At 61.6% G+C, this 115,343-nt stretch carries 77 protein-coding genes, 5 pseudogenes and 2 CRISPR repeat arrays (1 of these 84 running past the window's edge); of the genes and pseudogenes, 34 read left to right on the top strand and 48 right to left on the bottom strand.

Going from position 1 to position 115,343, the window contains the following annotated elements; all coding sequences use genetic code 11:
• From ACQUS8_RS11660 to ACQUS8_RS11650, 3 genes are all read right to left on the bottom strand, one after another.
• On the bottom strand, positions 1 to 173 hold the beginning of the coding sequence (locus tag ACQUS8_RS11660) for a KAP family P-loop NTPase fold protein (RefSeq protein ID WP_435101216.1). The gene continues 1,921 nt to the left of window position 1, outside the view; only the first 173 of its 2,094 coding nucleotides appear in the window; its start codon is at positions 171 to 173; the stop codon falls past the left edge of the window.
• A 352-nt stretch (positions 174 to 525) separates the two neighbouring features.
• A CRISPR array of direct repeats spans positions 526 to 1,964; the repeat unit is 30 nt; unit sequence GTTACAGACGAACCCTAGTCGGGTTGAAGC.
• A 147-nt stretch (positions 1,965 to 2,111) separates the two neighbouring features.
• Complete coding sequence (locus tag ACQUS8_RS11655; protein WP_435101214.1) at positions 2,112 to 4,964, bottom strand: UvrD-helicase domain-containing protein; 2,853 nt, start codon at positions 4,962 to 4,964, stop codon at positions 2,112 to 2,114.
• Positions 4,961 to 7,549, bottom strand: coding sequence for a PD-(D/E)XK nuclease family protein (locus tag ACQUS8_RS11650; RefSeq protein WP_435101212.1), 2,589 nt, complete (start codon positions 7,547 to 7,549; stop codon positions 4,961 to 4,963). Before ACQUS8_RS11650 ends, ACQUS8_RS11655 begins: the two co-directional genes overlap by 4 nt.
• Before the next feature lie 141 nt (positions 7,550 to 7,690).
• Between ACQUS8_RS11650 and ACQUS8_RS11645 the strand changes: the two genes are divergently transcribed.
• Positions 7,691 to 8,710 carry a hypothetical protein gene (locus ACQUS8_RS11645; protein ID WP_435101210.1) on the top strand — a complete coding sequence of 340 codons (1,020 nt, stop codon included), beginning with the start codon at positions 7,691 to 7,693 and terminating at the stop codon, positions 8,708 to 8,710.
• A 247-nt stretch (positions 8,711 to 8,957) separates the two neighbouring features.
• Positions 8,958 to 9,317: a hypothetical protein gene (locus tag ACQUS8_RS11640; protein WP_435101208.1), complete on the top strand. Its 360-nt coding sequence runs from the start codon at positions 8,958 to 8,960 to the stop codon at positions 9,315 to 9,317.
• 341 nt (positions 9,318 to 9,658) lie between these two features.
• Here the strand turns inward: ACQUS8_RS11640 and ACQUS8_RS11635 are convergent, their stop codons facing one another.
• Positions 9,659 to 11,008 carry a hypothetical protein gene (locus tag ACQUS8_RS11635; protein WP_435101206.1) on the bottom strand — a complete coding sequence of 450 codons (1,350 nt, stop codon included), beginning with the start codon at positions 11,006 to 11,008 and terminating at the stop codon, positions 9,659 to 9,661.
• Positions 11,009 to 11,205: 197 nt separating this feature from the next.
• Between ACQUS8_RS11635 and ACQUS8_RS11630 the strand changes: the two genes are divergently transcribed.
• On the top strand, positions 11,206 to 14,073 hold the full coding sequence (locus ACQUS8_RS11630) for a sacsin N-terminal ATP-binding-like domain-containing protein (RefSeq protein ID WP_435101204.1): 2,868 nt from the start codon (positions 11,206 to 11,208) through the stop codon (positions 14,071 to 14,073).
• 223 nt (positions 14,074 to 14,296) lie between these two features.
• On the opposite strand, the gene ACQUS8_RS11625 is transcribed toward ACQUS8_RS11630, so the two are convergent.
• The 7 genes from ACQUS8_RS11625 to ACQUS8_RS11595 form a co-directional block, all read right to left on the bottom strand.
• A complete protein-coding gene (locus ACQUS8_RS11625) occupies positions 14,297 to 14,572 on the bottom strand; it encodes a DUF6735 family protein (protein WP_435101798.1) in 276 nt (91 codons plus the stop codon).
• Positions 14,508 to 14,789 (bottom strand): DUF6735 family protein, encoded by a 282-nt coding sequence (locus tag ACQUS8_RS11620; protein ID WP_435101202.1) that lies wholly within the window; start codon positions 14,787 to 14,789, stop codon positions 14,508 to 14,510. Before ACQUS8_RS11620 ends, ACQUS8_RS11625 begins: the two co-directional genes overlap by 65 nt.
• Positions 14,790 to 14,844: 55 nt before the next feature.
• Positions 14,845 to 14,958 carry a DUF6735 family protein gene (locus tag ACQUS8_RS11615; protein ID WP_435101796.1) on the bottom strand — a complete coding sequence of 38 codons (114 nt, stop codon included), beginning with the start codon at positions 14,956 to 14,958 and terminating at the stop codon, positions 14,845 to 14,847.
• 107 nt (positions 14,959 to 15,065) lie between these two features.
• Positions 15,066 to 16,235, bottom strand: coding sequence for a hypothetical protein (locus ACQUS8_RS11610; protein WP_435101200.1), 1,170 nt, complete (start codon positions 16,233 to 16,235; stop codon positions 15,066 to 15,068).
• Complete coding sequence (locus ACQUS8_RS11605) at positions 16,228 to 17,985, bottom strand: DEAD/DEAH box helicase (protein ID WP_435101198.1); 1,758 nt, start codon at positions 17,983 to 17,985, stop codon at positions 16,228 to 16,230. Before ACQUS8_RS11605 ends, ACQUS8_RS11610 begins: the two co-directional genes overlap by 8 nt.
• 56 nt (positions 17,986 to 18,041) lie before the next feature.
• Positions 18,042 to 20,687: a DUF1156 domain-containing protein gene (locus ACQUS8_RS11600; protein ID WP_435101196.1), complete on the bottom strand. Its 2,646-nt coding sequence runs from the start codon at positions 20,685 to 20,687 to the stop codon at positions 18,042 to 18,044.
• Positions 20,688 to 20,763: 76 nt separating this feature from the next.
• Positions 20,764 to 22,602, bottom strand: a complete 1,839-nt coding sequence (locus ACQUS8_RS11595; RefSeq protein WP_435101194.1) for a hypothetical protein — start codon at positions 22,600 to 22,602, stop codon at positions 20,764 to 20,766.
• A 121-nt stretch (positions 22,603 to 22,723) separates the two neighbouring features.
• Here ACQUS8_RS11595 and ACQUS8_RS11590 point away from each other — a divergent pair, with 121 nt between their 5' ends.
• Complete coding sequence (locus ACQUS8_RS11590; protein WP_435101794.1) at positions 22,724 to 23,950, top strand: AAA family ATPase; 1,227 nt, start codon at positions 22,724 to 22,726, stop codon at positions 23,948 to 23,950.
• Positions 23,947 to 25,743 carry a hypothetical protein gene (locus tag ACQUS8_RS11585; protein ID WP_435101192.1) on the top strand — a complete coding sequence of 599 codons (1,797 nt, stop codon included), beginning with the start codon at positions 23,947 to 23,949 and terminating at the stop codon, positions 25,741 to 25,743. The genes ACQUS8_RS11590 and ACQUS8_RS11585 overlap by 4 nt, the downstream gene beginning before the upstream one ends.
• Before the next feature lie 3 nt (positions 25,744 to 25,746).
• Here ACQUS8_RS11585 and ACQUS8_RS11580 read toward each other — a convergent pair whose 3' ends face one another.
• From ACQUS8_RS11580 to ACQUS8_RS11565, 4 genes are all read right to left on the bottom strand, one after another.
• On the bottom strand, positions 25,747 to 26,139 hold the full coding sequence (locus ACQUS8_RS11580; protein ID WP_435101190.1) for a hypothetical protein: 393 nt from the start codon (positions 26,137 to 26,139) through the stop codon (positions 25,747 to 25,749).
• Between the two features lie 57 nt (positions 26,140 to 26,196).
• Positions 26,197 to 28,815, bottom strand: a complete 2,619-nt coding sequence (locus ACQUS8_RS11575) for a DUF1156 domain-containing protein (RefSeq protein WP_435101188.1) — start codon at positions 28,813 to 28,815, stop codon at positions 26,197 to 26,199.
• A 39-nt stretch (positions 28,816 to 28,854) separates the two neighbouring features.
• Positions 28,855 to 32,073 (bottom strand): DUF499 domain-containing protein, encoded by a 3,219-nt coding sequence (locus tag ACQUS8_RS11570; RefSeq protein WP_435101186.1) that lies wholly within the window; start codon positions 32,071 to 32,073, stop codon positions 28,855 to 28,857.
• Between the two features lie 197 nt (positions 32,074 to 32,270).
• Positions 32,271 to 34,925, bottom strand: coding sequence for a DUF1156 domain-containing protein (locus tag ACQUS8_RS11565; protein WP_435101155.1), 2,655 nt, complete (start codon positions 34,923 to 34,925; stop codon positions 32,271 to 32,273).
• Between the two features lie 112 nt (positions 34,926 to 35,037).
• On the opposite strand from ACQUS8_RS11565, the gene ACQUS8_RS11560 reads away from it, so the two are divergent.
• A complete protein-coding gene (locus ACQUS8_RS11560) occupies positions 35,038 to 35,913 on the top strand; it encodes a hypothetical protein (protein WP_435101143.1) in 876 nt (291 codons plus the stop codon).
• 527 nt (positions 35,914 to 36,440) lie between these two features.
• Here the strand turns inward: ACQUS8_RS11560 and ACQUS8_RS11555 are convergent.
• Positions 36,441 to 37,226 carry a hypothetical protein gene (locus tag ACQUS8_RS11555; protein WP_435101142.1) on the bottom strand — a complete coding sequence of 262 codons (786 nt, stop codon included), beginning with the start codon at positions 37,224 to 37,226 and terminating at the stop codon, positions 36,441 to 36,443.
• Between the two features lie 158 nt (positions 37,227 to 37,384).
• A complete protein-coding gene (locus tag ACQUS8_RS11550) occupies positions 37,385 to 37,597 on the bottom strand; it encodes a hypothetical protein (RefSeq protein WP_435101141.1) in 213 nt (70 codons plus the stop codon).
• A 187-nt stretch (positions 37,598 to 37,784) separates the two neighbouring features.
• On the opposite strand from ACQUS8_RS11550, the gene ACQUS8_RS11545 reads away from it, so the two are divergent.
• Positions 37,785 to 38,033 (top strand): winged helix-turn-helix domain-containing protein, encoded by a 249-nt coding sequence (locus tag ACQUS8_RS11545; protein ID WP_435101140.1) that lies wholly within the window; start codon positions 37,785 to 37,787, stop codon positions 38,031 to 38,033.
• On the opposite strand, the gene ACQUS8_RS11540 is transcribed toward ACQUS8_RS11545, so the two are convergent.
• Positions 38,024 to 38,257 carry a MarR family transcriptional regulator gene (locus tag ACQUS8_RS11540; RefSeq protein ID WP_435101791.1) on the bottom strand — a complete coding sequence of 78 codons (234 nt, stop codon included), beginning with the start codon at positions 38,255 to 38,257 and terminating at the stop codon, positions 38,024 to 38,026. The two genes, ACQUS8_RS11545 and ACQUS8_RS11540, sit on opposite strands and share 10 nt — an antisense overlap.
• Positions 38,258 to 38,411: 154 nt before the next feature.
• Here ACQUS8_RS11540 and ACQUS8_RS11535 point away from each other — a divergent pair, with 154 nt between their 5' ends.
• Positions 38,412 to 38,960 (top strand): hypothetical protein, encoded by a 549-nt coding sequence (locus ACQUS8_RS11535; protein WP_435101138.1) that lies wholly within the window; start codon positions 38,412 to 38,414, stop codon positions 38,958 to 38,960.
• Between the two features lie 33 nt (positions 38,961 to 38,993).
• On the opposite strand, the gene ACQUS8_RS11530 is transcribed toward ACQUS8_RS11535, so the two are convergent.
• Positions 38,994 to 43,718 carry a sacsin N-terminal ATP-binding-like domain-containing protein gene (locus ACQUS8_RS11530; RefSeq protein WP_435101136.1) on the bottom strand — a complete coding sequence of 1,575 codons (4,725 nt, stop codon included), beginning with the start codon at positions 43,716 to 43,718 and terminating at the stop codon, positions 38,994 to 38,996.
• A gap of 805 nt (positions 43,719 to 44,523) precedes the next feature.
• Between ACQUS8_RS11530 and ACQUS8_RS11525 the strand changes: the two genes are divergently transcribed.
• Positions 44,524 to 46,005: a DNA methyltransferase gene (locus tag ACQUS8_RS11525; RefSeq protein ID WP_435101789.1), complete on the top strand. Its 1,482-nt coding sequence runs from the start codon at positions 44,524 to 44,526 to the stop codon at positions 46,003 to 46,005.
• 24 nt (positions 46,006 to 46,029) lie between these two features.
• On the opposite strand, the gene ACQUS8_RS11520 is transcribed toward ACQUS8_RS11525, so the two are convergent.
• From ACQUS8_RS11520 to ACQUS8_RS11500, 5 genes are all read right to left on the bottom strand, one after another.
• Entirely contained in the window at positions 46,030 to 46,773 is a 744-nt protein-coding gene (locus tag ACQUS8_RS11520; RefSeq protein WP_435101134.1) for a hypothetical protein, read from the bottom strand.
• Positions 46,770 to 47,825 carry a hypothetical protein gene (locus tag ACQUS8_RS11515; protein ID WP_435101133.1) on the bottom strand — a complete coding sequence of 352 codons (1,056 nt, stop codon included), beginning with the start codon at positions 47,823 to 47,825 and terminating at the stop codon, positions 46,770 to 46,772. The genes ACQUS8_RS11520 and ACQUS8_RS11515 overlap by 4 nt, the downstream gene beginning before the upstream one ends.
• 90 nt (positions 47,826 to 47,915) lie before the next feature.
• A complete protein-coding gene (locus tag ACQUS8_RS11510) occupies positions 47,916 to 49,295 on the bottom strand; it encodes a BRcat domain-containing protein (RefSeq protein WP_435101131.1) in 1,380 nt (459 codons plus the stop codon).
• Positions 49,295 to 51,502, bottom strand: a complete 2,208-nt coding sequence (locus ACQUS8_RS11505) for a helicase HerA domain-containing protein (protein WP_435101129.1) — start codon at positions 51,500 to 51,502, stop codon at positions 49,295 to 49,297. The genes ACQUS8_RS11510 and ACQUS8_RS11505 overlap by 1 nt, the downstream gene beginning before the upstream one ends.
• 553 nt (positions 51,503 to 52,055) lie before the next feature.
• A complete protein-coding gene (locus ACQUS8_RS11500) occupies positions 52,056 to 53,087 on the bottom strand; it encodes a helix-hairpin-helix domain-containing protein (RefSeq protein WP_435101127.1) in 1,032 nt (343 codons plus the stop codon).
• Positions 53,088 to 53,663: 576 nt separating this feature from the next.
• Between ACQUS8_RS11500 and ACQUS8_RS11495 the strand changes: the two genes are divergently transcribed.
• Genes ACQUS8_RS11495 through ACQUS8_RS11475 form a run of 5 tightly spaced genes read left to right on the top strand, consistent with a single transcriptional unit; the run spans position 53,664 to position 60,977 of the window.
• A complete protein-coding gene (locus tag ACQUS8_RS11495; protein ID WP_435101125.1) occupies positions 53,664 to 54,257 on the top strand; it encodes a CRISPR-associated endoribonuclease Cas6 in 594 nt (197 codons plus the stop codon).
• Complete coding sequence (locus ACQUS8_RS11490; protein ID WP_435101123.1) at positions 54,250 to 56,430, top strand: TM1802 family CRISPR-associated protein; 2,181 nt, start codon at positions 54,250 to 54,252, stop codon at positions 56,428 to 56,430. The genes ACQUS8_RS11495 and ACQUS8_RS11490 overlap by 8 nt, the downstream gene beginning before the upstream one ends.
• Positions 56,431 to 56,461: 31 nt before the next feature.
• Entirely contained in the window at positions 56,462 to 57,496 is a 1,035-nt protein-coding gene (gene cas7b / locus ACQUS8_RS11485) for a type I-B CRISPR-associated protein Cas7/Csh2 (protein ID WP_435101121.1), read from the top strand.
• A gap of 27 nt (positions 57,497 to 57,523) precedes the next feature.
• Positions 57,524 to 58,375, top strand: coding sequence for a type I-B CRISPR-associated protein Cas5b (gene cas5b / locus ACQUS8_RS11480; protein WP_435101119.1), 852 nt, complete (start codon positions 57,524 to 57,526; stop codon positions 58,373 to 58,375).
• Positions 58,376 to 58,385: 10 nt separating this feature from the next.
• Positions 58,386 to 60,977 carry a CRISPR-associated endonuclease Cas3'' gene (locus ACQUS8_RS11475; protein WP_435101117.1) on the top strand — a complete coding sequence of 864 codons (2,592 nt, stop codon included), beginning with the start codon at positions 58,386 to 58,388 and terminating at the stop codon, positions 60,975 to 60,977.
• 268 nt (positions 60,978 to 61,245) lie between these two features.
• Here ACQUS8_RS11475 and ACQUS8_RS11470 read toward each other — a convergent pair whose 3' ends face one another.
• Positions 61,246 to 62,235, bottom strand: a complete 990-nt coding sequence (locus tag ACQUS8_RS11470) for a hypothetical protein (RefSeq protein ID WP_435101115.1) — start codon at positions 62,233 to 62,235, stop codon at positions 61,246 to 61,248.
• 327 nt (positions 62,236 to 62,562) lie between these two features.
• Between ACQUS8_RS11470 and ACQUS8_RS11465 the strand changes: the two are divergent.
• The 3 genes and pseudogenes from ACQUS8_RS11465 to cas2 all read left to right on the top strand — a co-directional run.
• Positions 62,563 to 62,736: pseudogene (locus ACQUS8_RS11465) on the top strand (type I restriction-modification system subunit M N-terminal domain-containing protein); the annotation flags it as partial.
• A gap of 394 nt (positions 62,737 to 63,130) precedes the next feature.
• A pseudogene (locus tag ACQUS8_RS11460) lies at positions 63,131 to 63,325 on the top strand (type I-B CRISPR-associated endonuclease Cas1b); the annotation flags it as partial.
• A 3-nt stretch (positions 63,326 to 63,328) separates the two neighbouring features.
• The gene (gene cas2, locus ACQUS8_RS11455; RefSeq protein WP_435101113.1) at positions 63,329 to 63,592 is read left to right on the top strand and encodes a CRISPR-associated endonuclease Cas2; all 264 of its coding nucleotides are present in this window, start codon (positions 63,329 to 63,331) and stop codon (positions 63,590 to 63,592) included.
• Positions 63,593 to 63,695: 103 nt separating this feature from the next.
• Positions 63,696 to 64,122: a CRISPR direct-repeat array (repeat unit 30 nt; unit sequence GTTACAGACGAACCCTAGTCGGGTTGAAGC).
• 384 nt (positions 64,123 to 64,506) lie between these two features.
• Here cas2 and ACQUS8_RS11450 read toward each other — a convergent pair.
• The 4 genes and pseudogenes from ACQUS8_RS11450 to ACQUS8_RS11435 all read right to left on the bottom strand — a co-directional run bounded on the left by ACQUS8_RS11450 (position 64,507) and on the right by ACQUS8_RS11435 (position 67,444).
• On the bottom strand, positions 64,507 to 65,904 hold the full coding sequence (locus ACQUS8_RS11450; RefSeq protein ID WP_435101111.1) for a GIY-YIG nuclease family protein: 1,398 nt from the start codon (positions 65,902 to 65,904) through the stop codon (positions 64,507 to 64,509).
• A 527-nt stretch (positions 65,905 to 66,431) separates the two neighbouring features.
• Positions 66,432 to 66,602: a hypothetical protein gene (locus ACQUS8_RS11445; RefSeq protein WP_435101109.1), complete on the bottom strand. Its 171-nt coding sequence runs from the start codon at positions 66,600 to 66,602 to the stop codon at positions 66,432 to 66,434.
• A gap of 29 nt (positions 66,603 to 66,631) precedes the next feature.
• Positions 66,632 to 67,029: pseudogene (locus tag ACQUS8_RS11440) on the bottom strand (type II toxin-antitoxin system death-on-curing family toxin).
• Positions 67,030 to 67,252: 223 nt separating this feature from the next.
• Positions 67,253 to 67,444 carry a hypothetical protein gene (locus ACQUS8_RS11435; protein WP_435101107.1) on the bottom strand — a complete coding sequence of 64 codons (192 nt, stop codon included), beginning with the start codon at positions 67,442 to 67,444 and terminating at the stop codon, positions 67,253 to 67,255.
• A 355-nt stretch (positions 67,445 to 67,799) separates the two neighbouring features.
• Here ACQUS8_RS11435 and ACQUS8_RS11430 point away from each other — a divergent pair, with 355 nt between their 5' ends.
• The 7 genes from ACQUS8_RS11430 to ACQUS8_RS11400 all read left to right on the top strand — a co-directional run bounded on the left by ACQUS8_RS11430 (position 67,800) and on the right by ACQUS8_RS11400 (position 75,434).
• Positions 67,800 to 68,774 (top strand): transcription initiation factor IIB, encoded by a 975-nt coding sequence (locus tag ACQUS8_RS11430; protein WP_435101105.1) that lies wholly within the window; start codon positions 67,800 to 67,802, stop codon positions 68,772 to 68,774.
• A 774-nt stretch (positions 68,775 to 69,548) separates the two neighbouring features.
• Positions 69,549 to 70,709, top strand: a complete 1,161-nt coding sequence (gene bioB, locus ACQUS8_RS11425) for a biotin synthase BioB (RefSeq protein ID WP_435101103.1) — start codon at positions 69,549 to 69,551, stop codon at positions 70,707 to 70,709.
• A gap of 59 nt (positions 70,710 to 70,768) precedes the next feature.
• A complete protein-coding gene (locus ACQUS8_RS11420; RefSeq protein ID WP_435101101.1) occupies positions 70,769 to 71,854 on the top strand; it encodes a transcriptional regulator in 1,086 nt (361 codons plus the stop codon).
• Between the two features lie 7 nt (positions 71,855 to 71,861).
• Positions 71,862 to 73,127 carry an aminotransferase class I/II-fold pyridoxal phosphate-dependent enzyme gene (locus ACQUS8_RS11415; RefSeq protein ID WP_435101099.1) on the top strand — a complete coding sequence of 422 codons (1,266 nt, stop codon included), beginning with the start codon at positions 71,862 to 71,864 and terminating at the stop codon, positions 73,125 to 73,127.
• A 98-nt stretch (positions 73,128 to 73,225) separates the two neighbouring features.
• Complete coding sequence (gene bioD / locus ACQUS8_RS11410; RefSeq protein WP_435101787.1) at positions 73,226 to 73,933, top strand: dethiobiotin synthase; 708 nt, start codon at positions 73,226 to 73,228, stop codon at positions 73,931 to 73,933.
• Positions 73,930 to 74,838, top strand: coding sequence for a 6-carboxyhexanoate--CoA ligase (locus ACQUS8_RS11405; protein ID WP_435101097.1), 909 nt, complete (start codon positions 73,930 to 73,932; stop codon positions 74,836 to 74,838). The genes bioD and ACQUS8_RS11405 overlap by 4 nt, the downstream gene beginning before the upstream one ends.
• A 398-nt stretch (positions 74,839 to 75,236) precedes the next feature.
• Positions 75,237 to 75,434 (top strand): hypothetical protein, encoded by a 198-nt coding sequence (locus ACQUS8_RS11400; RefSeq protein ID WP_435101095.1) that lies wholly within the window; start codon positions 75,237 to 75,239, stop codon positions 75,432 to 75,434.
• Positions 75,435 to 75,474: 40 nt separating this feature from the next.
• Here ACQUS8_RS11400 and ACQUS8_RS11395 read toward each other — a convergent pair whose 3' ends face one another.
• The 8 genes from ACQUS8_RS11395 to ACQUS8_RS11360 all read right to left on the bottom strand — a co-directional run bounded on the left by ACQUS8_RS11395 (position 75,475) and on the right by ACQUS8_RS11360 (position 86,639).
• The gene (locus tag ACQUS8_RS11395; RefSeq protein WP_435101093.1) at positions 75,475 to 76,857 is read right to left on the bottom strand and encodes an ATP-binding protein; all 1,383 of its coding nucleotides are present in this window, start codon (positions 76,855 to 76,857) and stop codon (positions 75,475 to 75,477) included.
• A gap of 258 nt (positions 76,858 to 77,115) precedes the next feature.
• Positions 77,116 to 78,528, bottom strand: coding sequence for an SLC13 family permease (locus ACQUS8_RS11390; protein ID WP_435101091.1), 1,413 nt, complete (start codon positions 78,526 to 78,528; stop codon positions 77,116 to 77,118).
• Between the two features lie 3 nt (positions 78,529 to 78,531).
• Positions 78,532 to 79,875 carry a hemolysin family protein gene (locus ACQUS8_RS11385; protein ID WP_435101089.1) on the bottom strand — a complete coding sequence of 448 codons (1,344 nt, stop codon included), beginning with the start codon at positions 79,873 to 79,875 and terminating at the stop codon, positions 78,532 to 78,534.
• A 24-nt stretch (positions 79,876 to 79,899) separates the two neighbouring features.
• Positions 79,900 to 81,975, bottom strand: coding sequence for a dipeptide ABC transporter ATP-binding protein (locus ACQUS8_RS11380; RefSeq protein WP_435101087.1), 2,076 nt, complete (start codon positions 81,973 to 81,975; stop codon positions 79,900 to 79,902).
• The gene (locus ACQUS8_RS11375; RefSeq protein WP_435101085.1) at positions 81,972 to 82,886 is read right to left on the bottom strand and encodes an ABC transporter permease; all 915 of its coding nucleotides are present in this window, start codon (positions 82,884 to 82,886) and stop codon (positions 81,972 to 81,974) included. Before ACQUS8_RS11375 ends, ACQUS8_RS11380 begins: the two co-directional genes overlap by 4 nt.
• On the bottom strand, positions 82,886 to 83,875 hold the full coding sequence (locus tag ACQUS8_RS11370) for an ABC transporter permease (RefSeq protein WP_435101083.1): 990 nt from the start codon (positions 83,873 to 83,875) through the stop codon (positions 82,886 to 82,888). The genes ACQUS8_RS11375 and ACQUS8_RS11370 overlap by 1 nt, the downstream gene beginning before the upstream one ends.
• A 67-nt stretch (positions 83,876 to 83,942) precedes the next feature.
• Entirely contained in the window at positions 83,943 to 85,871 is a 1,929-nt protein-coding gene (locus tag ACQUS8_RS11365; RefSeq protein ID WP_435101081.1) for an ABC transporter substrate-binding protein, read from the bottom strand.
• Positions 85,872 to 86,003: 132 nt separating this feature from the next.
• The gene (locus ACQUS8_RS11360; protein ID WP_435101785.1) at positions 86,004 to 86,639 is read right to left on the bottom strand and encodes a helix-turn-helix domain-containing protein; all 636 of its coding nucleotides are present in this window, start codon (positions 86,637 to 86,639) and stop codon (positions 86,004 to 86,006) included.
• A gap of 422 nt (positions 86,640 to 87,061) precedes the next feature.
• Between ACQUS8_RS11360 and ACQUS8_RS11355 the strand changes: the two genes are divergently transcribed.
• Positions 87,062 to 88,054 (top strand): glycerophosphodiester phosphodiesterase, encoded by a 993-nt coding sequence (locus ACQUS8_RS11355; RefSeq protein ID WP_435101079.1) that lies wholly within the window; start codon positions 87,062 to 87,064, stop codon positions 88,052 to 88,054.
• Between the two features lie 255 nt (positions 88,055 to 88,309).
• Here the strand turns inward: ACQUS8_RS11355 and ACQUS8_RS11350 are convergent, their stop codons facing one another.
• The 5 genes and pseudogenes from ACQUS8_RS11350 to ACQUS8_RS11330 form a co-directional block, all read right to left on the bottom strand.
• Entirely contained in the window at positions 88,310 to 90,376 is a 2,067-nt protein-coding gene (locus ACQUS8_RS11350; RefSeq protein ID WP_435101077.1) for a bacterio-opsin activator domain-containing protein, read from the bottom strand.
• Positions 90,373 to 90,831: a response regulator gene (locus ACQUS8_RS11345; protein ID WP_435101075.1), complete on the bottom strand. Its 459-nt coding sequence runs from the start codon at positions 90,829 to 90,831 to the stop codon at positions 90,373 to 90,375. Before ACQUS8_RS11345 ends, ACQUS8_RS11350 begins: the two co-directional genes overlap by 4 nt.
• Positions 90,828 to 92,414, bottom strand: a pseudogene (locus ACQUS8_RS11340) (sensor histidine kinase); the annotation flags it as partial. The pseudogene ACQUS8_RS11340 and the gene ACQUS8_RS11345, both read right to left, overlap by 4 nt.
• 24 nt (positions 92,415 to 92,438) lie before the next feature.
• Positions 92,439 to 95,213, bottom strand: a pseudogene (locus tag ACQUS8_RS11335) (PAS domain S-box protein); the annotation flags it as partial.
• 382 nt (positions 95,214 to 95,595) lie between these two features.
• On the bottom strand, positions 95,596 to 95,739 hold the full coding sequence (locus tag ACQUS8_RS11330; RefSeq protein ID WP_435101073.1) for a rubrerythrin-like domain-containing protein: 144 nt from the start codon (positions 95,737 to 95,739) through the stop codon (positions 95,596 to 95,598).
• Positions 95,740 to 95,861: 122 nt separating this feature from the next.
• Here ACQUS8_RS11330 and ACQUS8_RS11325 point away from each other — a divergent pair, with 122 nt between their 5' ends.
• Positions 95,862 to 97,007: a PQQ-binding-like beta-propeller repeat protein gene (locus ACQUS8_RS11325; RefSeq protein WP_435101071.1), complete on the top strand. Its 1,146-nt coding sequence runs from the start codon at positions 95,862 to 95,864 to the stop codon at positions 97,005 to 97,007.
• Positions 97,008 to 97,094: 87 nt separating this feature from the next.
• On the opposite strand, the gene ACQUS8_RS11320 is transcribed toward ACQUS8_RS11325, so the two are convergent.
• Both ACQUS8_RS11320 and ACQUS8_RS11315 read right to left on the bottom strand, forming a co-directional pair.
• On the bottom strand, positions 97,095 to 99,590 hold the full coding sequence (locus ACQUS8_RS11320; RefSeq protein WP_435101069.1) for a PAS domain S-box protein: 2,496 nt from the start codon (positions 99,588 to 99,590) through the stop codon (positions 97,095 to 97,097).
• A 260-nt stretch (positions 99,591 to 99,850) separates the two neighbouring features.
• Positions 99,851 to 100,168, bottom strand: coding sequence for an RPA12/RPB9/RPC11 RNA polymerase family protein (locus ACQUS8_RS11315; RefSeq protein WP_435101067.1), 318 nt, complete (start codon positions 100,166 to 100,168; stop codon positions 99,851 to 99,853).
• A 166-nt stretch (positions 100,169 to 100,334) separates the two neighbouring features.
• Here ACQUS8_RS11315 and ACQUS8_RS11310 point away from each other — a divergent pair, with 166 nt between their 5' ends.
• The 4 genes from ACQUS8_RS11310 to ACQUS8_RS11295 all read left to right on the top strand — a co-directional run bounded on the left by ACQUS8_RS11310 (position 100,335) and on the right by ACQUS8_RS11295 (position 102,687).
• Positions 100,335 to 100,694, top strand: a complete 360-nt coding sequence (locus ACQUS8_RS11310) for a hypothetical protein (protein WP_435101065.1) — start codon at positions 100,335 to 100,337, stop codon at positions 100,692 to 100,694.
• Positions 100,695 to 100,812: 118 nt separating this feature from the next.
• On the top strand, positions 100,813 to 101,205 hold the full coding sequence (locus tag ACQUS8_RS11305) for an ArsR/SmtB family transcription factor (RefSeq protein ID WP_435101063.1): 393 nt from the start codon (positions 100,813 to 100,815) through the stop codon (positions 101,203 to 101,205).
• A complete protein-coding gene (gene arsB, locus ACQUS8_RS11300) occupies positions 101,202 to 102,266 on the top strand; it encodes an ACR3 family arsenite efflux transporter (RefSeq protein ID WP_435101061.1) in 1,065 nt (354 codons plus the stop codon). The genes ACQUS8_RS11305 and arsB overlap by 4 nt, the downstream gene beginning before the upstream one ends.
• Entirely contained in the window at positions 102,259 to 102,687 is a 429-nt protein-coding gene (locus ACQUS8_RS11295) for a low molecular weight phosphatase family protein (protein ID WP_435101059.1), read from the top strand. The genes arsB and ACQUS8_RS11295 overlap by 8 nt, the downstream gene beginning before the upstream one ends.
• Before the next feature lie 100 nt (positions 102,688 to 102,787).
• Here the strand turns inward: ACQUS8_RS11295 and ACQUS8_RS11290 are convergent, their stop codons facing one another.
• The 3 genes from ACQUS8_RS11290 to ACQUS8_RS11280 are packed head-to-tail and all read right to left on the bottom strand — an operon-like array spanning position 102,788 to position 106,087.
• Positions 102,788 to 103,870, bottom strand: coding sequence for a sugar ABC transporter permease (locus tag ACQUS8_RS11290; RefSeq protein ID WP_435101057.1), 1,083 nt, complete (start codon positions 103,868 to 103,870; stop codon positions 102,788 to 102,790).
• Positions 103,867 to 104,820 carry a carbohydrate ABC transporter permease gene (locus tag ACQUS8_RS11285; RefSeq protein ID WP_435101055.1) on the bottom strand — a complete coding sequence of 318 codons (954 nt, stop codon included), beginning with the start codon at positions 104,818 to 104,820 and terminating at the stop codon, positions 103,867 to 103,869. The genes ACQUS8_RS11290 and ACQUS8_RS11285 overlap by 4 nt, the downstream gene beginning before the upstream one ends.
• Before the next feature lie 4 nt (positions 104,821 to 104,824).
• Positions 104,825 to 106,087: an extracellular solute-binding protein gene (locus tag ACQUS8_RS11280; protein WP_435101053.1), complete on the bottom strand. Its 1,263-nt coding sequence runs from the start codon at positions 106,085 to 106,087 to the stop codon at positions 104,825 to 104,827.
• A 281-nt stretch (positions 106,088 to 106,368) separates the two neighbouring features.
• Here ACQUS8_RS11280 and ACQUS8_RS11275 point away from each other — a divergent pair, with 281 nt between their 5' ends.
• Complete coding sequence (locus ACQUS8_RS11275) at positions 106,369 to 107,499, top strand: ABC transporter ATP-binding protein (protein ID WP_435101051.1); 1,131 nt, start codon at positions 106,369 to 106,371, stop codon at positions 107,497 to 107,499.
• Here ACQUS8_RS11275 and ACQUS8_RS11270 read toward each other — a convergent pair.
• Positions 107,445 to 109,478, bottom strand: coding sequence for a glycoside hydrolase family 15 protein (locus ACQUS8_RS11270; RefSeq protein WP_435101049.1), 2,034 nt, complete (start codon positions 109,476 to 109,478; stop codon positions 107,445 to 107,447). The two genes, ACQUS8_RS11275 and ACQUS8_RS11270, sit on opposite strands and share 55 nt — an antisense overlap.
• A 105-nt stretch (positions 109,479 to 109,583) precedes the next feature.
• On the opposite strand from ACQUS8_RS11270, the gene ACQUS8_RS11265 reads away from it, so the two are divergent.
• The 3 genes from ACQUS8_RS11265 to ACQUS8_RS11255 all read left to right on the top strand — a co-directional run bounded on the left by ACQUS8_RS11265 (position 109,584) and on the right by ACQUS8_RS11255 (position 114,957).
• Positions 109,584 to 111,608 carry an alpha-amylase family glycosyl hydrolase gene (locus ACQUS8_RS11265; protein WP_435101047.1) on the top strand — a complete coding sequence of 675 codons (2,025 nt, stop codon included), beginning with the start codon at positions 109,584 to 109,586 and terminating at the stop codon, positions 111,606 to 111,608.
• Between the two features lie 31 nt (positions 111,609 to 111,639).
• The gene (locus tag ACQUS8_RS11260) at positions 111,640 to 112,686 is read left to right on the top strand and encodes a TrmB family transcriptional regulator (protein ID WP_435101783.1); all 1,047 of its coding nucleotides are present in this window, start codon (positions 111,640 to 111,642) and stop codon (positions 112,684 to 112,686) included.
• Positions 112,687 to 112,806: 120 nt separating this feature from the next.
• On the top strand, positions 112,807 to 114,957 hold the full coding sequence (locus tag ACQUS8_RS11255) for an alpha-amylase family glycosyl hydrolase (RefSeq protein WP_435101045.1): 2,151 nt from the start codon (positions 112,807 to 112,809) through the stop codon (positions 114,955 to 114,957).
• Positions 114,958 to 115,343 lie beyond the last annotated feature (386 nt).

Below are 115,343 nucleotides of genomic sequence, written 5' to 3'. Positions count from 1 at the left end.
TTGCCCGTCCCCCACGTCCCGAACAATCCAATATGCCATGGTGGATTCGCCTCGTGGAGCACCCGCTCTAACGTATCAACGTAGGCAGTATGCCCGAATTCATCCGACTCGACATCTTCGAGTTCCTGCTCACGAAGGAGTACCGAGGAGTCCTCAGTCTCGCTCCCGCTCACACTCCAGACACTGCTACCACCCTGGTAAAAAATTACGCCATCCAATCGCCCCAGCCCCGACGTCAGAAACCCACCTCCAATACGCAGACTTCTCTGCCGGAAGCGGGACTGATCATCGTCGATGGAGTATCGAATAGCGCAGACGTGCTTTCTCCTACAGCTGTGAGTATCCGCACTGGATCTGTATGATCTGGCATAGAGCCAGGAACAGCTGAGTAGATACGCGACTCGGTATCGACTCCACTCTTGCTCTGTCGTCGACCCCCCGGGGGCTCACCGGGAATTGCGGGTCGACGAAAATACTGATGTAGATTCGGGAAATAGCATCGCTGTGGCTGCCAGATCGGCCATGGTTACAGACGAACCCTAGTCGGGTTGAAGCAGCGGCGGTAGCAGGACCATTGACAGTTTTGAGGATGGGTTACAGACGAACCCTAGTCGGGTTGAAGCTCGATGAGCGTCGACGTCCACGAGTGCGCCGCCCACGGTTACAGACGAACCCTAGTCGGGTTGAAGCCTCTGCGACGATAGCGACTCTCTCGACATCCCGGTCGTTACAGACGAACCCTAGTCGGGTTGAAGCGGTGAATTCTGGACCGACGACCTCGGCTACAGCGAAGTTACAGACGAACCCTAGTCGGGTTGAAGCTACTCGTCGTTCGTGACCGTCGTCTGCTCCACCTCAGTTACAGACGAACCCTAGTCGGGTTGAAGCGCGGTCGACATCCGCGACACAGCCGAGCACGACCTCGTTACAGACGAACCCTAGTCGGGTTGAAGCCGGCCGGACGCGACGAGCGAGCAAGAGCTCACGTCGTTACAGACGAACCCTAGTCGGGTTGAAGCGCGCGTGGATGCGCGAGCACGGCATCGAGACGCGGAGTTACAGACGAACCCTAGTCGGGTTGAAGCGACGCCCGGCAGAAGAAGGAATCGAAGGCCGCGGCGGCCGTTACAGACGAACCCTAGTCGGGTTGAAGCGGGAGACGTATGCCGAGCTCGGGACCGCGGAGGCCGTGTTACAGACGAACCCTAGTCGGGTTGAAGCTTGCTGTACCCGACGGGAGACGATGCGAAGGGGAACGTTACAGACGAACCCTAGTCGGGTTGAAGCAGTCGGGACGTGTGTCCCGTCAGCGGCCCGGATCTCGTTACAGACGAACCCTAGTCGGGTTGAAGCAGTCGGGACGTGTGTCCCGTCAGCGGCCCGGATCTCGTTACAGACGAACCCTAGTCGGGTTGAAGCAGTCGGGACGTGTGTCCCGTCAGCGGCCCGGATCTCGTTACAGACGAACCCTAGTCGGGTTGAAGCAGCGTGAGGCATCGGGGATCACCCTCGAGCCGCCTGTTACAGACGAACCCTAGTCGGGTTGAAGCTCCTCACGCTCGTCGTACCACTCCGCCAGCTCGCCGTGTTACAGACGAACCCTAGTCGGGTTGAAGCGACCGGCGGACACTCACCGAGAAACTCCGCAACTGGGGTTACAGACGAACCCTAGTCGGGTTGAAGCTCGTCAAGAAGCCGGTGCGGTCCTACGTCAGTGCGAACACCAAGGGGACCGTTACAGACGAACCCTAGTCGGGTTGAAGCCTGAGGTTGGCGACACTGTGTTAGTCGACTTCCTTGTTACAGACGAACCCTAGTCGGGTTGAAGCCGTCGACGCTCTCGAGGAGCGCGACCATCTCGGGGATGGGTTACAGACGAACCCTAGTCGGGTTGAAGCTCGAAGCCTCTCGCTCGCCTCGGTATCCCGATACGCGTTACAGACGAACCCTAGTCGGGTTGAAACTTCCCCGTGAGTATGGCCGTCCGGTCGCCCTCAGCGCATCCGTGACGGGCGCCGGGATCTTCTCAACACTGTCCACAACCCAAGTGCATTTGTGTGGTATCTCCGGGCCGTAGAAGTGGTATAGAGCTGCTAGCGCTGCTCTGGTTTCTAGACTGCTGAATCGGCACCTGCGACGAGCTGTCGAAGCGCCTCTAGAGAGAGTGGGTCGACGTCCTGCTGCTCGCCGGTTGCGGTGTAGAAGATGCTCGCTGAGACGTCGTGGTCCGGGTAGGCGTCGGCGACGACGTGGTAGTAGACGCTCAGCTGTTTGCGGTATTCGGGTTCGCCGTGACGTCCGAGGTCGGTCTTGTAGTCGACGATTTCGACGCGGTTGTCGGTGATGTGGATGAGGTCGATGACGCCTGAAATAGTCACCTGCTCGTCGTTGATGGAGAGCGGGAGGTAGGCGTCCTCCTCGATGAGGACGTCGCCGTCGAGTCCGTCGAGGAACTGTTTGACGTGGGTTTCGTCGTCGGTCCGTGGCGTGACGTCGTCGCCGCGGGCGTATGCTTCGGCGAATTCGTGGACGCGCGTGCCGAACGCGGTTCCACGGCCATCCTCGACGTCCTCGAAGACGGTGTCTCGCATGAGCGTGTGCGGTGTGTGGCTCCGCGGGCCGTCTTGGACGGCCATCTCGACGTGGAGGGGAGTCTGTTCGCTCTCTCCGCCGTCGGTTTCTGACAGGTCGGGTGTGAATTCGGTGAGGTCGACGGGGAGTTCCTCGATGAAGGTGTTCGGGTCGTCGCCGGCTGAGAAGACGACGTGGCTTTCGGCGCGCGTGATGGCGACATAGAGGAGGCGGCGCTCCTCGTCGTAGTTCCGCGGGAGGCATTTACGGAGGATGTCGGTGTGCCAGTTGTCGTAGACGTGCGCCATGCCGTGTGCCTTCTCGGAGAAGACCTTCCGCTGGCGGAGGCCGATTGGGTCGTCGTAGGTGATGGTGGCACTGGTTCCACCATGTGGTGGGAAGCGGCCGCTGTTCATGTTTGCGAGGATGACGATGGGGTACTCGAGGCCTTTCGTGGCGTGAATCGTCTGGACGGTGACGGCGTTCGTGCCCGCGCCGGCGTGGACGTCGTGGGTGCTCCCGGCCTCGATACCGCGTTCGATGAAGCGGATGAGGTCGCCGCGCGTCTGGAGTGTCTCGTCGTGGACGCCCTGAATCGTGTCGAGGACGACGTCCGCGGTCGGGTCGTCGTAGCCGTAGCGGGTGAACACGCGGCGTGCGATGCCGCCGAGCGTCGCCATTGACTTGAGGGTCGCGCGGAACGCCGCCATCTCCTCAGGATATGCGTCAGTCTCGAGGATGGTGTCGATTTCGTCGAGTGTGTAGCCGGCGCGTTCGAGGACGACCGCCCACCCGCGCTCGGCGTCGGTTTCGAGGATGCGGAGCCACGCGAGCAGGAGTTTCGCGTGGTCGGTGCGGAAAAGTTCGATACCGCCCTCGTAGGCCATCGGGAAGCCATACTCATCGGCGGTGTCGAGTAGCTCGCGGCCGAAATCGCGCGTCCGCGTGACCACGGCGATGTCGCCGTAGTCGGGGGCGCGGAGGTCACCGTCGTCGCCCTCGACGGCGTACTCCTCGTTACCGACGATCTCGTGCACTTTTGCGAGGACGGCTTCGTCCTCGGCGTCGCTCCGGATGGCCTCGATGGTCGTGTTCTCGTGGGTGGCGTTCGCGTTGAGCGAGACGAGTCGCTCCTCGAGGGCCTCATGGTCGACGGTGTCACGGTTTGTCGCCGGCACACGAAGACTGTGCTCGGAGAAGTCGAGGAGCTCCTGTGTCGAGCGGTAGTTCTCCACGAGTTCGATGGTGGTGACTGGCTGTGTGGGGAAGCCGACGCGCTCGTGGTCGTCGTTCAGCTCGGCGGCGAAGCGCTCGAGGCGGTCGTCGAACGCGACGATATTCGCGACGTCCGCGTACTGGAAGCTGTAGATGCTCTGCTTCCAGTCGCCGACGACGCAGAGGTTGTCCGTCCCCGCAAGCAGGAGCGCGAGCTTGAACTGGATCTCGCTGGAGTCCTGGAACTCGTCGACCATCACGTACTCGAAGGCGACGGTGTCGCGGAGTGCGTGGTTCTCACAGAGCAGGACGAACGCGAACAGCTGGAGCATCCCGAAGGTGAGGTAGTTCCGCTGGAGGGCGAACTCGAGGTAGGCGTAGTAGACGTCGTGGACGAACTCCTTCAGTTCGCTCCGGTCTTCCTCGAATGCGTGGCGTGCGAGGACGTCAGGCACCTGCTTGCCGCTGCCGCGCACCTCGGACTTCGTGGGGGCGTCCGGGAGGTAGGTCTTGTTCCGGCCGTAGCGGCCGAGTTTCGAGCGGAGGCGTGACTGTTTGCGTCCGTCGTTCCGTGGTTCGTTCAGCTCGTCGAACTGGCGTTTGAACGCTGCGAAGTCACCATCGAGGTGGTGGTCGCCGTCGCGGTACCAGCCCTCGGCGTCCGGGAAGACGCCCTTCGCGGCAAGTTGATTGAGGAGGCTGCGTAGTTCGGTGGGGGTGTCGAGTGCGCGAAAGATGTCGTCGTACTCGGGGTGGTCGTCGCTGAAGCGGTCGATGAACGCCCCGAAGAGCGCTTCCTCAACGAGGTCGTCCTCAATGATGCGTGTCGAGTCCGTGATGCGGTCATCGATGCCGAGATATGTCGGTGCGTCGTGGCCGTGTTCTTCGAGCAGATTGTTGCAGAGCGCGTGGAACGTCTGGATGGGGGCGTCCGCGAGGTCGCGCATCCCGTACTGGCTCTGTCTGACGATGCGCTCTTTCATCTCGGCGGCCGCGTTGTTCGTGAACGTCACGAGCAGGACGTCGTCCGGCGTGGTGGCCGGCTGGGAGACGATGTTCGCGTACCGGCGCGTCACCGTGAACGTCTTCCCGGTGCCGGCGCCGGCGTCCACGAGGTAGAGGCCGTCCGTATTGTCGATGAGTTCCTGCTGGGCGTCGTTTGGCTCGTAGTCAGTCATTGATCATCCTCTAAGAGAAGGTCGCGGTGGTCGACGCGTCGATAGTTCGGGTCGCCGCCGAGGCCATTGATGGGGAAGCGTTCGTCGCCGGCGCGGCGTCGATTCACCTCCGCGAGGCGCTCTTCAAGGAATGCCTCGAATGCATCAAGGTCGTCTTCGAAGAACGCCTGGCCGCGGACGCGTGCTAGCTGTCGGAGCGCCTGCTTGCAGCCCGTCTCAACGTACTTGTAGTCGCCAACCTGATACTTCATCCGTCTGGTGAGCGCTTCGCCGAACGCCGAGTCGATGAGGTCGTCACTGTCAGCCGTATCCGGAAACGGGGCCGTGTCGAAGACCGCCGCGTACTCTCCGTAGTCGACCTGAGAGAGCGTCTTCTGACACTTGTTCGCCCCATCCTCGACGAGATCCTCGAAAAACTCTCGGGAGCGCGCGTATGCCTCGAACGACGTCGGGTGGTAGGTGACAGTCGTCAGCGTGTCCGTGAGGTCGGCGTCACCGGTGACGACGTCGTCGAGCGTCTCGAGGAAGTGGACGAACGTGAACTCCAGTTCCTCGGTCGGGTGCTGTGAGCGCCAGTAGGTGAGATAGAGGAGCGCCTGGAAGTCTGGGGTGTCGCTCGGCGGGTCGATGGCGGCGTTCGAGACGACCTGTGACGCGCTCTTCTGCCGTCCGCTCTTGTAGTCGACGAGACGCGATGGTGCGTGCACGAGGTCGATCTTCCCCTTTACACCGAGATCGTCGTCCTCGAACCAGCGCTCCGTGACGGGTGAGTCCACAGGCTTCCCGAAGTACTCCGCGAACTCGTTCTCGCCCCAGTCGCTCGTCGACGTGAGGAACACGCCGTCGGTCGGTGGCTGTGTGTCGAGGAACTCGACGATTGTCTCGATGCCGGCGCGATACCGCGTCCGGCGTGTCGCCTCATCCACCGAGCGCACGAACGGCCGCGTCTCCCCGAGGAGGTATTCGACGACGTCGTCGATGACCATCTCGTCGACGAAGTCGGGATGGGTGGCGTAGAACTCCGCGAAGTCGTGGAACAGATTCCCCTCCGTGAAGTGTTCTTTGTCCGGGCCATCGACGAGGCGGCTGAAGAAGTAGTCTCGTGGCGAGTTCACGTACGTCCCGAGACTCGACTGACTGAGCGTCGAAATCTCGTCCGGTGTAACGTCGACGGCCGTCCGTTTGAAGCCGTCACCCGTCCGCGCACTCTGGGCTGCGTGTGTCTGCGAGGGGAGGTCGGTGAAGCGCTCGAACTCCTCTTCAAGCAGGTCCTCGAAGTAGAGACACGGCGTCACCGGTGATCCACCGCGCGCGTCCTGCACGAGGTAGTACTGCGTCACCCCGCTCTGCAGGAGCAGCTGGAACTGGCCGATGTTGCGCGTGTACTGGGCGTCCTGATCGACCCACGGCCGTCGTGGCGCCGACTGCGTCCACCCCTCATCCAGGCCGAGGTAGAAGACGACCGGGCGGTCAACGTACGCCGCCGACTTCGCGTCCGCAAGCAACACACCCTCGTTCTCGCGCTCAACTGGCACCTCATAGGTCTGCAGGTAGAACGCCAGCCGATCAACTGCCTGTTCGCTCGCCCGCGTGTCCGCGATGCCGAGCGTCGCCAGCTCGTCGCGGAACGCCTCCAACTGCCGTCCAGTCTGCGCCTCGAAGGCATCGAGTGCCTCGCCGAACGTCCGTTCCGCGAGGTGTGTGCAGAAGTCGACGACCCACTCGAGCTCCGGTGCGTCGAGTTCGTACAGGCGCTTCTCGTCGTGCTCGACGTCGAGCGCGATATCGAGGCGGCCGAGGAGCGGCCGGAGCTCCCCGACCCGCGTGTCCGTCCCGCCGTGGGCCAGTCGGAGCAACTGGAGGAACGTCCGGTGGTCCGGGTCGTCGGCGAAGCCCGGCCCGCCGAAGAACGGGACGGCATCCGCCTCGAGTGCGGACTCGACGAGTGCCGAGAACTCGCTCCCCTGATCCAGGACGATTGCGATGTCGTCGGCCGTCTCCTCGTTCACCGCCTCAACCACTGTCTCGACGATTGCCGTCGCGGAGTCGAAGACGTGGAACGGCGGCCGCTCGAACGGCTCCGTTTCGTCGAAGACGCTAACCGTCTCGTACGACGCTGGGAGGATCGAACGCTCCAACTGGGTGAGTTGGTCGTAGCCGACGACAGCGACGTCCTGCGTCTCCGCAATCTGGTAGTCGGTGATGCGTCGCGACGTCGTGTCGAGGTCGGCAATGTGCTCGACTGCCGTATGTGTCGCGTCGTCGACGTAGGCGTCGTAGTCGAGAATCGCCGCCAGTTCGCCCTGGTGCTCCCAGCACTGCAGAATGTCCCCCACCGCATGCGCGGCACGCTTCCAGTCAAGGTCCGTCTGCTCGACGAGCTCAAGGAACGCAAGGCGGTCTTCCGCCTCCTCACGACGGCCCGCCGCGAGACGGCGCGGCGTAATCGCGAACGACCCGAGATGCGGCTGGTCGAGACGGCGATTCAGCGCGCTCGCCAGCGGTGCGTCCGGCACCACCACGAGGTCGTAGTCCGCGACGTCCTCGTAGAGGTCGTCGATCCGCTTCGCCCGAGAAAATGACACGTGGAGAAGGAGGGCTGTCCGGTATTAAAGGTTCATAGAGTGTGACTGATTGAGTACGGACTCGGACGTCGAGAACGCTCAAACCCAGATACGGCGACACGTCCACAAGTCTTATCGCTAACAAATCGAACCTGAGAGGTAGTGTATCGATATACGCCAGACGACATCGACCGGGCGCGTGCGCACCATCAGGCCGTCAAGCAGGGCGCGGATGACGTCGACGGGAAGCGGATCGGGAACCTTGGTGAGCTTGCGTTCGAGCAGTTCTGCCGCGAGTTCCTCCCCGTCGAGATGTGGGAGTGGCTTAACGAGGAAGCCCTGCGGCGCTGTAACCCTGAGAGTTTTGCCGGCCACGATTTCGAGGTCTTCAGCTATGCCGTCGACGTGAAGACGTCGCGCGACGTCTCCGCGTTCCTCCCCGAGGCGCTCATTGAGCGCGACCCCGACGACGACATCGTCGTGATGGTCTGGCACCGCGACAACGAGGACAGCCTGATGCTCCTCGGCTGGGAGCGTCTCGCCACGCTCACATCGAAGGTTGAGTCCGAGCGTGCATACGCTGGCGACTCGCCGGCCAAACTCGACCATCTCGCCGCGCGGCCGATGAACGAACTCATCGACCTTGGCCCGAATACCGCCCACATGAATCAGCAGCCGACCAATCCCTTCCGGCCGGGCGATCGCGTCGTCCGCGCCGACGACGACGACCTATCCGTGGGCGTCGTCGTCGAAGTCCTGCCGCCCGAGAAGGACGCGAACCCCTTTGGCGGCGAGATGGAGGGTGAGGCCGTCCGTGTCGCCTTCCCCAGCTCGCTCGACGACGGTCCCGGTGAGTGGCGGACGATCGATCCCGCACTCTATGCCTCCTACTGTGACGACCAGCAGATCTCCCTCTACACCTACAAGCACACGAACCTCAAGCACGCCGAGAACCCCTTCACACCCGGCGACTACGTCCTGAAGGTTGATCATGACGACCCGGATACCGCACTCGTCGTCGAGTCAGAGCCAACAGAATCCACTGTTCGCGTCGTCTACGAGGGTCAACTCGACGACGGAGACGTCGCGCCTGTCGATCTCGCCACGCACTGTGAGGACGCCGACATCAAGACGTACACCTACGAACGCGACGACCTCAACTACGCATCGCCTGAGGCGTAGAGGGCTAATTGCGTACCTGATAGTACGGGAATCCAGTAGTGACAACGCACCCCCAACGACGCATCGCCGGGGTTCAGCTGAAAGCTCAGTATTCCCCGTGTTTGAAGGTATTGGGGGATACTCCTGAAAAGCAACGATGAAAGGGGATGGTGAGATCTTGGAGGATGCTCGGTTCGTACTACGGAATCAATTAGATACCCTCGAAGAGTTAAACACACGATCATATCAGATTATCCGACTTAATGCAGTGATACTGACGATTCTCTCAGCTGGACTCTATAACACGAACCCGCCTATGCTGATTGTAATCTCTACTGCTCTCGGTGCTCTCGGTTTAATCGGAGTCTCTATCTGGTGTTTCTCCCTCATGCGAGGTGCTGCGGTTGGAGCAGGTATGAACGCGGATAGCTTTGAGGAAGTCATCCAGAAGGATGTCTCTGCAGATGACTACTTCGATCATGCTATCGGGACAATCTATCCGAAGGCAATACGTGACTCTAAGGACTCGGTAGCTCGACAGGCGGACCGTCTCAACTATATCTATGTGATTGAAGGCGGAGCAATAGTCTGGATACTCCTTAGCACGACTATACTAGCTACACTGTAACACAATCTATACAGTGACCCACCCATACCCACCTACTATGTCTGACGGAGACGATGGAGATAGTGAATCTTCTCCATTCAGCAATGATGAGCCTAGTGAAACGTACAAAGGGTTCGCGGAGAAATCAGAGGGCGATGGAGACGGGGAGTAGGACCCTCGCGAAGCGACTCAATAGTTGGTAGACCAGCAACGGCGATTCCACGACTCTGGATGTCAGTCCACGTTGCTCTGAGTTGAGAGAGTAACTACGATATGGTGCCAACGAAGCGACCTTGGCATCTTTAGATTGCCTTATCCAGCTACCATTGGTCTGTGCGGCCTCAGATGTTCAGCGTCTTGGTCTAGAGGAATTCTGTGAGGACGTCCCCTAATTGGTCCTCGACCTCGGAGGCTTGGAGGATCGCGATCTCCTGGTTGGTTTGTTCGTCGAGCGACGCCGTTTCCTCGATGAGGTCTTGGATGACGAGGAGACCGTTCCAACCGTCACCGAAGTAGGCCTCAGTCTGTGATTCGCCGAAGACGTATTCGTTGTCTTGTTCGAGGAAGGCGAGGTACTCGAGGGTTTCTTTGATGCCTTGCCGAATGGTCTTTGGGCGGGTGCTGTTCTTGACTTCGGTGACGAGGTAGTCGCGGTCGCCATCGTTGTGGCGGAGTTCGAGGACGATGATGTCGGGGCGGCCAGTGTGTGTCTGGAAATTTCGGTCGTGGAAGTAGGCGTCGGCGACGTTTTGGCCGGTGGTGTGGACTTTTTCGATACGGGAGAGGTGTGGCTTGTCGGTGTCGGGGATGGGGCGGAAGGAGAGGCCGCGATCGCGGGCGGAGTTGTCGTGGTAGACGACGAGCTCTGCCTCATCGGGGCCGCCGAGGCGTGCGATTTCTTGTTGGTCGGTGGCGATGGTTTCGAATGTGGCGTCTGTTTCGTGGAGGTCTTCGAGGGTGTTGATGAAGCGGAAGAGGACGAAGAGCTCGAGGAGGGTTTCGTCATCGTCTGGTGTGATGGTGGTCTCTTCGAGGAGGGTGTGGAGGGCGTCGTGGTCGCCGGCGTGGAGCCGACGCCGTGTCTCTAGAAGGTCTGCGGCGTCGCGATAGATTGTGTGGCGTGATTCGCTGGCGGTGTTGAGCATGCGGTCGGTCGGCTCGTACGCCTTTGGGTCGCGGATGCGGCGGACATGGACGTTCTGCTCAACGACACGCCAGAGCTTGTTGATGAGGGATTGGTTCCAGCGGTCGTGCACCCACTCGTAGTCCTGATTGAGGTAGTCGTCAGCTTCACGGAGTGTCTCGTAGATGATCGCGATAAGGCGTTTGAAGACGAGGTTTTCTGGGGTGTCGTAGTCCTCGGTGCGATTCTCACAGACGAAGACGGAACGATCACCGGGGTTCTGCGTGTAGCGTTGTTTGATGGTCGCGCTCCAGTTGATCTTCCCATCGATCGTCCCACGGCGGGTTCGTGCGACGGATTCGGTCTCGGTTTGGAGGCTGCGGACGCGTCGTGGGAGTTCCTCAATGAACTCGATGACCGCTGGTTTGAGGATGAAGTGGAGATCGAGGAGGAGTTCATACTCCGTGAAACGCTCGTCGAGCGCATCTGGTTTGAGCGTCGCTGCCAGTTCGGACTCCGGGAACGCCCCGTGCATGACGTAGGCGAAGATGTCCTCGGAGAGCTGCTCAAGGAGACTGTCTCTATCCATCGGTTTGGAACGCACTCACTTGGAGCATGTCGTGTGCCGCGGCATCGAGTTGCTCACGGTCGATGGCGTCGACGTCTGCGAGCCGTCGCACGACCTCCCGGCGTTTCGGGACGCCCTCAAGCGTGGGGAGATAGTTGAACGACCTTCACCCTTGCTCGAGATATCGATCTAACATATCACGAAAAGAATAATCATCGATGGTCTCGACAGTCTCGGCAATGGCGCCGTCCGATAAGACATCGTCCGCCGAGGATCTTAAGCGACTCTCCGAGCGCAATCAGATTATAGAGCTTAAAGACGCCTATGAGAACCAGACGAGTTGGCTTGCGAAGGGAACGATTCGAGGGAGTGGAGAATTTGTCCGTAGTGGATTCTCGAAATCTCACTTCCCTCTTGAATTGATACAGAACGCAGACGACGAGCAGGCGACGACGATTCTGTTCGAATATGACGAGAAAGTGGGCGAACTCCGAGTGTTTGACGACGGCCGAGGGTTCAATCGAGAGGGTGTTATCGCTGTCTGCCAACAAGGGCGGTCCCGAAAACAGAGTGATAAGCAAATCGGGTTCATGGGAATTGGATTCAAGTCTCTATTTGAGGTATGTGACCGTGTTGACGTCCACTCGAAGGGCTATCACTTCGGATTTGACACTACCGAAGAAGATGAGAATTCAGACCAAAGTGGTGTGCCTGGATTCCTCCGTCCACAGTGGGTTGGCGAAGACGCTGCACCGGATGGGCCAATATTCGCGCCCGAGTGTTTTGAAAACGGGCCGACAACGACGATTGTCGGGGACGTCTCAGAGACAGCTGGCATCAAGAAGGCCTTAAAAACTGACAATCTCTCGCCGTCCGTATTCTTGTTCTTAGATAGTCTAGAGCAGGTGCTCGTCCGGAGTACCTCGGGCGACGTTGAACGGACGCTCGGTGGCGAGCGATCGACTGACCTTAACGGGAATGTTCGGCGAGCACGCGAGTTGTACGAATCTGAGATTGGGGCAGTTGAAACGGCGGACGACGAAGGACCTCTTCTCCCTGACCAACCTGTCGAGACTAGGATGCTCCGCCACGATGGGGAGTCTGAGCGATATGTTCTTTTCCGAAATGTCTGGGCCCCAGACGACGTTAACCGCCCACAGTTTCGTGAGGATATCGACAAGAGCGATCTCTTTGTCGCATTTAGGATTGACGAGGAAGGGCATCTGTGTGGGTCGGACGGATCCATCAGGGTGAGTCCACTCTTCAGTTACCTCCCGGTTAACCAATACAGAGAAACGAACCTGGACTTCGTCGTCCACGCCGACTTCGATTTGACACTCAACCGTGAGGATATTCGGCGGGAGAGTCAGTGGAACAAACGCGTTGTCGATGAGCTTAGGCGCCAAGTATTGCATCCTGTCGCGAAGGCGATTGCGAACCACGAGACATGGAACAGTCAACTTGAGTATGCCGTGCCTGAAGAACGGGGTAGTGAGGGGCTGATTCACAACGGGTTGCTGGCCGAATTCGTTGAGGAACTCCAGTCAATGCCCTTACTCAGAGTGGCTGGCGACCCCGGCGAAGACGTCAATCCCGGCCTCGTAGCTCCGGAGAACGCCGCAATCGTCGCTGACGATGTCGTGGACCTCCTCGCGCCGGCGACGATTCACCATGAAATCGGAGCTTGGCCGATTACCCCCGAACAACATGCTGTCATCAACCGCATTGAAGGCGATGCCGATGAGGTTGAATTGACGGACATTCTTGAGGATCTCTCAGCTGATACCTTGGCCGACCGCGAAATAGCTTGGTTCAGACGAGCGTTCATAAGGTGTGCTGGGTTTGACTTCACGGACAGCGTGCCAGCTGTGGAGGCGGCAGAGAAGGTGACTGCCGGTAACAAAATCCGATCCGCTTTCACCAACGAAATCGTACCGATAGAAGGTAGCAACCTTGCTGCAGGTGCGGAAACAAAGCGCCGGTGGGGTGAAGTCAAACTCCAACCCGAGAGCGGGTATGAGGGAATAGAGGACGAGATTCAAGAACTAACGGATGAACCGGTAGTTGACGCTACGCTTTTATCGGGCGAGTGGGGTCATGTGATTAGACGGCTGTTCGAAGAGATGGGTGCCGAGGTGTTGACGACATCAGAACTGCTCGCTCAAGCAGCATCGAACGGGTCTCTCAGCGATATTTCACCTACGCGAATCGCGGAATCATACGCAAATGAATCGACTGTAGACGAGACGAGTTCGCAATTACTGGAGGAGTTAGAACTCGGTGGTGCAGCGGACGAACTGCTGACTGAGATAGAAGAGAATCCATCTCCGGACAGGATTGGCGAGACACTCGAACGATGGTCGGTTGAGAATTGGTCTGCCCTGACAGAGAGCGATAGGTTGGCCGTCCTTCGATATCTAAAGTCACGACTGAAAGAGACTAACGAGGAAGAACTAGACATAGACGGGTTAGAAATTGTTACACTACCGCAAAGGGACGATGATGAGTGGGTCGCGACTGAACGACTCCTTTTCCCTGAGGAATTCAATCCCAAATATCCCTACGAAATACTTACCGAGGAGTATCGGAGGATATTCTCTGATAGGCGCGGACAAAAGTACTGCTTTGTCGATCCGACGATTATTGACGGCAATCCCGAAGACTGGCGCACGCTACTCAAGAAGTCGCTCGGTGTCAGAGACGAAGACGCAAACAAGGAACTCTCGGGAAAAATCGGCGAAGAGTTCGCTCGTGAACACCTGATTGAAGAGCGGGAAACCACAATTGAGGCCGATAACTCGGACCAACAGCAGGAGGGATGGGATCTGAAAGACGCGAGTGGTGATTTCTACGAAGTGAAATCACGCGTCGGCCGAGTTCAGAATATCGATATAGATGGCAAGCAATTCAAGAAGCTTGTTGGCGCCGAGGAAGGAGACTACGAATACTACGTAATCTCGGTTCAGAACTCACTACGACCCGAAAGTACCGAGATTCAAGATATCTCTGATGTAGCTGACGTGCTGGAGGCGCAGGACGAGCTGAGCTTTGACCCTGCAAATACTGACAGCGAGGTACCGCTTTGATTTTGCTACAGATGCGCATGCCTTCGGAACAATCCATATGCACTCAATAGCGGCGAACCAATCGTCACCAACGATTAGCTGCTTGAGTCTGCAAGTGGCGAAAGCTCCGGAAATAGTAGAGGGTGTGGACTTGTGCGCTTCGACACTCTACGTGTGTGAGTGTTTACATTATACGGATGCAGCATGGGTATGTCGGCGATTTCTTGTGTGATCGGGGTCTCCCCTATCGCGATTCCCGTAGTGTGACGTGGATCTCGGCATCCGCGCTCCACTCGCGAAGCACTCGTTCGAGATAGGCGAGTGCCTCGTCGTCGCTCGCGACAACGCCGCGGTCTCGGAGGTCGCCAATGATGGCTTTGAGCACGTCGAACTCTCCACGCATATACTCGTCATTGACTGGGTCGCTGTCGCGCCACGCGACCGTGCGTAGCGCACTATGGCCGACGGTCGGCGTCCGGCGCGCCGTCGTCGCGACGTCCTCGAAGCCAACCCAGAACACGCGAATATGCCGTCCCCCGTAGCTGCCAGTCGTCACAGTCCACGACGTAGAACGCCTCATGCGCGAGGTCGTCGAGATACTCTCGACGAATCTCCTCGAGTGTCACACTAACAGCACAGGGATCAATGTGGACGCGCGTCGGCGTCCGCGATTCCCCCCCTCGGTGTCGGAATCGACGCCTGTGTGGTCGTCTGCAGGGATTTGTATTTGTAGGCATGGCTCGTTCGCGCTCGTGTCCTCTTCGAACGGCGTTTCGAGCGTGAGAATTTGTTTCAACTGGGGGTTTTCGTCCCACGATGTGAGTCGTGGTGATTGTACTGTCCGTCTAGGCGTTCGTACGCGACAAGAGCACGATGGCCAGACTGGTTCCGCGCGACGTCTCTCAGGACGTCTCGAACTTTAGGGAAACAAGAACACAGACGATGGGAGGACTGGTGCCTACTATGGGTCCTTGTGTACGTGGTGTCCTTCCTACGTGGTCACTGGATACCGTTCAAGTGGTGTGGGGGTGACAGTGGGTACAACAGATTTCGTCGTTGTGGAGGCGGAGGGGGTTTTCAGAGGAGAGAGTGGTTTCGCAGCGGCTACAGTCGAGTGATTCGGTTATGCCGACTCCGTTCCCGTAACCGATTCGGATGGATGCCTTGTCGCCCGCATTACTGACGTTCAACTCGAGTTCGCCTTGCTCGTACTGGTACTCGGTTACGGTCAATGGTTCGACCGTTACGTGGAGGCTGTGTCTGTCGTTGATTTCTTGGCGCTTCTCGGGGAACCCTCGTGAACGGGCTTCCCGAAGCTCCTGTAGGTCGGCCTGTAGTTCGTCACGTTCTGTCTTCAGCTCTTTTCGCTCTTGGAGCTTCGCCAGCCGTTCGGTTTGTTCGTCAGCCGCTTCGGCGGCTTCGCTGCACTCTTCGATCTTTTCGGTTACTCTCGAGAGTTCCGTTTCGAGCTCGTCGATACGCTGATCTTGCAGTTGCCGGTACTCCTCCTGCTCGGCGTGGGCAGCACGAGTAGCGCCCTCTCTGATCTCGGTGATCGATGGTTCGACTTGTTCTACGACGTGTTCCTGTAGGCTCTCGAGAGACGTTCTGACGACGTCCTCGTCAATGGTTGGTGGATTGGCCTCGAACGGGGTCGAATCGGGCGTGGTCTGTCCGAGCAGCCGGTCCGCGAGCGCGGGGAGGGCTGTGTGGGAGGTCGTGTCGATGGCGGCGACGCGAAGTAGCTGCGTCTGGTATTCGCTTACTGTCTCGACGCCGACTTGGAACAGTCCGGCCACGGCAGTCCGGTCGTAGTAGGGTTGGAACTGTGTGCTGGCGACGGAGACGTCGCTCTCGACCAGCCAGTCCGGGAGCCTGATCTCGGTGTCTGTCTCTGTTAGATCGACGCGACCGACTGGTGCGTGGGTGGTTGCTTCCCGTAGTAACTCTTGGAATGTCTCGCTTTCGGGGTTGAGCGCTCGGTCGTTGCCGGTTCGCTCGGGATCGGCTGAGCAGACGAGCGTCGTCGTTCCTGGCTCCAGCAGAGCCGTCGACGCGGTCTCCGGAACGTCGACGACGAGTTTGTCTTCGTGTGTTCGGACTGAACATCCGCATGTCTCTAGGTAGAGCTCGGTGAATCGCTCGGCGGCGGTCTGGGTGACCGCGATTGCCGTGTCAGTCATCGCTGGCCCCCAGGTCGAAGCCGCGGAATACGCCGCTGTTGAATTCTTCGACTTTCTGGGCTAGTTCGCGCTGTTCCTGTAGGTCGACCGCCATTGCGTCGAAGTCGTTCTCTAGGTCGACTTCCGAGTCCGCGTTCACGAGGCGCTCGAAAATCTCGTCCTCGAAACTCTGGCCGGAGTCCTCGAGCCGAGTGAGGATTGAACTCAGCTCGCCGACCGACTGCTGGAAGAGGTCGATTTTGTGGTAGAGTCGGTCGAGGACGTACTCCTCGATGGTGTCTTCGAGCGCCATGTTGAAGACGTAGACCGCGCGTTTCTGGCCGATCCGGTGGATGCGGCCGATCCGTTGTTCGACCTTCATTGGATTCCACGGGAGGTCGTAGTTGACCATGATGTTGCAAAACTGGAGGTTTCGGCCCTCGTTCATCGCGTCCGTGGAGACGAGCACACCCCCTTCTTCTTCAAACGCCGTGACAATCTCTTCTTTCTCCTGGCTGGAATGGCCGCCGTGGAACGCATGGGTGTTGTACCCGTCCTGCTCGAGGCGGTCTAGAAGCTCCGCCTGGGTCGCCCGGAACTGAGTGAAGACAATAACCCGCCCCATCTCGACATGTTCGCGCGCTTCTTCAACAATCTCCAGCAGCCGCTCCTGTTTTGTTACTGTATCGATGGCGTCGATCTTCTCGAGGATCGTCTCCAGCTCCGCCGCATGAGTGAGTTCGCCCTCCTCGTAGAGGCGCTTCTCGATCGTTCCACGGAGAGCCGCGGGGCTGGAGACGACCTCCTTCTGGAGCAGCATCAACACTAGCTTCTGGCCCTGATCCTCACTGTAGGCCCCTCTGACGTACTCGGAGACAGCGTCGTAGAGCTCCTGCTCGAGCTGGCTCGGCTCGAACGTCCGGGTGTCGACGTGTCTATCCGTGAAATCGATGTCCGTCTCCGCTCGGCGGTTGCGGATCATCACGTCCGTGAGTCGGTCCTGCAGCTCGTTCCGGTTGACCAGCGTCTCTTGGTCGTCGTTGATGAAGTAGCGGTGGAACACCTCTCGAGAGCCGAACAGCCCCGGACGGAGCAGAGTGACGATGTTGTAGAGATCCGTGAGATCGTTCTGAATCGGTGTGGCGGTGAGGAAGAAGGCGTAATCATAGGAGAGCCGCTCGATTAGCTCGTAGCGATCAGTCTCTTCGTTTTTCACATAGTGGGCCTCGTCGAGCACAAGGACATCCCAGCCACGTGCCAGCACAGTCGCTCGGTGGCGATCGCTCTTGGCCGTGTCAATACTGGCGATGACGTGGTCGTGGGCGTCGAATCCCTCGAACTCCTCGTCATAGTTGCAGACAAACTCGAGCCCGAACTTCTCGAGCAGCTCGGCCTGCCACTGCTTGGCCAGCTGCGCTGGCGTCAAGATAAGCACCGAGTCGTCGGTGTCTCGGTAGTGCATCTCCTTGAGGATCATCCCGACCTCGATGGTCTTCCCGAGACCGACCTCGTCGGCCAGCAACGCCTTCCCGTTCATCTCGAAGAGCGCCCGGTAGGCGGCGTCGACCTGGTGCTCTAGCAGCTTCACCTCCTCGTCGTCGACGGTTGCCAGCGAGCGGAGTTCCTTCTCGGCTGTGCCGTGCTGGAGTCGCGTCGCGGTCAGGCTGGCCCAATGGGCCGCCGGATCGGAGTGGTTCTCACCCAGCCGCGTCAGCAATTCCTCAGGCGATTCGTGGGTGACCTCGACCGACACGAGGTCCTCGTCGTCCATACGCCATAGAGTCGGACGACCGGCAAATACGTTTCGCAGCCGAAAGGTTCGACGGCCTATCGGTTGAGATACTCGTCCAGCGAGCTATCGACGCCCACCAGCTTCAGATAGGTCTCGTCGCCCGTCGCCTCGGCGAGCCCTTCACAGATGTCCGTGAGGTCGTCGTCACTCCACTGCTCGAGATACGGCGAGGTCTCCTTGCCCTGCTCAAACCGGTAGCGCAGGAAGTGGGCCTTATCCAGCGTGGTCGCGTCGCCCGCGTCGACACGGTCCTGCACGTAGGCCTGCCGTCCTTCGTCGCGCCAATCGAGCAGCGAGAGCCCGCCGCTGTCGGTTCGGACGAGATTCATCTCCTCAAGCTGATCCTGAGAGGCGTCCGCGTGACGGAGGTGTTTGTTCAGGTCGTCGTAGCTGGGGTCGTGCTCCTCCAGCAGGTCGAGGTAGACCGCCTGCTCGCCGCGGGTGTTGTCCTGAATGATGCCGTAGATCTCTTGGACAACCTCCTTGGCAGTCATGGTGTCTTGCCCGCGTCGGACCTCCCCGTGGTGTTTCGAGTACTCCTGGAAGCACTTCCCCATCTCGATGACGCCGATGTCACCGCCCTTCAGGTCGCGGTTTTCCTCAAGCACTTCGCGGGTCTCCATAGCGGTGCGGACGATCCGCCGCCGGAGCGCGTTCCACGAGATCGGCTGGCGCTCATCGGTGGGGCGGGCGACGATGACGATGTCAAATGAAACCGCCTCACGAGCCTCGATGAACTTGCTCAGGTCAGAGCTGATGGGATACGTTGCTGTCACCTCAAAGCCGCTATCACAGAGAGAGCCGAGGAGTTCACCCCATGACTCCTCGTCGCTGTGGTGGTAAGTGAACGCCAACGAACCGTCGTCTTTCAACGCCGTATTGATGGTCTCAAGCGCCACCCGCATCTCCTCCTCGAAATCGGCTTCCGTCTTTCCAAGGTGCGGATTGGTGACGATAGAGTCAGCTCGAGGTGTCTTCTCTTGTTCGAACCCGTCGTAATCGTTCTCAAGGAGAAGCTTCTGCCAGACATAGAAGTAGTCCGACAGCTCCGAGTACATGATGTTGTCGTAGTACGGCGGATCCGTGAGGACCATGTCGTACTCGTCCTCGGCATCCATGTCTCGCATATCTCCCCTATGAACGTCCGCGTTGTTCCCGATAGGTTGACTGAACGGTTCGGTTTCGTCTATGTCCCCGGACTCGATATACCGGTCGGTGGGTGCATTGGCGTACGTCACCCCGTTTAGCAGTTTTTCCCACGTGTTCCGGAAGTTTCCGCGACCGAACTCAGCCCCCCAGACGTTGTTTTCCACGAAATCCGTCTGTGGAACGAACGAATTCAGTCGGAAGACGCCTTCCATGTTGTTCCGCTGCTGATTGTAAATTGTGAACGTCGACTGGAACATCAGGGAGTCACTAAACGCCAGCAGCAGGTATTCCCGTGCGTCGGTGTCCTCAACCTCGCTGATTCGTTTCAGCAGCGTCGCGAGACAGAGAAGCTGACGCGGCAGGAACATATCTGTCCACCTCGTGTAACCGTGGTCGAACAGCGGGCGTCGCTCCACGGTTTCGTATCCGGAAGGAATCTTCTCGTCGGGGACCCACTCTCGGAGTTCGGTCGACTGTTCCCACCGCTTTTCGGCCTCCAGAACCCGCTCCGAGTCCACAGAATCGACTTCCTTGTACCCTTTGTGTACCTTTTTTGGCCGACCGTTCTCGTCGCAGACGCCACAGTAGTACTCAATCGCGTACAGCTTCGCCTCGGGGATTCCCTGTGACTGGGTCGCCTCCGAGATAGCTTCCTTCTGGCCGCACGACTGGCAGGTGTAATATCCTCTCGAAACAGGGCCGTCTTTCGGTACCCAAGAAGTACCACAGTCACACTCAGTCTCGCTTTTCCAGTCGTCGACGAGCGAGACAGAACCACAGCCCGGACAAAAGACGTAATACTGGTTTCCGTCGACGTACCGAGCTTTCGCCACCCGGTAGTTCTTGAACAGCGGGACAGTTTCGCCGCACGACACACAGTTGAGCTCCCGTACCCAGAAATTATTGACTGCTTCTGCCTCGTGGTCACCGTTAGGGCAAGGAGTGCGATAGAACGAACGTAGCTCCTCAGCCACGTCTTCTTTCACCTGCTCGAAGGCCTCCTGGAGTTTCTCGGGGTCTGTCTGGCCGGCTTCGAGCTCCTTCTTCGTGACGAACCACGCGACCGGGTTCAGGTCGTAGCCGACGGTCTCCGCGCCGAAGCGCGAGGCCTCCACGAGGGAGGTGCCCCCGCCCATGAACGGGTCGAGCACCTTCTTGTCCTTGACGCGGACGTCCTTGGGGTAGAACTCCCAGAGCGACTCGGGATCCTCCATGTCGACTTCCGAGACCGCTCGCAGGAGATCCGCCTCGTCGATTCCGTTAGTGCCGAGGGTCTGGTTCTCGCCGGGCTCGTACACGGAGACCTCCGACTCGTCAGTCTCGTCGTCGAGCAGCGAGTAGAGCGAGATCGCACGGAACAGACAGCCGGGCCGTCGCGCCCACCACTTGTGCATGGTGTAGACCGGGCGATAGTACTGTTTGGCGCGGCTCTCCTTCTCAGCGATTTCGTTCACGCGCTCGATGGGGAACCCGCGTTCGATGGGGAGTTCGGTTCGGTCGGCTGACTTGCCGTCCCGTGGGTTACGGGTCATTTACTACCGTCATGGTGTTCGCTCGCTGGTAAAAGACCACCGACTCGAGGAACGGGATTTGGGCGATGGCGGTCGGCTACCCGAGCCGGAGGTAGGTCCAGAGCGGGAGCTGGAGGATCGGGCGCGGCCCACTGTCGTCGACGACTATGCCGTCCTCCATCGCCTCACGGGCGTTCGTAACGATGATGCCGAACGGGGCCTCGCTGTCGACCACATTGCCCTCTTGACGGGTGCCGAGGTAGCGCTCGTCCTCGACGACTGCCTTGCGCTGCTCGGCGACTACGTCGGGGACCGTTGCGTAGTCTCGCGTCCGTAGTGAGTCTTGGTCCGCCATCGACGCCGTCTGCCGGAGGAACGAGCGCAGTGCCTCGTATGCTTCCGACCCAGTGCCACGCTCAAGATCCGTCAGCGTGTGGTCTGGAGTGAACACTATTGGGATGGGGCGCCCGTCGATTTTCGTGACGAAGTCGACGACGCCATTGTCGGACGCCCAATGTTTCACCACGCCACGCTTGGGATCGCGTCGCTCGTTTACCCTCTCGGAAAGCCGGACTGTGTGGTCGTAGAGCATCGCGTGCCATAGCGACGGCGTGAGCCCGGGCTCCCGCCGTAGTGCGTCTGGGAGGTCGAACCCGCCGAACGCTGCAAGCACGCTCGGGTCACGGTGGGTGAGGCCGAGCGAGCGCGGGCGCTTGTTCGCGTACGCCGGCGTACTTCCGACCAGCTCGAGCTCTCCGAGGACGCGGAGGTACTGCTCGCGGAGGGTTCGCCGGTCGACGTCAAGGACGTCGCAGACGGCCTCGAACTCCACCGGTCCGGTCGGCCGCTCGTTCGCGACGAGGGCGGCCAGTCGGATTGGCCCGGGCGAGTCCCGGAGTCCGTACAGCCGGTCAGCGACTGCGGTCACTTCGTTCCGAAGGTCGTCGACGAGCTCCGACTGATGGGATTGGAGCGTTTGCTCTCCCCGGTTCCGGAGGATGGTCTCGAATTGGGTGCCGTCGAGGTCGACACCTGCTCGCGCTAGCCGTGTGGCCATGCGCCCGCCCCCGACGGCGAACATCGTACACTCTCGTCGGAGCGTAGCCGGCTCCAGCACGCGGTCACCCTTCCGAATCTGCTCAGCGAACGGTGCCACCTCGCTCGTGCGCACTGCGTGTCGGAGGGTCTCCCGTGTGGATGAGGGTTCGAATCGCTCCGCCGATGGCGTGACCGCCAGCCGTCGATGTCTGAGTCGGAGGTATGACTCGAAGCTGAGGTGGGAGAGTGACTGGAGTCCCCACTCTGTGTTGTCTGTGATATCCATCGAATGGCTGGCGAGGCGGTCGGCCAGGAACGTCGACGACGGTACAGAGATGACGATGGTCAGGTCTTCTCCTTGTTCGGTGATACGACCGAGCGCCGCGAGCCACTCTGCTCCGCGGTTGTCGCCCCGTCGGGTCGGCCGTCGGAGCGTGTCGAACCCCTCGAGGAAGAGGTACTGCCGGTGCTCGGGCGACGCGATGTGGGTCTGGAAGTGGTCGACGGCTGCCTCGAGCCCGGCGGTTGGCTGGAGCTGGTAGAGCGGTGAGGCCCCGAGTGGGAGCCGGAGGACGTTCTCCGATGGGACCAGTAGATCGCTGGCGGCGTCTCGAAGCTCCGCGTCTTGGATGTGCTGTTCTTGGAACTCCGGTCGGAGCACCGTCTCGATGAGCTGTTCGAGCAGCCCCACTGTCTCGGTCGTGGTTGTCCCTCCGACGACGAGTCGTCGCGTTTCGCCGGCGGTCAGGGATGCCACGGCCTCCGTGTAGGCTGGGCGGCGGGCGTCGACGCCTCCAGCGGGATCGAATTCACTGTCGAACTCCCACCACGGGTTGTGGGCTTCCAGGTGTTCGACGAGATGCTGCCCGCTGGTATAGGCTCCTGTGTCGATAGGCATTCCGGATATCTCTAATCAGAGGAATAACGACATATAGATGTAGTGTTAGTCGGCGCCGAGATCGACCTCAATGAAAGCAACCATACACGTGCTTATTTACTCCGGCACGTATTTCAGTCGGATAATGAGCCACAGCGGGTCCTTCACCGACTACACTAAGCAGGAAGCGAAGGAGTTCCAGAACTGGATTTTGAACAACGAGAACCAGTGTCGGGAGTTCATCCGGCAGAGCGAGGATCCAGACGCGATTCGCTATCTTGTCGAGGAGGAGCAGATCGACCGACAGTTCCCGGGGTCGGCACAGTCGATCCGTGAGGAGATTCTCACGCACGAGGCAGTGCCGCTGGACGTCAAACAGACGGTCGCCCAACGCAACAAGCAGCTGGCCGATATCCTCGTTCCCGACGACGTGCTGAAGAATGCCCGCACTGCCATCGCGCTGGGGAAGCCGGTCGTCCTTTATGGCCCGACAGGGACGGGCAAGACCTACTTCGCGAAGCAGCTGGCGCTTGAGACCTGCATCGACTACTCGATTCACACCGCGACGCCAACGTGGACGCCCGGCGACATTACGGGCAGCATCCAACCGGAGGTTCAGGATGGGGAGATCAGCTACCACCGCCGATCCGGCTGTGTGTCCGAAGGCATCGAGAAGGCCCGGCAATACGACGATAACTGGGCGGTTATCATCGACGAGATCACGCGCGCGGATATCTCTCAGGTGTTCGGCCCGCTCTACACGGCTATCGAGGACGACGAACAGGTTATCTTCCGGAATAAGGACGGTGAGGAGCTCACCCTCACCGACGACGTCAAGCTCATCTGCACGATGAACATGTCTGACCGAACCGTCAATGAGCTTGACAACGCGATCACGCGGCGCTTCGCGATGATCGAGCTCAGCCGGTACGAAGATGACGCCCGGCAGGAGCTCTTCAACCGCTGGGTCGGCGGGATCGGGACCGGCGTCGATATCGACACCGACGAGCTCGTCCGGTTGTTCGAGGAACACCATGCGGGTATCAACGACGGAACGACGACCAGCGCGGAGGGTGGGATCATGGAGATGGGGCCGATGCACTACCAGGACGTGGCACGGTTCCTGCAGGAAGCCTGTGGAGAGGGTGGTGAGTACGTCGGCGACGAAGTGAACGCGGTGGGGCAGGCCTTTGCGACGTATATCACGCCACGACTGCTGAACACGGCGTCGCTCCCGCAGATCCGCCGAATCGAGGCCCACTATGAGACGCTCGACGACGAGTTCGAGTCGTTCGACCTCGGGCCCGCCATCGACCTCGCCCACCGCCAAGCCGAGGCCGAACAGCGGGAGATGGGCATTGAGGTATGAGTGAGGCGGTCCACGTCGAGTACGGTGCCAGCCAGGCGACGATACAGGAACAGCAGAAGCTGGTCGTCCACGACTGCCCCGACGACGTGGGCCAGGAGCTCCGCGCAGCGGGGTTAGTCCGCAAGGAGGACGGCCGGTTCGTCAAGCGCCGCCCCCGAGTCCGCATCGACACGAATCAGGACGACGACTCACTAGACGTCCTCTCGGCTCGCGTCTCGGACTCGACGGTCCGCGTGACCGCCGAGGACGTCGTCGGTATGGTCCAACTACTGCCGGGGCTCAGCGTCCACGTCGAGCCGAAGGTGGGCTGGGAGGCCGCGTTCGAGATGTTGCTGACGGTGTACGACGTCGACCGCACGCAGTCGTTCTACGGGATTCCTCTCGACGAACTGACGACGGGAGACACCGCCTCAAGCCGAATTCTCGGGATTCTCGCCATCAACTACGTCGCGGGGATGCGGACGGTCCGCCGAAACGGGGTGATCCGCGAGCTACACATCGAGCGCCGACAGGGGTTCGAGGGCTACGGTTCGGTCGACGTCGAACGGACGCTAGTCGACCAGGCCGGGCCGACACAGGCTCCAACATGGATCGAGACGGAGGTCGACCACAGCAACACGGTCAACGAAGCGTTGCTGCTCGCGGGGCGGTTTCTCCTCCGGATGCTGAGCCGTGAGGGGGGTCACCCTCGGATGGAAAGCTTGCTCGCGATGGTCAATCGTGAGGTCCAGCAGCTCGAGTCGCTTGGCGTTGAGGCCTCGCCCCGTGACATTGGCCGCTATCGCTCGCTGCGAGTGGAGGCGTTGCCGCGCCAGCGCCACTACTATCAGCGGGCGTTGCACGCGTCCCGCTCGATTCTCTCGTCGGTGCTACTGGGAGCGGCCGGCGGCGACGCCAAGGAGCTGCTGGTAGACTACGCTCTGAGCATGAATGGGCTGTTCGAGGACTACTCGCAGCGACTGCTCGAAGAACTGCTCGAGGAGATCAAGTCGGACGTCGATCGGCTCGGGAATCTCGAAGGAGTCCGCTGCCGTCGTGAACCTGCCCTTCGGCCCTTCGCAGGGAACCCACAGGCACACCACAAGCCCGACCATCTACTCGAGGGACCGCAGGGGCCGATTACAGTCTTGGATTCGAAATACTACGAGGAGGGATCGAACCCCGCTAGTGAGTCGGGAGCCCGCTCCCGCATGTTCGCCTACGCCTATCTGACTGGGAGTGACCGGATGGCGTTCCTCTGCCCGCAGCTGGAGCCCGTCGAGATGCCGGTCCAGCAGACCGACGGGATTGTCGAGGTGGTTTCTCTTTCTTCTGAGGAGTCGTTCACCTGCGAGCGATATCGGGAGAAGTTGCGGGAGTACGTCTTCGGTGTTCTCGCAGAGCGCTGGCCGGAGCTGCAGGTCTTCGATGCCCTGAACGCGGACCGGATCCTGGCGCTTGAGGGAGCTGACGAGGGTGATCTCCGGCGTGTCACTCACCTTGACGGGCCGTTCGGGATTAACAACGAACGGACGTTCGCGGATCAGGTCGTCGACGGTGTGACCTTCTCCCCTGGGGGCCCGAACCGGGGTGAGCTCCCGAACAAGGGGCGGTGGACGCGAAAGCTGATTCGGGAGGAGCTGACCGCCGAGGACGAGACTGGGAACCGTCGATACCCAAAAAACCGGACGACGTGCGTTCCCGTCTACGATCCGAACGGCGAGGGCGAGTTTGGATCCGTGCGACTCTACTTTCTCGTCGACGATGGAACGACGCTCTCTGTGGAGACCTCCGATCCGATCAGCCTTCGCTGACGGTCACACGCGATACGGTGAGACGAGCCATCCCTGACCGCGCCGTTTGAGTCGGGAGCCGAACACCGGCGTTAGTGGGTAGAACTCGCCGTCGCGTTCCAGCTCGAACGACTCCCCCACGCTCTGGAAGCGTCCCTCGACGGCGAACTGGATCTTTCGGTGAGGGGAGCAGCTGTTCAGGTAGTCGCACTCGGTGCGCATCGTGTCGACCAGCTCCCGGCGAGTTTCCGTGTCATCCGCGAGAACGGGTTCCAACCCAACGACACAGAGTTCTTCCGGTATCTCGTGGGCATCGAGCATCTCGATGAACGTCGATATCGGAACCTGGTGGGCCGCTGTCTCGTGGTCGTCGACGACGACGTTGTACATCCCGGCGATTGCGTCAAGCTCCCTCATTCGATTGAGCATCTACGGGCGACGGTAAAAATCGCTTGGTGGCCGCATCCCGTGAGGTCAGTTCAGGAGTTCCCGGTAGGTCTCGTCACCCGTCTCCATTGCGAGCCGGTCGGCGAGGTCGAGAAGCTCGCCCGTGACCTCGAGCGACGACTGTGCCTCGTTCAGCCGGACCGGCGTCTCCTCGGCGGCGAGCGCGCGGAGTCGTTGGAGGGTGTCGACGTCGGCTCGCTCCGCAGGCGAGAGCGCCTCGATGTACGCTTGGCGCGCGTCGCTCGTCCAGTCGGCGACCTCGAACTCGCCGTCTTCGACGATCATCTCTTGCTCCCGGAGCTCGTCCGGGTCGACGCTCGTTCCGCGACAGAGCCGGGAGAGGTCGACGGCTGTCGGATCGTCCATCGCGAGTAGCGTGAGGTAGACGTCGGTAACGTCGACACTTCCGCTCACCAGCTCCAGGATTTCGCCAACAACGGCCTCGGTCTCCATCAGCTCCCCGTGGTTATGCACTCGGTCGAAGTGGGTTGAATAGACCTCGAAGCAGGCACCCAGCTGGACGACGCTCTTGTCTCCGGCTGAGAGGGTCTCCGCGGCGTCAAGTTGTTCTTGAACACGCGTTGTCTCCTGGAAGAGGCGACGGCGGAGCGCGTTCCAACTGATCGCCTCGCGACTCTTGGCGTGCCGGGCGACGACGACGACGCCGAAGTTGAGCGCCTCACCGGCCGTGAACTCGGAGAGTCCCGCCGAGATCGGGTAGGTCGCTTCCACGTCGAACCCGGCGCTACAGAGTCCGTCAAGCAGCCCGGCCCAAGAGGCGGCCCCCTGATGGCGGTACGTGAAGACCAACGTCCCGTCGTCATCGAGGTGGTCGGCGAGCCGCTCGAACGCCTCACCAAGCTGCGTCTCGAACGCCCCTGCGTCCGTCTCTGTCGCCGGGTTCGCGACGATGCTCCGCTGGCGGGGTGTCTTCGGCGGCTCGAAGGACTCGTACTCGTCGGACAGCAGTTGACGCTGCCAGACATAGAAGAAGTCGCTGAGCTCGGAGTAGACGACGTTATCGTAGAACGGGAGGTCGGTGATGATCGCGTCGAACTCCCCTTCGAGGTCGACCTCCCGGATGTCTCCTTGTAGGAGTCTGGTGTCCCCATCGACGGGGGTGTCGAATGGTTCGGTCCGCTGCAACTCGCCGTCGTCGAGATAGCGCTCGACGGGGGCGTGAGCCCAGTCGACGGCGTCGAGGACGTGCTCGATGGTGTTGGTGAATGTCCCACGGCCGGCCCGGGTCCCCCAGGGGTTGTTCTCGACGTATTCGACCGGTGGGAAGAAGGAGTTCTGCCCGAAGATGCTCTCCACTTTCCCGCCGGTCGCGTTGAATCGGACGAAGTTGTTCTGGAACTGGAGGGCGTTACTGAACGCGAGCAGGAGGAATTCCCGCGCGTCGTCGTCTTCGACGTTGTCGATAGCCTGGAGTAGTGTCGCGAGACAGTACTGCTGGCGGGGGTTAAACATGTCCGCCCACGCCTCGAAGCCGTGTTTGAATACGTCGTTCCCGCTGATCGAGGATGCCTGCGTGACAGCACCTTCCGGGATCTCCTCGTCGGGGATATACGCATCGAGGCCCGGCGCGTCCGCGAGACGCTGGGCGGCATCGGCGTACCGCTGACGGTCGGTGTCGGTCGCCTGCTTGTAGCCTTTGTACGTCGAGCGGTCGCGGCCGGCGTCCTCGCAGTCGGTGCAGTAGTACTCGAGCGCGTAGAGCCGTTCGTCGTAGGACTGCCCCTCCGCGATTGCGTCGACAAGGGCGTATTTCTGGCCGCACTCAGGACAGCCATAGTTGCCGCCTCGCGAGACTGGGCCGTTCGCGGGGACGAACTCGAAGCTACAGTCGGGGCAGACAGCGTTCTCGCGGTAGTCGCTCGTCGGGAAGACCGACTCGCAGTCCGGACAGCAGACGACGTCCCCGTCGCTGTTCTCGTAGCGTCCTGCCGCGACCCGGTAGTCTCGGAACAGTGAGACCGTATAACCACAGGAGACGCAGTCCAGTTCCCGCACCCAGAACGCGTACGTGATGTCTGCTTCGTGGTCCTCATTCGGACAAGCAGTCCGGTACTGTGCTCCGAGCTCGTCGGCGACCGCCTCATCAACCTGCTCGAACGCAGCTTCGAGCGCCTCTCGGCTTGTCGTGCTGGCTTCGAGCGCTTTCTTCGTAATAAACCACGCGACCGGGTTCAGGTCAACGCCGGTCGCGGCGGCCCCGAACCTGACCGCTTCCAACAGGGTCGTCCCCGCACCCATGAAGGGGTCGAGCACCCGCTTGTCTTCGACGGCGACGTCCTGGGGGTAGAGCTCCCACAGCGTGTCCGGGTTCGCGAGCGAAACGTTCTCGATCATCGCCGCGAGCTCCGCGCTGGTCGGGCCGTCTCCCTCGTCGGTAAAGTCCGCAAGCGTCGCTTCACCGTCGGGAGAATTCACCGAGACCGCCCCGGGATCGTCAACCAATGTGTAGAGGCAGACGGTCCGGAAGACACTACCCAGGCGGCGGGCCCACCACTTATGGAGCACCGAGAGCGGCCGATAGTAGAGCTTTGCACGGCTCTCGCGCTCGGCGATATCGTTCACGCGGGTGATGGGGAAGCCGCGGGCTATCGGGGGCGTCGAACCGTCTTGTGGGGTCTCGGGCATCGTATGTGGGAGTGGAACCGTTCTGGTACTTGAAGCGGATTACTCGAACTCGATGGTCACGTCGATGTCGGTAGCCGCATCCGGGAACGCCTCGAACATCGCGGTGACGCTGTCGTGTGGCTGGCCGACCTCGAGCTTGATGTCGACGTGGACCTTACTCAGCCCGATCTCGTCGAACGCAGCTGGACCGCCCGAGCCGTCGGTCGTTGTGTAGTGGATCGAGCCATAGCTGACCGAACCTGTGATGTCCGCCTCAAGCCACTCGTCGCGGAGCTCGGCGACGCTGTCGCCGCCGTACTCGAACGTTTCGCCGCCTGTCGAGTACGTCTTGAAGCCGGCTCCGGGGAACCACTCGCCGGGGTCGGTCGCGCCCGTCGCGCCGACGACATAGGCAGGGTCGTCCTCACCGAGGTTCGCCAGCAGGAACTGTCGGATCGCGTGTTCGGACTCATCCGGGACGACGTTTGATTGGATCTCGTCGACGTCGAAGTCGCGGTCCTCCTCCATACTGCGGATGTCCTCGAGGATGCGCTGCTCGCTCTCCTCGCTGACCCACGGCACCACCACGACCTCCGTCGGGTCGCGGTCGCCCAGCGAACTGCGGAACGACCAGCCATCCTTGAGTCGGTAGCCATCATTGAGGATTCCGGTGACTGCGGCGCGGAAGGCAGTCTCGGTCTCGTCCTTGGGAAGGTAGACGTCGGCGTCGCCACGGATCGCGGTCAGCACCTGGCTGGTGTCGGCCTCGCCGGAGCGCTCAAGGACGTCCTCGATGCGGGCGCGCACCTCCTCCGCCCCGATCTCGGTGACCGCCGAGACGTCACGGAGCGTCGCGTCCGAGCGCGCCTTGTCGATGATCTCGGTCCCCGAGACGAGGACGTACTTCTCCTCGGCCGCGAGCCGCCCCACGGCACGCATTACCGCGTCGTGTGACTCGGCTTCGGCAATCCAAGTCTCGGTGTCCTGCAGCAGATCGAGCTCGAAGTCGCCGACGTCGACCTCGGTGGTGTCACCGCTGAACCGCCGCCTGAGCTCCTCCTCGACGTCGTCGACGCCCCAGCGTTCAACGTCCTCCTCAAGAACAAGCGTCGTGTCCCGGTCGAGGTTCCGGAACTGCGGCTTGAAGCCGCTGCCATCATGGGCGAGCACGGCGGCGTCCTCCAGCTCGGCCTCGACTGCATTGACCACGACGTCGACGCTGCCCGGAATCGGCATCGTCGGCTCTTGAAGGAACTGTTCGTAGACGTCCTCGATCGTCGCCGAGGAGCGGTTCTCCAGGCGGTCCTGGACGACCGCCCAGACGGTCCGCTCGATGTCGAAGGGGTCGGCCTGCATCGCCCGCGCGATATTCCGGTGGCTGAGGACGGGCTCTTCGGGAACGATACTTTCGAGGGGCGTGGCAGCCGCGTAGTCGAATTCGTTTAGGAGGTCGTTCCCGTCGACGACATCGCCGTAGGCGCTGGTCAGCCGCGAGCGGAGCTCCTCGCGGTACTCGTCGTAGAGCGCGTCGATCTCTTCGCGAATCTCCTCGCTGAGGTTGGGGTCATCCTTTCGGATTTCGGCACCGAGGACTTCCTTGGCCTTGCTGAGGAACTTGTCCTGCTGGTCGCTGGGCGAGATCTTCTTGTCGTTGCTCGGCTGGACGAACACCAGCGAGTTGCGCCACTGCCGGCCCGCCGGGCGGTTCTTGATCACGGCCGCAACGCTGTCGGCATCCCAGGGCTCGTTCCGGACGACCAGCTTGATATTCTGACTGTCCGGGACCGAACCCAGCCCTTTCGCGAAGCCGACTGCGTGGGTGCTCCCCCCGAAGATGGACTCGACGGTCTCGCCCAGCAACTCCATGGCCTCGTCGTCGTCGACGTCGCGGGCGGCGTTGCGGACGAGCGACCGCGGGTTCTCGTCCTCACGGATGACGTAGCGGTCGTCCTTCTCCCAGAGGTGATAGACTTCTCCCTGGAGGCGTTCGAGGTCGACGACGATGTCGTTCACCCGGTCGCCCCGGTGGTAGGTGCCCTGGATGATGTCGCCGGTCGTCGCTCCCTCGTCCAGCCCGGGCGTGAGCGAGTAGATCAGCACCGTGCTGAGGATCTCTCGACCGTAGTCGATGTTGGCGTCTGCCAGCCGGTCGGTGATGTCGTCGTAACAGCGGTCGGGACGGGCGTGCTCGACGTTGATTCGGGTGAGCTCGTCGTTGTACTCGACCGCGTCAACGGTGCCGTGGGTCAGGAGGTCGGTCTCCTCGTGTTTGTCCTTCAGCAGCTTGGCGAAGAGGAAGAGCATCCCCCGAGTCGCGCCGGACTCGGTCTCCGCGAAGTAGCGCGTCTTCAGCGCGTCGATGAGCTCGGGGTGGAATGGGTAAGTCTGGAGCATGTCCTCGCGGAGCCCCTCCGGGAGGTCGACGTAGTCCGTCTCGGCGTAGCTCTCGATGTATTCCTCGATGAGTGCGCGAACGCCCGCCTCGTCGGTGACTTCGCCGACTAGACGGTGGCGGAGCACGTCGCGGATGTCGACCTGGTTCGACATGTTCACTGGGACGGTCTCTTGGCGCGAGAGGATGTCGTGGACCTCCGAGCCCTCGCGGAGTACGGAGACGATGGCGAACAGCTCGGTCTCCGGGCGGGAGGTCGTCTCCAGTAATGCCTGGAGGAACCCCTTGTTAGCGCGCTTGCGGCGGCCCTGTAGCGAGCCGAACCAGTCCTCCAACTCGTCAACGAGGAACGCGACCGTGCGATCGCCGACCGCCTCCTGGATCATATCAATTGGCGGGTAGCCACCGTCCTCGAACTCGTCCTCGTCGGGCTCATAGCCCAGCGCATCGAAGAATGGCTCCCAAAGGTATTCGGACTGACTCTTTTGCAGCGAGACGACAACCGGCGTCGCCTCCTCAGGTAGCGCCGCTCCCAGTCCCTCGATGCGCCCTTCAGCCCACTCGGCGACGATGTCGGGGTTTGCGAAGGCGTGGTAGAGTGCCACCATCTGGTGGGACTTCCCCGTCCCGTAGGGCCCGTACATCTCGTGGATGCGCTGTGTGTCCTCACCCTCCATCGTGTCTCGGAGGCGCTTGAACGAATCCTCGAGTCCCTGGGTCAGCAGCGTCCGCTGGAAGAACCGCTCGGCGTCGGACTCGAGGGTCCCCTCCTCGCTCTCGACGTCGTAGAGGCGAATCTGCCCCTTGATCGTGCCGCTCCCCTCGCGGAGTTCCTGACTCAGTGTAACATACTCGCTGATGGGTGTGGGAGTTCCTTCGCTACTCATGTTACTCAGATTCACCAGCCAACTGTAGTTAAGCCTTTGGAGGGGAACACCACGAAACTCTTCTATTTATCCGTATTACCGGAATTGAAACTCTAACTTCATGGGATAGAAAACATTACTATGTTTATTATGTCTTATCTGCGGGTCAATCTCGGCGTCGAGTGTTTGAGCGACAGAAAAGAAAGGAACTCCCCGATTTAGCTGTCGGTGTAGCTGTCCAACGAGACGTCCAGCCCGACGAGGTTGAGGTAGGTCTCGTCGCCGCTGGCGGCCGCGAGGCTCTCACAGAGCTCGGCGAGCTCGTCATGGTCCCAGCGCTCCAGATACTCGGCCGTGGACTTGCCCTCCTCGTAGCGATAGCGTAGGTAGTGGGCCTTGTCCAGCGCGCTCGCGTCGCCGTCGCCCTCGACGGCCTGCTGGACGTAGGCCTGGCGCTTCTCGTCGTCCCAGTCGCCCAGCACGAAGCTGTTGCCCTCGACGCGGAACAGCGCCTTCTCGCGGAGCTCTTCCTCGGAGGCGTCGCTGCGGCGCAGCAGCTTGTTCAGGTCGTCGTAGCTCGGCGACCCGGCGCGCAGCAGGTCGAGGAAGATGTCCTCCTCGCCCAGCGCGTTGTTCTGGATGATGCCGTAGATTTTCTCGACGGCCTCCTTGGCGGTCATGATCTCGCCACCGCGGCGCACCTCCCCGTGATGGCGGGAGTACTCCGCGAAACACGCGCCCATCTCGACGACGCCGATGTCCCCCTCCGTCAGGTCGCGGTGCTCCTCCAGCCCGTCCTGGATTTCGTCGAGCCTGTTGAGGATGCGGATGCGGAGGTTCCGCCAGGAAATCGGCGTCCGCTCTTCGGTCGGCCGGGCGACGATGACGATGTCGAAGGAGACCGCCTCGCCGCCGATGAACTTCATGAGGTCGGAGTTAATTGGGTACGTCCCTGTCACCTCGAAGCCGGTGTTACAGAGTGACTCCAGCAGTTCGCCCCACGATTCCTCATCGCTGTGGTGGTAGGTGAACGCCAGCGTCCCGTCATCCTTCAGCGCATGATTGATGACGTCCAGAGCTTGGCCCATCTCGTGTTCGAAGTCCTCGGCGGTCTTGTCGAGATAGGGGTTGGTGACAATGGAGTCGACGCGTGGGGTATGCTCCTGGTCGAAGCCCTCGTACTCGTCCTCAAGAAGGATCTTCTGCCAGACGTAGAAGTAGTCCGACACCTCCGAGTAGATGATGTTGTCGTAGTACGGCGGGTCCGTCAGAACCAGGTCGTACTCGTCCTCGGCGTCGATCGTCCGCATGTCACCTTGGTGGATTTCCGAGTTCTGACCGATGGGCTGGGCGAACTCCTCGGTTTCGGCTGTATCACCGTTCTCTACGTATCGGTCGGTTGGTGCGTTCGCGTATTCGACGCCTTTGACGACCATATCCCAACTGGACTTAAACGTTCCTCGACCGAATTCCGTTCCCCAGACGTTGTTCTCTACAGGGTAGGTTGGAGGGTTGAACGAGTTCGTCCGGAAGAAGTCCCCAATCTTGTTGTAAGCAGTATCGTAGGAGACCATCATCGTATTCGTTCGCAACGCGTCAGTAAGCGCGAGGAGTAGATAGTCACCGACCTCGCGACTGAGCCTGGATATAGACTTCAATATCTTCGCGAGAGACAGCAGTTGGCGCTCGTTGAACATATCCGTCCAGTCTTCGTAGCCATGCTCGAAAACGTCATTCCCGTTGATAGCCGAAGAAACCGTTATTGATCCCTTGGGAATCTTCTCGTCAGGAACGTATTTGTGGAGATCCGTCCGGGCCTCCCAGTCCCGCTTGGCCTCCTCGAAGAGCTTCTTGTCCGCCGGTGACGCCTGCTTGTAGCCCTTGTACTTACTCCTCTCCAACCCCTGATTGTCGCACTCCTCGCAGTAGTACTCGACTGCATAGAGCCGCATATCAGGTATTCCCTGCTCGCTAATTGCGCCCGTAATCGACTCCTTCTGCCCACACTCCGGACAGTGGTAGTATCCGCCCCGTGAGACGTTCCCCTCTTTGGGAACGAACTCGTGGTCACACTCGTTACACTCGCTCTCGCTCTGCCAGTCGTCGACGAGCGTCACCGCACCGCAGTCGGGACAGAGGACGTTGTACTTGTCGTCGTTCTCGTAGCGGCCTTTCGCGACGCGGTAGTCCTTGAACAGCGGCACCGTATGCCCGCAGGAGACGCAGTCGAGCTCCTTCACCCAGAAGTTGTACATGACGTCGGCCTCGTGATCGCCGTTGGGGCAGGGCGTGCGGTAGTACTGTGTGATCTCGTCGGCGACGTCGTCGCGAACCTGCTCGAACGCTTCTTGGAGTTTCTCGGGGTCGGTCTGGCCGGCTTCGAGCTCCTTCTTCGTGACGAACCACGCGACCGGGTTCAGGTCGTAGCCCACCGTCTCCGCGCCGAAGCGCGAGGCCTCCACGAGGGAGGTGCCCCCACCCATGAACGGGTCGAGCACCTTCTTGTTCTGGATGCGGACGTCTTTGGGATAGAACTCCCAGAGTGGCTCGGGGTCCTCGATGCTCGTCTCACCGATGGCGTCGACGAGATCCTCGCTGGAGAGGCCGTTGGCACCAAGGGTCTGGTTCTCGCCGGGCTCGTAGACCGAGACGTCCGCGGGGTCGGTATCCTCGTCGAGGAGCGAGTAGAGCGAGATCGCACGAAACAGACAGCCGGGCCGCCGCGCCCACCACTTGTGCATGGTGTAGACCGGGCGATAGTGCTGTTTGGCCCGGCTTTCCTTCGCCGCAATCTCGTTCACGCGCTCGATGGGGAATCCATCCTCGATGGGCAGGCGCGGGCGGCCGCGCCCCTCTGGTTGCTGGCCTGACATCGGGTGTTCTATGCTTCCTTTTCCGTCCGGTGGGGATAAATGCACGCCTCCGTCGGCCTCGAGTCCGGCGAAAACACGAAACTGGTTTCACCGTTCCCGCGGAGGAACTGCCGTGGAGCTCCCCCTCGAACCGACGACGACTGACGACCCTGCTACGGCCGCCCTCCAGGCTGTCGACTCACAGACTCTACTCGAGCGGGCGCTACGCGCCGCCGGCGTCGACGCCGACGCGTCCCAGACGCGGGACCACCTGATTGCGGCGCTCTCGCCCGTCGAACGCGAGCTCGTCGCCAAGCAGGTACGCTACGCCGCACCACAGACCAGCTACTACGCCCGCCTGCCCGGGCTAGCCCAGCTCGACCCGACGACACTCGTCGAGCACGTGACTGATTCGGGGTTCGGTGTCCGCCTCCGGGCTGTCGACGAGCTGTTCGAACGCCACTACCTCCTCTGTAGCACCCCACCTGGAGGCGCGCAAACGCAGCTCGCTCCCGCCGAGGCGGACCGTCACACTACCGTCGCGACCTTCGATTCAGGGTACGACGTACTGGCGGTCCGCGCGCCGACGCCCGAGAGCGCCGTTGCGACGAGCGAGAAACTGGCCGCCCTCGGCGATACCGACGCCCCCGAACGGCTCGACCTCCGCGACCCCGACCGGCTGACCGCATTGGAGGCTGATCTCGTCCACGGCTACCACCGACTCATCCTTGGGGTGACCCAGCCCACCGCGCAGACGGATCGGATCGAACTCACCAGCGACGGCGCGCGACCGGGGACCGACCTCCGCCGGGACGACGTCGTGCAGTCTCTGTTGGAGCGCCCGGACATTCGCCGGGAAGCAGGCCGGGTGACGCTCGACCCCGCCAGTGGTGACTCCCACGACCGACCACTTGTCGACCTCCGCTTCTCAGACGGAGAGATCAGCTACCGGACGCCACAGCCCGAAGCGACGTTGCTAGCGGTCGATAGAGCGATTCAGTCCCTCTAAGGCTGGAACGCTGATTCAAGGACGCTCCACGGCCGCGCTGGTGGTGTCGATTCTCCCCGTGCGCGGCCAGCCACGGTTCGGGGCCGGCGGACGACACAGGTTTTACAGGACCTCATGCTACCTCATTCATGCCGTTCCTCTATGCCAAATCTGTCGCCGAACTCTACGACGAGGTCACCGCTATAGTCCCGTGCTCACTCCTGACGGCCCGCCGCGAGTGCACTATGGAAACCGGTTAGCCACCCAACGGTGTGACTGTCGATGCACCATCCGCCAAGGAGTACAACCAGTTTTCAGCTGTCTGTACAAATTGAGCGCTCACGAGAACTCCCGGTGACAGATGTCGTCCACAGAGAACCACTCAGGGGAGTCTCGGGTCTACCACCGTCGATACCGTTCGAGAAGCGAGACCCACGACTAGGCAACCCACGCACACACCGCAGTCCGGTTCTGTGTTGTTGTGTCGTCCTGTCGTAATTGTGGTTTCTGTGTGGCTGTGACCCCCTGGGGACGTGGTGGTCTGTGGACTACTGTTGTCTCTGGGTGGTTTCGCCGGGGATTTCGACGTCGGTTTTGAGGACGATGCGGCGTTCCTTGTACTGGAGGCCGTCTTTCCGGCGTTGGCGTTTCATGATGGTGAGTCGATGGTGGGTGTATTCTTGGAGGGCGTCGATGGTGCGGGAGACGAGTTTTTTCGCGTAGGCCTCAGAGATGCCGGGTTCTTCGCGACGGATCCAATGCCGGAGATCACTCGCATCGATATATTCGCGGACGTCCCCACTGCCTTGCTGCCAGAGGCCGGTATCCTCGTGGCGTGTGGCCCAGGCTTTGGCGGCGAGGCGGCTGGGGAGGTTGTCGACAGTGCCGCGAAGCATGTTGTCGTCGAGGCGGGCGAGTTGTTGGATGGGGAGGAGGTCGTCGTGGGCGAGTTGGGTTGTGCCGCCGCGAGTGAGTGTGTCGTCGGCGTCGGGGATGCGCATGTAGGTGCCGTGGTCTTTCTCGATGGTTTCGAGACGGCCGGCCGCGACGTCGAGATTGTCCGTCCACGGATAGACCGTCTCCTTACGGAGGTGCGCGCCCTTCTCAAGTTCGCGGGCTTGCAGTTCGTTCACGCGCGCTTCCGTCTTGTCGGTCGTCGTGTTCAATCCATCAATGCGCGAGCGCAGAATCTGGTTCTCCGTCTCGAGGTCGGCGACACGCTCCTCAAGGTCTTCGCGGGTGTCGCGTTCGGCCTCCAACTCGGCTTCAAGGTTGGCGATGCGGTCGGCGAGCGATTCAAGCGTCGGCGTCGAGGTATCGTGAGTCGTACTCATCGGGAGACAGCACTACAGCAGCCAAGTTCAGACGGCCACACGAGCCGACCGCACAACCAGCATGGTCGCTTTCTCGGTGGATGGAGTGTCCAAGGTGTGCCTACGAGTGTGGGTGGCGGTCAGGATGGCCGTCGAGGTGATACCGAGTCAGGTGTCGCTTAGGCGCGGCCGTTGACGCCGCCGCGCTCACCCAACCACGATTGCTCGCGACGGCCATCAGCACGGCAACCGAATGGCAGACGAGACGTCGAGACCCGGTGCTGTTCGGCCTTGGCCTGCCACAAGTGATGGATCAGATGGGTGCGGTTAGAGGGATAGTGCGTCTCCGAGACGACGGAAGTTCTTTCTGCGTGTGCGTTGTCGATGTACATGTCGTTCCTCGAAGCGACACCGTAAGGCGTCGAACGGCCCTTACCCGTTCGGCGCTGTTCTCACAGATACCGATCCGCCTCGTAGCGTCGCTTATCTCTACACAGCTTCCCGACCCACTTAACCATTGCTCCAAAGAAACAGTTAGATTGCGCTATCTACTTTGACCGCTATCCAGAAATAGTCAGTATGCCACCCAAGCCCGGCCCGGATCGTGAGGTGACAGACGAGCAGATACTCACCGCGATCCGTAACGCGTACTCGCCGGCTGTGGGGACTTCGGACGTTGCGGAGCGTGTTGGAGCACAACGCCAAACTGTCGATAAACACCTACGCGAGCTTGCCGAGGAAGGGTTAGTAGAAACCCGTATGATTGGGAGGGTTCGCGTATGGTGGTTATCGGATGATGGACGTCGATATATAGATGACTACGCCTGAGCGCAGCCGTCTTCTAGCCACCAAATAACGGCACTACCACCGATTTTACGCCTCTCTAACTCACCTTCTTCGTGTAGTCTCTGGAGATATTTATGCGCAGTCTGGCGCGCTACACCAGTCTCGTCCGCGATATCGCTAGCCGTCACAAATGGCTCTTCGTGGTCCTTGATGATCTCTCGAAGATCGCTCGTAGTCACCCTCGGATCTGGGCCTCTGGCAGACATCATGTATCGGGATATCTGTTGCTCCGAAGCATCATATTTTTGGTGCCCCGGAGCATGGGTATTAGATAGAGCCACCCGCTGCTACACAGTAGTCTGCAGAAGACTGCCCGCGTGCTAGGACACGCGGGCGGGTGGTCTCAGGTGATTAAGACCAATGGCTACTACGCGACCAGAGTCAGAAAACGGTATCGACAGCGCAGAGGGTGTGGAGTCGTTTGATCTGCCGGCGAATTGGGCTGCGCACGGCGGGCGTGAGGACGGGCGTGGCAGAGGCTACTATGCGGTTCGGGTGCGGTTTGCACCGGCGTCGGTTTGCTCAGGGCCGATCCGTCATGGGTCGGCGTTCTACTATGCGGGCGAGCTCGTCGTCGAGTACGTCCAGCCCGAGACTCGCGACGTCGTCGCTCGGACGTATGAGGCTGTCCAACATCAAGACTCGAGTACGGTGTTGCCGTCGTGTCTCTGGGATGGCGGCGTCGAAACCTTCCCCGTCATCATCCATCCCGACCCAGCCGCACAGAGTGAGGGAGACGCATCCGACCGCCTGCTCGCACTCGCCAACCGACTCTACGGCGTCGAAACAGCATTCAGCGAGACCGAGCAGACCCGGCTTGCTGAATGCACTGTCTGCGGTGCCGTCGGCCTCCCCGAACGAATCCTCGCACACGATTGTAGGTATGTCAACACCGATAGTCTTGGCTAACTATTACTGAAGACTCTTCTCTGATTTGGGTATTCAATACGAAACCCACATTCCGTGATACTCGAGATCCAAGTCGTCGGCTTTAAGCCGTCCATTCGATTCAGTGTGGACTTGTATCCGTGGTACAGTATCAAAGACAGTCTCTATCCGCTCGTTCTTGGAGTCGACTTCGACAGGACGTGCGATGAGGTACTCAGAATTATTCTGGGCCTGGTTGTGTTCGAGCTTTGTGATTCTGAACGTTTTAGCCTCGTTCTTGCTCGACTTGACTTCAACGAAGGTCCGCTCGTCGCTAGCTACTTCGTCTACTGCGAACTCATGTTCCTGCCGTATCAGCGATGCACCATCGACAAGAAGGTCACTACGTGGCGTTTCCTGATCGGGGACTTTCTTCAGGGTAACAGTCACCTCGTGTCCGTCGGAGTAGCCCTTGACACGGTACGCATTTGAGCGGGTGTCAGGGCAGGAAGTAACCTTGGGATCGTCAAGTTCAGCCTTGAGAAGGTCCCGTAGATGGTCTAAGACTAGCTGTTCGCCCGCGTTTCCGGTCTTCTGAGCCTCGTCTGTCTCGCCGAAAGATGATACACCACTACCAGGTTTAGTCCCCCCGTCGCGATCATTCTCGGGGGTATCGGCTATATCTATCATACTCTTTGATGACTGGTCGCTGACGTTCCTGGGTTTCACTTCGTCCGTCCCCTCTGGAGGGGAAGTCACCGTAGAGCCAGTATCCGGGGGTGGTGTCTCTATATCTTCGTCTACAGTGTCGTCTGGTCTAGTGGCGGTACCCTCGCTTACCCTATCCTCGTGAGGGTTCGGAACGCTGTCGCCCTCGGATTCCTCTTCCTCATCAGGGACTTCGGCATCATTGGATTCCCCATCCACATTTTGAGTTGAGGAATCGATTTGTTCGTAGGGGAGATCATGACTATCGAGATACGCGTTAACGAGAGATTCTTCTTTTCCTATGGTACCCTGTACCAATTCAACGAACTTGTTTCGAGTCGAGTCCGTCAGTTCAAGTGCTGCCGCAATGTCTTCGACAAGCTTGAGCTGTGCAGCGTCGCTCTCAGCAACGTAGACGTGCTTTTTGTCTTGGTCAATGTAGCTGGACTCATCGACTTTTGTTGAATCACTACCGAGTCGATATTTACACCGGACGGTATCGGCCGTCTGAACCGTGTAGCCGGCAACTTCCTCTAACAGATCTTGCGCGTCGTGCTCATCGCGGTCCGCCAACAGACTATACCCGACATTGAGTAGCAGCGGGTAGCGCTCACCTAACGTGGTTTCTGTCGGTTGGTGAGGGGGTGTGATCACGTCGTGATTGAGCTCCTCCTCGAGTCTGGTTGCGTCAAGCAGTGTTGTGAGCCGGTTGACTGCCTCTAAGTGGTCAGACATCCGTTTGTCGTACCACGGAAAAGCGACCTGTTTGGCCAGGGCCTCAGGGAGTCGCTCGGCAGTACCTACGTCTCGGGCGATGTACTGGATCTCATCATATGGAACTAACGTCTCTGCAGTACTCGGGATGGCGCCCTTCTCAGCTAAATCCCTCGCCACATCGGTGAGGTTGTGGTCCTGTGAGTCGCTATAGGCGACCCGTTTGATCACTTCCGTCCACGCATCCTCAACCGTCGACCAGTCGTCGGCGTCCGCTTGGCCGAGGTACTCGATGTAATCATCGAGTATCGGTTCTGTGTCAATGTCGAGAGCGTCAGTGAAGAAACCCTCGAACACGCGGTAGTCGTCGTTTATCGCTACGATGTGATTACCAAGGCCCTTCGACCACACGACCTGGTCTATTGTCCTGAACTCTGGCTCGGCATGCTTGACGTAGACGAATGGGCATTCGGTGAGTTGTTCTGTCAGCTCCGCTATCTCGTCCTCAGATGCGTCATCAACGCGGTCAACTAGCGAGTACAAGTGGGAGCGAACTTCTCGGTCAATTTCTGAGGCGTCGCGTTCTGGCCGCTCAGCGACGACTTGTTCGATCGCATTGGCATGTTGCTCTAGCCCCACGTCGTCCGGGATATTCAACGTATCAAAGAGGGTCGAGGAAAGGTCAGCCACGGCCTCTGCGAGGAGCGGGACTCCTGCGTGCTTCGTGACCGAGTTCGGCTCGTAGAGGTGGCGCGGCTGGTAGCGCTCCTCATCTTGTCCCGGGAGCCATGGCGTTTTCCGGAGGAGCGCTAAGAAGCTCGTCGGGCATCCGCTCTCTTCAGTGTTGACGTCGTATCCGTTGCTCGGAACAGACCAACAGTAGTCGCGGAACATGCTGTTCTGGTATGTCCCGTCCCAGTCGTGGTTTTCCCAGTTAGTATCCGTCGTCTCCCAGTAAGCGTCAAGCATCTTGACGAACTCTCTGCCGAAGCCGTCAGTCGTCCTGGCCGCGTCCTCAAAGCGGTCTTCAACGACTTCTGAAAGTGCGTAATCGACCAGACCGTGCTGTGCGTCAGCGCGCTTCATCCACCGATACTGGCGTTTACGTCCATCATAGGGAGTCGTATCCCGATCCGGTCGCACTGTCGTGCCCTCGTCATCGTGCTCATCGAGATACGCCTCAATCTTATCCTGGCTCTGGAACGGCTCTCGTGTAGGGTGATCTACATTGGGAGACACGGGAAGGTGTGTCAGCGCGCCCAAGGTAGCGAAGAACTTTCGCCAGGATTCGGTGTCCTCAGCCTCTGGGTTCCGGTCCAGATATGACGTGCTAACCGGGTCTCGATCAGTTAGCGTGTCCAGCACGATCGAAGAGTTGTAGCGCCCCTTCAGATACTGCTTTGGGAGGTACAGCTCATTGGGCGGTTTGTAGTCGCCGGCCTCGGTGCGCAGCTTTGTATTCGATGCGTCGGCATATGACTGGGCGTGGTTCCGGAGGTACTCGACGTACTCTTCGAGTGTCTCGTCGTCGTGGTTCTCGGGGGTTGCGAACGCCTCCGCGACTACCTTTTCGACAATGTTCTTGTGCTGGATTTCCTCGATGTCCAGCCGCTCTGAGAAGAGTTTGCGGACGTCCACTCGCATCTGATCAGAGATGTTTTTGGAACGAAGTGTCGAAAGGAGAGAATCTCCTAGGAGCGTCAGATCGTCATAGAACGGCTCGTACGCACTCCCGCTCTGTCTGTCAGGTCGGTAGATGTCGTCATCAATTGTGTCAAGAGGCTGGCGGTCTCGGTCGTCGCCTCGGATTGGATATACTGGGAGTGATTTCAGTGCCTCAATCGTCGAATCGTACTCGTCGTCATACGGATAAATAGAATCGAGGTATCCCTCGACTGCTGCCAGTAGGTCGACCACCTCAGAAGCCCCCAACGTTGAGAGGAAATCCATGTCCGCCAACTCTTCGAGCGTCTCGGGGACCGACACGACGCGTGTACTGTCGAGGGCTGCCAATCGATCGTAGTCTTCTGCCGTTAGCTCCTGACTCGGGTGGACGACGTCAGCAGCTTCGTACTCGGCACAGAACTCCGCGAGGGGTATCACGTCGTGAAGCCGCGAAGGGAGTACGAGCAGGTCCTCGGGCGCGCAAGTTCCACCGGACTCGACCGGTACGAACTGAAGACCCGAGAGCGCGTCGAACGCCTCGTCGGTCAGCGGCGTGAGGTAGTCCGGCCGGTCGGCATCTGCGTCAGGAATTAGAGTAAGGAGACGCGACGGAGGGACGTCTTCCGCTTGGAACGTCTGGATAGCGTCCTTGACAAGCGACCCGGCAACTTGGAGGAACTTATCGTTGACTGGATGGCCGGGACGGATCTGCTCTCGGCTCGACTTGAGTAGGAAATCGGCCTGGACGTCGAATGGCAGGTTCGTCTCACGACTGGCCGGGAAGTAACAGAACAGCCGGCTGTCATCGTGCCCGACCGGGTATCCTTGCTTGGAAATCGGGAATGCCAGCTCTACCTCGGTGTCGACGTCCCGGTCCTCAAGTGATTCGAGGTCTAAATCGCGTTCTTCCGCTAGTGCTTCGATAGTCTCTGAATCGGCATTCAGCGGCTCCGTGAACAGCCGATAGTGCCACGTCTCACACGGTGTATCATCGTCTTTGTTCCCGTACTTGTGTACGGTCACGCGACCATCATCCTTATCCGACTCGTTAACGCGCTCGTAGGTCGTTGTCTCGCTGTCGCGTTTGACCGTAATCGTCCGCAGGTTGTTCAGAAACGGCAGTAGGCGGTCAATTTCGTCGAGCTGTGAACTGATCTCGTCAAGACGAGTGTCGGAGAGGTCCTCCGAGAGCGGGAGTCGGACGCGCGTCCCTTCGAACTTGCTCTCGGCCTCCTCAAAGGCGCTCTGGGGTATCTCAGGGTCGTCCACCGAGTATTCTAAACTCACATAACCGCTATCCACGTGTGGGCGACCGGTCACGCTGAAGACCGTTTTGAATCCGATACCGAAGTGGCCAATCTGTGAGAGGTCGCGCTTCGTGCTCTCCGCGAACTCACCGAGAGCTTTGACTTCGGCTTCCGTCATCCCTTCGCCGTCGTTTTCGACCACCAGTTCGTCGTCATGGAGACGGATTGTGACCTCAGTACAGCCATCGCCGACGTCGTCAGCGTTCTGGAAGAGTTCTGGAACGACGTGAGCCGCATCATCAAGACTCTCCAAGATGCGGTTCTGGAGCCGCCGTAGCTTTGCTGCCTCCTCCCCTGGAGTTTTGTCGCGCTTTGCCTCTGTGTGGTCCTGAATCCTCTCTACCAGCGCCTTAGCCTCAGTCACCGACGACGGTGAGGAGTCGGAGAACTCGCGAGTACCCGTCATTCGTGCCACAATAATTATTGGGGCAATTTAATTGGTGGCATGAACTTTTGTCTCAGAAGGAGCCAAACTTCGGTGGCCAACGGTCGACCGATGGTGAAATAGCATCTAATCGCCGACAAGGTACATCGACAATCCCCTGGAAATCCTGACGGCAGAGTTTTAGTTAGAACGAATGCTCTTGTGAAGCAGATTCTTGTTGATGTATGGTATAGGGAGCGCCAGTTCGTAAGCCTCGGCCGTGCACTCGTTCTCACGGTAGTTCTGACGAGATAGAGTTATCACTTCGGAGACGACCGACTCGCAAGACGGAGTTCCACCAACAATGTACTCCACGAGAGCGGTCGTTCTTTGAGGGTGTAGTCCCAGCAGGTCTCTTGAGAATTGACGAGATTGATCTCATTTCAGCGATAGTAGGTCTACTGTATTTCGATTGTCTACAGCAGACAAGGAAAAGCAGTCTCCAACATCATGTAGAATTTCTATTCCGATCGGCGTTCGTTCCTTAATAGATATCAATCTGAGTCAAAGCAGTATTATCACCTCAATATTCAAGAGTTGAAGAACGGGTACCACCTCGTTGCCGTCGTGAATAAGACTCGGGAACAGATTATCCAGAGGAAGCAGTCCGGAACACCCTGTTCTCCCAACTTTTTACTCTTTATAGGATAAGAATATTCAGAAGAGAGTTGTCACAGAACCATGATTGTATAGTCACATACTAAGTTCGGGAGAGGCCCGTAACCGAAATGTTTTTTCACATCCTACGGGTGTGTTAGAATGTTAATGTCCACGTCCTCTCGTGATTATGATCCCGCTCTTTTCTGAAGGTGGCTCCACTGGAACCCACTATGGCGATGAAGCATTCGTATCGGCGCTGTACAAGGCTGACGGAGAACCGTCTGCTCGTGACGTGGCGTCAATTGTCGGTTGTTCCCCCTCTACTGCGCATCGGCGGCTCAGGGAATTAGTCAACCAAGGGGCAGTCATCGCCGAAAATGATGATTCACCGGTGACCTACACGCCGGGAGAATTCATACCTAGCGTTCGAACCTCAGAGCTATCGCCCAGCTGGCGGTCAGCACCAAAACGCTGGGGTAACTCCTTGCACACCCTGTCACCATATATTGGTGGCTTTCCACCCGCACTTCCTGCCTACTTTATCCGCCGATTCTCTGAACCGGGGGATGTCGTATACGATCCCTTCTCGGGAGGCGGTACAACGCCATTGGAGGCCACGCTTCACAACCGTGTCGGCTGGGCTAGCGACTCTTTCGAATACGCTACGACGCTAACCCGGGCCAAATGTGACCCGATGGCGACCCCAGAGTTCACTACTTATCTCGATTCGAAGCTTGATGACGCCTCGGAGATTGACACGCCACTTGAAGAGTTGGTCGCTGGCCATGACGAACTGAGCCTTGACGACCTACTCGTCTTTTACTCAGAGCACACGCTGGGCAAGCTCGCTCGGCTTCGTGAGGTACTTCGGGGTGATGACTCTCGGGAAGCAACGTATCTTAGAGCCATCGTCTGTGGTATTCTTCATGGTCCGTCGGAGATGTTTCTCTCACTATCGACTCGAGACACCTTCTCCGGATCTATCGACTACGTCAAAGAGTATGCTGAAGACCACGATCTAGAGCGGCCCAACCGGGACATCCGTCCCTCTGCTCTTCGGAAGCAGGAACTCGTAACTAAGGACTTTGATGCTCTTCCAGACAACCGTGAGACACGGGTCGAGCAAGCCGACGCTCGAGATACGTGCCTTCCAGCAAACAGCGTCGACCTAGTCGTCACATCACCACCGTATATGCGCGTGCTTGACTATTCTTGGAACAACTGGCTACGTCTGTGGTGGCTTGGCGTCGACCGTAGCACTGAGCGAGAGGATTTAACGCTTACCTCAGATGAATCTACCTATCGAACGTTCGTTGCCAACACGCTGCAAGAACTGGAGCGTCTTCTCACCGACGATGGCTATGCGATTATTGTTGTTGGCGATGTTCGTAAACGGTACTCCGACCGGATTGAGTACATCAATACCGCTCAATTGTTCGCCGAAGAAGCGCTCAAGCATACAGATCTGTTACCCCGGCAGATCATCGACGACGAGTATGATTTGCAACACCGGAATTACGCACGGGCCAACCGTCTCAAATACGGTTACGATATTGACGATAAGGCCGAAGAAGCGGCGAGCAAGCTGGATCGGTGCCTAATTCTCTCACCACACAAAGATACGCTACCCCCGGCCAGTAATGTCACGGTTCCATGGGCAGAGGAATAATCGGGTTGGTTCCGTTCTTTCAGACTATTCCAGCAAAGCGAGGAACTCCTTTGTAGTGAGAATATCAAGCTCGACTGCCTCGGAGTAGACCAGCGAAATCTGGAAGTTGATATCGTCAGGTCCTCCACTAGGTAAATCAAACAGTGAGGCCCTATCACTGACAGTACCAGCGTCGCCCGGTGGGTCCGGCGACGTAATGTCGCTACTGTCCTCTGAGATAAACGTCCCGCTGCCGCCATCGCGATGCCACACCGTTGCATCGCACAGCAGATCTTGGTCGTTGCTATTTCCAACCGGGTACGAGAGCTTATCGTGCAGCTCTTTCCATTTACCAGTCTCTTCAACCTCGATAACCTCGACCCGCTGCTCTGGTTGCTTAAAGAGTGTAATTTCTCCTGCTTCTAGAATATTTTTCTCTTCGTTGAGCCGTTCTAGGACTGTCTCGGGAGCGGCCCCATCAAGTTCCGCTAGTAGGCTCCCGAAGTACCCCTCATCGTTCGGTGAGAGCCAGCCAAACTCCGTGATATCGACCTCATCTAGTGGGCGACCTTCTCTGACTGCCTCACGCAGTTTCTCGACGACGTCAGCACGTCGGTCACAGACGCTCTGAAACTCTCCTCGGGCATTCTCACTGGTGATCTTTCCAACTGCAGTATGGTCATCAAACAGCTTAATGGCGGTATCAACGCCGTCAAGGGTGTAGTTCAACAGTACACAGGTGTCGAGAAACGCTTCGGACGTGTCGACGCTCGCAGCATCAAGACTCATTCGTCAGTATCCTCTTGGGTGTTGTCGGTTATTGCAGGGTCGTCTACTCCCAGATCCTCATCAACAGGTTGAGAGGCGACACGAAGCAGTTCCTCCAGCGTACTCGAAGTTTCGTCAGTCCGTGCTGGATAATCCGACGGTGCTGGGAAAGCACCCACGCGAATACATGTCTCTTTCAAATTCTCAACCTCGGCCGTAAATTCGGGCTCGAAGTCACGGAGTGCGTTCTTACTTTGTTCTTTCAGAGTATCTGCACCGGGGCCAACTGCTGTTTCCCGTGAGATGCAATGGGCTATTTTCGTCCAAGCGACTTCGTTATAGAAGTCCTCTATCTCTAACGCAAACGTATACCGCTCATGGGTGGCCAGTTCCGTTTCCTGTGTCGCCATCCCGGCAAAAGACTGCTCCAGGAGTCGGAGATACTGGGGAATGACTGTTGCCACCGGATAGTATACATAGTCGTCGCAAAGTAGTATCTCCAACCGTGAGGTGAGCTGCGCTACATCCCGATATAGTTGCTCACCGGCGGCCCGCGAAAGCTGTTTATTGGTCTCAGGGTCAGTAGCCCTCCGTAATTCCTGAAGCGCCTCGCGCAGACGGACGTTCACTAGGTAGAGCTCATGGAAACGGTCTGGAGCATGTATGTGATAATACCGACGGAGGAACGGTAGTAGGGGCTCATTGGCATGCTCGAGCGATGGCTCATAGCTGCCGAACCGATAGAAATCCTGAAAATCGGTTGAGTCCATGGACAGAAACTCCGCAGTCCGGTCACCCTGGTTTGTCGGCGACACCGTCGTTTCGGGTTCCGCCAAGGCTACTCCACCACCACCTGCTGGTGTTGTACGGCCGAATTTGAACCAACTCATCGTGACTGGTGGATTCTCGACGTCACCCAGAAATTCCTCTAATACCAGATCGACGTATTTCTGCGTTTTAATTGCATCCCCTGGTGTCAGGGTGATTCCACGACGGTCACACTCATCATGGAGCGCAGTAGTAATCCGCTCAAGTAACTCTGCTTCCGTCGGCCCAGTGTTGTCAGCACTCATACGAACCTACCAGTATCGGATTTGTGCTTATGACGTCACAATTCACTACGCACCAGTCCAATGTTATTACTATTTTTACATCGAGCATATTCAATTTTGGGGAGTGGTGATGTACTCAGTCAGCTCGCCCAGAATCTTGTCGCTCAGATCCTCTGGGAGTGAAGCGTGGTCGTGGGCAACTACGAGTGGTATCAGTCCATTCTCATAGCGAATCGTACGTAGTTCGTCAAGTACCGTCACGGTGCGTGCTAGCTCTGGATAGTGTTCCTGACCAGCTCGAAGCTCCTCCTTGTTGTCTCGGGCGCCGTAATTCCGAGGTACAGTAAACGCAAAACAATGAGCGTTATTCGATTGGGCTGCCGACCGATAGATGAAATTCTTTCCGTAATAGGTCTTCTTGCCGAACGGCTCAGTGCGGTCGCCTGCTGAGATATACTTGTAGATGATATCATTGGGCAACTCCAACAGCCACGGCCCGGCTTTCCGGCTTTTCACTCCTTCGGCAAAGCTAGCGAACTTCCCCGTTTTATGGACCCCTGTGACGACAAACGGCGAGCCATCTTGGTCGCGATGGTGTTGTTGAACACTCTCAATAACTTCGAGAATCGGATCGTGAATCCAAGCTGCTGTATCAAACTGTGAGAGAGGACCATCCTTAACAATCGCTGTCTGATTCAATTGGTCGTGAGCGTCAGCTAGTGACTTCACCAGCGCGAATAAGACCAGATGCTCCACCACCCCCATGAGAATATTGAGGGCAGTCACGTTCTCCTGTGAACCAGCTACGCGTTCATGAGTACGGAGCGCGTCCGTTGGGTACGTCGGTTTCTTGCATTTTGGACAGTGATCCTCTCGGACAGAACTGACAATAAGTGATTCTTCCTCACAGTCCGGATTCGGGCAGTTTTCCAATAGCAACTGCCCGCGACTTTTCTGAATTCGACCCTCACGCTTAAGCAGCTCATGATAGCGAGTGAATAGGCTCGCTCCGAAGACAGTTCGCTTTTTGAAGTTTTCGAATACCATCTTCCGCCAGCTTTCATGAGTTGTGCCAGCGTCAAATAGCGTGTTTGAGCTCGGCAATACCATATTTACCTCTGTTACCTCACCCAGATTTTCCACCGTCGAGGGATTCAGAAATGCCTGCCGTGACTGCTGACGTAGTACCGACATATCGATGTTGACTAACCGAATCGACAGAAAACCCACCCGCTTGTTCAGCCGTCGGTCACCAACTGTCACTTCAACCCGAGAGCCGTCGATTCCATACACCTGTTCAATAGGTGGGCCGAGGTTGTCTGCACCATCAAGCTCACTTGGAGACATCACGTTGTCGCCTGGATTCCACCCTTCAGAGGGATCTGTAAACGTGAACTCAGCGAGCTCTTCTTGCAACTGCTGATCACGTGTGAGATCGATGTGTCCAAGACTATTCGCCGGTTCGTCGCCAGAATCGTCTAAATACCCCATTAGTTCTCCTCTGCTTCGGTATTCGAGTCTACTGCTTCACTCGGGATATCGATCTGGATCCCCGTATCCGCCGCGCTGTCGGTGTCAACCTCTTCCTCACCTGTTTCGGCGTCATTAAGGAACGGAGTGTTCGCCTGAATCCACCGGGTGTTAAATAGCGAAATCTTCGTCGAGATTATGTACTCACCAGAGTCCGTTTTTACGCGAGCGAAGCCGACATCTTCCACGTTCCGAATTGAGTGTTCGAAATCCTCAAAGTTGTAATATTTCGAGAGCTCGTTAATCTCGTGTTTACTGTTGAGATGGGTAATAATCCAGTTTGCCGTATTCGATAGCACCCGAGGGTCGATATCTGTCACCTCTTGAGTCGCATACGTGAGACCAATCCGGAACTTAGCTCCCTCCTTTGCAAGTTGTACGTACGGATTCTGTGCGTCGCTGTCTCGGTACTGTTCGGAGTCAAAGTGCTGGTGCGCCTCTTCAAGATACAATTGTATCTTTGGCAGATTATCGTCGTCGATCTCAGGGTTCTGGAACCGACTCATCGATTCTCTCAAGATTGACCGAGTAATTCGCGAGGTTTCAGCTTCAACCACATCTGTAGTGCCATTCGAGATATCTACGACCACGATCTCGCCGGCTTCGAGATCAGTATAGATTTCTTCCGCGGCATCAATCTCTGACTTCGGATTGTGGAACTTCGTCAACGGCGATAGCAACCGATGACCAGACTGGGATCTTGTATCAAACATCTTTAATACTTTCCGGAGTTCTTCGTTCACCCAGTCTTTGTCACGCTCATCGACCTCACGATACCGTTCGTTGAATCCTTTGATATCAGCAGCAACAGCATCCCAAAACGACACTAGTGTTGAGGCGTCCATCCGAAGATCGTTGGACCCTGGTGATGGCACATCTGCGTCGTGTTCATCCTGAATATACTGGACCATCTCATCGGGTATACTCAGCCAGGGGTAATTCACATCGTCCGTGTGTTCAGCCTCCCAGTCAGAGGGGAGGTCCAGCTGCTTGGCGAGCAACGCAAGATACGCAAAATGGACACGCTTGGCTCGCTCCTTTTCACTCTTATTGTCCGCATTAACGATGTCCTCGACTCGAGGTGGTTTTACCGTCCGGAAATCGCGAATGTAATTACTCGTTTCGTCAACTAGCAGCTGTTGAACCCGGGTGTAAGCAATCTCGATATTTTCCGGGTCCAATAGATTGGATCGTAGCTGCTTCACATTTTCTTCGTCATCCTGCGCGCCATACTTATATATCGTCGTCGCATCGCCCAGATCAGCTAACGCTCTTTCATCTTGCTTATTCGCGTAGGCGTACTCGCCACTGGGGTCGAACAAGAGCTGACCAACCGGCTCATCGGTTGTCTCAATCGCCGTCGCAAGAACTTTCATCGCGTTTGATTTCCCTGTCCGGGTCATACCGAATAGCGCCGTCTTTGCACCGATGAAATCCTCAACAGGGATAGACACCGTCGGCTGGTTCGTCTCTTGATCCCAAATCTGCGTACTTGTGTACTTTACCTCGCCCAGTTCTACCTGAACGTCACTCCGGTGAGAGGGATAGCTGCTAACCCACGACAGTGCCCGGTCTTGAAGTTTGTAGACAATATAGTTGCCCGCTGAGAGCACATTCTGAATATCACTTCCGTAGCGCAGCAGTTCGTCAACATCTGGTTCGTCGTCCTTTGGTGTATCGTAGTAGAACGTGCCCAAGACTTTAGCAGTCACCCCGGAATACTGCATCTCCCGACGAGTGAGCAGATCGGCCACGTCTTCCTCACTCGGCTTCGCCCCATTTTGTGAGGTAGCAGTTTTCCGGATTGCATCGTGCCGGTTAGTTTTCAGCCGTGTTTCCGTCGGTAGCTCTGCTGGTCCCATCACGCGCAGTAACATCGCATGATCCGGGTCGCCGATTACGGGTGATTCCTCATCTACTGATTCTGGTCCTTCACCAGGTACTGTCCATTCGTCGGCCGCTGTACCCTCCTCCTCAGGATTAACCGCTTGGACCATCGGTCGTGCCAACACGAGACTATGACGAGGTAGTCCTCCCGCTTCCTGCGTCCAATAGTCGTTAACAAGCATTGAACATTCATCATACTCCATCGAGAAGATACCACCAACGTGCTCACTATGATCAATCAGATCTGTGATTGAGGGCTCATCCGGCCACTCACCTGACATAGATACGGGTACTCAACAACCTATTATAATTCTATTTAATCAGTGCTAAGAAATCATTTTTGGCGAGTTTATTGGAGAAGGTAGTCTAATTGCCTAATGTAGGCGTTTAGCGACAACTGTCCTACGCTGGACTCAGAATGATCCTTTGCTAGTTCGAGACTATAATATCTAATCACCGATGAATCCATCCACAATCCCCGAGGAGATCCAGACAGCATAGACCCCAGTTTGTGATTTTCCGAAGGCGCCGCAGCCTGGCTTTTCTCGGCTGCAATACCAGTTTTTGCGGCCGAATGGGGTATGACTAACTTTGTCTTTCTTGCCACAGTTTGGGCACTCTGGGGGCTCTCGCTTCACACCTCCAGAGAATGATTAATGAACCAATAAGTTTGTTGGGTAGTCAGGTCTACGTCTATCACCACCAGCTTTCGCTTCCTGGCACCCAATTCAGACAGACACGTGTACACTCATCTCAAGGAGGCACGTGCTCGCGTGATGGACCGACGGCACATTACGCCGCCACCATCTAGAGAGGCGGTTGTGAAGTGGTGGCTTAGGCGGTGTCGGTAAGCCCGTCAAGTAGGTCGTGGGCGGCAGTCTGGATTTTGGGTGCGGTGGCGCTTCCGAGTTGGGTGACGGCTTCAAGTTCGTCTTGTGAGGCGGTGATGATGTCTGTGGGTGTGTGATAGCCGGCTTCCCAGAGGTAGTATGCTTGAGCGCCGCTAACGGCGTCGATATCGGCGATGGTCGGCCCATAGACTATGCGGAGGGTTGGTTCGGCGTCGGATGGGGGGATGCCGCCGGCAGCGAGGGAGGCGAGTGCCTTTTCGAACTCGGCGGCGGGAACGCCGGTCTGGGATTCGAGTCGGTCCTCCATCGGTTTAACGTGGCCGACGAGTTCGCGGGCGCCTTCGATTGCGACCGCAGCAATCCCTTCAGAGAGGTCGCTCGTGGCGGCGAGGTCAGTCGGACGTGCATCAGCGAGGTCCTCGAGGGACGCATAGGGCGTCTTCACGAGGGCTTTGGATCGATGCGGGCCAATTCCCGGGATGTCCTCGAAGCGTTCCCGTAACTCCTCCTGGTCTGCGACGTCAACATCCGTGTCCCCGTCTTGCTTGTTTGACTGTGACCGATCTGCGTCAGTATCACTGGCGGTGGTGTTGAGGTCGATATCGCCTGGTGGCTTTGGGAGGGAGTTGATTTTGAGGTCGTCGCGGGTGAGTGTGTCCAGTGGTGTGCGGTCAACGGCGTTGAGGACGCGGGAGACGTGTCGTTCTTGAACGTAGTTTGAGGTGACGTACGCGTGGGCGGCAGCCTGTTCACGTTTGGAGAGCTGGCCGTTATCGGGGAGGTCGTCGATGATTTGGTCGACGTCGCGCTCACGCGGAAACCATGCATCACCCATCGCAACAAGCAACGGAACAAGCGGATTCGGGATTGTGTCCCGCTCTGCATACCCGAGGGTGTCGGTGAGGAAGATTGCGGCGCGGTCGTCAAGAGAGAGTTGGTAGCGGCCGCCAGGTAATGAGACTTTGAGCTTGAATCGATTTGTTGCGTCGCGGACCAGGCGAGTCGAGTCGTCCATCACACTACAATTAGTCAACCGTGCTAAATTAGTATCGGACGTAACGGAATCTATTGATCTCGCACGTAACCCGCTATTCGGCGATTAGCGGGTGCTTCATATGCATTCTCCTGGCCTGTTGACGATCTTATCACTCCCCCAAATTGATTGTCGAGAATGCTGGCGGCACTCGTGGGGTTAGACGAACTTTAGCCGCGCTGAGATTTCCATGATCACAAATAGGGACAAATGAGATGGAGTCCGGACGAAAATCGAGATAGAGCCTAAACTCAATTTCTCCCTAAGTATTATTATAATAGAGATACGGGTTGGGATTGTGTCATCTCACTCCCCCAATGGATTTCAAAGTGGGCTACGGCATTCATCACTCTACTACGCCAGAATCAGCGAGATGATGGATGTGATGCGATGAGGGTATTGCTTGACCTACAGGCAGAGATGGACGCATCCTATGATCCGGAGTATCACGGTCGACTCCGGGCACAAATCTGGGACACACTCCGTAACACCCCATACGATGAACATGGCGTGGAGACACCCGGATTCTCATTCTCAAACCCGTATCCATGGGGATCTATGGACGAAGGCGATAAACGCCAACTGCTCATCGCTTCTCCACGCGAGGAGCAATTAGCACACATCACTGCCGACCTTCTAGAGAATCAAGAACTTCACGCAGGCACGATGCCATTTCGCGTAACAGATGCGCAGCCACTTGACCCGGATGTCGGCCCACCCGGCACTGAGGGTGTCCTCGAAACCGCGACTGGCGTGTACGCCGTTACCCCACCACAGTTCCTTGATGACCCCGATGAGCATGACGATGAGACATTCTGGCGGCCGGACCACGGAATGGAGGCATTCTTCGAGCACGTAGAAACACAACTCCAGCGTAACCACGACCGGTTCATGCCGAATAGTGATTTGGGGCCGAAGGAAGTTGACCCGCCGCTATTTGAGTCGTACGAGATGATCAAGAAATACTGGCTCGATGTTCAGCTGTCGGGTGGCACCGAATGGACGGTGCTCGTGTCGAAGTGGCGGTTCCCGTACCGCGTCCGCGACGACCACCACCGACGCCACCTCAACCTCGCCTTGGACGTAGGTATCGGCCGCCGGACGCCGCTCGGCTTCGGCTTCCTCAACAAGCGACAGGAGAACGATGAGTGAGATCGCTCTCAACGCCGACGAAGACGCGGACGACATTGAGGAGGGGCTCCTCGGACGTCCGATAGCCTCGCTGTACGACATCGCGTACCTCTACGGGAAGCTCCACGCGCTGAACACGGCGAAGCAGTACGACGTGCCGATCGACGACCGGCACGTTGAGCGGATGACTCACGAGTCGAAGACCGAATACTACGAACAGGAGGTCGGTCTTTTCAGCGTCCTCGTCGACCTCACGGGCAAGGAACCAACCCTTGGCGAGGCCGGCGAAATCGACGAGGTACCGAACGACGATATGTCCCCGTTCGTCGTTGAGTCACTTGACCGCGAGAAGATGCTTCGTGTCGGGTTCAGCCGGCAGGAGAACCGCACCTCGGGACATACCCGATCGCTCGCACACGACAAGACCGTCGGCGTTGAAGAGTGTGCTGAGCCCGTTGCAAAGCCACTCACCCGGTGGGCGGACTACGACGCGGTGAAGGATGTGGCAACAGAACACGACGACGGTTGGATCCTTGAGGCGCTCCGAGAGGTGGGCGAGGACGACGCGTTGATGGAGGCTATTGAGGCGCAGGCGCCGGATACGGCCCGCGAGGCCTTCGGCGAGGAGGTGGACGCAATCTTCTCGGTGCGCATGAAGCTCTCCGAATCCGACCGGTACGTCTACCCCGGAGAGGTTGACGCGATTAACGAGGCGATGTTGAACTGCTGGATCGAGCAGGGAATGCGGTCGTACTCGGGGGCCAGCGACGCGGCCGGCGACGGACAGGGATACATCACCGGCGACACCGGCGAGGTCTTCGGGCTGAGCGACTCGCCGCTCCAGCGGTACAAGGGAAAGATGGCCGAGAAGTTCCCCAATCTCGTAGTTGACGAGAGCTGGCGACAGCGGCCGCTCACCGCCGACGCCGCGTTCGCTGTCTCCTCGGGTGTGCCGCTGCTGGAGAACTTCGTCCAGAGACTCGGGCAGAACACGGCAGCGTACTACGTCCCGTACGTACCGGAGCCGACGGTCGAACAGGCTGTCGCCCTGTACGAACTGGCGATGAAGGTCGGCGAAAACACGGGAGCGGCCGTCAGCACCATCGGGGACGTGGCCACAGACCCCCTCAGTCCGCTGCACGACGATTTCCTGATCCACTACGTGGCGGCGTACAAGCCGGGGAACAAACGAAAGTTCATCGGGGAAGAACCGTCCGTCGACCCGGAGCGGATTCGCGCCATCCAGCGGGCACACACGAACGTGCTGACCGACGGCCTCGTCACCCCCGACGGAAGCACGCCACCCCTGTTCCCCTCGCCGTCCTACGGTCGGCTAACTGGCGACGGAGACAAGCAGGGAAGCAAGTACCTCCGGTCGAACGCTCCGGTCGTCACCGGCGTCCTGACCGGCGGCTACTTCCAGAGTACCTTCCGCCACCAGAGTACGGACCAAGACAAGGATGATCACGGGACGACCGACCTCCGCGCGGAGGCGACCAGCACCGCGCTCGCATCCAACGGCCACATCGACCCGGACTGGCTCCTCGCGCAATACGTCCCGCGATTAATCAGCCAACAGCGCAGCGCATTCGAGAACGGCAAGGAACTGCCGGAGTCACTGCTCACGCGCCAGTACGTCCAGATGCAGGCGCTCGCCCGCGCGGGCGTCCTCGGCAACCCGTCCTCGAACGACCTGCGAGCCCTCCCAGCAACCACCGACACTATGACCGACACCACCGGATTCAGCGACAGAGACGACCGACTCGCACAGTTCATCGACAGTCATCCCGCCCTCGCTGAGGACGAGGAGCGCCGTGCGGCATTCCTCCTTGGGGCTCTGGTCGGCCGCGTCGCCGCGTACCAGAGTCGCAACGGCATCTCCCGTACCGTCGTCCGCCAGCATCCCATCGACGCGATGACGCGGCGCAGGATCTCCACCACGCTCGGCAAGGTGTTGGAAAAGAATGCACACTACTCAGACGACGACGAGAACGCAGGGATGCTGATGAATGATCGGTACATCACCCGACTGAACGACATCGTGAACCGTCGCCCGCCGGAGGAGTGGGAGCTGTCCACCGACGATCTCCGGATGCACTACGGGCTCGGCCTCACCTACGGGAAGAACGACACCACGGTCGACGACGCAGACGAGGACGAGGCGGCAGCAGCCGAGGCACAGACTGACGACTGACCCCTTTGATCAACCAGGCACCCCATCAACGATGACAGAGAACACCGACGATACGATTCAGAACCGCTCCGAAATCGCCTTCGTTATCGACGCCAAGGACACCAACCCCAACGGCGACCCGCTCACTGCCGACAACGAACCCCGCATCGACCCCGTCACCGGGCAGTGCGTCGTCACCGACGTCCGACTCAAACGGTACCTCCGCGACCAGCTCGCGGAAGACGGCCACGTCGTGCTGATCGCTAACCCCAACGACGATGTGCTGACCCGCAAGGAGATGTACGACGCCGTCGAGGAAGAAATGGGCGTCAGCACCGAAGACGCGGAACCCGAGGAACTCCTCAAGGCGTTCGTGGAGACCGCCGCGGACGTGCGGTACTTCGGAGCCACCATCTCGCTCGACACGGACCTGGCCGACGACCTCCCCGACCAGTTCGAGGGGCCGGTGCAGTTCAACCACGGACGCAGCTACCACGAGGTCGCCCGCAACACCGAGTCCAAGCAGCTCGCCACCGTTATCGCCAACGAGGACGACGACGAAGAGGACGGCAAGAAAGATCAGGGCACATTCGCCACGGACAACCGCATCAGCTACGGCGTCATCGGATTCGGCGGCCGAATCAACGATAACGCCGCCAAAGACACCCACCTTACTGAAGAAGACGTTGAGCGCCTCGACACGCTCTGCTGGCGAGCACTAAAGAACCAGACCGTCACCCGCTCGAAGGCCGGTCAGCAGCCCCGTCTCTACGTCCGCGTTGAGTACGAGCGCGACGGCTTCGAGATCGGGCGACTTAACGACCGCATCGGCGTGGCCAGCGACCTGCCCGAGGACGAGATTCGGGGAACGAACGACTTCCACCTCGACGTCTCGGAACTCGTGACTGCGCTCGACGACAACGAAGCGCGAATCGACACCGTCCACGTTACCGCCGACAGCGCAGTTGACTTCGCGCTCCCCGACGGCGAGACGGGTGACCGCGAGGCCTTCTACGCCGCCCTTGAGGACGCCCTCGGTGCCGAGACGGTCGACGCCTACGACGTGTACGAGCGGTACGCGAACTGACACCGCCGCCTTACTTCTCCACATATGATGCAACAAGACTTCACCGACTACGCGTCCGATGGCGGCGATTCGTCGACCGACCGGTATGTCCCCGACACCTGCATTGGGTTCGACGTGACCGCCGACTTCGCCCACTTCCGGAAGGTGGGCAACAACAGCGCCAAGCCCAGCTACCGCGTCCCGCCGCGGACAACCGTTGCGGGCCTCCTTGCGGGAATCCTGGGAATGCCGCGAGACAGCTACTACGACCTGTTCTCCCCATCGTCGTCCGCGGTCGCGGTCGTCCCGAAGGAGCTGCCCCACACGTACACGATGGGGATCACGACGGTCAACACGAACGAAGCTGCCATCCAGTATCTCCCGCTCGAAAAGGACTGGTGGGATGGTGCAGAAATGCTGACGCCGGAGTCGTATCTCGAACACTGGGACAAATCGGGGAGACAGGATTTGATGGAGACGCCTCGCCAACGCGACACCTACGAGATGCTGGTCGACCCAGTGTACCGCGTCTACGTCGCACTCACCGACGAGGATGTCCACGACGAACTGCGGGAACGCCTTGAAAACTCGCGGTACCACTACTCGCCGGCGCTTGGCCTCTCTGAGTGTATCGCGGACATCCGAAACGTGGACACCCACACGGTCGAATCCGCCACCACGGACGCCGTTGACTCCGCCGCGTACGACGACTCCGCGGTTGTTCCCAGACCGGGAATCACTATTAACCGCGAACGGGCACCGCTCTACATGGAGGCGACCGACAGCGGCCGGCGGACAACGGCCTTCGGCAACATCACGTACGCGACTGGCGATGACCGCCTTCCGGTGGACGCCTCGCGGACGCACGCAGTCGGCGACCACGAAGTCGTCCTCTACTGACACGCGAATCATGACCTTCGAGAAGTACATCTCACACCCAGCCAACACTGACGACGGCGAGCCGACGCTCCTCATCGGCGAGGGGGGTCGGTTTGATGACGAAGGACACCTCCAGACGGTCGCCGACCGGATGGTTGAAGCCTGCCGCGGGCAGACGCTAGCTGACGAGACGCCGGCAGAGTCGGTTGCAGAAGTGGTCGGTCTCACTCACGACTTCGCCAAGCTGACCCGCTGGGCGCAGCAGTACCTCCGGGGCGAGTCCTTCCGGAAACCGGACGAGTACCGGTATCACGCCTTTCCGGGGGCTCTCGTCACTCTATACTGCCTGCTTGAACACCACGATGAGGTCAACGATTACGCAGCGGAGGTAGCTACACTCGTGGTTGCCGGCCACCACGACACGCGGTCGCCTCCGGAACCGTCCAAGCTGGCGGAGAATTACGGTCGCACCACTGTCGAAGTCCGAGAGACGTACAAGCGCGTCAACGAGCAGTTGGCGGACATCGGCGACGAGGTGCCGGAGCGGGCCGACCGCGTCATCCAGGCGGCGACCAGTGGTGCGGGGTCGTGGGATGACTTCCGCGAGTGGCACGACGACCGCACGGAACCAATCGACGGCGCCCACGACCATCTTGTGTACTTCGCCGGAATGGGAAAGAGAGTCACCGGAGTTGGCTACTATGGGGACGTGGTTCGACTCTGGACGGCACTCAAATTCGCCGACCAGACCGCGGCGAGCGGACTCAAAGACGACGACATCGGCGGGACGCCTCCCGACCGAGAGGTCCTTGACCAGCACGTTGACGACCTTGAGGAGGGAGAGGGTGTGCTGGCGAATCTCAACTGTCTCCGCGACCGGGCCCGAAAAGACGCGACAAAGAACGTTGAGGCGCTCGTTGAATCCGATGACGTGGGACTGATCACACTCCCGACCGGATTCGGCAAGACGTACACCGGGCTCTCCGCGGGCCTTCAGGCGGCCGACATCAGCGACAGCAGACTGGTGTACGTCCTCCCCTACACGAGCATCCTCGACCAGACCGCGGGCGAGATCCAGTCCGTGTTCGGTGTCAGCCCGTACAGTCGGGCATTCACGCTTCACCATCACCTTTCGGACACCTACACCGGCCTCGGCGACCACTATACGGACGCCGATATCGGCCGCTCGCCGGGGGCACTTCACGCGGAATCGTGGCTCAGCGGCCTCACCCTCACGACGACTGTCCAGCTCTTCGAGTCGCTCGCGGCGCCGACGGCTCGGCAGGCTACTCGCGTCCCCTCGCTCCACGAGGCCGTCGTCGTGATAGACGAGCCGCAGGCAATCCCCGAGGACTGGTGGCAGATCGTCCCCGAACTCGTGGAGCTGCTCGTCGATACCTACGACGCCACCGTGATCCTGATGACAGCCACCCAGCCGGGCATCGTCGAGTACGGCTCCGATGAACTCGACACGCGGGAACTCACTGACGACACCGACCAGTACACGGACTTCCTCGCAGCCCACCCACGCGTCACCTACCGGCTGCACGATACCGTCCAGACCGACCTCGGCGACGAGTACACGACGCTTGACTACCCCACTGCAGGCAGTCGGGTGTCCGAGGCCGCACGGAATGGACGCGGTGTCCTCGCCGTCTGCAACACTCGGGCGAGTGCCGAGGAACTCTACCGTCACGCCACACCGACTATGGCGGCGGACGGAGATTCCTCGGTCGAGCTCGGCCGCCTTCTCCACGGCCACGTGGAAGCGACCGGCGAACTGCCGTCGCCCGTCCGCCTCCGGCGGCTCGCGCTCGACGCGGTGGCCGAGCGAGACGCCGACACAATCTACACCTACCTCTCAGGCGACGTGCGGCCCGACGACCGAGCACTACTCATCGACGCCCTCTACGACGAGGCGGCGGGCGGCGAGGACGACCCAGATCCGCTCCTCAACGGCGAGACATCGGTTGTCCTCGTCTCCACGAGCGTCGTCGAGGCCGGTGTCGACGTGAGCTTCGACACGGTGTTCCGCGACTACGCGCCCATTCCCAACATCGTCCAGTCTGGCGGCCGGTGCAACCGCTCGTTCGACGGCGACACCGGCGACGTGGTCGTCTGGCGGCTCGCCGAACCGGAGGACGGCGGCGCCGTCCCCTCGCTCGTAATCCACGGCGGCGACGGCGGCGACGCGCTCCCGCTCCTCCGGGAAACCGGCCGCGTCCTGCGGCGGCACGCCGCTGAGGACGGCAGCATCGACGAGGCAACGATGATTTCTGACACTGTCGACGAATTCTACGAATCGCTGTTTGAGGGGGCGCTGAATCCCGGTAGCGAGCGGCTCGCCGACGCCGTCAACTCGGCGTCCATGTCCGAACTAGCGGGCGAACACATGATTGAGGGAATTGAGGACTACGAGGATGTAGTTGCCTGCCTTACGGACCCGGAACGATCCGACCTACTCGGCGGCGAACTAGACGCGGGCGACATAGGGGAGTATCCAGGAGCGCAGGTCAGTACTGACCCCAATATGTGGACGGACGAGGTTACGATCGGTAACTCACGGTATCTGTTGGTGGACGCCCGCGAGGAGTCTTATCACACCGTATTTGGTATTCGATGATCGAACCGTCTCAAACCGTCACCAACAGCGGTACGTGATCACTCGCGTCCATCCAGTCGTATTCGCCCACGGTTACCCGAATATCCGACTCCACAAGCGCTCCTCGACATAACCGCCGTCTGCGGGCGCTTCACGCCTGAGAACCGGAATTGACTCGTTCTCACCTCCTAATCACACGACCATTATTTATAAATGCCCGCCTTACAGACAGTAACGGCAACTCGGGTTCAGATGGCTACGCTACCCCCTACGGTGCGTCTCTCGACTGTTAACCCCGCATACATTTCTGAACCTTCTGTATCTGCTTGTCGGTGAGGTTCTTCGCGTCCACTCCCTTGACAGTCTCCAGCACCTCTGAAGTTGAGAAGCCACCACGAAGTGTCCCCTGGATGTTGGCAACACCCGATATCTTGTCCGTGACACTACCCCATAGGCCGCTGCTATCCTCCATTTCGTTCATTACTTGCCCCACACAACGAGTCGCTCCCTTGGAGATGTTCCTCGGAACGACCTCGGTACCCACGAACTGCCCGACATGAACGCTGTAGTTCGCTCTGGAGACGTTCGAGCTGGCTGAGATACCCATCTGGTCTAACCTATCTCGAACGAAATCAGGGGATGCTCCAAGAGTGCCGTGGGTAAGCCAGTACGTGCCGCTCATCACGGTGCCGAGTGCCTTATCCCCGAAAGTAGCCTGAATAGCACGATACGTATGCGTGTGTGACGCTACTCTGGTTATCTTTGAGGCCGTCTTATAGTACATTCCGTACTGGAACAGCAGGAGTTCAAAGCCGAGTGACGCAGTCGCAAGGTAGTAGTCTTCGACCGTCTCTGGCTTGTCGCGGTCAAACGCACACGACGCGTTGACGTAGTTGTTGTAGGTCCCGATGATAGTTGCGTATTGCCCGACCTTTCGCGCGCTCTGGGCAACGCTCCGTATCCGGTTCGGTTGTATCTGACTGTTGAATTTCTCGTTCACCAACCGAGCAACCTGATAGAGTTGCTGACCCTGCTTGTGAGTAGCTGAGGCCATCTTGACGGGGCTCTCACTGATTCGCCCGATGTTGCAACTTTCCTCCGCCGCCGTTGCGACGGTGGCCATCCGCTCGCTTTTGTTCTCGGGGAGTTTCTCGAAGAACTGCACCATCGTCCCGTTGACGGCCGCTAACTTCTCGGCGGATGCATTGTGATAAGTTATGTTCCCCCGAACGAGCGTATTTGTGGAGTTTGACGTAGTAGTGGGCTGTGCTTCCTCCATTGCTGTATCTGTGGTCGGAGCCGATGTCGTTGACGTTGTAGTTTGCGTGTTCTGGCTGGTCGTCGTCTGGGGAGTTACCACTGCTGTCGTCTCTCTACTCGTAGTCGTGTCCTGTGTTGTTGAACTCGTGGCACAACCCGCCGTCACCAGTAAGACCGCCAGTCCGATAGCGAGCAGTTGCCGCCGTAGCAGAGTGGATGTCATTTTTCTAAGTCCACCAATCAGTCAACATGGTGCCTTACCTCAAATATCCGCGGTTGAATAGCGGATTTCATCGAGAAGGGGAATCACCGCAGAAAATAAAATAGCGTAGAGGTACTATCCTGCTTGTCTATTTCGCTGGACGAACTGGATTCTCATCTGTTCAAGTGCGCGGACATCATCCGCGACGCAGTGGATTCCACCGACTACACGGAGTTCATCCTCCCGCTCGTCTACTACAAATCCATCTCGGACGAGCTTGAGAAGCAGTACACCGAGAACGTTGAGGACTACAGTCAGTCAATCTACTGTCAAGCGCGTACTGGAGACTACGAAGCACACGCTCAGTGGCTTGAGGAGAACTGTTGATGAATAGATAGGAGAATGGAGCGCATAGTGGCTGGTTCGGCCATGGTTACAGACGAATCCTAGTCCGGGTTGAAGCACGTCGTAGTTGCTCGTCTGCGCATTCGCTTGCGTGGTTACAGTTGAACTGAGTCGGGTTACTGTGAGCGGCGGTCGCCGTCAAGCACTACTATTGACGACTTCACGATGACTGGACGTCGGCGAGCAGGCATACGCCGATTACGTCGACGTAGCGAAGGCAGCTGAAATCGGCGCTCTCTCGCTCATTAATCAGCGACGTGCCGCCGACGTGTTGATCTGCCGGACTGACGCCGACCGCGAGCTCGCCAATAGCTGTCTTCTGACTGAATGTGGTCGAAAAACATTCTCGAAAGCCTTCGAAGAAACACTCCAAGAGACAGTTGAGCATCCCCGGTTGAACCGAAAGGTGAGCTATCAATACCTCCTCCGGATTGAAGCATACAAGCTGAAAAAGCATCTCCTCACCGGTGAGGACTATCTCCCGTTCAAACGGTGGTGGTAGTACGTGCCCTACGCGATCGTTGTCTATGACGTCCAGGCTGAACGAACAGCGAAATTCCTCAAATACCCCCGTCGGTACCTCACCCACGTTCAGAATTCTGTCTTTGAGGGCGAACTCACTGAAGGACAACTCGTCGAAGTCAAAGAAACAGTGGAGTCCATGTTAGATACCGGGGAATCCGTGATGGTCTATCAGATGGCCTCGGAGAAATACGTTGACCGGTCGGTCTTTAGTGAGGACCCAATGGACGACCAACAGTTTCTGTAGCTCTGTCGTCGACCCCCCGGGGGTTCACTGGGAATTACTGGTCGACGAAAATACTGATGTGGAATCGTTGAGTAGCACCGATATGGCCGGCAAACAGGCCATGGTTACAGACGAACCCTAGTCGGGTTGAAGCGTCGTCGAGTCTCTGAGCTCCACGCAGACGGGTTGGTGTTACAGACGAACCCTAGTCGGGTTGAAGCCTCAATTGCCCGACGGTAGATAGTGCTCGACGTCTCAGTTACAGACGAACCCTAGTCGGGTTGAAGCGTCTCGCCCGACGAGTATGGTGCGGGGATGGGGACGGTTACAGACGAACCCTAGTCGGGTTGAAGCCTCGAGTGGTGTGAGGACACCAAGACCGAGGACGAGTTACAGACGAACCCTAGTCGGGTTGAAGCCGTACGTCGTTGCCGGCGACTCTATCCGCCTCAAGGTTACAGACGAACCCTAGTCGGGTTGAAGCCGAGGAACCCCCATCCCGTGAACGGCTGAGAAGAAACGTTACAGACGAACCCTAGTCGGGTTGAAGCTTCTGCTGGCGCGTAGTGACGGGAGATGTCCAGTCGGGTTAGTGGATATTCGAGGGTGTAGTAGATGTGCTAGGTGTGGCGTTGCGGTCGAGCACTAACTGAGTTTGCGTGTAATGCGGTTGGTAGCGGGCTCAACGTACGTTGTTCTGGGTAGACTTGAGTCAGGGTGAGGTGGTGTGGGGTTGGTGTTTACCCTAAGTTACCTAAGGTAGCTAACTTAGCTGGCTTAGGTATGGGTTTGGTCTCCGTACGGGAGCGGTGTCGTTATCGGCATTCTCTCGCTTCTGAAGGTGGCTATCGCTCGCGACGTGTCATAGCGGTCTGCTTGCTGCACGGACGGTGGGTGTCTGGGACTGGAGCCTACTCTCTGGGCCTACTATCGACTCACCGCGACGCTGTCGTAAACTCGCGATCGTCGGCCTTACTCGCCGCGGTGTCTGGCACGCCACTATGGTTGAGGAGGTGGTCTTGATAGGCGTCATAAGCGAGGCCGATGAGTAATGCCTCGGCTTCAGCGAGATATGCAGGCACGCCATAGGGGCCGGGATACTCGCTCGGGTTCCAGGCGCGCACCCAGAGGTAGACGTCGTCGATGAGGCGTCGTGTGCCCTGCTCGAAGAGGGCGTTCGCCCAGGGTTGTTTCTTGGAGTCGCCGTCGAAGACCGTATTCGTGAGTTCGCCGACGTGCCAGTAGTCGCCATCACCCCAGCGGGCAAAACTCCGGGTTCCGTCTCGGTTCTTGGCGATTTCCTCGAAGTTCGCACTCAACTCGTTTTTCTTGCCGTAGGCTTCGGCTTTCCCGATATAGCGCGGGACGATATCCGACGCCGTCACATCTCCTCCATCGGTGTCGAGCTGGTAGAGGACATAGAGGATGCCGTCTGGACCATCACTGCGAACCCCATCGGAGTGCACGCATTTGCGGCCTTCCTGGCGAATTCGGGCATCAATCGCGTCACTCCGCTTGAGAACGCCCTGGTCGGTCACCCGAACGGTGCCGTCTGGCTCGGTGTCGAAGAGCGGGATCGGGTCCGAGACCTCACCGAGCGAATACTGTCGTGCTGTCGTCGAGTGGATATCGGCGACAATCGTCTCCCGAACCCAGTCGTACCACAAGTCGGCTTTGGTTGGGGCGTCGACGACGGCTCCGGTCTCGGGGAGGGCTGTCGGCTCGTAGCTCTCACTCTCGCCGTACACCCAGCGTGGCCCACTCTTCCCCATCTCGTGGACGACGCGATTCGGGACGAACTCACGATTCGCAAACCGCCACTCAAAGCCATCCAGAGAATGCACGAGCCCCACAAGCTTCGCCTCGAGCTCCTGCCGATACGTCGGATAGCCGTATGGCCCAGTCTCGAGTGTGTCGACGTCGAGAATCCACGCGTAGAGCGGACTTCCGGACGCCTCGACGACGGCGGCCATATGGTCGTACTTCGACCAACTCCCCCACGAGCCATCATCCGCCCACTCCGACACAGGAAGCGACTCCCGAATCTCCCGAAAGTGATCAAGGAGGCGTTGCGTGATGGCGTTCGTCTCACCAATATAGACCGGCACAACGTCCTCAACGTCCGGATCGACGTCGTCTTTGAGCAGGTAGAGCAAATAGAGGTAGTCGCCCTCACCACGCCCATAGCGATAGTCGTCGAGTGCGTCCGAGCGTTCAAGCGGCGTCTCGACTGAATCAACAATCGGAACTGGGTCTGGCGTCTTCGCTACCGCGATGTCTGCGAGCAGCGTCTCTCGCACCCACTCCGCCCACAGGTCAGATTTCGTCGCCATCAACTATCTGCCCTACGTCATGAGTGGTTAACCCACTTTGGTCACGCCTCTGGTTTCGAAGGTCGTCTTTGACTAGTGGAAGGTTTCAAATAGGTGTCTTCCCTTTGTATTAACAGACCGTGGACGGCTCGATGAACTAGCAAGCAGGCGTGAATACCGGTACTTTCGGGGTTCGAATCTCCGGGGGGAAGTGGTCTAACTGGGCTAAAGAGTAGCGTTCGAAATCTAGTTCATCAGACTATGTTAGGAATAATAACTACTGGTCTATCAGGAGTCGTCTTCGAAAACGCCGGCGTAGCGCTTCCGGTTACCCTAGCGCTCATCGTGTACATTGGGTCCTCCCAAAGAACGCACTTCCCCTTACCTTTGCCCAGCACATGGCGAGAAGCATCTGTAGAGTATTCGTGACTGCCACATAGTCTCTCGATTACAGTGCCTACGTCGAGAGATGGGTCTCTGAAGTGATGGTCGATAAACGAAGGGTCTGTCTTGGACGCGCGACCTCTACGAAGTGGTGGAAACCTGAGCTACTCGTCTTCGAGGGCGTCGTAAATCTCGGCGTGGCGACGGCCGTCGAGCTTGCCCATCTCGAGGGCGATCTCGTGGCGTTCCTTGTCAGTCTCTGCCGCCTGGTAGCGCTCGTAGAGCTGGCGGACTTCATCGTCAACCGACGTTGAGGACTCACTACTGGACGCCATTGCTACCTTGTGGTACACGGTGTGGGGGTTTATCGGTTGCGACGGGCACAGGCACGGAAGTAGATGACTGCGGTTTCGACGTCAACGTCCTGGGTGGTTGCAAATCGATGGAGGAGTGCACGGACCTCATCACCATACTCAAACGTGTAGCCGTTCAGCATGTAGAAGACGACGACCGGTCGGAGTGCAGTTCGCTTGTTTCCGTCGACGAACGGATGCTCGGCGACGAGCAACCGCATCAGATGGACTGCTTTCTCGTGGATCGTCTCGGGAACTTCTCCGAAGAACCCTTCAGAGATGTACTGTAGCGCAGATTCGATTGCGTCTGTTGATCGAACGCCGGGCTCTGTGACATCGCCCTCCACAACGACCTGCTCGTGAAGATCAAGGATTACCTCACGGATGGATACACGATGTCGTCAGTCACACGAGTACGTCTGTCTAATACCCGATAGTCGTTTCTCTTGAGCGTCGACGAGACAGCCATACCAATCGCGGGCCGATGCGCGTTGTCCGGGTCGGGGTGCTCGCAGAGCGTACACGCGACGCAGATCGGATGCGTGACGAGCTCGTCCCCCATGACCCTGTGTCGCCGAGGCGGACGTTGGGGCCGGCGTCGCAGAACACATACCTCTCAAGTCGCCGCTGGCTCAGTCATCTCCGCCGTCGTCACACCCGGCCTGCCACCCACGGTGGTAGGCAGCAAGTTGGACGACGTCCTCGAAGACTGCGTCCGTCGGCTCATGGACAAGGACGCGGTCAGTCGGTACTGCGACCACGATGTCGGCCTCGAGGAGGTCCGCAATCAGCTTGCGTGCGTCCGATTCGGTGAGGTCGTCCACGTGAATCCGGCCAGTATCGTGGTCGCGGGCGAGTTGGTCTCGTTCGAAGCGCTCAGCGTCGTCGCTTGCGTCGTCGTGTCAATTAGGTGGAGTCATCGAGGGGTATTCGCGACGCGTGGTGTGCGCGCCGCAGCGCTCCCCGGCGCCGAAAAACTACCACGCCACGAGCACGACCGTTCAAGCACGTGACGTCTTAACCAACAGACCATCTGATAACGCTCCATCTGTTGGTTAAGATGTATGCCGTGCGGTGGTTCTCCTGGGATGCCTGCCGCGGTGTCGTGGATCCTGCCCGTCGCGAGTGTGTGCTACGTTGCTGGGAGTTCTCAGCTCAAGACTAGCCCCCAATACCTATATGAGATTAGATATCTGTCATATAAGAGTGGACCATTCAATTCGTGAGCAAGAGGAGGAGCAGACCGAACAAGAGGGGGAGGTGACGGCAACACAATGCCCAGAATGCGAGTCGACAGACGTGATCACGGATCAGGGGGAGCGGCTCTGCCAGGATTGTGGGCTCGTCCTCGACGACGACCAGATCGATCGCGGACCGGAATGGCGTGCGTTCAACTCCTCCGAGCGCGACCAGAAGTCGCGGGTGGGCGCGCCGACGACACAGACGATGCACGACAAGGGCCTGACGACCCAGATCGACTGGAAGGACCAGGATGCCTATGGGCGGTCGATCTCCTCGAAGAAGCGCTCGCAGATGCATCGGCTACGCAAGTGGCAAGAACGTATCCGGACGAAGGACGCCGGCGAGCGCAACCTCCAGTTCGCGCTCAGCGAAATGGACCGCATGGCGTCGGCACTCGGCGTCCCGCGCAGTGTCCGCGAGGTCGCGTCCGTCATCTATCGGCGCGCGCTCAACGAAGACCTCATCCGCGGGCGTTCCATTGAGGGCGTCGCCACCGCCTGCCTCTACGCAGCGTGTCGCAAAGAGGGCATTCCACGCTCGCTTGAAGAGGTGGCTGAGGTCTCCCGAGTCGGGAAGAAGGAGATCGGGCGGACCTATCGGTACGTCGCCCAGGAACTCTCCCTCGAAATGGAGCCAGTCGACCCCAAACAATACGTCCCGCGGTTCGCCAGCGAACTCGGCGCCTCTGAAGAGACAATTACGAAAGCCAATGAGATCATCGACATCTCCGCCGAACAGGGTCTTCTCTCTGGGAAGTCACCAATCGGCTTCGCGGCGGCCGCCATCTACGCCGCGGGCCTCCTCTGCAACGAAAAGATGACCCAGCGTGAAGTCGCCGACGTCGCCCAGGTCACCGAGGTCACCATCCGCAATCGCTACCAGGAGCAGATCGAAGCCATGGGCTTCGAGTAGGTCCTACTCGATACTCTGCTGGGAGAGGGCTGGTTCTGTGACACGGCGGCAGCCATGCTCATCGCTAAGCGTTCAAGCCACGTTGAACCCCCATTTGGTAGACGTCTCGTTCGTAAAACAGCTGTCAGGTAGGTGTGCAAGTCTAGCGATAAATGCTCAGCTAGTGCCGTCGAAAGCCTGATACGATTCTCATCGTAATTTTGGATATAGCTATGCTCTCGGATTATGGCGGCAGGATTACAGCGGTTATACTTGGTGCGTGTTTGCTGCTGGCGTATCTACTTGTGAACCCGTTTGAACTCACATCAGATGTGGTCGCGACTGGCCTGAGCGGTATTCCCGTTACACTACTCATATTTGGTGTGGCAGGCGTTTCGAAACGATCTGCCCTCCTCATCGGTGGAAGTGGCACGCTGGGACTGATGATTGGCACATATCTCCAAACGGCTGGAATTGTTGGCTAACGCTGACTGCTCAGGAGCCAGTAGGGCCGCACCCAGATTGGTAGAACCACTACACCGATAGGTAAGTCTCCTACATCTAACAGACTATGCTTATTCTTGTTGGTAGCTGAGGATTTCAACAGAGCCGAATAATCAATCGTCAGTTGACTGAGCGGCGAAGAAGTTAAGCGCGCAGCGAGTTCTGTGGACTCCGAGCAGTTGGAGGGCTTGAGGCATTCTCGATCGCTGTGGGGCTACTCACGAGATCATCTGAATAGTACTCGATACCGGACCCCCAACTATTTTGGTCTCGTAAACTACGGTCTCAGTCGTGGTTTACGAGACGGGTAATCGAACAGTCGATGAGGCAGTTGCACGTGTGGTGAACGACGAGGCACTCACCAGGCGGGAGGCGCTGGCGCTGCTGGCCCAACCGGTCGAGGACCTCGCGCCGGCCGCGGACTCGGTGCGGGCGCACTTTGGTGACGACACGGTCGACGCCTGTAGCATCGTGAATGCGAAGGCCGGCAACTGCGCCGAGGACTGCGGCTTCTGCGCGCAGTCGGCGCACTTCGACACCGGCATCGACACCTACGGGTTCCTCGACCCGGAGGAAATCCTTGCAGCCGCGAAACGCGCCGAGCGCGACGGTGCCCAGCGCTTCGGCGTCGTGGTGGCCGAGAAGGGCGTGAGTAAGGAAAAGCGCCCCGAGGAGTGGGCCGACGTCCTGCGGGCCATCCGGCTGGTGCGCGACGAAACCGACGTCGAGGTCGATGCCAGCCTCGGCCTCCTTACCGAGGATGAGGCACGTATCATCGCCGAGGAGGGCGTCAACCACTACAACCACAACATCGAGACCTCGCCGCGGTACTTCCCCGAGATAGTCTCCTCACACGACTTCGAGGATCGCGTGAAGACCCTCGAGCGTGCGAAGGACGCGGGGATGGACCTGTGTGCGGGCGTCATCCTTGGGATGGGCGAGGCGCCCACCGACCGCGTGGACGCCGCGCTCGCGCTCCGCGACATCGGGATCTCCTCGGTCCCGGTCAACGTCCTCAACCCCGTGGAGGGGACGCCCCTAGGGGACCGGGGAACGGCCGACATCACGACCACCGAACTCGTCAAGACGGTCGCAGTGTACCGGTTGCTGTTCCCGCGCGCCCGGGTGCGCCTCACCGGCGGCCGGGAGGTCAACCTCGACGAGAACGAACAGCACCTTCCGTTCGAGGCCGGTGCCGACGGCGTACTCACAGGTGACTACCTCACGACCGAGGGCCAGTCGCCCGCCGATGACATCGAGGTCATTGAGCGTGCGGGCCTGCGGCCCAACACCGAGGCCAACGAGTTTGACCCCGAGGGGGTCAAGGCCCGATCGCGCGGTGACGACTCTGAGAACGATCCCGCCGTCGACACCGCTGCGGGCTCGGCCACCAGCAACGCAGAGTCCTCTGGAACGGACATGGGAACGACCACTGACACTGCTAACAACTGACTCCGACTGTATCGACGCGCAGACACTCGAGAAGAATATCACGGCAACCTCACGACACTATGGACGACGTTTCCTTCGCAGTACTGGGAACCGGTGGTATCGGCAGGCAAACACTCGAAGTCAGCACTCACAAGGAGGGGCTCACGCCCGTTGCGGCCTGCGACCGTAACGGTGTGGCGTTCGACCCCGACGGTCTCGACGTCAAGGAACTCCTTGAGGCTACCGAGGGCAACATCGCCGGCGATGGGACCGGCCACACGGACGAGGCTGAGGCGTCCAACGTGGACGACGCGGTCGAACCCGATGGCGGGACGGCCGTCAAGCAGCACGGCGAGGGCGCCGGCGTGGTCGCCTCGGCTCAGGGTGAACCCACGGAGACGCCCATCGACGATGTTATCGAACTCGACGAGCACGTCGACGCAGTGGTCATGGCGCTGCCCAACCTTGAGCACGACTTCATCCCACGGCTGGCCGAGCGCTTCGCGGCGGCCGACTTTGAGGGTGTGCTCGTGGACGTGCTCAAGCGCTCGCGCGTCATCGGGATGCTCAAGGAGCGCGAGGAGGAACTTGTCGAGTCGGGCATCACCTTCGTCTGCGGTGCAGGTGCGACACCCGGGTTCTTGACCGGCGCGGCGGCGCTGGCGGCCCAGTCGTTTGTCGAGGTCGAGGAGGTGGAGATTTGGTGGGGTGTGGGCCTCAAGTCGGGCTATGAAGACAATCGCGGTACTGTCCGAGAGGATATTGCTCACCTCGACGGCTACGATATCGAGGCTGCACGCGAACTGAGCGAGGAGGAGATTGGGGAAATCATCGACGAGCACGACGGAGTCATCGAGTTCAATGATATGGAACACGCCGACGACGTGTTGCTGGAGCACGCGGGAATCTGCGACGCCGAGGACGTCCACGTGGGCGGCATCCTCGACGTGCGTCACGACGAGAAACCCACCACGACGACCGTGCGTGTGACCGGCCGCACGTTCGACGGCGAGCGGGGAACCAACACCTTCCAGCTCGACGACGATACCAGCATGGCCGCCAACGTGAACGGCCCCGCGTTGGGCTACCTGCAGGCTGGCATCCGACGCAACTGCGTTGAGGACTACGGCGTGTTCGGCCCGGCCGAACTCATGCCCGGATTCTGAGTGTCCCATGTTCGACGCCGACTCCGGAACCGAAACCGGTTCCGGGACGGAATCCAGATCGCAGGGCAACCACGGCTTCGACCCCACCTCCCGCCTAGCCGCCCGCAAGCAGCGGGGGCTTCGCCGTAACCTCTCGCCCGCGGAGGACGTGACCGCTCGCACGCGGTTCGCGCCCGACCCGCAGGGGGAGCGCCCCGACTTCGAGGGCGAGGGTGAGAAGAAGTTAGTGTTCGCGGCGAACAACTACCTGGGGCTCGCTGCCGACGGGCGGATCCAGCGTGCGGCCGCCGAGGCCGCCCGCGAGGTCGGAACCGGCGCAGGCGCGAGCCGGCTCGTCACCGGCGACACCCGGCTCCACCGCGCGCTCGAACGCGACCTCGCGGACGCCAAGGACACCGAGCGTGCGCTGGTCTTCTCCTCGGGCTATGCCGCGAACATCGGGACAATCACCGTGCTCAACCCGGACGTGGTCTTCTCCGACGAGTTGAACCACGCCAGCATTGTCGACGGCTGTCGGCTCTCCGACGCCGAGACGGTGGTCTACGACCATGTCGACACCGCTGCGCTCGCCGATGAGATGGCCGCGAAAGCGAGTGGAGGGGCCGAGGACGAACGCTGGCTACTGGTGACTGACTCGGTCTTCAGCATGGACGGCGACATCGCGCCCCTGGAGGCTCTCTGCGACGTCGCCGAGCGCCACGGCGCGTGGATCATGGTTGACGAGGCCCACGCGACCGGACTCTACAGCGACGGCGGCGGTATCGTCCAACACGAAGGGCTTTCCGACCGCGTGGACGTCCAGCTCGGTACGCTCTCGAAGGCGCTGGCCAGCCAGGGCGGCTACGTGGCTGGCGACGAGGCGCTCGTGGAACTCCTCGTCAACGAGGCGCGCTCGTTCGCCTACTCCACGGGCCTGGCCCCCCCCGCCGTTGGCGCGGCCCGCGAGGCTCTTCGACTCGCCCGCGAGGACAAGACCCGCGAGGCGCTCTGGTCGAACGTCGAGCGCCTCCGGGAGGGGCTCGAATCCCTCGGGTACGAGGTGCTCGGGCAGACACAGGTGCTGCCCGTACTGGTCGGCGACCGGGGCGACGCCCTAGCGCTGGCCGCGGGGCTCAAGGAGCGAGGGATTGTCGCCCCCGCCATCCGCCCGCCAACCGTGCCCGCGGGGACCAGCCGCATTCGGATCGCGCCGATGGCGACTCACCTCGACGAGGACATCGAGCGGTGCCTGACGGCGTTCGAGGTGGCCGGCGAGGAGGTAGGTCTGCTGTGACGCCGGGAGCTGGTTCGGAAGCCGACCCGGCCCTCGGCCTCGCCGGGGCTTCTCTCGCCTCCGCCGAGCACGGTTCCGAGGATCAGCAAGCTGGCGACGTGCTCGCAATCGAGAACTTCGCCGTTGTCGGAACCGGAACGGGTGTGGGCAAGACGGTGGTGACCGCAGGGCTGGTTGGTGCATTCCGCGAGGCGGACGTGGATGCTTGCGGCGTCAAGCCTGCCCAGACCGGTTTTCCACCGGCCGACGATGCCGGGTTCGTGGCCGACGCCTGTGGGAGCGAGGAGGCGTCGACCTGTCTTCGTCAGCTCGAACCCGCGCTCGCACCCGCAGTCGCCGCCGAACAGGCTGGCGAGACGCTAAGCTACGAGGTCATCCGAGAGGGCTGTACCCAGGCCGTCCGAGCCGCCGACATCGGCGTCGTCGAGGGCATCGGCGGGCTCCGGGTCCCGCTGGCCGACAGCCGTGAGGTGATCGATCTAGTCGCCGACCTCGGTCTTCCCGCGGTCGTAGTCGCGCGGGCCGGCCTGGGGACGCTGAACCACAGTGCGCTCACGGTCGAGGCACTGCGCCGGCGCGATGTCGAGGTGACCGGTATCGTGCTGAACGACTACACAGGCGAGACGCTCGCCGAGCGCACCAACCCCGACGTCCTAGCCGAGATGACCGGGTGTCAGGTCGAGACGCTACCGTCGCTGGATCTCGACGACCCGGTCGATGCGGTTGAAGGAGTCCGTGAACACCTCTCGACCGGAATTCTTCCGACGTGCGAGTCGCAAAGGACACCTCCGGGGAGACCACCGTGAGCGGGGACATGGAGGACAACCCTACCGATGTGTGGGAGAGAGATCAGCGCAAGTCGGACGCGTTCAGCGTGCGGATGCGTGCGAGTGGCGGCGACGAGCATGTCTCCGGCGCGGAGACAATCGTGACTTCTGACGGGAGCGACGCCGCCGACATGAGCGACCATACCGACGAACTTGAGGCAGCGATCGCGGGCGCCGCCGATTCGATGATCCAGCGCGCGCTCAATCACCCACGGGGCGACCCCGACGAAGTGACAGTGACCGTCGAACGGTTGTCCCGTCCGCCCCGCCGCGTTGAGGCGCTCCCCGTGGTAACCATCAATGTCGACGACGCCGACGAGGGGCGGCGGATGGCGCGGAAACTCCTCTTGCATGCCGGCGTCAGCGACAACGCGATCACACGCGGGTTCGACGTACTCCAGGTCAAGACAGCCAAACGCGGGGCCGCACTGGTCGACGCCGCCGACGGGTCACGCCTCGATCCCGACCCAGCGAGGGGCGTTCGAGCGAGCTACCTCGGTGCAAGTGACTCCGGGCAAAACGCGCTCGACGCCGTGATCATGGAGCAGGAAGTCGTGTCACCGAGGACAGTCCGGGAAGCGGTCGTACTCGCGACGACCATCGCTCATACTCCAGGGACACGAGCCGAACTCTGCTGGTCAGATGATCCCGACTACGATGCTGGCTACGTGGCCACCCCGGACGCGTATTACCGGCTCCCTACGCTGAAACCGGGTAATGTGACCGAAGGGGGACGGACTGTCTTCGTCGAGCCGGACAAGGCGATTGGCCAGGTTGTCAAACACCTAGAGAGGCAACCCATGCTCGTCGACGGTGCAGCCGGTGGTGAGGAAGTCAAACCCGGCAACCTCCTCGAGATGGATACGGGCAATCCGATGGACTAGAGAACCATCTCGGGGCCAAGTCACTCGAAACGCCGGAGGACGTCAACAGGACGAACACGACAGAGGTCACGCCGTCGCGCCCACTGCCCATCCTCGGCCGGCCGGTTTCGTCTCTCTGGGGGATAGATGCAAAACCCGAGTTAATTGCGAAGTACGCGTTCGCGATTCCGACACGGGAGGCACTCGACTATCTCCTCGAGTAGGGGCCGCTCGTCGAACTCGGCGCGTGGAAGGGCTACTGGGCGTCCGAACTCGAGAAGCGCGGCGGCGACATCACCGCCTACGACATCGACCCCATCCGCGACCCATGGTTCCCGGTCCAGGCAGGCGATCAGGACAGCCTCCTCAAGTACGGCGAGGCGGAGACGCTCGTGCTCTGCTGGCCACCAGTCGGCTCAATGGCCTCCGAGTCACTCCTCCTCCACGACGGCGACGTCATCTACATCGGCGAACGCCCCGGTGAGGGGTTCAAGGCGTTCGCCGATATGCGGTTCTTCGACGTCCTTGAGGCACGCTACGAACACGTCACCCAGATCGACTTGCCGAGCCACCCCGGTGCGACAGACGACCTCCACCACTACCGGCCGCTCAACTAAGCCACACGGACGTCCGAACGGCTAGAACCGCACAACCAACTTAGAGGATTTCGGCGAGATCATCGAGATCGAAGAGCGACCACTCCTCGCCGAGGTCATCGCGGAGGCCATCCTGGAAACCACTCTTCGAGAAGAGGACGTATTGCTCCTCGCGCGTCCCTGGTCCCCAGCGCACGGCGTCCGCTTTCTCCCGAAGATCATCGACGAGACCGTGCCCAACGGGCGTGGTTGTCCATTTACACTCACCGAGGAGCAGTCGGTCATCCTGTGGGGCGAGCGCGACGATATCAACTTCGTCCTCCCCATACCACCAACGCCCAACACGCGAATACGGCTCGAGCATTCCATGCCGAATCAACTCCCAGACGGCCTCCTGGCAGACCAACTCGAAGGTCGTCGCGACATAATCGGGAAGCGCCGGCTCAATCGTCCCCTCGAAGACGACCTGGGGTGCTTCTTCGATACTGGAGCGATTCGGCTCGACGAACCGAAACCAGAACCGGAGGAATTCGTCGGCGACACTGTACCGCGAACGCTTCGACTTCTTCTGCGCGGCCGTCACGGGAACCTCGCGCTCGATAAGACGAAGCCGGCGCAGCGTCTGCAGATATTTCGAGAGTGGCCCAGACCCAATCCCGGTCGCGCCGGCGATCTCGTTCGGCGTCGTATGCCCAGTCGCAATCGCTTCCAGAATACTCATGTAGCGAGCTGGGTTCCGGAGCTCCGACCGCAGGAGGAACTCAGGCTCGTTGTACAGCACAGCAGTCGGGGAGAGAATTTCCGACTGGATGTTCTCGCCGAGCGTCTGCGTGTAGTCGAAGAGCGTGACGTACATCGGCGTGCCACCAGTCACTGCATACGACTCGACGGCCTGCTCGAGGTCGTAGCCGATGACGTCACGGGCCTCCCGGAACGAGAACGGCTCCAAGTCGATCTGTCCGGTTCGACGCCCGTAGAGCGGACTTTCGTGACCAAGCACCTCAGACTCCATCGTGCTAATGCTCGACCCACAGAGGACGAGCATCGACTCCGTCCCCCGAAGCTGTTCGTCGACGAACGACTGCACGTAGGACGGCAGTGAATCGTTCTCCGCAACGAGATACGGGAACTCGTCGATCACGACGACGCACTGCTCGCGCGCCAGACACTCCCCAAGATAGTCAAACGCGTCGTCCCAGCTGTCAATCGCGGGGACCCGATCGTCGAAGTGGTCCGCAACCTGTGTGACGAATTTCTCACGCTGCCGCACCTCTGCCTCCTGCGCAGCAAGATAGTAAATGTGCGAGCGGCCCGTAGCGAACTCTTTGAGGAGTTCGGTCTTCCCGACGCGCCGTCGACCGTAGACGACGTAGAAGGCATGACCGGCCGATTCGAACGCCGTCTCCAGAGCGTCAAGTTCGTCACCCCGATCGTAGAAGGTCATACTCTAAATAATGATTACTGCGATAATGACTTAGTGCTTCTGCCTGCTGGAGGAGCCGTTCGCCAGTGTCGCTTTCGAGCTGGACGACATCGGGCAGGTCGCCCCACTGCTTGGTGAGCGGTTGCGACGGAGCCCCATTACCATTAGCAGGACTGATCGCTGTGCGCGACCAGCCATGGGATCGGCTGTTAGCTGTCCGATCGAGGGGTGTGTCTTGCGTAGAGCGTTCCAGCTTGAGAGGCAAGTCGTGACTCGCCTTCATGTCTGTAGGATAGACAGTGCTGACGGCCAGTAGATGGTCCAGGCGAGTGTGACGACGAGGAGTGCGTTTCCGAGTGTTGTGAGGCCGAACACGAGGACGTCGCGTCGGTCTAGTGGGCCGTGTGCCATTGCGACGAGGACGGCAGTTGTGTTGAAGGGGAAGACGGTGGTTGCGGCGACGACGAGAACGGTTGCGAGCGCGAGCGGAATCGGTGCGACACCGATCGTGCTGCCGAGACGCATGATGACTGGGAGGACGACGAGGAGTGCGGCGGAGCCGGTGGAGAAGACGATGCGGACGGCGGCCGCGAAGAGGAGGAGGGCGGCGACGAGTTGCCACTGGGTGAGTTCGCCGAGTGGCGCTGCTTGGGTCACGGCGTCGACGCCGTATTGGAACGCGCGTGCCGCCTCAAGTCGGTCAAGAAGTGAGAACATCGTTCCGACGACGAAGAGGATACCCCAGTTCACCTCGCCGATATCTGCAGCGGTGAGGACGCCGATACCTGGGAGTGTGAGTATCGCGACGGCGAGTGTGGCTGGGACGATGGCGGGGAGGCCGATGAGTGAACCGGCCAGCCAGAGGCAGACCGCACCGACGAGGACGGCACCGACGACACGCTGGTCGTGGGTGAGTGCGTGGAGCGCACCGTCGGTGTCCCGCTCGATGGCCGTCGGTCTCGCGTTAGCGACGCCGCCGTGGAGGCCGTATGCGGTGGCGGCGGAGAGGGCGTAGAGCGTGGCGACTGGCGGTACCATGAGGACCGCCCAGTCGAGCCATGTGAGTGCGTAGCCTGCCGTGTGGAGGACTTCGGCGGCGACGAGCGCCATGCCGCCGCCGGTCATGAGTGCGAGCGAGCCGATTGGGTTGGTGTGGCCGAGCAGGAGGAAAGCGGCATGGCTGAATCCGCCGTCGTCTTCGAGGCTGTATGCCTCGGTGAGTTCGTCGACGACGGGTGCGAACGTGGTGGCGCGCGCGACGGCGGACGGCATCACGAACGCGAGTGCGAACAGTTGGAGGGTGAGTGCGCGGAACGGACGCTGTGTCGCGCGGGCGAGTGTGCGTGAGGCAACCCACTGGTCGAGGTTGACGCGCTCGATGGCGATACCTAGCAGGAAGACGAGCAGGAGGAAGAAGACGAGTGAGGAGGTGAAGCCGGAGGCGGCAACTCGAAACGACGGTGCGACATCGAGTTGCACGAGGAGGACGAGTGTGAGGATGCTCGAGACGACGTACGGGACGGCTTTGGTGAGCCAGAGGACGAGCGCGAACGCGAAGACGGCGGCAACGGACTGAATCTCCGGGGGGAGGATGACTGGCTCGATGAGCGCACCCCAGTAGGCGGCCGACATGGCAGCGATGAGGCCAGCGGCGCTGCGGAGTGAGAGACGTTCGGGGGATGGGTCAGACATCGGTCACGATGCTGCGGCAGACGTGCCGCGTGTTGATTCGGCTGTGGTGGTGCGTTCGATGCGGACGCGCTGGATGCGTTTTCGTTCGACTGCTTCGACGCGAATCGTGGTGTCGCCGTACGTGAACTCCTCGCCGGCGTCGACGAGGCGGCCGGCATAGTCGAGGATGAAGCCGGCGATGGTCTCGTACTCGCCGCTCTCGGGGAAGTCAAAGCCGAGTTCGCCGTTCACATCGTCGAGCGGCGTGGAGCCGTGTGCATAGACCGTCGTGTCGTTGACGACAGTGACGGTGGTCCGGTCACCGTCGGATTCACAGCCGACAACGAGGTCGGTGACGTCGCTGAGTGTGACGAGGCCGGCCGTCCCGCCGAACTCGTCGACGACGAGTGCCACGCTCGTGGCGTCGCGCTGGAGCGTATCGAGGACGTCATCAACCGGTGTCGTCTCCGGGACGTACCGGACGTTGTTGGCGAGTGCGCACACGGGTGTCTCGTCGGCCACGTCCTGCTGGCGGTGTGCGACGAGCGCTGTGAGGGAGACGACGCCGCGGACGTCATCGAGCGTCTCGTCGTAGACTGGGAGTCGATCATGACCGTTCTCCAGACAGCGCTCGATCGCGGTGTCGACTGTCGTGTCCGCCGGCACGGCGACGACGTCGGGACGAGGCGTCATCACCTCTCGGGCGATGCCGTCCGAAAGGCGGAACGCGCGGCGGATGAGCGTATGTTCGAGCGACGAGATGGTTCCCTCGCGTAAGCCAGTCTGTGCGAGTTCGCGGAGGTCGTCCCGGGAGACGCGCTCGTCCTCAACGGCTAGTCCGTCCCCGATGACGCGATTGACGAGACGAGTGAGGCGGGCGAAAATGACGACAAGCGGGTACGTGAGGCGGCGCGCGAGGAGGAGTGGACGCGCCGTTCTGAGCGCCCACGATTCGGTGTTTTCGACCGCGTACGACTTCGGCGCGCTCTCACCGAAGAGCAACACGACGGTGGTGACGCCGACTGTCGCGGCGACAACGGCCTGTCCCTGCGAGAGGTAGTAGCTGAGGAGGGTGGTGGCGAGCGACGACATCGCGACGTTCACGAGATTGTTCCCGACGAGAATCGTCGTCAGGAGGTCGTGTGGGCGATCAACGAGTGTCGCGAGCGCTGCTGCGCCGGGGGTGTCAGTGTCAGCGAGCGCCTCGACGCGATGCCGGGCGAGCGAGAACAGCGCAATCTCGGCCGACGAGAAGAACGCGGACAGCGCGAGGAGCGCGCCGAACGCCACACTGCCGAGGAGCGTCACGACGTCGCGACTACGCGCCACACCGGCGAGCCAGGCGTCGAGCGCGCTGAGTGGGGACATGAGCGGACAGGGAGGGTAGGTGAGTTAGTCGTCAGCGGATGTCTGCGATACCGCGGCGTCCTCAACGTCGGTGTCGCCGTCAACCGGGAAGTAGCAGGCGGCACTATGAGCGTCGCCGCCCGCCTCCGTGAGTGTGGGTTCGGCCTGCCGGCAGTCCTCGGTCGCTTCCGGGCAGCGTGGCGCGAACGCACACCCATTCGGCAGGTCGATGGGGTCCGGTGGCTCGCCATCGAGAAGGACACGCTCCCGGTCGTTCGAGGGGTCTTTCTCGGGGGCGGCCGAGAGCAGCGCGGACGTGTAGGGGTGTTTCGGTGCTTCGACAACGCGGTCGGTCTCCCCAAGTTCGATGATCCGGCCGAGATACATGATGGCGAGGCGGTCCGAAACCTGTGAGAGGCTCGCGAGGTCGTGGGAGATGTAGATGATGCCGATGCCGTCCTCGTCGGCGAGGTCACGCAGGAGGTTGAGGAGGTTGACTTTCAGGGAGACGTCGAGCATCGACGCCGGTTCGTCACAGACGAGGAAATCCGGATCGAGGACGAGCGCGCGAGCGATGGCGACACGCTGGCGCTGTCCACCCGAGAGCTCGTGCGGGTAGTCATCGAGGAACTGTTCTGCGGGCGTGAGGCCGACGCGTTCGAGTGTCTCTTTCGCCTTCTCCTCCTCGTGGCCCTCGGCGAGGCCGTGAATCGTCAGCGGCTCGGTGACGAGTTGGCGGACCGTCTGGCGTGGGTTCAGCGAGTCGAAGGGGTCCTGGAAGATGATCTGGGCCTTCCGACGGAACTCCTTCATTCCGCCGCGCTTGTACTCTTCGATGGACTTCCCGTCAAAGGTGATGTCGCCCCCGGTCGGCTCCTCGAGCATCGCAACCGTCTCGCCGAGCGTGGACTTCCCACAGCCGGACTCGCCGGCGATGCCGAGCACTTCCGAGCGGTGCAGTGAGAACGAGACGCCGTCGACGGCACGGACCTGCGGTGGGTCCTCACCACGAATCTGCTCGAGGAGGGGCTGACTCGTCGAGTACCACTTCTCGAGGTCCTCGACGCGGAGGATTTCCTCGCTCTCGGTGGTCGCGCCCGCGTCCTCGGACGGGTCGACACCCCACGTCTCGGGGTCGGCGGCGTCGCGACGCATCTGTGCGGCTTGCTCGACGTGATGGCACGCCGAGCGGTGGTTACGGTTCGGCAACTCTCTGGTCGGTGGCGTCTCTGTGGTGCACTCCTCGGTCTCGAATGGGCAGCGATCAGCGAACACGCACTGGGATGGTGGCGCGTCGAGACTCGGTGGTGAGCCCGGAATCGCGACCGGGTCGTCCGCGAGTTGCCCGACCTCGGGGAAGGAGTTCTTCAACCCCATCGTGTAGGGGTGTGTCGGGTTGATGAGGACGTTGTCGACGCTGCCCTGCTCCATCACCTGCCCGCCGTAGAGGATGGAGAGCTCGTCACAGGTCTCGGCGATAACGCCGATTTCGTGCGTGATGAGGAGGAGCGAGCTGTCGATGCGCTCCTGAATCTCTAGGATCTTGTCGATGATCTTGTCCTGGACGACGACGTCGAGACCCGTGGTCGGCTCGTCCGCGATGATGAGGTCGGGTTCGAGCGCGAGTGCCATCGCGATGGTGACGCGCTGGCGCATCCCTCCACTGAATTCGTGGGGGTATTCGTCGATGCGGTCGGGATCAAGGCCGACGATCTCGAAGAGTTCGCGGACGCGGTCGCGTGCCTTCGCGTCCGTGACGTTCCGGTGTTTCTGGATGGACTGGCGAATCTGGGCGCCACAGGTCATCACAGGGTCCAAAGAGTCCATCGCGCTCTGGGGGATGTAGGCGATCTCCTCCCAGAGGACGTCCCGGCGCTCCTCCTCGGAGAGGTCGAGCAGGTCTTGGCCCTTGAATCGGACTTCACCGGCGTCGACACGGCCGTTGTCCGGGAGGAGACCGAGGAGCGCCTCGGCGGCCGTGGACTTCCCGGACCCGCTCTCGCCGGCGAGCCCATAGTTCACGCCTTTCTCAATTTCGAACGAGACGCCGTTGACCGCGTGGACGCGGACGTCGTCTGTGCCGTACGTCACCGTCAGGTCGTCGACTTCGAGCAGACTCATGCGTTGTCGTTGATTTCGGGGTTGATGACTTCCTCATAGGCGCGGCCGATGAGGAACACCGATGTCGTGACCGCGGCGATGCCGACGGCGGGTGGGATGACCCACCACCACGCGACGCGGATGCTTCCGGAGGCGAACACCTGCCGGAGCATTCGGCCCCAGCTCGTCGTCGTCGGGTCGCCGAAGCCGAGGAACGCGAGGCTCGCCTGCGCGGCGATCGACCAGGCGACGCCGTACGCCGTGTAGAGGAACGCGATGGGGAGGACGTTCGGCGCGACGTGGACGAACATCGTGCGGAGGTGGCCGGCACCACTAGAGCGTGCGGACTTCACGAACGTCCGCTCGCTGACCGACATCACCTCCGAGCGGATGACGCGTGCGGGCATCTTCCAGAGGAAGGCCGCGATGATGAGCGTGATAATCCAGATGTTCGGCTGGATGAACGTCAACAATAGGAGCGCCATCGGCATGAGCGGCAGCGAGAACGTGAGGTCGGTGAGACGCATCAGCAGTTCGTCGACCCAGCCGCCGAAGTAGCCGCTGACAAGGCCGACGAGGAAGCCGATGGCGCCTGTCGCGACGCCACCGACGACGCCGACGATGAACGTCGGGCGCGCGCCGGCGAGGAACTGGCTGAAGACGTCCTTGCCGTAGGCGGTGGTGCCGAACGGCGCCTGAAGCGTCGGGGCGTGAAGGCGCAGAATCGTCCCCTGTGCGTTCTGGATGTTCGCCCGGATCGGGTCGTGCGGGGCGAGCATCGGCCCGAACACCCCGAGGAACGCGAACGTCACGAGGACGACGAACCCAGCAAGTGCGGGCCGATCCGAGGCGAGGAACTGGAAGTGCGCCACGAGCTGGTCGGCTTTCCCGCGGAGCCACGAGCGTGCGCTGTCGACGGTACGCGTCGACATCAGCTCCCACCTCCGCTACTGACGGTCGGGTCAAAGTACGCGGACATGACGTCGGCGACGAGGTTCATGATGATGACGGCGAGTGCCATGAGGAAGACGGCGGCTTGGACGACCGGGAAGTCCTGCTGGGAGATCGAGGTGACGAGCTGGCGGCCGATACCCGGCCAGCCGAAGACGACCTCCAGCAGGATGAGCCCCTGAAAGATCATGCCAAGGCGGAGCGCAAAGTAGGTCAGCACGGGCAGCAGCGAGTTCCGCCCGGCGCGCATGAGTTGCTCCGTCTCGGTGAGACCCTTCGCGCGATGCAGTTTCAGGAACTCGGAGCCCTTCTTCTCGATGATGCCGTTCCGGGCGAGCAGGAGGAAGTCGCCGCTGTAGTAGAGGACGGCGACGGTGAACGGGAGGACGTAGTGGTAGGCGAAGTCGAGCGAGAGATAGGTGTCCGTGAACCCGCTCGGACTCGCGGTAATCTCGCGCATCCCGAACGCCGGGAAGAGATCGAGGCTGTACGAGAAGACGATGATGAACAGGAGCGCCGTGATGAAGACGGGCGTCGAGCGGAGGAACGTCGTCGTGACGATGCTCCCCGTTTCGAGCCACGACCCCCGGTTCCATCCGGCGTACATCCCGAGCAGCGTGCTCAACACGGCCGTCGTGACGAGCGCGGGCACGAGCAGGATGAGTGTGTTGAACAGCTTCGGGCCGAGAATCTCCCAGACCGGGCGACTCTGGCGGATCGAGTAGCCGAACTGGAACGTCAGGAGGTTCTTCAGGTAGAGGACGTACTGGTCGAGCAGCGGCTGGTTCAGCCCGTAGAGCGCCATGATGTCTCGGACCTGTTGCTCGGAGAGGTTCCCGGACGCGACGAGCTTCGTGAACGGACTCCCCGGGAGCAGGCGGAGGGTGAAGAAAATCACCGTCACGGCGACGAGCGTGAGCGCCGCCGCGATGGCGATGCGTTTCGCGAGGAAGCGCTGGAACTGACTCATCGCGCCACCTCCGCGCGCCGGCGTGGCGCCGCGAGCGAGACGGTACGGTCGGTCGTGTGTGCGTGCGTCATTGGCTGTTCGCAAAGTTCGGTTGGTCGAGTTCGGTACGGCGCTTGTGACAGTTCCCGTTCTGGACGCGCTCGACGAACGCCGCCCACGCCTCCCCGTTCGGGAAGCGGAGGTTGCCGGCGTCGTCCCACGTGTAGCCCGCCTCCGCGAGGATGGTGCGCGCCTCCTCGACGTCGTAGGTGTAGTCGTAGCTATCGCCGTTATGCCACGACGTGAGTTCGGAGATGAAGTTCTCCCCGGGCGGCACGGTCGCGCGCCCCTGCAGGACTTGCTCGACGAACCTCTGTTTGTCGACGGCCTTCGCGAGCGCGACCCGGAACTCCTTGTCCCGAATCAGCGGCGCGGAGAACATGAGCTTCGTGTCGAGCGGCGCGAAGTTGTTCGCGACCTTCTTCTCAAGGGCGTTGTGGTCGGCGACGCGCTCGGCTTGCGCGTTCGAGAGACGGCCGGCAGCGGCGTCGATCTTCTGATTCTGCAGGCCGCCGATGAGCGCGTTGATGTTCCCGACGTTCACCCAGATGACGCGCTCGATGCCGGGGCCGCGCGCAGCGGCGTCGCCAAGGTGCTCGGCGCGCCAGTCGTCGTCCCACATCCAGTGGTCGTCGTTGCGGCTGACGACGAACTTGCTGCTCTGCGACCAGCTCTCGAACTCGAACGGCCCAGTGCCGACCGGCGGCGACGGACTGTGCTGGGTGGGGCTGTCGACGTCTTTCCAGCGGTGTTTCGGAATGATGACGCTCCGCACAACGCGCTGGGTGAGGAAGGAGGCGTCCGGTCGCGAGAGCGTGAAGCGGACGTCGTGGTCACCAAGCACTTCGACGGACTCGATGGGCTCGTAGAACGGCGCCTGGCTCACCGCCGAATACTGCTTGTAGTAATCGACGGAGAACTTCACGTCCTCGGCGGTGAACGGCTCGCCGTCATGCCAGGTGACACCCTCGCGGAGCGACATCTCGACGGTGGTGTCGTCGACGAACTCCGCGCTCGTCGCGAGCGCCGGGACGGCCTCGAGGTTCGGCGAGGCGTCGAAGAGGCCGTCGTAGAGGTAGAGGAGGCGTTTGGCCTCCGCGCCGCCGGCGGCCCACGGGAGGTTGAGCGAGTTCATCGAAATGGACGTCCCCTTCACGTACGCGCGTTCGCCCGTCTGCGGCTGGAGGTTCACCTCCGTCCACTGGAAGGAGTCGCCAGTCGGGCCGTTGCCGGGCGTCATCACGTACCCGTTCCACTTGCGCTCGTTCACGGCGGTGATGACGTCCGGGAAGAGTGTGATGAGGCCGCCGACGTCCTCGGCGAAAATCTCCTGCGCTTTCGCGACCAGCTCCTCACGTTTCTCGCGATCGCCGGTAAGCCGTCGCTGGCGCTCGAGCAGGTCGTTAAGCTGCGGATGCCAGTAGTTGTCGTAGTTCGACGGGTTCGCCTTGTGCCGACGCATCAACAGCGGGTTCGGATCGAGGCCGCGCTGCGGGTCGGGCCCGTGCGTGCTCATCGAGATCATGTTCTCGAGGCCCGTCGTCGTCCAGCTCTGGGCGTAGAGCTGGTTTAGCGGTCGGTTGTCGAGCGACGTCCGCACGCCGAGGTCGCGCAGCGAGCGCTGAACCAGGAACGCGTGCTCGCGCATCCACGGGTCGTCCTCGGTGGAGAACTCGATGGTCACCGGGTCGAGGACGGCGCCGGCTTTCGCCGTGTACTCCATCGGCGGCGAGTCGGCGTCGATAGTCGGCCAGTCGTGCCAGTACTGCGTTTCGACCGTCGCGGGCGTCCCACCTGGGACGACCGGGTCGAGGCTGGCGGGTTGTGTACCCGATCCGGCGCAGCCGGCGAGCCCGGTTGCCCCTGCGACGCCGAGGCCGGCGACGGTCTGCAGGTACCGTCGCCGGGACGTCCCGGAGCCGTCACCCGGCCCAGCACTTCCCTCATTATTGCTCATTACACTCCTCATAGTAGGGGTGTGTTCCGGTAGACATTCCGCCGAAGCCCGCTGAACACTATCGCTCTTTAAGTCGGGGTGGAGTCTGCACGCGCCAGCGGCGGGCGTCGAACCCAGATGGCGACCGACGTCTCAGCGCGCCGAGAAGACGAGTTCGAGGAAGGTGTGTTCGGCCGTCCGGATACGCTCACTGAACGTCGACTGCTGAATCCCGAGGGCGTCCGCGACGTCCTGCGCCGACGCCTCCCGCGGCACCGAGAAATACCCCATCGAGTACGCCGTCTCCAATACGTCGATCTGGTCCTCACTCAACTTCGAGACGAGGACGTCGGTCAGCCGGCCGCTGTCGAGCGGTTCGCCCGGACGCTCCGTCTCGGACACCCGCACCAGGTCGAACGTCCCGAACTTCGCCTCGACGTCGTCGGCTAACTCACGAAAGTCCTCCCACTCCCGTACCGTCACGATGACCGACACCGTCCCGTCCTGCACGACCAGTCGGTTCGGGATGGCGTGGCGACGGAGTGCGACCTCCAAGATGTAGGGGTACGGTTCGTTCACGAAGACAACGGCACGCGTCAAGCGGCGACCGGACGACCCGGACGGAATCGACTGCGTGTAGAACACCGACACGCCCGAAATATCCTCCAAACAGGCCTCGATGTCGACGTCCTCGGTCGTCGCGATAGTGAACGACTCCAGCCACTCCCCGTCCTCGACGTAGAACGCGTTGTCGACGTCGATGCTCCCACCCTCGCCGATTCGCGACAGTAGCGCGGCGAGGACGCCCGTCGGCTCCGTCTCGAACTCGACTGTAAGGATATCCGATTACCTCCGTGCGCTGCAATGGGAAACGCGCTGAAACAGTTGCTGGTTTTGCCTATCTTTCTGCGAAGAGAGAATCCCGTCCTTCGGACGGGCGTGAATCCGACAATCCCTCCTCGATCCACTGTCGGTAACGGGCGGGATATTCCACGCTAATCTGGAACGTTGAATTCCGGCACGGACGCGATCGAGGACCGCTGCGACCGAGAGAACGAGCATGCTGTGCCCTTCGAAGCGTCCGCTCCAGTGATGGCTCGTAACTCAGAGACCGACGGCGACGCCGATATCGAGACCCATGCCGTGGGGAATATACCGGTACGTACAGCTCATATCAACGTATTTGCCACCGAACAGCTTCTTGGAGCACGATGGCTCCGATCACTAGCCCGCACCGTCGTACGGTTCTCAAAGGGACTGCAGTCACGGCGCTCACGTCGTTGGTCGGTGGGACCGCGTCGGCCGCGAGCGACGACACCGACGCCGCCGACCGACCGGAGGAGACCGACGAGTCGCCGATCTTGGCCGCCCATCGCGGGTTCAAAGGTGTCTATCCCGAGAACACCGTCGCCGCGTTCGAGAACGCCGTCGCCGGCGGCGCGAACGCCAACGCGGCCGTCCGTGGCTGCGACATGGTCGAGTGCGACATCGTCCCTGCGGGCGGTCAGCCGTGGAAGGGTGAGGACTTCGAACTCGCGGTCTTCCACGACGACAAGCTCGCCGACCGCGACGGTGGACAGCGGGGCCCGACCGACGCGCCGAACAAGTACGTGTGGGAGGCTGATGCGGACGTCGTCTTCGACGCCGAAGTCCTCGGGAGTGGCGAGACGGTCCCTCGACTCGAGGAGGTCGTCGACGCCGTCCCGGCCAACGTCCCGCTCAACGTCGAGTGGAAGGCTGCCGGTCGCCCGGAGATGCCCGACGACTTCGAGGCACGAAAGGAAACGTGGCGGCCGTTCACCGAACGGGCACTGGACGTCCTCGCTGCGTCCAACAACGAGTTCGTCGTCCAGTCGTTCTCGAAGGCTGCACTCGCGACGGTACGAGAGGCAGACCCGAGTGTCCCCATCGCGTACCTCCTCTGGGACTCGATCGAGGACGGACTCGAGACCGCGCGAGAACTCGACTGTGAGTACGTGCAACCACCGTACAACATGATCAAGGGGACTCCGTTCTTCCGAGACGAGTACTACCTTGACGGGAGTGACTGGGCCGACATCGACCTGGTCGAAGTCGCCCACAGCGAGGGTCGGAAGGTCATCCCGTACACAGTCGACAACTGGTACCAGGCCGAACAGCTAGTCGAAGCGGGTGTCGACGGCGTCATCTCGGACTACCCGGGCGTTCTCGGCCGAGAGCACTGACGCTCGCTATCAATAGCCACTAGCAGTCTGATGCTCAGAGCGCGTAGTAGGGCGTATGATCACGCAGGGAGACAAATTATACGCGGAGCAGGCGCAATACAGGGCCTGTAGGCCGTAGATACGCGTGGTCACTCGGCTCTACGTCCGACCGACAATCACATAGTCTGCGTTTCCGGGGAGAAGGCGGCTGTGTTGGTTAAACGAGATACACCGCGACTGCAGTGTCGCTTGTCGACCCGCGGGTGCAGTCGGTCCCTAGGTCGCTTCTTCGTCCGAGGACGGGTCGTCGTCGAAGATGCGGCCGAAGACTTTGTCCTCGGCTGCGCGGAGGTGCTGGGAGAACGTCGGTGCCGCGATGCCGAGGGAGTCCGCGACGTCTTCGCCGCTCGATTCGCGCGGCCACTTGAAGTATCCCGCGGCGTATGCCGCCTCGATGACGGTGCGCTGCCGGTCGGTCAGGTCGTCCGCCCAGACGCGCTGCAGGCGTTCGGACGTGTCGTCGGTGGTGTCGATGCGTCGCCGTGCGATCAGTTCGGCGGTATCGTATCTGTCGTCGATCGTCTCGATGACCTGTCTGACTTCGACTTCTTCCGGGAGGTGGACGGTCATCTGGATGTCGCGGCCCTCGATACGGGCGTCATCGATGGAGCCGCCGAGCGACGCCACCTCGGACATGATGGGGACGCTCGACAGCCGGAGTTCGAAACGCACGCCGTCGAGTTGCTCGCTGACGACGGAGACGCTCTCCCACGCTTCGACTAACTCCGTCAGCGACCGGATGGTCTCGACGGACGCCGCCGACGTCTCGCCGTAGATGAGGAACGTGTCGTCGCCGACCGGGATCACTCGCTCGAGTTCGACCGGGTCCGAGAGGCCGGTTCCATCGGGTGCGGTGATGGCGTCCTCGACGTGGAACCCGAGTTCGACCAGCGTGTCGCTCATCAGTGCGCGCTTCCGTTCGGCGGCGGCGATGGCGTGGCCGATGATCTCGCCGAGGTGCGCGACGACGTTCCGTTCTTCACGCCAGAACGCACCAGTGCGCGCCGAATAGACGGTGAGGACGCCGTAGACGGTGTCCTCGTGGACGATCGGGATCGCGGCGAGCGCTTCGAAGCCGTGGTTCGCGCCCGCTTCCTGGAGGCCGTACTCGGCGTCGGTCGTGACGTCCTGCACGGTCACGACCTCGCCAGTCTTGAGTGCGCGATTCGCCGGCCGGTCGCGGCTCTCGTCCGCGTCGGTTGGTGGGAGGAGGTCGTCGCACCCGTCGAGGTTCGCCTGTGCGTTGACGGTCAGCGTCTGTGAGCGAGGGTCGGCCGTGCCGATCCACGCGAACTCGTAGGAGTCAGAGGCCGCGAGCTGGTTGCAGGCCGTCTGCTCGATCTCCGTGCGGGTCGAGCGGTCGACGACGGCGCCGGTGACGCTGTGGACGACGCCGTTCAGTTGGTTGATCGCGGCGAGTCGCTGTCGCTGCTGTTTGAGGCGGCGTTCGCGCTCCCGCCGCTCGGTGACGTCGTGCGTGTAGACGACGATTCCGCCGATCGCGGGGTCGTCTTGCAGGTCGCGTGCGCGGGCGTCCAGAACGACCCACGAGCCGTCCGCGTGCTCGAGGCGGAACTCGGCCGTCGATCGACCGTCGGTGAACGTCTCGAACGCGTCCCGGAGCGTCTCCTCGTCGTCGGGATGGACGAGCGAGAAGACGTCGCGGTGGACGAGCTCGTCGGGGTCGTAGCCGAGGATGCGTCTGACTGACGGGGTGGCGTACTTGATCGTCCCGTCCGGGGAGACGATGGTGTTCGCGTCAGCTGCCTCCTCGATGAGTGTCTCGTAGCGTTTCTGCTCGCGTTCGTGTGCCTTTCGCTCGATCGCGTGATAGACCGAGCGGATGAGGAGGTCCGGGGAGAGGTCGTCCTTCACGAGGTACTCTTCGGCACCCTGTCGGAGCGCCTCGATTCCGATTTCGCGGTCACGCAGCCCGGTGAGGACCACGACCGGGATGCGCGGTGCGTGCTCGACGACGCGCTGCAGCGTCTCGAGACCGTCGCTGTCCGGGAGGTTCAAGTCCAGTAGGACGACGTCGAGCGTCTCCGCGGCCAGTCGGTCGAGTCCCGCCTCGAGACGCGTCTCGTGGACGAACGGCGCGCCGTCGGGTTCGGACGGCTGCTGAGCGTTGACGCCGCCGCCGTCGGTGCTGGGCCGGTCGGCGCGCGGACCGATCGAGCGCTCGGAGAACGCCCTCGCCTCGTCGAGCAACTCCTCGATGTAGCGCGCGTCACCGGGGTTGTCCTCGATCAACAGCAGCCGCGGTGTGTCGGTGTCGGTCATGTGCCGTTCGGCTCTGGTGGGAGTTTCACGAGGGTGAGCCAGAAGTCCTCGAACGACTGGATCATCTCGATGAACGCCGCCGGGTCGATGGGTTTCGTCAGGTAGGCGTTCGAGTGGTTCTCGTAGCTCTCGACGATGTCCTCCTCGGCTTCCGAGCTCGTCAGGATGACGACCGGAATCCGGCAGAGTGCGTCATCGGACTTGACCTCCTCGAGGACGTCCATCCCGCTCACGCGCGGGAGGTTCAAGTCCAGCAGGACGAGGTCGGGTCGGTCCACGTCCGCGTACTCGCCGCGCTGATGGAGGTAGTCGAGTGCGGACTGCCCGTCACGGGTGACGTGGAGGTCGTTGTTGATGCGCGCCTCCGCGAACGCTTCCTCGGTGAGGCGCACGTCGCCGGGGTTGTCCTCCACGAGCAGAATCTCGACGGGCTCCCCGTCCTGATGTTCTATCATCGGTCGTTTCCTACCGTTGGCAGTGCGACGGTAAAAGTTGCACCCTCACCCGGTTCGGAGTCCACCCAGAGACGGCCGTCGTGGCGTTCGACGATGCGCCGGCAGAGCGCCAACCCGATTCCCGTTCCCGAATACTCCGATTGGGTGTGGAGGCGTTGGAACACCTCGAAGACGCGATCTTCCTGCTCCGGGTCGATGCCGATGCCGTCGTCCGCGACGGCGATCTGCCATTCGTCACCGACCCGCTCGGCCGAGACGTGGACTTCGGGTGGCTCCTCCCCGCTGTACGTGAGCGCGTTGTCGAGGAGGTTCTGGAACACCTGCCGGAGCTGGTCGGGGTCGCCCGACACCTCGGGGAGTTCCTCGACGGTGACGTCGGCGTCCGTCTCCTCGATCTTCATCTGGAGGTCGGCGTGTACGCCCGTGAGGACGTCGTCCAAATCCACGCGCTCGAACGGGTCGCCGCGCGTCTCGACGCGCGAATACTTGAGGAGCGCGTCGATCATCTCGCGCATCCGGTCGGCACCGTCGACGGCGTACGCGAGGAACTCCTCGCCGTCCTCGTCGAGTGCGTCCTCGTAGCGTCGCTCGATGAGCGAGAGATAGCTGGAGACCATCCGCAGCGGCTCTTGGAGGTCGTGTGAGGCCGCGTACGCGAACTGCTCGAGGCGCTCGTTCGATTCCTCGAGGTCGGCGACGAGCCGCTCCAACTCCTCGTTGTAGCGGTTGCGCTCGATGGCGTCCGTGAGGATGTTCGCGACGCTCTGCACGAAGTTGACGTCCTCAACACTGAACGACGTCCGGTCGGTGTCGTGCGTGCCGAGAATGCCCCACGGGTTGTCGACCGACCCGATGACCGTGCTGACGCCGCTCTCGATGTCGTGTGACGTGAGCAACTCCGCGGCGTCGAAGCGCGTCTCCGTCCCGAAGTCGTCCACGACGACCGGCTCCTCGGAGGCCAGCGCGTACCCTGATTGTGTGCCCTCGCCGGCGTCGACGCTCGCACTCCCGATGACGGCGTCGTCCCAGCCGACGCCGTGGCGCACCTGTAGTTCCTGTCTGCTCGCATCGAGGTCGAGGACCGTGCAGTAGTCGGTATCGAGGACGTCAGCGACTTCGCGGACCGCGTCCGCCATGAGCTGGTCGAGGTCGTCCGTCTCGAGCGCCAGCTGCCCGAGTTCCGCGACGACCGCCTGCTGGCGGGTGCGTCGCTCCAGGGCGTGCTCGCGCTCCTTGCGGTCCGTGATGTCCTCGGCGATACCGACGATTTTGGTGACTGCGCCGTCGTCGTCAGTGACCGGCGCCCCGCGGGCGTGCACCCAGCGGACCTCGCCGTCCGGCTGAACGACGCGGAACACCTCGTCGTAGGACTCCTCGGGGAGGCGCATGTAGGCGTCGCGGACGCGCTCGCGGTCCTCGTGGTGAACGCCGTCGAGGAACACGTGGGAGTTCTCGTAGATCGCCTCGCGCTCGCGCCCCCAGATGTCCTCGTAGGCGGGATTGATGTAGAGCATCTCCGTGGTGTCCGGCGTCGTCATCCACACCGTCTCCTCGAGGTTCTCCGCGAGCAGCCGGAAACGCTCCTCGCTCTCGCGGAGTTCGCGCTCGGCCTCGCGGCGTTCCGTGACGTCCTGCACGACGACCATCCCGCCGAGGACCTCGCCGTCCGCAGTTTCGACCGGTAGGGTCTGGTCGTAGAGGTGGCGGCCGGTGTATTCGACCTCGAAGCTCCGCGCCTCGCCCTCGAGTGCGGCCTCGAAATGGGGTTTGACCTCGGCGACGATGTCCTCCGGGTAGATGTCGACGACGCTTTCGCCGACGCGGTCGGCCGGGTCGACGCCGGTCGCATCCACTAGTTCACCACCGACTGCCGTATACTCGAGGTCCTCGTTGAACATCGCGACGGCGCCGTCGGGGAAGTTCTCGACGAGCGTGCGATAGCGGCGCTCGCTCTCCTCGATCTGCCGCCGGCGCTCCACTCGCTGACTGATGTCGCGGACAACGCCGACCCGGCGTTCGGCGCCCTCGATCGGGAGCGTCGCGAGCGCTACTTCCGTCGGGACGCGCTCGCCGTCCGCCGTCGTAATCGTCGCCTCCATCGTCGGCGCCGAGACGTCCTCGTTCGCGAGTGCTGCGCGCACCTCGCTCGCCTGCTCGAGAATCTCCTCGTCGACGACGTTCGACGCGTGCGAGCCGAGGACGTCCGCGCGGTCGTAGCCCGTCAGCTCCGTGAACGCGTCGTTCACGGTGGTGTAGTGGCCGTCCTCGTCAGTCACGTACATGGCGTCGCTGACCGTCTCGACGATCGTCTTGTACTTCGCGAGTTCGCGCTCGCGTTCCTTCCGGTCGGTGATGTCCTGTGCGACGGTCATCCCGCCGAACACCACCCCGTCTTCGTCGGTCAACGGGACAGCCTGCAGCTTCCACTCCCGCCCGACGTAGGCGAGTTCCTCCGTCTGCCGTTCGCCCTCGATGGTCGCCTCGAGGAGCGACACGAGTCGCGTAGCGCCGTCGTCGTGCCAGACGTCTTCGGGGTGTGCGCCCTCGATATCGGCTGCCTCGACGTGGAGGTCATCGAGCACCCCGCCGGCCGCAAGCGTGTACTCGAGGTCCTCGTCGAACATCGTGACGAGGCCGTTCGGGAAGTTCTCCGCGAGCGTCCGGTAGCGCTGCTCGGACGCCTCGAGTTCGCGCTCGCGCTCCTTGCGCTCGCTGATGTCCCGGAAGTAGACCGAGAGCCCGGTCTCGGAGGGGTACGCGCGCACCTCGAACCACGTGTCGAGCGGCGCCGGATAGTACTCCTCGAAGGAGACCGTCTCCTGCTCCGCCATCGCGCGCTCGTACTTCGACTTGAAGCGCCGCGTCGTCGCCTCCGGGAACGCCTCCCAGATGTCTCGGCCGATGAGGTCCTCGTCCGTCGGGTTGATGAGTTCGTGCGCCCGCTCGTTGAGGTGCGTGAAGCGGAACTCCTCATCGAGCCCGAAGAAGGCGTCCGAGACGCGGCCGAAGACTTCGCGGAGCTCGGTCTCGAGTTCGTTCTTCTGGCGCTCAAGGCGCTGCTCGCGCTCCTTCTGCTCGGTGATGTCCTCGCCGGCGGAGATGACGCGTTCGAGTTCGCCGTCCTCGCCATAGACCGGCGCGGCGTTGATGCGGAACCACCGCCGGTCGCTGTCCGGTCGCTCGATGCGGAGTTCCTCGTCGAACACCGCCTCGCCGTGCGCGCGCACCTTCGCGGCCGGCGTTTCCGACTTATCGATGGGATTGCCGTCCGCGTCGTACAGCGCCAAGTCGTCCGTCGACGTCGCCTCGTCGACACGTTCGTTCTCGCCCAAACCGAGGTAGTCACGCGCGCGGTCGTTCGCGAGCACCGCCTCGCCGTTCGCGTCCTCGACCGCCACCGCGATCGGCGCCGTCTGCAGGAGTTTCGTCGTCTGGTCGTACTCGCGGCGCAGTTCGCGCTTGCGCTTCTCGCTGTCGGTGATGTCGTCGACGGCGGCGACGACCCGGTTCTGGTCGTCCGCCTCGTCGTCGAACAGGGCGGCATCGATGGAGAGCCAGCGACGCCCGACGCCGGGGAGATCGACCTGACACTGGAAGTCGTAGACCGGCTCGCCCGACTCGACGACGCGCGACCACGGCCACTCCTCGATGGGGATTAGCTCCCCGTCCGAGTCGTAGAGTTCCCAGTCATCGATGCTGTACGCGGAGAGCTCATCCGCCGAGACGTCGAGTCGGTCGAGCATCCGCTGGTTCGCGCGAACCAGCTCGCCGTCCTCGGACAGCAGGCAGACGCTCATTGGGACGGTGTCGACGATTTGCTCGGTGAGGTCGCGCTCCCGACGGAGGCGCTCCTCGTACTCGCGGCGCTCCGTCATGTCGCGCGTCACCTTCGTGAACCCTCGGAGCTCGCCGTCGTCGTCGCGAATCGCGGTGATGGTGACGTTCGCCCAGAAGGTCGACCCGTCCGCGCGCACCCGCTGGCCTTCGTCCTCGACGCGGCCGTTCGTCCGCGCCGCCGTCAGGTTCTCCGCGGGGACGCCCGCGTCCCGGGCGCCCTCGGTGTAGAACGTCGAGAAGTGTTCGCCGACGATTTCCTCCTCCGTGTAGCCCTTGATGCGTTCGGCACCCTCGTTCCAACTGACGACGACGCCGTCCGGGTCGAGCGTGAAGATGGCGTAGTCCTGGACGGCGCTCACGAACGCCGTGAGTGCCTCCGAGTCACGTCGGTCGGTACGACCGGACGCCGCGTCCTGCCACCAGACCCGCGACTCGCCGTCGAGCGCTTTCGCTTCGAGGACGCCGTCCTCGGCGAGTGCGTCGAGCGTCCGGCGAGCGACCGCGTCCGTGCAGTCCACGTTCTCTGCGACTTCGGCGGCGGTCATCGGTGTCGATGGCACCGACGACTCCGAGAAGACCCTGCGGACGGCCCCGCGCATCCCGTCCGGTACCGGGTCTGTAGTACCCATGACGGCACAGTTGGGTCTCGGCACATAAGACGATGCCCCACCACGGACGTGGCCGCCGGCTCGGCGGTCACTACACTCACACAGCGCTGGTCCGCCGGTCCGGCCTCGGCACTCCACTATCGGGGCGCCCGGCGAGCTGGGTCACTTCGTCCAGTCGGGACTCGTCAGGGAACAGACTCTGTCGTACGTGCTCCCGCGACTGAAGCGACGAGACGAACTTGAGCAACAGTGGCGATTCCGAACGGCCGTCGACGCGATCCTGTGGAACGAAAACTCCCAGTTTACGCCGGGGTGGATCTCACTCGAGGGACATCGCTCGGTTCTGCACACCGCTACCGCATTCGGGGCAGGTGACGGGGTTGTGGTCCTCGGTGATGAGCTCGCCACACCGCATACACTCGTAGGTGGATTCCGTGGTCGTGTTGTCGGGGACGTCGAACATCGACTGTTCCTTCGGCCCCAGTATTAATAGACCTTATCCATATTAGGGATATATACACAATAATATTTTCTGGCGGGTATCGGATACACGCGAACGGACCGCTCCCATCACTCGCGATTCTCGTGGCTCGACGACGCGCAGTCTCCTCGGTCGACGACCAGTCGTCGTCCGCTCGGCCACAAACGACTCCCGTCACGCAAACGCCACACCCATGTGTGTCTCTTCCACGCCGCCGACTCCTTCGAGCGGTCGGTGCAGGCGGACTCACACTCACCGCCGGATGCACGAGCCTCATCGGGCGTGACGACACGACGTGGTCGCAGTCGCTCTCGGGACGGGTCGTCACACCGATGACGGCGACTGCAGACACACTCTTCGTCGGCACGACGACCGGGCACCTCGCCGCAGTCGGACGGGTCGGAACGCGTCGCTGGCAGACCCGGGAGACGAGCGCCGCCACGACGACCACGCCGGTCCACGACGATACGCGCGGACACCTCTACGTCGGCTACGCGGACGGCGTTCGTGCGTTCGACGCGGCGAGTGGCGACCACCAGTGGACGGTGCGGACGGCGAACCGCGTCGCCGCCGCGCCCGTCGTCGGCGACGACGTGGTGCTCGTGGCTGATCGCTCCACTGTCGTCGCGCTCGACCCCGAGACCGGCACGCGACGGTGGGGTGTCGAGGTCGCGAATCCGATTGTGTCGCTCGAGCGCCGCGACCCATCACGCCTCATCGTCGCCGACCGAAACGGTATCATCGCGGCGCTCGACGCGAATACACGGTCGATCCGCTGGGAGAACCGCCTCGAGTGGTACACTCGTGCACCGCCCGTCACGGCCACCGGGTCGGTGTTCGTGGATACTGCGGACACATACCTGTACGCGCTGGACGCCGCGACGGGCGAGAAACAGTGGGTACGGCATCCGGGACCGGGCGGCCTCTCGCCGGTGAGCGTCGACGGCGGACGGGTAGTCGCCGGGACGGCCGACGGCACTGCCGCGGCGTTCAGCGCGGCGGACGGAACGACGCAGTGGTCGTTCGATGTCGACGCGAGTCTGCCCGGCAAACCCGTCGTCGCGAACGGGCGCGTATTTCTCGCCGCGCTCGACGGCGACATTCACGTCGTCGACGTCACGAGCGGCCGCCAGCAGACGACGCTCACCACCGATGGCGCCCTCCGGACCGCGCCAGTCGTCGACGACGCCATCTACACCGTGACCCGCGACGGGACACTCACACGACGCCCACTCCCGGAGCGCGACTAACGCCGCACAACCGTGTGCATCGACGTCGGCGTTCCCTCTCTGGAGGCTTCTTCGTCTTACGACAATTGGAGTGACTACCCCCGTGGGCTAGTCCGCCCGAAGGAACACCAGATCGAAGACCGTTCCCTCGTCCCCGTCGACGGCGTCGTTATCCCGAATCTGCACTGTTCCGCCGTAGGTCTCCATCATCTCCTTGACGAGATAGAGGCCGAACCCGTTCCCGGGTTCGCTGATCTCCGAGACGCCCTTCTTGAGGACGGCCTCCCTCTCCTCGTCGGGGATGCCCGGGCCGTTGTCCGCGATGTGGACGACGACGGCGTCGCGCTCCTCGCGCACCGTCTCAGCGGACGAGGGAGTGCTCGACGTGCTCGGCATGCCGGTCTCGGGGTTGATGGCGACCTCACGGGTCGTCTCGGACGCCCAGACCTCGACGCGCGGTGTCGCCTTGTCGTTGTGCACGACCGCGTTCGAGAGCGTGTTCTCGAAGATTTCGCCGATGAGGTCGTCCGCGACGACTTCCGTCGACGAATCGGGCAGGTCGTGCGTCTCGAAGACGGCGCCCGGGTAACTGTTCTCGGCGAGCTCGAGCTTCGCGTCGAGCGCCGCCCGGAGCGCGACCGGATAGCGTTCGTAGTCGTCGTCGGCGACGATGGCGTCCATGAACGCCCGCATCGTCCCGATGAGCGCGGAGAGGTCCGCAACCCGGTCGTCGATCGTGTCGAGATGCGTCTGGGCCTGCGGGTCGTCGACGAACTGCCGGTCGAGAATCTCGGTGCGAGCGCCGACGAGGTTCAGGCCGTTCAGGATGTTGTGCCTGAGGATTCGATTCATGAACTCGAGGCGCTCGCGCTGGTGTTCGAGTTCACGCTCGTGGGCGCGCTGGTCGGTCAGGTCCTCGACGACCTTCGTGTAGCCGACGTGCTCGCCCGCTTCGTCGTAGCGTGCCGCAATCGTCACGTCCGCCCAGAACTTCGTCCCGTCCTTGCGGACGCGCCAACCTTCGTGGCTCGCCTGCCCCGTCTCCGCCGCCTCGGCGAGAAGGGCGTCCGGAACACCGTCCTCCCGCAAGGACTCAGGATAGAACGTCCGGAAGTCCTCGCCGATGATTTCCGCCTCCGTGTAGCCCTTGATGTCCGCCGCACCCTGATTCCACGACGTGACGTGGCCCTCGGTGTCGAGCGTGAAAATCGCGTAGTTGTCGACCGTGTCGACGAACTCCTCGAGTTTCGCCTCCTGCTCACGCAGCGCCTCCTGCTGGGCTTCGAGGAGGTGCTGGCGGTTGAGCTCGTAGCCGAGCCAATTCCCCATCAGTTCGACCATGGCGAGTTGCCAGTCATCGAACGACGCGCCCTCCTCACGGTCGAGGAAGCAGAGCGTCCCGTAGAGGTTGTCGTGCTCGTAGACCGGGGTGCCCACGTACGTCTCGAAGCCGGCGTCGACGCCACACTGCGTCGACTCGCCATCGAAGGGACGCGTCTCGAACTGGAGCGTGCGCGCCTCACGGACGGCGTCCTCACAGCAAACCTGCGCGAGCGGAATCCCCTCGACGTCGCCGTCGCCGGACTGGACGACGTCGGTCTCGTGCTCGCCGCTCTCCGAGTCGAGGCAGGCGAACGCACCGTAGTCGGCCTCCAAGAGGTCGCGCCCAATCGCGATGAGGCCATCCACTTGCTCGTCGAACGTGAGCGACGGGTCGGCGAACACGTCGTAGAGCTCCCTGAGTTTGCGCTCACGATACTCCAACTCCCGCTCGCGGCGTCTGATCGGCGTGATGTCCGTGTAGTGCTCGATCCGGCCGCCGGCATAGCGGCCGTTCTCAATGGGGCGACTCCAATGCTCGAGCCAACGGTCGTCGCGGTCCTCGTCCCCGAGGATGTGGCACTCGAACTCCTCGACGCCGGTGTTGTCGTCGTAGGACGACAACACGCGCTCGCGGAACGCCTCGGGGTCCTCGAAGCGGTCCGCAATCTCAGTTTCGACGAGACTGCGCTTGTCCTGCCCGATGACCGCCTCCCGGTCGAGGCCGAAATACTCGGCCGTCGCGCGGTTGATCCAGACGACGTCGAACTCGTCGTCGAGGACGAACGTCGCAACATCCGAGGTGTCGAGGACGTCGTCGGTGAGCGTCCGATACTCCCCTCTGCGCTGCTCGAGGTCGGCTCGCATCCGCTCCTGTCGGGCGTTGTACACGCCGACGCCGAACGCGACGACCGCGCCGAACAGCACGCCGTTGAGGGCGAGCGTCCAGGGCTTGAGCCGCCCCAGCACCCAGACCTGCGACCCGATGATGAGCGCGTACAGCGCCGCAATCACGCCGGCGACGCCGAGACTCCACCGGGTGACAGTCAGTTTATAGCGCGACGCCCACTCCCGGGTTCCGACCCAGTAGCCACCGTAAGTCAGCGCCAGTGCGAGCAGCAGCAATACCGAGTTCTCGACGGCGGTGGTCGTGACACTCCACGAAACGCTCGAAACGCCGTCCCAGACGTCGTAGAACGGAATCGCGAGCAAGAGGAAACCGAGGAGGGTAATCCCGACCCACGACCGTTCAGCGAGATGTGCGACCCAACGTTTTCTCCCCATGTCTGTCGACTACTCAGTCGGTTGTTCGTTATATGTCCCTACGCTCACAGCGGTAACAACGCGAGGTCGCGGCGTCGCGTGGTCGTCGCACCGTGCATGTCGAAGTCTCACCTCACGCGCGTCCGGTGTGTTCCGCGGTGGTGTCGCCTCGGCTCTCCACGCTGCCGACGGAGAGCGCACTCTCGATGGGGTGCCACGTGAACGGCGGGCAGGATGTCACAGGCGCCTGTGTATACTGTGACGGCGCGCGAGATGTACTGTCAGGACTCGCGCCACTTGTGGCCGCACTCGACGCAAGTGAACAACCGTACCTCGTAGGAGCCGCCCGGCTTCGGCATCATCTCGTAGTAGGCCTGGTCGCTGTCGCAGTCCTCCGCCGGACACGGCTCCTGCATCGTCTCGGCGGAGTCCTGGGTCGCGTCGGCCACGTCCGGTGCCCCGTCGTCCTGCTGTCCATCCTGTACCGACATTGCCGCTTCCGCTTGCGAGTCCCGCGCTTCCTCGTTCCCACAGGAGCGACACACCCACGTGTCGCCCTCCGTGTGCATCATCGAACCACACCTGTCGCAGAATTGCATATTACGTAGGAAGACACGGCTGACGGAAATATGCGTTAACTTCTGACCTCGTAGATCTGAGGGAGCTAGTCATGCTGACTGTCCTGTGTCACCGAAGCGGCGACGAGGACCGTTTGCTCTCCCCCGTACCATCTGTATTATTGTCATCCGTTGTGAAAGACGAGTGATGAGTGTCACTCGAGTGGCCAAGGCGGTGTGGGGGAGTCCGTTCGGCCGTCTCGTGGCTCTCCTCCTCGGTGTGGGACTCGTCGGTGGAGTGCTCTTACTCTCCCCTCCGCTCCTGCCCGTGGTCGAGTGGGCGATCCCGGTGGGCCTCGTGCTTTGGGGAGTCTCGTGGTTCTCCCTCTATGAAGTGGGAGACACCCTGTCCTCGGTTGCGGGCTGTTTGCTGCTACTCGGCGGCGTCACGCTGGCCGTGTCCCAGCTCGTACCGCTGGGCGAACTCTCCGGCGTCGTCGCCCGACTCGTCCCGACTACTGGTGTCTTGGTCGCGTTGTTCGCCGAGCAGTACCGGCACGACGACTGAGCGTCCAGTCTTGGTTGTGGGAGTCCACGGTTGATGGGTGTCTGAGAGAGTCCCACTGGTATCTGAATCGTCGCTCAAGTCGGAGGAGTTATCTGAATCTCCTCTCAATCAGCGTGTGATGGCCGAGTCAACAGCTCGATTGCGCAGTCTCCTCCGCGACGAACTCGGGGAGTGTTGTGAGGCGGACGTCGAACAACGGCTTGAGGAACTCGACGGCCTCGCCGACGCCGCGTTCGCCGACGACGCGGCGCGACCGGTGTTCGCCGTGCTCGGGAACGAGACGCGGTATCGACTGGTGCGCGCGCTCGCCGTCGCGGACGACGAACTCTGTGTGTGCGAACTCGACCCGTTCGTCGACGTCAGCGAGAGCGCCGTCAGCCACGCGCTCTCCGACCTCGTGGACGCGGGCCTCGTCACCCGCCGCAAGGACGGGAACTGGCGGTACTACACTGCGACCGACCTCGCCGAGACGCTCCTCGAGACCGCTGATCGAGAGGTGCGTGCCGAGTGAGCGACGACCTCGGTATCCTCGACCGCTACCTCACCGTCTGGATCGGGCTCGCGATGGTGCTCGGGGTCGCACTCGGGCGCTTCGCTCCCGGCGTCGCGGACGTCCTGAACGCCGTCACGTGGCACGGCACGAGTCTCCCGATCGCGCTCGGGCTCTTCGTGATGATCTTCCCGATCATGGCCGAGATCGACTACGGCCGGATTCCGAGCGTCACGCGGACCGCCCGGAAGGAAATCGGGCTGACGCTCGCGTTCAACTGGCTCGTCGCGCCCTTCCTGATGTATGGGTTGGCGGTCTTCTTCCTCGGTGGGCATCCGGAGTTCGTTACCGGCCTCATCATCGTCGGCATCGCGCCGTGTATCGCGATGGTGCTCGTCTGGAACGAACTCGCCGCCGGGAACCAAGAGATGTGTGCGGTCTGTGTCGGCGTCAACTCGCTCCTCCAGATCGTCCTCTTCGTCCCCTACGCGTTCTTCTTCCTCACCGTCCTCCGCGGGACGACCGTCTCCGTCTCGATGGGGCTCATCGCCCAGACGGTGCTCGTCTTCCTCGGCCTCCCGCTCCTTCTGGGGTATCTCGTCCAGAAGGTCGCGTTCCGCACGGTCGGGCGCGAGACCTACTACGGGCGTTTCATCCCGCGCATCAGTCCGCTCGGCCTCCTCGGGTTGCTCTTCACGGTCGTCGTGATGTTCGCGCTGAAGGGCGACTACATCGTCTCGAACCCCGAGCAGATCGTCCTCATCGCGATTCCGCTCTTCGTCTTCTTCGTCGCGCTCTGGGGGATTGCGTACGGCGTCAGCGCGCTCGCCGGCTTCGACTACACCGAGAGCGTCAGTCTCGCCTTTACGGCGTCCTCGAACAACTTCGAGCTCGCCATCGCCGTCGCCGTCGCCGTCTTCGGCATCGGCAGCAACGTCGCGCTCGCGACCGTCGTCGGCCCGCTCATCGAAGTCCCCGTGATGCTCGCGCTCGTTCGCGTCGCACTCGCCACCAAGGATTCCCTCTTCGACGACGACGCATCGCTTCCCAGCTACACCACCACACCAGAAACCAATGACTGACCCCACCACCGTCGCACTCGTCTGTGTACAGAACGCCGGCCGCTCCCAGATGGCGTACGCCTTCGCCGACCGCGAACGCGCCGACCGCGGTCTCGAGGACGACATCGAACTCGTCACCGGCGGCACCGACCCGGCCGACCACGTCCACGCGGAAGTCGTCGAGACGATGCAGGAGGTCGGCATCGACCTCTCCGGGCGCACACCACGTGAGGTGACGTTCGAGGAGATCCAGAACGCCGACTACGTCATCACGATGGGCTGCTCGGCGGAAGACGTCTGTCCGGCGGGGTGGGCGGGCGAGAACCGCGACTGGGACCTCACCGACCCCGACGGCAAATCCGCCGAGGACGTCGCGCAAATTCGCGACGAGATCGAACAGCGCGTTGCAGCCCTCTTCGACGAGCTAGAGGCGGCTCGCTGACCAACCCTACCAGTCCGGAGACACGATTTGCTGTTCGACCGCGTGCACGTCGGCGCCGCTGAACCGTGTGCGAAAGGGAGAAGCGGTGGTGAAGTCGCCTTTAGCCTTCCATGCCGCCGAAGGAGAGCCCACCCTCGATGTAGCGCTGCGCGAAGAGGTAGATGACGACGATGGGTGAGGCGAAGACGAGGGCGAACGCGGCGAAGCGCGCCCACGGGATGGCGTACTCGCCGACGAGCGCGTACAGCCCGACCGGGAGCGTGTAGTTGTCCGTGGAGAGGAGGGTCTGTGCGACGACGAACTCGGTCCAGCCGGTGAGGAAGGTGAAGATGAACACCGTCGCGAGGCCCGCCGTCGAGAGCGGGAGGATGACCTCGGTGACGACCTTCCACGGTGGCGCGCCGTCGACGACGGCGGCCTCCTCGTAGGAGGGCGGGATGCCGTCCATGTAGGTTTTCAGTAGCCACGTGTTGAACGGGACGGCGGTGGCGGCGTAGTAGACGGCGAGTGCGAGTTTGTTGTTGTTGAGGCCGACCTGGACGAACATCGCGTAGAGCGCGATGAGCGCGGCGATGCCGAGGCCGCCGCCGACCTGCGTGAAGAGGACGTAGCCGAAGAGGAGTTTGCGCCGGAGGATGAACTCGCGACGCGAGAGCGCGTACGCGCCCGGGACGATGAGACACATCGCGAGTAGCACGGTCGGAATCGCGACCGTGAGGCTGTTCCAGAGGTATTTCTTGAAGTCCGATGGGTTGGTGACGCCGTACTGGCTGACGTCGAGGATGCTGATGTGTGGCGTCCCGAACACGACGGCGAGGTCGCTGAACGGGATCGATAGCGTGACGGCGTACGCCGGGATGCCGAGGTCGCCGACGACCCACAGCATCGGCTTCAGCGAGGGCTGTCGCGGGAGGAGGTGGAAGCCCCCGGAGGCGTAGATGGAGCCGCCGGTCCCCGAGAACGCCGAGAGGAGGATCCAGTAGATGGGGAAGAGGAGCGCCATGACGAGGAGGAGCGCGCCGGCCGTCGAGAGGACGGTCGCGGCGACGCGGCGCGGCGGGATTTCGCCCCGACGCAGACCGCGAATCGTGTACCGTATCTCGCGGGCAGTCTCGAGCGGCGAGCGCGCGACGCGAACGGTGTCCTCCCAGACGCGCTGGCGGATTGAGCGCAGGAGGCTCATTTGTCCACCCCGTCGGCGAGACGACCCTTCTTCACGTTCAGCCACATGAACACGCCGATGAACAGGACGGTGACGACCATGATGGCCGCACCCTGCCCGTAGCGTGAGAGCGCGAACGCTTCACGGAAGCCGTAGACGATGAGGAGTTCGTTCGTCCGGCCGGGGCCCCCCTCGTTGAAGACGTAGGGGATGAGGAACTGCTGGAAGGAGGCCGCGGCCGTCAGGATCGACGCGAAGAGCACGGGCCGTTTGATGCTCGGGAGCGTGATGTGTCGGAGGCGCGCGAAGTAGCCGGCGCCGTCGACCATCGCGGCGTCGTGGAGGTTCGAGTCGACGTCCTGGAGCGCGCTGACGGTGATGATGACCATGAAGGGGTAGGCGAGCCACATTTCGGTGACGTTGTACGCGAAGAACGCGAGCCAGCGCTGTTGGAGCCACGCGACGGCCTCGACGCCGAAGGTGCCGAGGAGCTGGTTCGCGAGGCCGAACTGGGCGGAGGTGAAGATGCCGCGCCAGACGGTGACGGTGAAGATGGCGGGCAGACCCATCGGGAGGATGATGAGCGCGCGCATCCAGCGCTTCCCGCGGACGCGCTTGCCGGTGACGACGAGCGCGATGAGGAGGCCGAGGCAGATCTTCAACACGACGCTCGTCGCAACGTAGAGCCACGTCACGCCGAAGGAGTTCCAGAACGCGGGGTCGGTGAGGATGGCGACGTAGTTCTCGAACCCGACGAGCTGTGCCTGTCCGAACGTGAGGAAGCTCCCCCCGGCGAAGAGGTTCGACGGCCGGGCGTTCGTGAACGAGATGCCCAGCAGATAGAGCATCGGGAAGAACATGAACGCCGAGAAGAAGAACAGCCCCGGCAGGACGAGCAACAGCGAGGCGTCCTGCCGCTCGACGAGCGGGGAGTCCTCGAACCGCTGTACGACGCGGGAGACAGTACTCATTGGCCTAGTTTTCCCACCGCGAGCGAATCGTTTGCTCGGCGTCCTTCATCGACTGCTCCATCTCCGCGTTGCCGTTGAGAACGGTGTTGAACGCGTTTTTCACGGGGTCCCAGACGGCCTGCACTTTCGGGTGCGTGGGCATCGGGGTGCCCTGCTGTGCGGCCTGCGAGAAGCCCTTGACGACCGATGGCAGGTCGTCGCTGCCGGCCAGTTCCTTGTGGACGGGGATGAAGCCGTGCGCGTCGGCGATACGCATGAGGAGGTCGGTGTTCGTCGCGTACCACTCGATGAAGGCGCGCGCGGCCTTCGTGGCGGGGGTCTCCTCGCGCATCTTCTTCGAGAAGTACCAGAGCTGGATGCCCGTGTAGGGGTTCGGGTTGCCGCCCTCTGGCTTGGGGAGGGTGGTGACGCCGAAGTCGAGGTTCTTCTCGCGGAGCGTGGCGAGGTACCACGGGCCGTTGATGGCGAACGGCGCGTTCCCCTCGGAGAAGACGGAGGCCTGCGGTCCGTACGTGGTGTCGCTGGGCATATAGGGGGTGAACGTATCGATGACGAACTTGAACCCGCGGACGGTCTCGGGTTTCGAGATGCCGAGCATCGGGTCCTTGTCGACGTCGAAGATGTAGCCGCCGAACGCCTGCGCCCACGCGCTGATGAAGTAGGGGGTGAGCGGGTAGCTGAGTCCGTACGTCCCCTCGCTGGGAGCGTGGTGTTCCTCCATGATGGACACCATCTCCTGGACGGTCGAGGGTGGGGAGTCGACGTACTCCTTGTTGTAGATGAGTGCGACCGTCTCCGCGGAGATCGGGAGGCCGACGGTCGCTCCCTCGAACTGGACGGCCTGTGCGGCCGCGTCCGTGAACGTGTCGAGGCTGACGGAGAGTTTGTCGCTCTGGTCGGCGAGGAAGTCACGCTGGTAGTAGTCGCCGACCCAGTCGTGCGCCCACTCGAATGTCTGGGGTCCCTGGCCAGCGGGGATCGCGCTCGTCGTCTTCTTCCCGAGGTCGGAGATGTCCGAGCCTTCGATGGTGTGTGGCGACTGGTCGTTGAAGCGCGCGAGGTTCTCCCGGAGCGACTTCTCCTCGGCGGAGGGGCGCGCGAACCATGCGGTCGCCGTTCCCGCGTCGACACTCGTCGTCCCCTCGTTTCCGCTGGTCCCGTTCGTGGTCGACGTCCCCTGTTCTTGAACGCTCGCACACCCCGCGGCCGACGCGAGGAGTCCTGCGACACCGAGGTTCCGGAGCACTGATCTGCGATCCATTGGCATGGTTAACGGTGAATTAATTATTCATCATAGATTTAAATCTGTCGGATCCACGAACCCAGACGCGTTCAGTGGGACGGTCGAAGGGACGACCACCGGCATCGAATCAGTACTATATCGGCCTCTAAGCGCGATAGGGGAGCGACGGCTCGACGCGACTGCGCGGACGCCACCCGCTCCCAAATCACGCTGAACAATAATTAGTGTTTGGTGTGATGAAAAGATATCTCGTATATTTCTACAACAGGGAAAGAACTATACTTCGCGCCACGTCCAGATGGGGTATGGCAACAGTTCGGTTAGACGGCCTCCGGAAGGAGTTCGACAGCGGCCGCATCGTCGCCGTCGACGACCTCTCGATCGACATCGACGACGGCGAGTTCGTCACCGTCGTCGGCCCCTCTGGCTGCGGGAAGTCCACGACGCTCCGCATGATCGCCGGCCTCGAACGACCGACCAGCGGGTCGATACACATCGGCGGGACGGACGTCACCGACATCCACGCGCGCGACCGGGACATCGCGATGGTGTTCCAGAACTACGCGCTCTACCCGCACAAGACCGTCTTCGAGAACATGGAGTTCGGCCTCCGGATGAGCACCGACCTCTCGCGGGACCAGCGCCGCGAGCAAGTGTACGAGACGGCCGAAATGATGGGCATCGAGGACCTGCTCGAGGACCACCCCGACGAGCTCTCCGGCGGACAGAAACAGCGCGTCGCGCTCGGGCGTGCCATCGTCCGCGAACCCGACGTCTTCCTCTTCGACGAGCCCCTCTCGAACCTCGACGCGAAGCTCCGCACGTCGATGCGCACCGAGATCCAGCGTCTCCAAGAGGAACTCGACATCACCGCCATCTACGTCACGCACGACCAGGAGGAGGCGATGACGATGGGCGACCGGATGGTCATCCTCAACAACGGCGAACTCCAGCAGGTCGGCGCCCCGAAACACGTCTACCGCAACCCCACCAACGCGTTCGTCGGCGGGTTCGTCGGCTCGCCGTCGATGAACTTCCTCGACGTCACCGCCGTCCCGCAGGTCGACGACAGACTCAGACTCGAGGGCGAGAGCTTCGAGTACACGCTCCCGAACCCCGGCGTCCCCGAGGGCGACTACACGCTCGGCGTCCGCCCCGAGCACGTCACCGTCGTCGGCGACGACGTCGAACACGCCATTCAGACGCGCGTCGACGTCCTCGAACCGGTCGGCTCCGACAACTACCTCTACCTCGACCTCGGCGATGACTTCATCGCGCGCGTTCCCGCGGACGTCGAACCCGCGGTCGGGGAGTCAGTCCGCATCGCGTTCTCCGAGGATGCCGTCCACCTCTTCGACCGACGAACGGGTGAGGCCGTCAGTCAGTCGAGTCGCTCCGGGGACGGCGCGAGCGCGCCCGAACCGTCCTCGGCCTGAAACACGGGTTCTTCTTCGTAGAGCGCGAGCGTCGCCGTTCGAATCGCGTGCGGCCAGCCGAGCGGCGTCGCGCTGTCCGGCGTCCCGTCGTCGAATACCTGTTCGGGGAGATAGCCCGACGTCATCGCGAGCGGGCCGTCCGGCAGGAGGGTTGCGAGGAGGTCGCGCGAGCGCGCGGCCAGCACGTCCGCGCGCCCGTCGTCCTGCGCGTCGAGGAGCGCGGCGAGCGCGCCGGTCGCGTGTGCACCCCATGCTGTCGAGACCGTCCAGATCTTCGCCGCGTCCTGCGTGCTGCGACGCCAGCCGTCGCCCTCGTAGCGGACGAGTCCCGCGGCGGCGTCCGTCTCACGCCACAGCGCCTCGCAGACGGTTTCGGTATGGGAGACGAGTCTGTCGAGACGCTCGGCGTCGACGTCCGCAATGCGGGCGTAGGCGCGGTGGGCGTCCGCGAGCGCGAGGGCCGCGGAGTCGGCGCGGTCGTCGAGTTCGCCGTCGACTTCCCGGAGCGCGTAGATGCCGCGCTCCGGACACCAGAGGTCATCGAGGGCGTCGTAGAGCGTGCGGGCACGCGTCGCCGCTCGGTCGGTGTCCACGACATCCCCGGGAAGGGCGGCGAGCGCGGCGTACGCTTCGAGGAAGGTCGCGGCGGTGTGGCTGAAGCGACCGGTCGCGTCCTCCCACGCGTTCTGACAGGGGGCGGGGCGGCCGTCGTCCGCGAGCGTCGCGTCGAGGCCGTCGAGTGCGGCGGCGAGCGTCGTGTCGATGTCGTCACGGAGGCCCTTGGGGGCGAGCGGGCGGTAGGTCGCGAGGAAGGAGACGACGCTCCCCGTCTGGTCGGCCTGATAGTCGACGCCGTCGCCGTCCTCGATGCGGCCGTTCGCCCACCCGGGCGCGAGCGCGCCGCTGCGTGGCCAGACGCGGTGTGGCCACGTGCCGTCGGGGCGCTGGGTGTCGCAGTAGAAGCGGGCACTGTGTTCGTGCCAGTCCTCGAGGTCGAGGTCGAAGGCGTCGTCGGCGGCGAGGAGGAACTGGGAGATTTCGGCGTCGTCGCGGAACCACGTGTAGCCGTAGCCGCCGGAGTGGGTGTAGAAGGGGTCGAAGTCGGGGCCGGCGATGCGAGCACCACGTCCCGTCGAGAGCAGGGAGAGAACACGGAGGTCGGCATCGACGGCGGTACGTGCCGACGAGGGGACGTGGTCGGTGTCGGCGACGTGCTGGCGTTCGGCCTCACGTCGGAGCGTCGCGGCCGAGTCGTAATCCCGTGCGAGTGCGCGAACGCGGGCCTGTGCCTCCTCGCGTGTCGTTTCGGTGCGGTCGCTGAGGAGGGTGGCGACGCTCGCGCGGCCGTCCGTAATGGGGACGCCGACGACGACGTCGCCGCTGAGGCGGTCGGTCTCGTAGCGTGCGCCGAGCACGGCGCGTGGCTCCTCGACGGGTTCGGGGGCGAGTATCGATTCGAGGTCGAGTTGGGGTTCGCCGCCGAGCGACGCGAAGTCGGCGGAGCCGGCGATGAAGTCGTGTTCGCGGTCGTGATACACCTCGACGGTGTCGTCGGTGCGGAGTTGGCTGAGTTGGGTCTCCTGTCGGTCCGGCCCGAAGCCGACGTAGGCAACGAGCGCGTCGGCCTCGGGGGCTTCGACGTGCGTGACGTGGCCATCACCGACGGTGAGGTCGTACTGGGTCGCGAGGTCGCCGTGGTCGGTGACGACGAGGCCGTTCGTGCCGTCGTAGCGCTGGCTCGTGTCGTAGTCGTCGAACCAGTGAACGGTGTCATCGATGCGAACGCCGAGGCGCGAGCGTTCGATGCCGTTGCGGCCGGTGAGGGCGTAGCTGAAGTCGCGGAGAGCGCCGTCAGGGGAGACGTGGACGAGGCGGCCGTCGATGCCGGAGAAACGGCCGGTGGTCGTTCGGCGTTCACCCGCGAACGTGGTGTCGTCGTGGTGTCGTTTGTAGTCGTCGAGCGCGTCCCGAAGATGCATTGTCAGACGGGACGACACAGCGTGCAATAAAATTTGGTATAATCCTATTTCACAGATTAATCGAGTAGGGGAACGTTCAAGTTACTCCTCTCGCACGGCACTGGTATGCATCAGCCCGGCCCGCCACGGTTCTGCGCCGTGGGTGAGTCAGTCGAACTCGCACCGCGCGCGCCAGACCCTGACGCCGACTACAAGTGGACACTCGTCGAGGCCCCCGACGACGACGCAGTCACCGTCACCGACGACCCCGTCCTCGACGTCGCGCCCGACACCCCCGGGACGTACCGCTTCCGACTCGCCGCACCGGACGGCGACCACGAACAGACAGTTCGCGTCTTCCCGGACGAGCGCGTCGACGCGCGCTTCGAAGTCGCCGCCGCCGACCTCCCCGTCCCGGAGTCCGACCTCGACTCCGTCGCCGTCATCGGGCCGTGGAACGACCAACTCCTCGGCCGCGACCACGCCCACCGCGAGGGCGACAGCTACGTCCTCGAAAAGCGCCTGCCGCCCGGCGAGCACTACTACAACTTCTGCGCGAACGACGACCTCAACCAGTCCGTCCGCGAGAAGATGACCGTCGAGGGACCCGGCCGGCCGCGCATCCGCGTCGACGCCACCGTCGACGGCGACACCCTCGTCGTGGAAGCGGACGCCCGCGCCGCCCCGAACGGCGCGCCACCCGACGTCGAGTTCTACGTCGACGACCGCGACCGCGCCGACCTCGCAGCCGACCTCGATATCGAGGACGACACCGCGCGCGTCCCGCTCGACGCGCTCGGCGACCGCCTGCGCGTGCACGCCGTCCCCATCGCCGAGCGCTACGGCGTCGCCGACCACGTCGACGTCCGCACGGACGGCGAGCGCGTCGACGTCCGCCGGCCGAACGACGGCCCCGACTGGGCCGCGTCGCCCACCATCTACGAGATATTCGTCCGGTCGTTCGCGGGCGACACCCCGGAGACGACGTTCACGGAACTCGAACGCCGCGTCCCCTACCTCGACTCGCTCGACGTCGACTGCGTCTGGCTCACGCCCGTCCTCGAAAGCCCGACGACACACGGCTACCACATCACCGACTACTTCGACACCGCCTCCGACCTCGGAACGCGCGCCGAGTTCGAGTCCTTCGTCGACACCTGCCACGACCACGACATCCGCGTCATCTTCGACCTCGTCATCAATCACACCTCACGCGACCACCCGTTCTTCCACCACTTCGCCGGCGACGTCCCCGACTACGAGGACTACTACATCCCCGACGCGGACTCCCCGGTCGGCGCGCAGTACTACTTCAACTGGTCGCGCATCCCGAACCTGAACTTCGGGACGCTCGACGTTCGGGAGTTCCTCCTCTCCGTCGTCGACGAGTGGAGCGCGGTCGTCGACGGCTTCCGCTGTGACGTCGCGTGGGGCGTCCCGCACGGCTTCTGGAAGGAGGTCGCCGACCGCACGCCCGATGACTTCCTCCTGCTCGACGAGACGGTCCCCCGCGACCCCTTCTACCACGAGGGCGAGTTCACCGTCCACTACGACACCTCGCTCTACGACACACTCCGCGAGATCGGCCGCGGCGACGCGCCCGCCTCGGAACTGTTCGACGCCCTCAACGCGTCCGCGCGCATGGGCTTCCCAGACCACGCCGTCCACATGCGGTACGTCGAGAACCACGACGAGGACCGCTACCTCGACGAATGTGACGAGGCGTCCCTGCGCGCCGCCGCCGCCGCGACCTTCACCCTCCCCGGTGCGCCGATGATCTACTACGGGCAGGAGCGCGGGATGACCGACTATCGCGGGAAGATGGCGTGGCACGACGGCGACCGAGAGTTGACGGCCTACCACCGCCGCCTCACTGCCGCGCGACGGGAGTATGACGTCCTCGCCGACGGGAGCGTCTCCCCGGTCGCCGTCGAAGCCGTCGACGGCCCGGACGCCGACCGCGTCGTCGCGTACCGCCGCGACTCGGGTGACGGTGACGCGCTCGTCGCCGTCCTCAACTTCGGCAGTCGACCGGCGACGGTTCGGCTCGGCGACGCCACCGGAACGACCGACCTCCTCACCGGCGAAGAGTGCGCCGCGGGCGACAGCGAGCGCCGCGTGACGGACGCCGTCCTTCTCCACGCGGAGTGACTAAATGAGGCCAGACCCCAAGCAATAGATGATGGATGACGCTCAACTCGCCGACCTCCTCTCGCAGTTCGGCCTTTCCGAGAAGGAGATCGACACCTACCTCGCAATCTTGGACCACGGCGAGGCGAAAGCCGCGACGATCGCCGAGGACGCCGGCGTCTCGAAACGCTACGTGTACAGCCTCAGCGAGGACCTCGAGGAGCGTGGGTTCGTCCAGGTGAACGACCACGTCGTCCCGACGACGATTCGCGCCAGCCCGCCCGAGGAAGTCATCGTCCGTCTCGACGAACAGCTCGAGCAGATGCGCCCGGCGCTCGAGGAGCGCTTCTCGGCGACGCAGCCGACCGAGGACGAGTTCGAGGTCATCAAGTCGCAGGTCACGGTCCTGAAACGCGTCGAGCAACTCGTCGACCGGGCGACCAGCGAGGTCACCATTGCCGTCCCTGCCTCGCGCCTCGATGGCCTGCTTGATGCGCTCCGCTCGGCCGTCCACCGCGACGTCCTCGTCGTCCTGCTCGTGACGGACGTCGAGGACACCGACGCGATGCCTGACGTGACGGGCGCGGCGTCGGTCGCCCGCGCGTGGGAGCAGGCGATGCCGACGATGGTTACTGTGGATTCCGAGTCGGGACTCGTCGCGCCGCCGGATTTGGTGGCGCGCTCGAACTCGGAGGCGCGCGCCATCGCGTTCGCCCAGCAGGAGCTCGGCCCGGTCATCGTCGGGTCGTTCTTCGGGAACTACTGGCCGCCCGCCGAGGAGTTGTTCGTCAGCGATCCGCCGGAGCTCCCCGCGACCTTCCGCGACTTCCGGCACGCTGTCCTCGCGGCAGCCCTCCATCAGCGCGCCGGCCACGACATCCGGGCGCGTGGGCGCGGCCGGTTCGTCGACGACGGCCAGACGACGTTCGACGGCGCAGTCGTAGACGTCCGGCAGGGACTTGTCGAACCCGCGAACAACTCCTTCCCGGTCGAGCACAGTATCGTCGTCGAGACGGCGGACGGGGAGCGGTCGGTCGGCGGGAACGGCGCGTTCATTGAGGACATCGAAGCCAGCGACATCACGCTCTATCGGGACTAGGGCGGGCACACCCGGTCCCGAGTGTTCTGTGACACCCGACGTGTGAGCGACGGCTGTCGCGGCGTCCCCTCGCCAGCCTTGAGAAAGTTTTAATGAAAATTACTTCGCGAATCCTAGAGCATGTCCGACGATACCACACGACGCGACGTGCTGAAGGCGCTCGGCCTCGGAACCATCGGTCTCGCACAGGGCGGGGCCGGCCTCCAGTACGCGACACAGACGACGCGAGCGGCCGCGACCGCGCCGACGGTCGACTACACGGACAGGGTCATCTACCAAGTGGTCACCGACCGCTTCCGGGACGGCGACACCTCGAACAACCCGCAAGGCGAGCTCTACAACCCGGACAACCTCACCAAGTACCACGGCGGCGACTGGCAGGGCATCGTCGAGAAGATACGCGACGGTTACCTCACCGACCTCGGCGTCGGCGCACTCTGGATATCGCCGCCCTTCGAGAACGTCTACGAGATCCATCCCGACTACGACTCCGCCGCCTACCACGGCTTCTGGGGGCGCGACCTGAAGCGACCGAACCCCTACTTCGGGAGTTTCGACGACTTCGCCACGCTCGTCGACGTCGCCCACAGCAACGACATCGAGGTGATCATCGACTTCGTCCCGAACCACACGAGTCCCGCGACGGAGAAGGACGGTGACGGCTTCATGGCCGAAGGCGCGCTCTACGACGACGGGAGCTTCGTCGCCGACTACGACAACGACCCGAACGGCTACTTCCGACACAACGGCGGCACCGACTTCTCCACCTACGAGGACGGCATCTACCGCAACCTCTACGCGCTCGCCGACCTCGATGTCTCCACGAGCTACATCGACACCTACCTCAAGGACGCCATCACGAAGTGGCTCGACCTCGGCGTGGACGGCATCCGCGTCGACGCCGTCAAACACATGCCCCCGAAGTGGCAGAAGACCTTCCTCCAGACGATCTACGACCACAAGCCCGTCTTCACCTTCGGCGAGTGGTTCCTCAGCGCCGGCCAGACGAGCGAACGCTACTACGAGTTCGCGAACGACAGCGGAATGAGCCTCCTCGACTTCCGCTACGGACAGAAACTCCGGGACGTCCTCCGTGACGGAACCGACGACTTCACCGGCCTCCACTCCGTCGTCGAGGAGACCGCGAACTCCCACCAACAGGTCGTCAGCCAGGTCCCCTTCATCGACAACCACGACATGGATCGCTTCACCACCGCCGATGCGAGCACCACGACGACCGACATCGCGCTCGCCGTCCTCCTCACCTCGCGGGGCACGCCCGCCATCTACTACGGCACCGAGCAGTACATGACGGGCGCGAACGAGGCCGGTAACCCCGCGAATCGCGCGTCCATGACCGCGTTCGACACGACGACGACTGCCTACAGCGTCATCTCGTCGCTCGCGTCGCTCCGCGCCTCCAATCCCGCCCTCGGCTACGGCGACACCCAGCAGCGCTGGCTCAACGGCGACGTCTATATCTACGAGCGCGAATTCGGCGACAACGTCGTTCTCGTCGCCGTCAACCGGAGTAGCAGTAGCTGGTACGACGTCTCGGGACTGCAGACGGCGCTCCCACCCGGCACGTACGGCGACGTCCTCGGCGGTGCCCTCAACGGCTGGGAGGTGACGGTGAACGACGATGGCTCGATAGACACCTTCTCCTTCGGCCCCGAGACGGTCTCCGTCTGGGCACACGCCGGCGACACCACGACGCCGACCATCGGCCACGTCGGCCCGACCATCGGAACGCCCGGCACCACCGTGACCATCGGCGGCGCGGGATTCGGCAGCACACAAGGGAGCGTCCAGTTCGGGTCAAGCGACGCCACCGTCCAGTCGTGGCGCGACGACGAGATCGTCGTCACCGCCCCGTCCGTCGCCGGCGGCTTCTACGACGTCACCGTCACCGACGCATCCGGCACGCAGAGCGCGGCGTTCGAGCGCTTCGAACTCCTCTCCGGAAACCAGGTCCCCGTTCGCTTCGTCGTCGACGACGCCACGACCGAAACCGGGGAGAACGTCTACCTCTCCGGGAACGTCCACGAACTCGGAAACTGGGACCCCGAATCCGCTGTCGGGCCGCTCTTCAATCAGGTCGTCTACAGCTACCCCACGTGGTACTACGACGTCAACGTCCCCGCCGGACGCGACATCGAGTTCAAGTTCCTCATCAAGGACGGCAATGGCAACGTCACCTGGGAGTCCGGGTCGAACCACACGTATACGACGCCGAGCGACGGCACTGGCCACGTCCGCGTGACCTGGTGAGGCCCCCACGACACCGAACGTGGCGTCGGGACACTCAATGCACGCGGGGACAACCTCGACCGAGTCGTCGAGTCCCCGCCGATCCACGGTCCCAGGGTGCACCGATTCGTCCGTGTCGGGACGGCGCGTTTCCTCGGCGGTCACGGGCGACGACGGCGTGAGTGTCCCGAACGCTCTGAGGCGAGACCGGTATTGTGGCACACCTCACTTCGAGTGTCTACACCGAATCGTGTGTGTTAAGTGTCCGCCGGAGAAACGAAGAGTTGAGTTCGATTCATGCGCCATCCCGCGAGAGCGCGGATGGGAAGAGTCGATGTACGCTCCCGGATTCACACCTCCGGGACGTGCGATGACGACTGTGTGTACGTGTAATCCAGGCGCTCACT

The organism is Halarchaeum sp. P4 (genome assembly GCF_051195175.1).
In the GTDB taxonomy this organism is placed as follows: domain Archaea; phylum Halobacteriota; class Halobacteria; order Halobacteriales; family Halobacteriaceae; genus Halarchaeum.
The sequence above is the reverse complement of the archived record's forward strand: the minus strand, read 5'-3'. Positions and strand labels throughout refer to the sequence as shown.

Bases quoted from the DNA above. Each gene is read 5' to 3' on its own strand.
- ACQUS8_RS11385 (WP_435101089.1), bottom strand. From the start codon at position 79,875: ATGTCCCCACTCAGCGCGCTCGACGCCTGGCTCGCCGGTGTGGCGCGT.
- ACQUS8_RS11500 (WP_435101127.1), bottom strand. From the start codon at position 53,087: ATGGACGACTCGACTCGCCTGGTCCGCGACGCAACAAATCGATTCAAG.
- ACQUS8_RS11540 (WP_435101791.1), bottom strand. From the start codon at position 38,257: ATGTCTGCCAGAGGCCCAGATCCGAGGGTGACTACGAGCGATCTTCGA.
- ACQUS8_RS11430 (WP_435101105.1), top strand. From the start codon at position 67,800: ATGAGATTAGATATCTGTCATATAAGAGTGGACCATTCAATTCGTGAG.
- ACQUS8_RS11570 (WP_435101186.1), bottom strand. From the start codon at position 32,073: ATGAGTAGCGAAGGAACTCCCACACCCATCAGCGAGTATGTTACACTG.
- ACQUS8_RS11280 (WP_435101053.1), bottom strand. From the start codon at position 106,087: ATGCCAATGGATCGCAGATCAGTGCTCCGGAACCTCGGTGTCGCAGGA.
- ACQUS8_RS11275 (WP_435101051.1), top strand. From the start codon at position 106,369: ATGGCAACAGTTCGGTTAGACGGCCTCCGGAAGGAGTTCGACAGCGGC.
- ACQUS8_RS11255 (WP_435101045.1), top strand. From the start codon at position 112,807: ATGTCCGACGATACCACACGACGCGACGTGCTGAAGGCGCTCGGCCTC.
- ACQUS8_RS11370 (WP_435101083.1), bottom strand. From the start codon at position 83,875: ATGAGTCAGTTCCAGCGCTTCCTCGCGAAACGCATCGCCATCGCGGCG.
- ACQUS8_RS11450 (WP_435101111.1), bottom strand. From the start codon at position 65,904: ATGGCGACGAAATCTGACCTGTGGGCGGAGTGGGTGCGAGAGACGCTG.
- ACQUS8_RS11580 (WP_435101190.1), bottom strand. From the start codon at position 26,139: ATGAGGGAGCTTGACGCAATCGCCGGGATGTACAACGTCGTCGTCGAC.
- ACQUS8_RS11475 (WP_435101117.1), top strand. From the start codon at position 58,386: ATGACCTTCGAGAAGTACATCTCACACCCAGCCAACACTGACGACGGC.
- ACQUS8_RS11305 (WP_435101063.1), top strand. From the start codon at position 100,813: ATGGCCGAGTCAACAGCTCGATTGCGCAGTCTCCTCCGCGACGAACTC.
- ACQUS8_RS11320 (WP_435101069.1), bottom strand. From the start codon at position 99,590: ATGGGGAGAAAACGTTGGGTCGCACATCTCGCTGAACGGTCGTGGGTC.
- cas5b (WP_435101119.1), top strand. From the start codon at position 57,524: ATGCAACAAGACTTCACCGACTACGCGTCCGATGGCGGCGATTCGTCG.
- ACQUS8_RS11265 (WP_435101047.1), top strand. From the start codon at position 109,584: ATGCATCAGCCCGGCCCGCCACGGTTCTGCGCCGTGGGTGAGTCAGTC.
- ACQUS8_RS11555 (WP_435101142.1), bottom strand. From the start codon at position 37,226: ATGAGTACGACTCACGATACCTCGACGCCGACGCTTGAATCGCTCGCC.
- ACQUS8_RS11350 (WP_435101077.1), bottom strand. From the start codon at position 90,376: ATGACCGACACCGACACACCGCGGCTGCTGTTGATCGAGGACAACCCC.
- ACQUS8_RS11505 (WP_435101129.1), bottom strand. From the start codon at position 51,502: ATGTCAGGTGAGTGGCCGGATGAGCCCTCAATCACAGATCTGATTGAT.
- cas7b (WP_435101121.1), top strand. From the start codon at position 56,462: ATGACAGAGAACACCGACGATACGATTCAGAACCGCTCCGAAATCGCC.
- ACQUS8_RS11535 (WP_435101138.1), top strand. From the start codon at position 38,412: ATGGCTACTACGCGACCAGAGTCAGAAAACGGTATCGACAGCGCAGAG.
- ACQUS8_RS11545 (WP_435101140.1), top strand. From the start codon at position 37,785: ATGCCACCCAAGCCCGGCCCGGATCGTGAGGTGACAGACGAGCAGATA.
- ACQUS8_RS11605 (WP_435101198.1), bottom strand. From the start codon at position 17,985: ATGGACGACGAGGACCTCGTGTCGGTCGAGGTCACCCACGAATCGCCT.
- ACQUS8_RS11420 (WP_435101101.1), top strand. From the start codon at position 70,769: ATGGACGACGTTTCCTTCGCAGTACTGGGAACCGGTGGTATCGGCAGG.
- ACQUS8_RS11520 (WP_435101134.1), bottom strand. From the start codon at position 46,773: ATGAGTCTTGATGCTGCGAGCGTCGACACGTCCGAAGCGTTTCTCGAC.
- ACQUS8_RS11315 (WP_435101067.1), bottom strand. From the start codon at position 100,168: ATGCAATTCTGCGACAGGTGTGGTTCGATGATGCACACGGAGGGCGAC.
- ACQUS8_RS11345 (WP_435101075.1), bottom strand. From the start codon at position 90,831: ATGATAGAACATCAGGACGGGGAGCCCGTCGAGATTCTGCTCGTGGAG.
- ACQUS8_RS11620 (WP_435101202.1), bottom strand. From the start codon at position 14,789: ATGCCTACAAATACAAATCCCTGCAGACGACCACACAGGCGTCGATTC.
- ACQUS8_RS11470 (WP_435101115.1), bottom strand. From the start codon at position 62,235: ATGGAGGAAGCACAGCCCACTACTACGTCAAACTCCACAAATACGCTC.
- ACQUS8_RS11630 (WP_435101204.1), top strand. From the start codon at position 11,206: ATGGTCTCGACAGTCTCGGCAATGGCGCCGTCCGATAAGACATCGTCC.
- ACQUS8_RS11375 (WP_435101085.1), bottom strand. From the start codon at position 82,886: ATGTCGACGCGTACCGTCGACAGCGCACGCTCGTGGCTCCGCGGGAAA.
- ACQUS8_RS11415 (WP_435101099.1), top strand. From the start codon at position 71,862: ATGTTCGACGCCGACTCCGGAACCGAAACCGGTTCCGGGACGGAATCC.
- ACQUS8_RS11490 (WP_435101123.1), top strand. From the start codon at position 54,250: ATGAGTGAGATCGCTCTCAACGCCGACGAAGACGCGGACGACATTGAG.
- ACQUS8_RS11270 (WP_435101049.1), bottom strand. From the start codon at position 109,478: ATGCATCTTCGGGACGCGCTCGACGACTACAAACGACACCACGACGAC.
- ACQUS8_RS11600 (WP_435101196.1), bottom strand. From the start codon at position 20,687: ATGACCCGTAACCCACGGGACGGCAAGTCAGCCGACCGAACCGAACTC.
- ACQUS8_RS11635 (WP_435101206.1), bottom strand. From the start codon at position 11,008: ATGGATAGAGACAGTCTCCTTGAGCAGCTCTCCGAGGACATCTTCGCC.
- ACQUS8_RS11330 (WP_435101073.1), bottom strand. From the start codon at position 95,739: ATGTTCGACGTCCCCGACAACACGACCACGGAATCCACCTACGAGTGT.
- ACQUS8_RS11295 (WP_435101059.1), top strand. From the start codon at position 102,259: ATGACTGACCCCACCACCGTCGCACTCGTCTGTGTACAGAACGCCGGC.
- ACQUS8_RS11445 (WP_435101109.1), bottom strand. From the start codon at position 66,602: ATGGCGTCCAGTAGTGAGTCCTCAACGTCGGTTGACGATGAAGTCCGC.
- ACQUS8_RS11400 (WP_435101095.1), top strand. From the start codon at position 75,237: ATGGCCTCCGAGTCACTCCTCCTCCACGACGGCGACGTCATCTACATC.
- ACQUS8_RS11530 (WP_435101136.1), bottom strand. From the start codon at position 43,718: ATGACGGGTACTCGCGAGTTCTCCGACTCCTCACCGTCGTCGGTGACT.
- ACQUS8_RS11585 (WP_435101192.1), top strand. From the start codon at position 23,947: ATGAGTGAGGCGGTCCACGTCGAGTACGGTGCCAGCCAGGCGACGATA.
- ACQUS8_RS11310 (WP_435101065.1), top strand. From the start codon at position 100,335: ATGAGTGTCACTCGAGTGGCCAAGGCGGTGTGGGGGAGTCCGTTCGGC.
- ACQUS8_RS11595 (WP_435101194.1), bottom strand. From the start codon at position 22,602: ATGCCTATCGACACAGGAGCCTATACCAGCGGGCAGCATCTCGTCGAA.
- ACQUS8_RS11525 (WP_435101789.1), top strand. From the start codon at position 44,524: ATGATCCCGCTCTTTTCTGAAGGTGGCTCCACTGGAACCCACTATGGC.
- ACQUS8_RS11510 (WP_435101131.1), bottom strand. From the start codon at position 49,295: ATGGGGTATTTAGACGATTCTGGCGACGAACCGGCGAATAGTCTTGGA.
- ACQUS8_RS11495 (WP_435101125.1), top strand. From the start codon at position 53,664: ATGGACGAAGGCGATAAACGCCAACTGCTCATCGCTTCTCCACGCGAG.
- ACQUS8_RS11260 (WP_435101783.1), top strand. From the start codon at position 111,640: ATGGATGACGCTCAACTCGCCGACCTCCTCTCGCAGTTCGGCCTTTCC.
- ACQUS8_RS11550 (WP_435101141.1), bottom strand. From the start codon at position 37,597: ATGTACATCGACAACGCACACGCAGAAAGAACTTCCGTCGTCTCGGAG.
- ACQUS8_RS11285 (WP_435101055.1), bottom strand. From the start codon at position 104,820: ATGAGTACTGTCTCCCGCGTCGTACAGCGGTTCGAGGACTCCCCGCTC.
- ACQUS8_RS11575 (WP_435101188.1), bottom strand. From the start codon at position 28,815: ATGCCCGAGACCCCACAAGACGGTTCGACGCCCCCGATAGCCCGCGGC.
- ACQUS8_RS11515 (WP_435101133.1), bottom strand. From the start codon at position 47,825: ATGAGTGCTGACAACACTGGGCCGACGGAAGCAGAGTTACTTGAGCGG.
- ACQUS8_RS11655 (WP_435101214.1), bottom strand. From the start codon at position 4,964: ATGACTGACTACGAGCCAAACGACGCCCAGCAGGAACTCATCGACAAT.
- ACQUS8_RS11355 (WP_435101079.1), top strand. From the start codon at position 87,062: ATGGCTCCGATCACTAGCCCGCACCGTCGTACGGTTCTCAAAGGGACT.
- ACQUS8_RS11380 (WP_435101087.1), bottom strand. From the start codon at position 81,975: ATGAGTCTGCTCGAAGTCGACGACCTGACGGTGACGTACGGCACAGAC.
- ACQUS8_RS11565 (WP_435101155.1), bottom strand. From the start codon at position 34,925: ATGTCAGGCCAGCAACCAGAGGGGCGCGGCCGCCCGCGCCTGCCCATC.
- ACQUS8_RS11365 (WP_435101081.1), bottom strand. From the start codon at position 85,871: ATGAGCAATAATGAGGGAAGTGCTGGGCCGGGTGACGGCTCCGGGACG.
- ACQUS8_RS11390 (WP_435101091.1), bottom strand. From the start codon at position 78,528: ATGTCTGACCCATCCCCCGAACGTCTCTCACTCCGCAGCGCCGCTGGC.
- ACQUS8_RS11610 (WP_435101200.1), bottom strand. From the start codon at position 16,235: ATGACTGACACGGCAATCGCGGTCACCCAGACCGCCGCCGAGCGATTC.
- ACQUS8_RS11395 (WP_435101093.1), bottom strand. From the start codon at position 76,857: ATGACCTTCTACGATCGGGGTGACGAACTTGACGCTCTGGAGACGGCG.
- ACQUS8_RS11290 (WP_435101057.1), bottom strand. From the start codon at position 103,870: ATGAGCCTCCTGCGCTCAATCCGCCAGCGCGTCTGGGAGGACACCGTT.